This window comes from Acinetobacter sp. 24-47-64, from assembly GCF_057737055.1.
In genome coordinates, this window is record NZ_CM173215.1 from 575,750 (window position 1) to 691,092 (window position 115,343).

Consider the following 115,343-nt stretch of genomic DNA (forward strand, 5'->3'; position numbering starts at 1 on the left):
GTAAAACAGCAGCTAGCTTCGGCAAAGCACTTAAAACCGCGGTTAGTCGTTAAATCTTTGGCTTGTTTGCCTTTGTTAAAAAAGCTAAGTTTCGATTTAGACACCCAACACTTTATGGTATTCCATATTGATCACTTACAATTGATGTTCAATCATTTTGATCAAGCTGATTTACTCTTTGGCAAGCCGATGCCAATTCGTGCAGTAGAAAGGTTTTATCAAAACCATCACACGCCAATCAAATGCAAGATACATTGGTTAATTGATTCCTTTGTTCGCTTGCAACAATATCATGCCTTGGCTGATCAACTGGGACTTAGCTTCAATATCAATCTTGAAATTGATGTGGGATTACATCGTGGAGGCGTTCAAAATTCTGCTGAATTTATACAAATGCTCAATTATATTCAGCAGCATCAAAAAACGCTAAATTTGAGTGGCTTAATGGGCTACGATGCGCATGTCACTAAACTACCTAAGGTGGTGAAGCGTGCAGAAACAGCTTATGCTGAATCTCAACATATTTATCAAAATTATCAGCACATCTTAAAGCACCAATTCCCAGATTTAAATCATGCTCAGCTGTGTTTTAACGGAGGAGGAAGTCCAACCTTTAGTTTTCACGTGAAACATAGTGTGTGTAATGATCTGTCATTTGGCTCAATGTTGCTTAAGCCCAGCGATTTTGATTCTGAATATCTTTCTTCACTTAAATCTGCTTTATATATAGCGAGTCCCGTACTGAAAGTTTTAGACCAAGTTTCATTGCCAGGAATGCCTTCATTTAAAAAAATAAAATTCTTCCAGAAGCATCAATCGGTTTTTATCTACGGTGGCTATTGGATGGGTCAATATGTTTATCCAGCAAAATCTCATCCTCATTTATTGTACGGACGAAGCACCAATCAGGAAATGATTTGTGTCGATCGTAAAATTGATATCCATCCTGATGACTATGTATTTATTCGACCGAGCCAGAGTGAGGTGGTCATCCCTCAGTTCAATCGCACGTACCTTTATCGAAAGAAAAATGAGTGGAATTCATCTGATTTGGAAACGAGTAGATTTGAACCTTGGGACAATTTTAGAGAGTAGTGATTAAAAGAAAAAAGGGATGAAGTTAATCATCCCTTTCTAGCATTGGCTTGAAATTTATTGGATACCGCCGTAGTGGATGCCCGTTAATTCACTGATTTCTTTTTTCCAAGTGGTTAAGTCATCCAAATTAAATTTACTTAAATGGTCATGCCCACAAGCACGCGCCATTACCTGCATCAATTCGACTGAAGCATTGAAGAAGTTGGCGAGTTGCTGTGCTGATTTTTCAATTTCGAGTCTTCGACGCAAATGATCTTTTTGTGTTGCAATACCGACAGAGCATTCATTTGTATTACACGCGCGCATTCCCAAACAACCAATTGCCTGCATGGCAGAGTTAGACACTGCAATGGCATCTGCACCCAGCGCTAAGGCTTTAATAAAATCAGCAGGGACACGTAAACCACCTGTAATGACCAAACTAATGTCACGACGTCCTAAACGATCTAAATGACGACGTGCCCGTGCCAAGGCAGGAATGGTCGGCACTGAAATATTGTCACGGAATAATGTTGGTGCTGCACCTGTACCACCACCACGACCATCTAAAATAATGTAGTCCACACCTATCGCAATCGCAGCATCAATGTCTTTTTCGATATGCTGTGCAGACAGTTTAAAGCCAATCGGAATACCACCTGTCTGCTCGCGTATATAGTTTGCAAACTCCTTGTACTGTGAAAGTTCAGTCCAATCCGGGAAGGTTGCGGGAGAAATCGCAGATTGTCCTTCTTCTAAACCACGTACTTCTGCAATTTTTCCGACCACTTTATGCCCGGGTAGATGTCCGCCTGTTCCTGTTTTTGCTGCCTGTCCACCTTTAAAGTGAAAAGCTTGGCATTTTTTTACTTTTTCAATGTCATAGCCAAAACGACCAGAGGCCAGTTCGTAAAAATATCGTGAATTCGAGGCTTGTTCATCATCTAACATTCCACCCTCACCAGAACAGATGCCAGTACCAGCCATTTCCGCACCCATTGCCAGTGCAGTTTTTGCTTCTTGCGATAAAGCTCCAAAACTCATGTCGGAAACAAATAATGGAATATTGAGTCTCAATGGTTTTTTTGCATTTGGTCCAATAATCACTTCGCTTGCAACGGGGGCATCATCCAGTAGAGGAACTTTCCAAAGTTGAGCTGTGACCAGTTGAATATCTTCCCATTTTGGAAGTTTGTCAAAAGGCACACCCATGGCTGCGGTAGGACCATGATGACCGAAATTTTTTAGACCATTTCGAGCTAATTCTAAGATGAATCTATTGTGTGGCTCTTCAGGAGCAGGCTGAGAATCTGCGTAGAGTCCTTGATAACGATCACGATTGAATTGCTGTGGATTTCTTTTTTCCCAAGCTTCGATTTCTTCTAAGTCAACATAGACATGATCATCATGAATCCAAGCTTTAAATTTTTGCAGATTTTTATTGAGATATCTCGGGTTAATGCCAGTTTTATAGAGGTAATGAGAGCCGTGAAGGCCACATACAATTTTGTCGCCTTGAATATGGGCATCGGACATGAGTGCTCCGCGATGCTGACAACGACCATACATGACTACGACTTTTTCTTCATCATGATCTTCAAGACGAAGAACAACAAGATCCACATTGGCTGCTAAAGCATATGCGGGTTTAAGCGGCTGGAGTGTAGACCAAGCAATTAGTGGGTGAGATTTCATATGACCTGCCTAATGATTTCAGTGGGTTATATTTATTTGTTTAAAAGTATGTTGATCATCTAATAGAAAGTATAAAAGATTATTTTTCTGTAATTGGGATAATATTGGTTTAAATATTAGATTGGGAATATATTTTAACTATTTTTGTCACAATTAAAACTGCTATCGCCTAATGCTCGATTAACGGTTTATTAAACAACGTGACACGTGTAAAATCTCTAGCGATTTTATTCATCCACCGTTTTTATCTTTTGAGGTTCGCCTCGATCATAATCTCGCGGTGACATGCTCCATTGTACGGGGCATCACTCCTTAAGGATTTTTTATGCCAATTATTACTTTGCCAAACGGCGATCAAAAACAATTTGATCAAGCTGTCTCTGTCATGGAAGTTGCTCAAAGCATCGGTCCAGGTCTTGCAAAAAATACGGTTGCAGGTCGTGTAAACGGCCATCTAGTTGATGCATGTGACTTAATCACTGATGATGCCACGTTGCAGATCATTACGCCTAAAGATGATGAAGGTGTTGAAATTATTCGTCACTCTTGTGCCCATTTAGTTGGTCACGCAGTGAAGCAGCTTTTCCCCGAAGCAAAGATGGTGATTGGACCTGTCATTGAAGATGGTTTCTATTACGATATCTACAGTGAAAAACCATTTACACCAGATGATATGGCTGCCATCGAAGAGCGTATGAAAAAGCTCATCGATCAAGATTATGATGTCATTAAAAAGATGACACCTCGTGATGAAGTGATCAAAGTATTCACTGAGCGTGGTGAAGATTATAAATTACGCCTCATCGAAGATATGCCAGATGAGACTCAAATGGGTCTTTATTATCATCAAGAATATGTGGATATGTGTCGTGGTCCACACGTACCAAACACTAAATTCTTAAAGTCATTTAAGTTGACGAAGATGTCAGGTGCTTACTGGCGTGGTGATGCGAAACACGAACAACTTCAACGTATTTATGGTACGGCTTGGGCGGATAAGAAGCAGTTGGCTGCTTATATCAAACGTATTGAAGAAGCTGAAAAGCGTGACCACCGTAAAATTGGTAAAGCGCTTGATCTGTTCCACATGCAAGAAGAAGCACCAGGCATGGTGTTCTGGCATCCAAATGGCTGGACGATCTATCAAGTTTTAGAACAATACATGCGTAAAGTTCAGCAGGACAATGGTTATCAAGAGATTCGCACACCTCAGGTGGTCGATTTTAGTCTTTGGGAAAAATCAGGACATGCTGCAAACTATGCAGAAAACATGTTTACTACACATTCTGAAAACCGTAACTATGCCGTTAAACCAATGAACTGCCCATGTCATGTTCAAGTGTTTAACCAAGGTTTAAAATCTTACCGTGATTTACCAATTCGTCTTGCTGAATTTGGTTCATGTCACCGTAACGAACCATCGGGTTCATTACACGGGATTATGCGTGTTCGTGGTTTCACCCAAGATGATGCACACATTTTTTGTACAACTGAGCAAATTGGTCAAGAAGTTGCTGACTTTATTAAACTGACTTTAGATGTTTATAAAGATTTCGGTTTTGAAGAAGTGCAAATGAAACTCTCAACACGTCCAGAAAAGCGTGTAGGGGATGATAAGCTTTGGGATGTTGCTGAAAAATCTTTAGCTGACGCACTGGATGCAGCGGGTCTCGCTTGGGATTTACAACCTGGTGAGGGTGCGTTCTACGGTCCTAAAATTGAATTTTCTTTGAAAGATTGTTTAGGTCGTATCTGGCAGTGCGGTACAATCCAATGCGATTTTAACTTGCCATTACGTTTAGATGCATCTTATGTCACTGAAGACAACGATCGTGATCATCCTGTGATGCTTCATCGTGCAATTCTTGGCAGTTTTGAACGTTTTATTGGTATACTTATTGAACACTACGCTGGATTTATGCCACCATGGTTGGCACCAATTCAAGCATGTGTAATGAATATTACCGATTCTCAAGCAGATGCTTGTCAGTCAGTCGTCGCTAAATTGCAAGAAAATGGCATTCGAGCGATTTCAGACTTGAGAAATGAGAAAATCGGCTTTAAGATTCGTGAGCGTACTTTAGAGCGTATTCCATACCTATTGGTGCTTGGGGATCGAGAAGTAGAGGAAGGTACAGTGAATGTACGTACCCGCTCTGGAACAAATTTAGGTACTATGTCTATCGATGCATTCGTTGACTTAGTGAAAGTAGCCGTAGCCGAACGCGGCCGGTATATTGTGGAGTAAGAAAGATTAAACAGCCTGACCGTAACCAACAACAAGGTGCTAAAAGCAATCGTCCTGCATTAAATGATGAGATTCGTGCGAAAGAAGTACGTCTCGTTGGCGCTGACGGAGAACAAAAAGGCATCGTTTCACTTGCTGAAGCGTTGCGTGCTGCAGAAGAAGTTGATCTTGACCTCGTTGAGATCGTTGCGAATGCAGAGCCGCCTGTTTGTAAAATCATGGATTACAACAAGCATTTATTTGATCTGAAGCAAAAGCAAAAAGATGCTAAGAAAAAGCAGCATCAAGTTCAGGTTAAAGAGATCAAGTTGCGTCCTGGTACAGACGTTGGTGATTACAATGTTAAGTTGCGTGCTATTCTGAAATTCCTTGAAGAAGGCAACAAAGTTAAAATTACTCTACGTTTCCGTGGTCGTGAGATGGCTCACCAACAATTGGGTCTTGCTCAATTACAAAAGATTGAAGCTGATGTGGCTGAAATCGGTGTAGTGGAACAAGCACCAAAAATGGAAGGCCGTCAAATGGGTATGTTACTTGGTCCTAAAAAGAAAAAGTAAAACCGATTTAGAGAAAAAGCCCTGCACATGCAGGGCTTTTTTATATGTTGATTGAAGGAATATAGGTACATCCTGAGTTAGTAAAGAGAGGAACGACTGTAGTTGGGGTATAAATCATCAGTTGAATATTTCCATCAGGCAGTACTTTAGTGAAGTCTAATAAACGTATATTTTAAACTTCTCGAATCATTTTGTGGCTTGAGTAGAAAATGTAATTATTTCGACAGGTAAACTCGTACTTATGCATAGAAAATTCTAGATGGATGGTAAAACTGAATAGGTTTAGAGAGTTTACTGTCTTGAAAGATGACCCAAAAAGGATTTTTTATATTGCACATCAGCACATCAGCACATCAGCACATCAGCACATCAGGAAATTCGTTGCTCAAAGTACCTGTAGATTTGATCTATAAAAAAAAGCCGATACTTTTGCATCGGCTTTTTTTGTGACTCATTAAGTTGGATGCTTTATTCGACATGAACTGTTTTTTCAGTAGACTCTGTATTTTCTAACAGAAGTTTTTTGCCAATTGGAATTTGTCGAGGTAATTTCTCTTCTGGAATGATACGCTCTAAGTCGATCACTAATAAGCCATTTTCATAATCTGCTTGTTGAACTTCAATATGTTCATCTAAGCGAAGCGATAATTTAAATGAACGACGCGCAATTCCTTTATGAAGATATTCGGTTTGTTCAGATTGAATAGCTTCTGGTTTTCCTGTGATCGAGAGAAGCTGATTTTCAAGACTGATATTTAACTCATCTTGACTAAAGCCTGCAGTAGCGACCACGATGCGATATTTATTCTCACCTTTTTTTTCAATGTTATAAGGTGGGTAGTTTGGAGCATCACTTTGCATTGCATAATCAATAAAATCGTTTAAACGATCAAAACCAATGCTACGACGAAACAATGGATGAAGATTTAAGTTACTCATGATTAAAACCTCCTGAGGTCAGCAAAGTCATAAAAATAAGAATGTTGTTCTGTCATGACTATCATCAACAGAACCAGATGATCATCATAAATCTGGCAATTTTTTATATAGGTTCAGACCGAAATTTTTCAATAATAAATTCAAAAAAAATTTAAAATATTTTATAAATAATTGATTTTTTACAACTTATAAATAAAAAATTTCTATCCTTGTTGTTTGGTTTGAAATGATTTATGGTGGATAAATCAATCAACAAAGGGCATATGGAGCCTGAACTGTAATGATCGATTTATATTACTGGGGAACACCCAACGGATTAAAAATAACAATTGCACTCGAAGAAATGGCTTTAGATTATCAAATCTATCCAATCAATATATTAGAAAATGATCAGTTCCAAACTGACTTTCTTGCGATTTCTCCTAATAATAAAATTCCTGCGATAGTTGATCAAAATGGACCGAATAATCAATCGATTTCGATTTTCGAGTCTGGTGCAATACTGCAATATTTAGGACGTAAAACGGGACAATTCTATCCTCAGCACGAAATCGCGAGGATTCAGGTTGAACAATGGTTGATGTGGCAAATGGGTGGTCTAGGACCAATGTTAGGTCAAAATCATCATTTTGCTAAATTTGCTAAAGAGAAAATCCCTTATGCGATCGAGCGCTACATTACAGAAACTAAAAGATTATATGGGGTGCTCAATAAGCAGTTAGTTGGGCAAGACTATGTGGCTGGTGAGTACTCTATTGCGGATATGGCAATTTTCCCTTGGTTGATGCGGCACGAGTGGCAAAGTATTCATTTAGCAGAGTTTCCTGAAGTGGAAGCTTATATTCAACGTATCCAACAGAGACCAGCGGTACAAAAGGCGCTTGCACTACTTAAGTAGATCACTGATTTAAGTGTGCTAAACTCTATACATCTAAACCACCATTTGGTGGTTTTTTTATGGAGAACTGCCATGAAGGATTTTTTTTTAAATTTCAGCAAAATTGTTGAATCTAATTCAAAAGTATACTGGGCAATTATTGCTGGTATTTTACTCTGTGTTGCTTCTTATATCGTCGAAATATTTCATGTGCAAAATATCATTGCAGCAATCGATCCAGATTCTAGGGATCAATTAAAACAGGTGATTCCAGCGATAACGAGTAAATATACGGTGCTACGTGTCATCATAGTAGTGTTGGCAATTGCGTGGTCGATAAAAGAATATCGCAAAACGCAGAAACTTTTAGCGGCGAACAAGTCCAGTAAATGAATCTGATTTTATTGTTTTTAAGTGCCTTTGGAGCCGCCACTTTATTGCCCTTACAGTCCGAAGCAGTATTGTTGGGGTCATTTGCTTTAAAACAATTTTCGCCGTGGATGCTTATTTTTGTTGCAAGTGTAGCGAATGTGATGGGTTCATGCGTCAATTGGTGGTTGGGCTTAAAAATAGAGCAGTTTAAAACCAAAAAGTGGTTTCCATTTAAGTCAGATCAAATGATTCGTGCTCAACGGGCTTATCAGCAGTATGGTACATGGTCACTTCTTTTAAGTTGGGTGCCTATCATTGGTGATCCAATCACCTTAATTGCAGGAATCTTGAAAGAAAAATTCTGGAAATTTATCTTCGTGGTGGGTATAGCGAAAACAGGTCGATATCTATTTATCTACTGGGTGTATCTTGGTTTGTTCTAAATTTTCGTAGAGTAAAACTCATCAAGATTAATTTGTCTGAATCAAGATTAACGGTGCTTTTGTTTTGCGCAAAGATGCTATAGAATACTCGCTCCCTTACCTGCAGGTCGTATTGTAATGGTGCAAACGAGCCGAACAGGTGTTCAAAAGAGGTTGTTATGCCTAAGATGAAAACTCGCCGTGGTGCAGCAAAACGCTTCAAAGCGACTGCTAACGGTTTTAAGCGTAAACAAGCGTTCAAACGCCACATTTTGACCAAAAAATCTGCTAAGCGTATTCGTCAATTGCGCGGCTGTGTAATGGTTCACGTAAGTGACGTTGCTTCAGTTCGTCGTATGTGCCCGTACATCTAAGGAGATTATAAATGGCTCGTGTAAAACGTGGTGTACAGGCTCATCGCCGTCACAAAAAAATTCTTGCTCGCGCTAAAGGTTACTATGGTGCTCGTTCACGCGTTTACCGCGTAGCGTTCCAAGCGGTAATCAAAGCAGGTCAATATGCTTACCGTGACCGTCGTCAAAAGAAACGTCAATTCCGTGCTTTATGGATTGCGCGTATCAATGCTGGTGCACGTCAAAATGGTTTGTCGTACAGCCGTATGATCGATGGCTTGAAAAAAGCTCAAGTGATCATCGACCGTCGCGTACTTGCTGACATCGCTATGCATGACGCAGTTGCATTTGCTGCTTTAGCTGAAAAAGCTAAAGGCGCATTAGCTGCTTAATCATCGTAGATGAGAAAAAGACCGCTTTTTAGCGGTCTTTTTTATTTTCATTGTTTACGACCAAATAAAGCCAAGAGATTAGTATGAATAAAATTATGGTCGTCGGTACAGCAGCATCTGGGAAAACAACCTTTGCACGTAAGTTGGCTGTTCAACTGCAAGTCGATCATATTGAACTTGATAATCTCTTTTGGTTGGATAACTGGACCGAGTCAGCTTCAATACAATTTCAAGAAAAATTTATAAATCGTGTTAGGTCTATGAATAAGGGCTTCGTGATTGATGGTAATTATTCCCTGATTCAAAATTTAATCTTAAATGAGATCGACACTGTGATTTGGTTGGATTTTTCACTACGCGTAAATCTTTATCGTGTGATTAAGAGGTCACTATATCGTGTGATTAGCCAAAAGAAAATATGGAAAAATTCTAACAATAGAGAACATTGGGCGAAATTGTTAAGTAAAGACTCAATAATATTGTGGGTAGTCCAAACACATGGGAAAAATAGACTTAAATATTCGCAGATGATGAATGCCACTCAATGTCATCATATAAAGTGGCTACATTTTCATAAAACTGAACAATTAGATGAATTTTTAAAACATCACAGTCCAAAATAGTAAGCGCAGAAACAGATTATTGCAGTGACTAAAATGAGGGCAAACACATTTGATTTACCTGTTTTAGGTGTGGGTTGGTGAGAACTGGAATCATTGTTGAAAAAGCGTTTTCCATGTTGAGTATGTGTTAAGGCTTCATCCAAAGGGGAGTGAATTTCGGGGCTTTTTAAATGAGCAGTTTTATAGTGATTTGCTACTTTAGTAATGAATTTTGCACTCAGGTCATCTAACTTTTGTTGAAATACCTTCAGTTGTTTTTCTTCCTCAAGAGATTCTTGATGATCTTGCTCCAAAAGCTTTCGTTTTTGAATCTTTAAATGTTGTTCTAGATGCATGAAACGCACTAAGGTTTCATTGGCATAAGGTGCTGCATAATCTTGTGGCAGTAATGGTAAGGCAACTCCAATGTTGCAGGGCGATTGATCGTCAGTACCATAAAAGATTGCGCCACGTTTAACGGATTCCACCCCTTGTGCTAATGCGCGATCGAACAGCTCATTCTCTGTGTAGTCGTGAATATCATTCCAATTAGGTGCTTGAAGATCTGCCTCAACACGTTTGATATGTTGGGTGGATAGATCAAAACGCCAAAATGTTTCAATTCGTGCAGGGAGTGTTTGGTTGTTTGGTATGTCGAAGTCTTGTTCAGAACTATACCATTCGGCAAGTTCTTTACCACAGATCCATGCTGTTTTTACATTGCGGTGATGACTGACAATGAAATGGGGATATGGTAAAAGCTCAACATTTGGATTGGGATTTTTTTCATCGATTAATAAACTTGAGTTATGTAGGCTTAAGCGTGTGACACCCTGACGTTTTAAGCTTTCTAACCAAACTTGGAAATGTTGTGCCAATAAGTGTTGCGTATTTAAATCTCGAAAAAGGAAATGGTGCTGATTAAAAATCGCATGATTTTTCCAGTGTTGAAAACTTAAATCCTGACTTAAAAACTCATTGCCGTAAGTCACGAGTGTGAGCTGTTGTTTCCAAATTTGATCTAATGCCATGACATATCTTCTCAATGATCATTGCGCATATCTTAAACTTTTTATAAATGTAATTTCCAATTTAATTCCACATCCAATTTTAACACTTGCTGATCTTCATACGGAGCTATAAAAGCTGTTAGAATGCGCAGTTATATTATTTTTTATATTTGTTGCTTTGAGAGTTACTATGTCACTGGAAGCCCTGACCACTGAAGCGCTCGCTGCCATTGCAGCAGCTCAAGACCTTGCAACACTCGATCAGGTTCGAGTGCAATTTACGGGTAAGAAAAGCCAGCTTGCTGAACAATCGAAAGCACTGGGTAAAATGGATCCGGAAGAGCGTAAGGTTTTTGGTGCGCAGATTCATTCAGTTCGAGAAGCGATTAATGGCGCATTAACTGAGCGTCAAACTGCATTACAAAAAGCTGCACTAGAACAAAAATTAGCAAGTGAACAGATCGACATCACGTTGCCTGGTCGTGGACAACAGGTGGGCAGTATCCACCCAGTGACCCAAGTACAAGAGCGTATTTGTCAATTCTTCACGAAAGCAGGTTTTTCTGTTGCGACTGGTCCAGAGGTTGAAGATGACTATCACAACTTTGAGGCATTAAATATTCCGGGTCATCACCCTGCGCGTGCAATGCACGATACCTTTTACTTCGATGTAAACCATTTGCTTCGTACGCATACCTCTGGTGTACAGATTCGAACGATGGAAACACAGCAACCACCAATTCGTATTGTATGTCCAGGTCGTGTGTATCGCTGTGACTCAGACCAAACACATTCTCCGATGTTCCACCAGATTGAAGGTTTGTACGTTGCAGAAAATACGAGCTTTGCTGAGTTAAAAGGATTATTGGTTAATTTGCTGAATGAGTTCTTTGAAAAAGACTTGAAAGTACGTTTCCGCCCATCTTACTTCCCATTCACAGAACCAAGTGCTGAAGTCGACATCATGGATGAGCGAGGAAAATGGTTAGAAGTATTAGGTTGTGGCATGGTGCATCCAAATGTTCTTCGTTCAGCGGGTATTGATCCAGATAAGTACAAAGGCTTTGCATTTGGTTTAGGTGTTGAACGTTTTGCAATGCTTCGTTATGGCATAAACGACTTGCGTATGTTCTACCAAAATGATGTGCGTTTCTTACGCCAGTTTGCTTAAAACTTTTTATTAAATCCTCTCCTAACTTGAGGAACTCCACAGAATCATTTGGGGTTCTCTCCCTTAGCAAAGGGGGTTAGAGGGAGGATTCTAGAGATTTGAATTACAGGTTTTATATCAATGAAAATTAGCGAAAATTGGCTACGCACATGGGTTAACCCAGCCATCGATAGCGATACTTTATCTGACCAACTGACCATGCTTGGCCTTGAGGTAGATGATTTATCTCCTGCTGCAAAACCATTTACAGGTGTGGTTGTAGGTGAAGTACTTACGGTAGAACAGCACCCAGATGCAGATCGTTTACGTGTAACGACTGTCAACATTGGTGTGGGTGAACCATTACAAATCGTCTGTGGTGCACCTAATGTACGTGCAGGAATGAAAGCACCCGTAGCAACCATCGGTGCAGTATTGCCAGGTGATTTTAAAATCAAAAAAGGTAAGCTTCGTGGTGTTGAATCACAAGGTATGCTGTGCGGTGCATCTGAAATTGATTTAGAAGATAAAATCGACGGTCTACTCGAGCTTCCTGCGGACGCGCCAGTCGGGGTAAACGTACGTGAATATCTAGACCTTGATGACAACGTGATTGATATTAGTATCACACCAAACCGTGGTGACTGTTTCAGTATTCGTGGGATTGCACGTGAAATTGGTGTGATTAACCAACTTCCCGTGACTGCGCCTGAAATTAAAGAAGTGGCTGCAACGATTGCTGATGAAAAGAAGGTCGTTGTATCTACTGAAGGTTGCCCACGTTACTTAGGTCGTGTGATCAAAAACGTCAACACCAAAGCGCCAACTCCTGAATGGATGGAGCGTGCACTGGCTCGTTCTGGTATCCGTCAGCACAGTATCTTGGTTGATATTACCAACTATGTATTAATGGAGTTGGGTCAACCGCTTCACGCATTTGATGGTGGTAAAGTTCAAGGTGCGGTACACGTTCGCCAAGCAACTGCAGGTGAAAAACTTGTTCTATTGAATGAGCAAGAAGTTGAAATGCAAGACAACGTGATGGTGATTGCAGATGACGAAAAAGCATTAGCAATTGCGGGCATCATGGGTGGCTTGTCTTCATCGGTGACAGACACAACGACTGAAATCTTCCTTGAATCAGCATTCTTTGCGCCACTTCATATTGCGGGTCGTGCGCGTAGCTTCGGTTTACATACAGATGCGTCTCAGCGTTATGAGCGTGGAGTGGATTTCGAACTTCCAATGATCGCAATGCACCGTGCATCTCAGTTGATTTCTGAGCTTGCAGGTGGTGAATTTGGTCCAATTACGGTAGCAGAAAATCAAAGAGTATTGCCAACACGCGAAGCAATCGAGCTTGAGCAGGCGCAAGTTGATCAACTTCTTGGTTATAAAGTTGACTCTGACTTTATTACTGATGCGTTAACACGTCTAGGTTGTCAGGTAACAATTAAAGCACAAGGTCAATGGTCTGTCGTACCGCCATCACATCGTTATGATATGGCAATCTACCAAGACTTAATTGAAGAGGTTGCGCGTATTCATGGTTATGACAACATTCAAATCAGCTTGCCTGTGATTGATGTGAAACTTGCAAAATACCAAGATCAATTTGAAGTTGCACAATTACGTCAAACTTTGGTTGCACTTGGTTATCAAGAGGCAATCAGCTTTAGTTTTGCTGATCTAAAACTTGAAAAACAGTTAAATCCAAGTGTAAATCCTTTGGCATTGGCAAATCCAATTTCAAGTGATTTGGCGGTAATGCGTTCGACTTTACTTTCAAGCTTAATTCCTTGTGTCCAATACAACGTTAATCGTCAACAAAGTCGTGTGCGCTTCTTTGAACTTGGCTTGCGTTTTGATTATCAAGAAGCAACCAGTATTCATGATCTTAAGCAAATACCTACACTAGCGATTGTGGCAACAGGTGCGAAGAATCAGGAATCTTGGCATGCTAAACCTCAGCCAATGGATTTCTTCGATTTTAAAGGTGAAATTGAGGCTGTATTGGCGGCTGGACGAGTTCAAGTAGAATATGTGCGTTCAGAGCGTTCATGGTTGCATCCAGGTCAATCTGCTGAAATTTTAGTGGACGGACAATCGATTGGTTATATTGGTCGTTTACATCCATCGCTTGAAGATGAGCTTGATCTCGCAACGACATGGGTAGCAGAACTCGATCAATCGTCTGTTTTGCAAACTTATGTATCTAATTTTACAGAATTATCACGATTTCCTTCAGTGAGACGTGATATTGCAGTTTTAATTAGTGATAAGATTAATGTTAGTGAAATTCAGCAACTTATCGAAAAAACTGGAGGAGAGTTACTTGATTCTTCTTGGTTATTCGATGTGTATACGGGTCAAGGTGTAGAAGAGGGTAAACGTTCATTGGCGTTTGCACTTTTATGGCAGCATCCGAGTCGCACGCTTGAGGATGCTGAAATTAAATCTGGTATGGATAATATTTTACAAGTGTTAGAAAACACTTACCAAGCGACATTGAGGGCCTCATGACAGCATTAACAAAAGCAGAAATGGCTGATCATTTGAGTGAGCTGACGAGTTTAAATCGTCGTGAAGCTAAACAAATGGTTGAGTTGTTTTTTGATGAAATTAGCCAGGCATTAATTGCAGGTGAACATGTCAAATTATCGGGTTTTGGTAATTTCGAACTGCGTGACAAGCGTCAGCGTCCAGGGCGTAATCCAAAAACAGGTGAGGAGATTCCTATTTCTGCACGCCGTGTAGTGACCTTCCGTGCTGGTCAAAAGTTTAGACAGCGTGTAGGGACAGAGCAAGTCGATTAATCGCTTGATCAAATAACATTAAAAAAAACCTGAGCTCAGCTCAGGTTTTTTTTATGCTCTTAACTTTATGCGTATTCATAAAATTCAGCGCATAAAAAAAGAGAACCAAAGGTTCTCTTTTTTTCGAATAATCTAAACTTTAGATTATTGAGCAGCAGAAGCAGCAGCAGTAGCGTCAGCAGCAGCGTCAGTAGCTTCAGCAGCAGCATCAGTAGCTTCAGCAGCAGCAGCGTCAGCTTGAGCAGCAACTTCAGAAGAAGCTTCAACAGCAGCAGCGTCAGCAGCTACAACAGCTTCAGAAGCAGCTTCTACAGCTTCAGATGCAGCAGCGTTTGCATCAGCAGCAGCTTCTTCAGTTTTTTTAGCACAACCAACGAAAGCTAAAGTAGTAGCAACGGCAGCAGCAATAGCAATTTTTTTGAATAACATGGCATCACTCTCATTAAAATAAATTGAGACAAAAAACCCGGTTAGTCTGTTGTGTGCTTTTATTATTCCTAACGTTAGTAAGGTTAATAACGCATGGAGCAGCCTAACTGGTATGCCGACATGCTATCACTGAGTATTTTGAATTACTACTAGGCGAAATGAAAAAATGCTTAAAAAATGAGAAATTTGACCCTATTTTTAACAGAAAATTACAATCATTTTTGCATTTTGAATTGGAGAAATACTAAGTAAATACTTAAAAAATAAAGGGAATTAAAATACAAGATGATAAAAATCACATACTTGCAAGAAAAGTTACATTCAAAAGTTAGTATTGTGTATTTATGTAAATGGTGTCAACCCAAATAAAAGGCCATCAATAAATGATGGCCTTTTGCGTATTAGTTGGCAGCTTTGCGTTTCATTTGATCGAAGAAATCATCATTGGTCTTGGTTTCCTTCATGCGATCAAGTAAGAATTCCATCGCAGCAAGTTCGTCCATAGGATGGAGAAGCTTACGTAAAATCCAAACCTTACGTAGTTTATCTTCATCCATGAGGCGTTCTTCACGACGTGTACCAGATTTCTTGATATTCATCGCAGGGAATACACGTTTCTCAGCAATACGGCGATCAAGCGTAATCTCTTGGTTACCTGTACCTTTGAATTCTTCGTAGATGACTTCATCCATTTTACTGCCAGTTTCAATTAAAGCAGTAGAAATGATCGTAAGTGAACCACCTTCTTCGATATTACGTGCAGCACCGAAGAAACGTTTTGGACGTTCTAAAGCGTGGGCATCAACACCACCAGTTAAAACTTTACCTGATGATGGAATAACTGTGTTATATGCACGTGCTAAACGTGTAATTGAGTCAAGCAAAATAACAACGTCTTTTTTGTGTTCTACCAAACGTTTTGCTTTTTCAATCACCATTTCAGCGACTTGAACGTGACGTGCAGGTGATTCGTCAAATGTTGAAGCAACAACTTCACCACGAACGGTACGTTCCATTTCTGTTACTTCTTCTGGGCGCTCATCAATGAGAAGAACGATTAGGAAGCATTCAGGATTATTACGAACAATAGATTGAGCAATGTTTTGGATCAACATTGTCTTACCAGCTTTGGGTGGTGCAACAATAATTGAACGTTGACCTTTACCAATTGGAGCAACTAAATCGACAACACGCGCAGTTAAATCTTCAGTCGAACCATTTCCTAACTCCATCACTAATTGTTCAGTTGGGAATAAAGGCGTTAAGTTTTCAAAAAGAATCTTATTGCGAGAGTTTTCTGGCGTGTCGTAGTTAATTTGATTCACTTTTAAAAGTGCAAAATAACGTTCGCCTTCTTTTGGTGGACGAATCGTACCTGTAATCGTATCCCCAGTGCGCAAATTGAAGCGGCGAATTTGAGAAGGGCTGACATAAATGTCATCTGGACCCGCAAGGTAAGACCCTGCTGCAGAACGTAAAAAACCGAAACCATCAGACAGAATTTCAAGAACACCATCGCCGAAAATTTCTTCACCATTCATAGCATGGCGTTTCAAAATGGCAAAAATAATGTCTTGCTTACGGTTACGTGCCATTCCTTCAAGGCCCATGAACTCAGCAATTTTGATGAGTTCGCCTATCGGTTTTTTCTTGAGTTCAGTTAAGTTCATAAATGGTCGATTGAATTAAAAGGAAGTGTGGAACACAGATAGAATAGAAGCAAAAGACATCCGCAGTGCAAGAAAAGAGCAGCAATTGATTTGCACAATAACAAACTCAGAATCTAGTAAGTTCTTTCGAGGAGAAATGTGTAAACAATTTCTTTAGCCGAGCGGCGATCTTATGTTTTGTGTATTGTAAGAAACGAGGAGAAATTGTCCAAGTGTTTCTTGATCATGCAATATAAGTGAGATATGGCTCTTTGTCAATTTTACCGTCAAAAAAAGCGCCAAAAATTTGACGCTTTCAAAGCCATTAAAATTGAAAGAATTAGATATTTTCTTCAATAAAAGCTGCAAGTTTAGATTTAGGAGCTGCACCAACTTGTTGAGCAACAACTTCACCATTTTTAAACATCAATAAAGCTGGGATATTACGAATATTGTAATTTACAGCAGTTTGTTCGCATGAAGTTACGTCAACTTTTACGATTTTAACTTTACCTTCGTATTCAGTTGCTAAAACTTCAAGTACAGGAGCAATAGCTTTACATGGCGCACACCAGCCTGCCCAAAAATCAACAAGAACTGGCGTGTCAGAATTTAAAACGTCAGCTTCAAAATTAGCATCAGTTGTATTAACGATATTAGCAGACATGGAATTTGCTCCGAATAATTTTTTGAAAACGGTCTATCTATGTATATAAGTATTACATAGACCACTTTAACAAAGTAGGGGATAGGGTTTATTTTCGGACTAAATTCTGTAAATGTCTAATTGATGCTCACGATTTCCATGATCGGTGTAACACAATTGTCATATATGATGATTTTTTAAATAGTCGTTAAATTGACTAAATAAATGGCTTTTAAATTACAGTTATGTGAATTAATCTAGGCACAATTCTGGTTGAACTTAGCGCAACAATGTCTGATTTTTTGATTGATGAAGAACTCCTTGCAGCCATTGATATGGGCTCAAACAGCTTCCACTTGGCGATTGCTCGAGTTGATCATGGTGAGGTAAAAAAAGTCGCATCGATGTCTGAAAAGGTCCAATTGGCCGCAGGTTTAGATGAAAATAAAAATTTGACAGAAGCTGCTCAACAACGTGGTTTAGCATGCTTGGCTCGATTTGTAGGGCGCCTAAGTTCAGTCCAATCGAATCGTTTAAGAATTGTCGCCACCAATGCTTTACGCCAAGCTAAAAATGGGCATGAATTCATTCAAAAAGCAGCTGAAATTCTGCCTAAACCTATTGAAATTATTGCTGGTCGTGAAGAAGCACGCTTAATTTATTTAGGTGTATCACATACTATGGCGAACAGCGGTCGCCGTTTGGTGATTGATATTGGTGGTGGCTCGACTGAGTTAATCATTGGTGAAGAGTTTGAGCCGATTCATACTGAATCCGTGCAAATGGGATGCGTTGCATTTACGAAGGCCTATTTTGCAGACGGCGATATTAATCCAAAAGCTTTCGATCGTGCGGTGACTGCTGCACGCAAAGAAATCTCGGGTATCGCGACAACTTATCGTGCGGCAGGATGGGATACTGTTGTCGGTTCAAGTGGAACCATTAAAGCCTGTCGTCAAATTGCGGTAAATATGGGCTGGAGCGATGATCAGGAAAACTTGACTCGTGAAGGCTTGGAAAAACTTAAAGATAAATTACTCAAATATAAACATATTTCAGACATGGAATTTGAGGGTCTTAAGGAAGATCGTCGTGCAGTCCTACCTGCGGGTATTGCGATTTTATACGCTGTATTTGAAGTTCTTCAAGTTGATAAGCTGGTCTATTCAGATGGCGCCTTACGAGAAGGTGTAATGTATGATTTACTCGGGCGTTTCCAGCATGAAGATATTCGAGATCGTAGCGTACAAGCCTTGATGGGGCGTTATGGTGCTGATCAAAAACAAGCAGAACGTGTTGTTGAAACGGCTCAACATTTATTTGATAGCGTGGCAGGAACGCTTGGTCTAAATAATGACGATAGTGATTTGCTACGTCGAGCAGCTTATCTTCATGAAATAGGTTTAGCCATTAGTCATAGTGGTTATCATCGTCATGGCGCATATTTGCTTCAGCATTCTGACATTGCTGGTTTTTCACAAATTGATCAAAATCATTTGTCACATTTGGTCGCTCATCATCGCCGTAAATTGCGTGCTGAAGCAAAAAATGATGTGACGAAAGTCGGTGGAATTAAACTTGTCTATCTATGTTTGCTCCTTCGTCTCGCAATTTTGCTGAATCACAGCCGAAGCGATGAGATGCTTCCTGCCATTGAATTAAAGATATTAGATGAGCAACAATGGCAACTGAAAGTTTCTGGTGATGCAAAACAATGGCCTTTGTTGGTTGCAGAGCTGCATGATGAGCAGGTGCAATTTAAACATTGGGATATCGTTTTGAATATTCAGTCGGAACAATTTATTGGCTAACAGAAGCTGATAAGCGAATTTTATTAGTTAACTACGTCATAGTTAATTTAGGGATATTCATCGACTTATGAAAAATAAAGCTGCTCAATCTAAAGCATGGAAAACGGTTCAAATTGCGCGTCATCCAGATCGCCCACAATTTTTAGATTATGTGAGCGAAATTTTTACAGAATTTGATGCACTTCATGGTGACCGTTTATATGGTGATGATGGTGCAATGGTTGGCGGTTTAGCACGTTTTAATGGTCAGGCTGTGATGGTGGTTGGTCAACATCGTGGTCGTAGTACACGTGAAAAGTTACAGCATAATTTTGGGATGAGTAATCCAGAAGGCTATCGCAAGTCTCAGCGTTTACTTAATATGGCTGAACGCTTTAATCTTCCAGTTTTCACATTTATTGACACCATGGGTGCATACCCTGGTGTTGGTGCTGAAGAGCGTGGACAAGCAGAAGCAATTGCTACGAGCCTAGCTCAACTCTCAAGTTTAAAAGTACCTGTCATTGCGACTGTTCTAGGCGAGGGTGGTTCTGGCGGAGCATTAGGCATTGGCGTTGCAGATCGTGTGATTATGCTCTCTCACAGTATTTACTCTGTGATTTCACCTGAAGGTTGTGCCTCAATTCTTTGGAAAACTGCTGAAAAAGCTGAGCAAGCGAGTGAAGCACTTGCACTCACTGCAGATAAACTGAAAGAACTTGGTATTGTTGAGTATGTTGTAGATGAAGGTGAGGGTGCTCATCTTCAGCCAGACGTAGTCATGGATAAATTAAAACATGTGTTACAAGCTGCACTTGATGAGCTTGTTCCAATGGATGCAAATGCAAGATGCGAAGCACGTTACCAACGTTTAATGAAGTTTGGCAGCGACAATTCAGGTCTAGCTTCTTAAAACAAATTGCCAAATTTGGTGATGAACACACGTTCTTAGTGGGATGTAGTGGCGGCATGGATTCCATGCTGTTGCTGTATCTCATGTCTCAATTAATTCCCCAAAAAATCCGTGCAATTAACATTAACCACCAGTTGCAATCTGCAAATCAGGAATGGGCTGAATTCGTCCATCAATTTTGTATAGCAGCGCACATCCCTGTGGTTCTCGAGACAGTTCAAGTTGCTGAAGGGAATTTGGAACAGCAAGCTCGAGCAGCACGTTATCAGGCTTTTAAACATCATTTATCCGACACAGATATTTTAGTACTGGCACATCATCAGCAGGATCAAGCTGAGACCGTATTATTACGTTTGTTCTCTGGTGCTGGAATACAGGGGTTGTCCGCGATGAAATTAGTTGATTCGCGTGAAGACATCATTATTTGGCGACCATTATTAAATCTAAGTCGTGAGCAGATTTGCCAATGGGTAGAACAACTCAAATTGCCCTACGTGGATGACCCGACCAATTTTGATACGCATTATGATCGAGCTTGGTGCCGTCATGAGCTTTGGAATATTTTGCAAAGCCGATTCCCAAAAATGCAACAGGCGATTGTGAGAACTAGTGTGCTGATGCAAGATGCGGATGAAATTTTGCAAGAGGTTTTACAGCAAGATTTGGCGTTCTGTGGCGATGATGATCATCTAGATTTACGACAACTCAATCAATTAAGTTTAGCAAGAAGAAGACAACTTTTATCCAATTGGATGAAAGGTAAGGATCAATACCGTCCTGCATTTGAGATGGTAGAGCGGTTGACTGAAGAAGTTATTTTGGCGAAACCTGATGCACAAGCAGCATTGCATTGGAATGGACAATATTATGTTCGTTTCCAAAACATCTTATATCGAGTTGCTAAGGATGAATACTTAGCAGAATCGAATACAACTGATTCAGAAATAAAATTTGAACTCCAGCAAGTTGTAAATTTAGCTTCGGGTCAATTTAAGATCTGCCAACATCATGAAGAGTGTGGTCTGCGTACAGAACTTTTAAATCAGTCTCTGACATTGCATTATCGTCAAGGTGGGGAAAAAGCCCATTTGCATGGACGTGTGGGGAAATGGCCATTAAAAAAAGCAATTCAAGAGGCACAAATTTTTCCATGGAAACGTCATACTATTCAAATTTTAAGCTTAGATAATGTTATGCTTGGTGTTTTCACGCCAAAAGGGTTTTGGCTGGCTGAATCAGAGTATTGTGAAGTCGGTGGTTGGCAGCCAAAGTTAGTTTCATCGCTATAAAATCAAGGTTGAGAGTCGTTCATGAGTGTTGCGTTAAACTGTAATATTTGTTTCATTGGTGGTGGTAATATGGCTCAAGCCCTAATTGGAGGGTTGATTAGTCGTGGTTTACCAACAACGCGTATTACAGTTTCCGATCCTGTAGAACGTGTGAGAGAGTTATTAAAAGAAAAAGAAATTCAAGTTACAGACAATAATGAAGACGCGATCCAAAATGCTGATGTTGTTGTTCTGGCGGTGAAACCACAAGTACTGGCACAAGTTCTTAAACCGTTAAAAGATAAATTTGAGAATAAGTTAATTGTTTCGATTGTAGCAGGAGCTGAAATTGCAACGATTGCTGCATTAACGGGGACGGAGTTTATCGTTCGTGTCATGCCTAATACACCTGCATTGGTTCAAACAGGTGCCCATGGTTTATATGCTCATGACGTTGTTGACCAAGCAAAGCGTGAATTGGCAAGTCAGATTTTAGCTGCAACAGGCTTAACACTTTGGGTAAACTCAGAAGAGCAAATTGATGCAGTAACTGCGGTATCGGGGTCAGGGCCAGCGTACTTTTTCTATATGATGGAAAGTATGATTCGTGCTGGAAAAAATTTAGGCTTGGATGAGAAAACTGCAACAGCATTAACGCTACAAACAGCTCTCGGTGCTGCACAAATGGCGATCACCAGTTCTAATACGCCATCTGAACTGCGTAGAAATGTGACATCACCAAATGGTACAACTCAAGCGGCCTTGGAAGTTTTTGATCGAGCGCAAATTTCACAGAATATTCAAGCTGCTCTTGCGGCTGCAAAAAAACGCAGTCAGGAGCTCGCTCAGGAATTAAGTGATAGTTCTAAATAACTAAATTTTAGGAAAATTGAAGTATGGGTGCGAACTCTGCGCTATTTTTTGACATTATCATTAATGTTGCGATTTTATTGGTATTTTTCCGTTTTTTAATGCAATTAGCGGCAGTCAGTCCATATAACCCTGTTGTGCTATCGACAGTGAAAGCAACTAAAATTGTAGATGTGTTTGGACGAATCTTGCCAACTGTGGCACAGGGGCGTGTAAATCTAGCAGCTTTAGTGCTGATCGTGTTGTTGTATTTTCTTAAGGTATTTGGCTATAAATATTTAAATGCCTTACCAACAGGCGATGCATTGTACTTTATTGGTTCAACAGTACTTTCAATGTTGCAGGCATTAATTTCAATTCTTAAATATTTGCTGTTTGCTTACATTATATGTAGTTGGATTTTGATGTTTTCACAAACACGTTCACCATATATTGAAGTGATTCAAGAATTAGCTGAACCGATGTTGGCACCATTCCGTAAAGTAATGCCAAATTTAGGGATGATTGATCTTTCTCCTATCCTTGCATTCTTTACACTTTATATTGCTGAAATCATGTTGAAATCAATTGGTTAAATCTAAATTGCGGATTTAAACAATCTCATAAAAAAGGACTCATTTGAGTCCTTTTTTACAATCTAAGAATCTTAGAAATTAGTGCGCTTCGCCCCAGTTTTTCCCTTTGCCGACTTCAACAACAAGTGGCACAGAGAGTTGAACAACGCCTTGCATTGCATCTGCGATTTTAATAGCGATCTCGTCAGCGATCGCTTCATCTACCTCAAACACTAATTCATCGTGAACTTGCAATAATAATTTGGCCTGATCTTTAGGTAAAATTTTATCTACTTCGATCATTGCCATTTTGATAATCTCCGCAGCAGAACCTTGAAGAGGCGCATTAATTGCAGCGCGTTCAGCTGCCTTTCGAATCATCATATTGCGCGCATCGATATCTGGTGTGTATAAGCGTCGCCCTGTAATGGTTTCAACAAAGCCTTGTTCTAATGCGACTTGTCGTGTGCGTTGCATATATTCATAAATGCCAGGATAGCGATGGAAATATTGTTTAATGTAATTTTGAGATTCTTCGCGTGTGAATCCCAATTGACGTGTTAAACCAAACTCAGACATGCCATAAAGTAATCCAAAGTTGACGGCCTTGGCTTGGCGACGTTGATCATTGGTTACATCATCCAAAGCAATATTTAATACTTCTGCTGCAGTACGGCGATGAACATCTTGGCCGTGATTAAACGCGTCAACTAAAGCCTCATCTTGTGAAAAATGTGCCATAAGACGTAGTTCAATTTGTGAGTAATCGGCAGCAAGTAAAACCCGACCTTCAGGTGCAACAAAAGCTTTTCGGATTTGACGACCGATCTCTTCGCGAATTGGAATATTCTGAAGATTAGGATCAGTAGAAGATAATCGTCCAGTTGCGGTTAAAGCTTGATGGTAGCTGGTATGAACACGATGACTTTCGTTATTGGCTTGTTTGATTAAACCGTCAGTATAGGTACTTTTTAACTTAGACAAGCCGCGATATTCTAAAATAAGTGCAGCGATCGGGTGATCAATTTTCTCAAGAATGCTTTCGCTGGTACTGTATTGACCTGTTGAAGTTTTCTTACCACCTTTTAAACCTAACTTATCAAAAAGAATATCACCCACCTGCTTAGGTGAGCTGACATTAAAAGGTTGACCCGCGATTTCGATAATCTGATTTTCTAACTCTAGAATTGTATTAGAAAATTCTTGACCCAATTGATCGAGGAAACTCAAATCGAGCTGAATTCCATTTTCTTCCATCGTCGTCAGAACTGCAGCTGTCGGCATTTCGATTTGATGAAGAATATTGAGAAGCTCTGGGATTTCTTTAAGCTTACGCTCCAATACCTCATACAAACGATAGGTTACATGGGCATCTTCAGCGGCATAATGCGCTGCTGTTTCGATTTCAATTTGATTAAAGGTTTTTTGTTTAGCACCTTTGCCAGCCACTTGTTCGTAAGTGGTGGTTAAGTGGCTAAGATAAACGCGCGCAACGTCATCCATACCATGGCGCGTCGCCACAGCATTGAGCACGTACGAGGCAAGCATGGTGTCAAAGTACCAGCCTTGTAAATGAATTCCATGATTTTCGAGAATATGAGCATCATATTTTAAATGATGACCAATCTTCTCAATCTCAGCGTTTTCTAAAATTGGTTTGATTTGCGCAAGAATAGCGTCGCGATCCAATTGCTCTGGAGCACCTTCATAGTCGTGAGCAAGCGGAACGTAATATGCATCTTGGGCATCAAATGCCACAGAGAAGCCTACCATCTCTGCAACACGATAATCTAAACTTGTGGTTTCAGTATCGAAAGCAAAGCGTTTCTCAGTAGTCAATCTTTGAAAGAGTTTTTCCCAATCCGCTGGTGTTAAAACGGTATGGTAAGTTGCCTCGCCAAGCTGATCATCTACACTAGTTTGAACCGCTTGGTCTTCGATTTTCGATGTTGCAGTACTCGGTTTTGCGATAACTTGACTTGATTGTTTATACGCAGCACTATTTGGATTGTTGGGATGATCTAGAGACTGAAGTTGATTTCTAAACTCAAGTTCGGTGTAAAGCTGACGTAACTCTGCAACATTTGGATCTCGGAGTTTAAGATCATCGTAGGTCAGATTCATGTCTAAGTCACAAACAATACTTGCTAGCTGATGATCTAGCGCAATACCATCTGCATTGTCTTTAATATTTTGGCCTACTTTGCCTTTAATTTTATCGACATTTTCAAGAATTCCGCCTATTGAACCATATTCATTCAGCAGTTTAGCCGCAGTCTTTGCCCCGATACCAGGAACGCCCATGATGCCGTCAGAGGCATCTCCCATGAGGGTTAAATAATCAATAATTTGGTTCGGCCAAACACCAAACTTTTCAAAAACGCCATTCACATCCATGGGCTTGTCTTTAAAACTGTCTTCAAGTGTCACTTTGTCCGTGACCAATTGAGCCATGTCTTTATCGCCTGTGGAAATCAAGACTTTATAGCCTTCTTTTTCTGCACGTTTTGCCAGCGTACCGATGATATCATCGGCTTCCGCACCAGGTATGGCATGGAGTGGGATACCTAAAGCACGAATTAAATTATGTAAATACGGAATTTGTTGAGCGAGTTCGTCAGGCATGCTCGGTCGATCCCCTTTATATATTGGGGAAAGTTGATGACGGAAAGTTGGTTCAGGTGTGTCAAAAATGACAGCCATGTGTGTAGGTTGAACACGACGCATTAACTTTTGGATAGCAGAAATAGCTCCGCGAATTGCGTTGGTTTGTAAACCTGTTGACGTCGTTAGCGGTGGTAGTGCGTGATAAGCACGAAATAAAAAATATGACCCATCGACCAAGACAAATGGTGGCATTGAAACGTTCCTAATCCAATTAACTTTTTCATTGTACGTGATTTTCAGCAGTTGCGCTGATACAAGATTTGCAATCAAGTGTACAGAATATGCGATGAAAAACGCAAAATGCCAATTCTTGCTGAGGTATCATCAATCTAGCTAAAAAGGAATGATGTGTATGCTGAAGCAATATAGTGAAATAAAAATGATTTGGTTGATGCTACTCATCATAGTAGCGATCAGTACTTGGGTTCTAGGGTTGCCGATCATTACGTTTTTATGTGTTGCTGCATTCCTCATAAGTGTTATGCAATATGCCCATCATATTGAAAAACCGCTTACCAACATTGAGCAACAGACTCATTATTCGAAACAGAATACATCACGATTGCCCTTATATATTTCGTCATTTCTTGCACTAATTGGCAGCTTGTTCGATTGGACATGGTTGGTTGGATTAGGTTTAACACTCTGGATTTATTTTTTTCTAAACTGGTTGCGACAACTTGAGGGTCGATTAATTCAAATCGGTGCTTTGCAGGAAAAGCTAATAAAACTAGATCGAGACGATCAGACCAGCACCACAAGTATTTTACAAGATTCAGAGGGAATCCAGACAAATCAGCAGCATGATTTGGGTTTTGGGATGCAAATCAGACGATGGATCTTTCATGGTAATCCTGTTCTCAAAGTTGCGATTACCGTCCTAGTGATTGGGGTCGTCTTATTATTGAGATATATGGTTGAACATTGGACCTTAAGTCTTTCAATCAAATTTTTGGCTGTTGCTGTCATCGCCGTCATATGTGTTGCCTTTGGTTATCATATACAGAAAAAAAACCGCGGCTTTGGTCTTGCTTTACAAGGACTGGGTTTTGCGGGATTGTTATTAAGTATTCTATTTGCTTATCACTATGATCTGTTAAATCTCATTAATACGATTACGCTTTACAGCTTGAGCATGCTGTCGTTGGTCATACTGATTTTAAAACAGCGGTCAGTGGAGCTTTCCCTGATGGGAGTTTTGGTTGCTTATATTGCACCGTTCACATTACCTCATGCAGATTTTTCCTCAGCTCAATTACTGTCTTATTATCTAGCGGTCAATAGTGTTGTAGGTGTAATTTGTACATTACATCCATGGAAAATACTCACTCAAATAGCGTTGCTGCTCATTGTTGTTATCGGTGGTGGTTATGCCTTTTTGAATGGCGGTGTTGCAGAGAGATTCGTTTTATCCTGTCTAGTTATTGCACATGCGAGTGTATTTATTTGGTTGGGTTTCAGATTTAACCAGCTCGCTACACATCAAAATCAAGCTCATTTAGGTCAGCGTATTATTGACTCCGCATTGATTTATGTCAGTCCCTTGGTCGCATATGCATTTTTACATCTCATGTATTTAGATCAAACATCGGTTCAAATTGCCTTGTGTTTGGGTTTTGCATTGACTCACTTTGCGATTTTTAAAGTTGTGCAGCATGCGAAATTTGATACGGCGATTAAACAAAATTATTTAATGTTAGGTTTTATTTTTCTAAGTTTTGTCCCGCCGATCTTGATCCCACAAGTATGGAGTGTGATCGGGTGGATCATTGAAGGACTTCTTATTTTAATGTGGGGTTTGCATCGTGAGTTTAGGGTAGGGCGAACATTAGGTTATGCGTTGTTAACAGTTGGATTATTTTCGTATTTATACTATTTGATCGAGTTAGCATCAATTCCAAATATCATCCCATGGTTACTAGGTCTAAGTTATATCCTTGCGATTGTGGTCTCCAATGTTGTGATGCGTTATCAAAAACAGCTGACACTGTCAGATAAAATTTTCCTGTCTATTTTTTCTTTTTTTGCGAGTCTTTTACTGCTTTATCAAGGTGTGGAAAGTTTTAGTGAACCGATGAGATTAATCTACACACTTGCATTCACAACTGCGATTTATTTTGCTGCCAATTTTGTGTTGCAACCGCGCCAAGTAGTCTCATGGTCATGGTTATTACCAAAATGGTTGGGGCTGATTCCTATTGTAGTGTTCGCAGCTATTATGCTGATCGATCAATACACTCAAGGAGTCATCGTCTGGCAGTCATTTGGTGCGCAAGGCTTGTTTATCTTGGCTTGCTTGGGCCTGAGCTATCTGTGGTTAAAACCAATTTCAAATGCTCAGTACGAAAATGAATGGATCGCCTTTGGTGGACTCGCTTCTTTAGCTTGTGCCAGTGTGGGTGTAGTTTCAATGTCACCTATGATGGGAGCTGTTCTTTTACCGTTGATACTTTATGGCTATAGTGTTTCTAAAACAACAGACTTGAATAAGCTTTGGTTAACTAAGACTAGCCTCATTTTATTGTTGTGCTGGATTGTCAGCTCACAAATTTGGGTGGTAGAACCCTTTTGGAAATATTTTATCCCAATCTTAAACCCTATTGATTTCGTCAGTCTGACTGGTTTGTGGGTGCTTATTCAGGTGCTTCGCAGTCAAATCAGAATGGGGCTAGAGCGAACACTTGGCGCATTCTTGATCTTACTCGCTGTGCTATGGGTAAGTAGTTATGTACTTCTGAGAGCCTTACATTTTTATTTTGCTACACCTTATAACCAGTGGATCATTTGGCAAGATTCTGCAGTGCAATTGGCGTTGACATTATTGTGGGTGGTCATGGCATTCATTGTGATGAAATATGCCGCTATCATCCATAATCGAGTGGTATGGATGTTTGGTGCAAGTATTTTGGCGATCGTGACTTTTAAGTTGGTGTTGTTAGATTTATCCCATATCGGCACTCTAAGTCGAGTTTTATCATTTTTAGGCGCGGGAGGATTAATGTTGATTATTGCGTACATCGCTCCAGCGCCAGAGCAAAAACGAGTAGAAGAGACTAATGCTTGATCCTGAGATCAAGCATTAACCTTAATTCATTATAATTTAGGCTCTCTTTTGATTTCCTTAGCATTGGCGTATTGGTCTATTTCCTCATCTGTTAACGAGGGTTGTGGAGGGCGATCAACAAAACCCATTTTAGGTACAGGAATTTCAATATGGTGATCAACAAAACCGTTTCGAATCCGCTCTTGCATTTCATCACGCACTTTTAAAAAGTTTTCCTGTTGGCACCAAATGGCGAATAACAATTCGATTGAAGATTCACGGAATGCGGTTACCGTTACAGCAGGTTTGGGATCTGCTAACACTAAAGGATAGCTGTTTGCCACTTTTAATAAAACTTCTCGTACTTTAATGATGTCTTCATGAAAGTTGATTGCAAGTGTAATGGGGATGCGCCGTATCGGGAATTTAGAAAGGTTGTGTACGGGAGCACGAATTAATTGCTCATTAGGTAAACGGACATAGACATTATCTTGAGTCAGTAATTTGACAGACAGTAAATCAATGGAGATCACTTCACCTTCGATGGTATGTCCACGAATTAACGTAATTTGAATGGTGTCACCAATTTCAAAAGAACCTTCACCAATCAAGAATAAACCGCTGATCAAGTTCGTCGCAGAGGTTTGAGATGCAAAACCCAGCGCTACGGTCAAAATACCAGCGGCACCTAGAAATACACTTAATTTAAAACCTGCTTCTTTTAAACTCGCCATCACAAAGATGAGGAAAATAAAATAAAAAATACCGCGCCGCCATACCAAACGCTGATGAGCATTAAATTTGGCGCCGATCGTTCTCACAAAAGTATTGGAAACGACTCGAGCAAAAAGGAATCCAATAAAGCAAAGCACAATCGCAATAATAATTTCAGTTAGGCGATCCGTATTGATATTGGTAAATATACTTTTGAGGCTATCAGCAATGGTGCCGGTAAGACTATCTGCCATATGCCCCCCTTAGAAGAATGAATCAAACATGTTAAATAAAGTACTACCTGGGGCACGTGCTGGATTGACATAAATTACATCACCAGCCAATGGTGGGGTGCGATTTTCAATACGAATACGTGCTGGTCGATCCATCCCTTCGTGAATGACTTTAATTTGTGACGTCCATAATCGCTCTGTACTTTCACTATAAAACAAAGGCAGGGCAGGAACAGGTACATTCATTCGATCGAAACGGAGTTGATGTCCACTGACATTGTGAAAGTCAATTGGAGTGACTGCACGAAATGCACGTGGACGAAGTTGTTTTAGTTCTGTTCGACCATCAACTGAAGTGGCGTAACACATTTCACCACTGCGTTGATCAGGTCCGAACCATGTATCTTTAGGCATAATGACCGGTATATCGAATAATGGGGTCTTTTGACTTTCGACATAACCTGAAAGCCACAGAGGGGTACTAATATAAAGCGTGCCACGTTGACCAGCTGGAATGTAAATTGGGTCTACAGGACGGATCACCACAGATCGATCTGCAAGACGTGGTATCAATTGAATTTTAGGGTGAGTTTCCCTGAACATGTAACGTTCTACATGCACTGGACGAGGAAATGAAAAATGGGGGTCATCCATTTCCTGCCACTTTTGTTCGTAGTCGTATTGAATTTGAGGACGGTAGTACTCCATGCGCCATTCTTGTAAGCCACGAGTGAGTCGAAAGAGCAATGAACCAAATTGCCAAGCACGCACTTGATTGAGTTCAAAATGCTGCTCACCCCACCATCTTAAAGTCGAAGGGTTTTGCTCAAGTTTCTGATCTAGTGACAATAGGGAATATCCTTAAATAAATTCATTAAAAAACTGTCTTCACGCTGTCAAATGCTTAGAGTACACTCGAGGTAATTTTAATCATGATTATCATCCCTTATGCAAGTACTTAAACAAATACAAATACCGTATAGTTTTGCAAAAAAGCATGGCGTTTTGTTGCGTTATGAAGGGGATCAAGTTTTTATTGTCCGTCGTCAAGATACTGCTTTGGTTGCTTTGCAAGAAGCACGCCGTTACGTGGGGCATACAGCCAAATATCAATTGGCGACTGAACAAGATTTTAGTCAGTTACTCAGTTCAAGTTATGCTGGCGAGACAGGCGAGTCTCAGCAAGTGGCTGCTGGTTTAGAAGATCATCCTGACTTGTTAAGTTTAGCCGATCAAGTACCTGAAGCAGAAGATCTGATGGATCAGGAAGACGATGCTCCGATTGTTAGATTGATTAACGCATTATTGTCCGAAGCCATTCGAGTGAGTGCATCAGATATACATATTGAAGCTTTTGAAAAAAAGTTATCGGTTCGTTTACGTGTTGATGGGCAACTTCGAGAAATCGTGCAACCACGTCGTGAACTTGCCCCATTGTTAGTTTCACGTATTAAAGTAATGGCAAAACTTGATATTGCTGAAAAGCGAATTCCTCAGGATGGTCGTATCTCTTTACGACTGGCAGGTCGTGAGGTGGATGTCCGTGTTTCGACTTTACCCTCTTCACATGGTGAGCGCGTAGTAATGCGTCTTTTAGACAAGCAAGCAGGTCGTTTAAATATGACCCATTTGGGTCTGATGAAAGATGATTACGAGCGATTAACCCAATTAGTGCATCGTCCTCACGGTATCATTCTCGTGACCGGACCGACAGGTTCTGGTAAAACGACGACACTTTATGCTGCACTCTCGGATTTAAATGACGGATCTAAGAATATTTTGACCGCGGAAGATCCAATTGAATATCAACTTGAAGGTATTGGACAAACTCAGGTTAACACTAAAGTGGATATGACATTTGCGCGTGCATTGAAAGCGATGCTTCGTCAAGATCCAGATGTGGTAATGGTGGGGGAGATCCGAGATTTAGAAACTGCAGAAATTGCTGTGCAAGCATCCTTGACGGGTCACTTGGTATTGTCGACGTTGCATACCAATACTGCGATTGGTGCAGTGACGCGTTTAAAAGACATGGGAATTGAGCCATTTCTTCTGTCGAGTTCTTTAATTGGTGTGATTGCGCAACGATTGGTTCGTACTTTGTGTTCGCATTGTCATAGTTGGCGTGCCGCGGATGACTTTGAAAAAGAAATTTTTAAGAATGTCCATGATGGTATTGCGCTCAATCTGCCTCAACCAGAGGGGTGTGAACATTGTGCGCATACAGGTTTTAGTGGTCGTACCGCCATTTATGAAATCGTCCCTGTTGATGATGGAATGCGCCGTCTGATTCACGGGAATGCTGCAGAGTTTGAAGTTGAAAACTATGCTCGCCAGCAGTCAGGTTCGATACGTGATGATGGATTACGAAAGGTGCTTGAAGGTAAGAGTACATTAGAGGAAGTACTTCGAGTAACAAATGAAGCGGCGGAGTGATTCAGAGATTATTTAATAATTCTCGATAAAACGAAGAAGCGCTGATTTGAAATTAAGCTCGAAAGCTGAGGATTCAACAAAAGAGCTCAATTATAATAGTTGGGCATTTCGCATTCGCATAAGGTAATGAATTACATTAATAAATAAAAATAATTTTGAATAAGGTTTATAAGGTGAATTATAGGAATATTTATGAATTATCTTATGTCAAAACGCCATTACAGTAAGACATCTCACTAAAATTATTTTACAAAATTAAAGATTATGTAATATTTAGATTTTGCAATGTGATAATTTAATTTTGCATTTGGTTTCATACTTAATGTAAAAAATCTGTGAAGTATTACCAAATAGATCTAACAATACAAAACAATAGCTATAAAACATATATTTACTAAAAAATAATAAAAACATATGGTTAATTAACATGCGACAGACATTGAACTTGAAGATCTACATTTCTATGTATTCTACATGCTTAACTATAGAATGATCCTTTCCAAGTCTAAAGATACCTCGACGTGTTTCTCAGCAAAGCTGAGTTGTTTTACATATTGAACCGTGTAATCAGAAGTGCTTCAAAATCAAATATCAGTAATTAAGGAAAATTATACATGGAACTCAAAACACTCATCTGCACCCTCACCGCACTCGGTGGTATCGGATTAGTTGGATGTAATGATTCAAATTCATCTGAGCCTATTCCTCCAACAAATGCTACTGGTAATCTCTTGGTACTGACCAGTGACGGTATGATTAGCTCACTCAATCACGACCAACCTAGTTCGCTGATTTCAAATATTAAAATTTCAGGTTTAGTTTCTGGGGATCAGCTGGTTGGAATGGACCATCGTCCAAGTGATGGAAAGTTATATGCAGTAGGTTTGTTGGGTAATATTTACACGTTAAATCCAAGTTCTGGAGTAGCAAAATTCGTTATTAAAATGACAGCTGATCCAGCAGATACGACAGATGGTAATGCAGCTTTTAGTAAAATTACTTCCAATCCTGATGCGCTTAGCGTGAATTTCAACCCTGCTGCGGATCGTCTAAGAATTATTGGTCAAGATGGTCAAAACCTAAGAGTTAATGTTGATACAGGTCTCACCATCACCGATGGAGAAATTAGTCGGGTTGGTGATGCTACAACCGAAGTAAGTGCCGCAGCTTATACCAATGCTTTTGCTGGAACGGCAAGTACAAAATTATACAGTATCGAATCTTCGACAGATCGCATTTATCTGCAAAATGCAAATGCCGGAACATTAGGTATCTCTGCACCCTTAGGTCAGGATGTATCGAATAACGGTGGTTTTGATATAGACCCAATAAATAATATTGGTTTTGCTGCATTAAAAGTCTCGGGTGCATATAAACTATTTCAAGTTAATCTTGCTCAAGTCGGAACGACCAATAACGCTATTTTTGAGACAAGCGACTTGCCTAACGAATATCGTCAAACCTCCATTCGTGGGATTGCGCTTAATCGAGCAGAAGAAACCACTTCAAAAGGAATTGGGTTGACCAATAATAATTCTTTAATTAGATTTGAAATCAATAGTCCAAATGATACGACCGAACAAAAAATTACAGGCGTATTGGTCAATGAGAAATTCGTAGGTATTGATTTTAGATTACGTACTGCTGCTGATAAAACCGATACACTATATGGTTTAACTAATCAAGCAAACTTGTATACCATTAACCCAAATTCTGGTGCTGCAACACTTGTGACTGCACTTAAAGCAGGCACGGGTAGTAACTTTAGTACTCTAGACGGCACACAGTTTGCTGTTGACTTCAATCCAACGGCTGACCGTTTAAGAGTCATCAGTAATTCAGGGCAAAATCTGCGAATCAATGTCGATACGGGTGAAACCATTCAAGATGGCAAAATTAATGGGATCACAAATGCAGTGATTAGCGCTGCGGCATATACCAACAGTTTTAAAACACCTATTTCAGCTCTTAGCACCGAATTATTTAATCTAGATCAGGCCAATCAGTTACTGACGAAGCAAGTTCCACCCAATGATGGAACATTGGTGAGATTAGGTAGTCTTGGCGTGAACTTAAGCTTGAATGATGGTTTCGATATTGCTGGTGGTGATAATGGATTAGCTCTAGCGGCAATAAGCAACAATAATGGTGCTTCTATCCTATACCGTATAGATCTAAATAGCGATACAGCACTTACAACTCCTCGTGCACGTCCAGCTATTTCCGTTAATGGGACGCCTAGTGTTATGAAGTCAATGATCGGCTCAATTACAACGCCCGCCTTAATTGACTTAGCAATACTTTTTAAATAGTTTACTTGCTAGATTAAAAGAGTAATAGTTAAAAAGACATATGTACTTTTGAATTGATATAGTTGAAGACGGAAATTTTGGAGATACTGAACTAGTTAGTGGAGGTATCTCCAAATCACTATTTTTCTTTAAATTAAGCTGCAGGACTGATTACTGCAAGCTGAGGCAAAGAGTCATTATTCCTTTAGATACACATAAATCTACTTGATCCCACCTAACATAAAATTTCTTTTTCTAAGTTGAAATTAACTTATAACCACAAAAAAGCTGAGATGCAATATGCATATCAGCGTGATTTTTAGGATTGAAACAACTGGATCAAACAATCACATTCAAGGTCACATCAATATTGCCACGTGTTGCATTTGAATATGGACAAACGATATGAGCAGCATCTACTAGCTTTTGAGCTTGCTCTTTATCCAAGCCTTCCAGATGAATATTTAAAGTGGCTGCTATTCCAAAACCAGTTGGAATAGGACCAATACTCACTTCACCTTCAATATAAGCATCTGGTGTGATTTTCAATTTATCGCGGTTGGCAACAAATTTCATCGCACCTAAGAAACATGCAGAATAACCAGCAGCAAATAATTGCTCTGGATTTGTTCCACCACCGGGACCACCCATTTCTTTTGGTACAGCGAGCTGAACATCTAAAATTTGATCTGATGATGTAGCACGACCATCACGCCCACCAGTAGCTTTTGCATGTGCGGTATAAACAACTTTTTCTAATGACATGATTCCTTCCAGATAGAGTATAGGTGAATATCTATACTCTCTGATTTAAAAGGAATGATAAGCGGTAATTTTGTAAAGCTTGGTATTCAATTTTTTATGTGTGAGCAGGTTAAAGCTGAATGAGTTTACGATGCTGAATTAATGGCATCGATTCTCTAATTTTTTTCTGTTCATCGATGTCAAACGGAACTGTAATCATTTGAGCACCTTCTTCAGAGATGATATCTAACAATTGACCACGAGAATTCGCAGCACCAGAGTGACCCCAGGTTTGTCTTTTTTCACCGTGCCACCCTTGTTGAGCTGAGCCTAAAACTTGGCATTGACTATCCATGGCACGAGCTTGTAAAAGTAATTGCCAGTGCATTTGACCTGTCGTGTAAGTAAAAGCAGAAGGTGCTGTTAAAATATTTGCGCCTTGTGCGCGCAGCTTTAAAGCAAGTTCAGGAAAACGAAGGTCATAGCAGACCATTAAACCAATATTGCCAAATGGAGTTTTAGCAATGACGGTGTGATCACCTGGTTCAAAAAACTTAGATTCTTGATATCCACCTACCGCATCACCGACTTGAACATCGAATAAATGAATCTTGTCATAACGTGCTTCTGTCTTTTCAGGGCTAATACAAAGACTGGTTGTTCTGACACGACCATCTGGCACAATGGTGCCGTCTGGGCGAAAAGGACAGGGGAGTGTCCCAGCAACAATCCACATTTGATATTGATGAGCAAGTTGTTCTAAACGAGATTGTATTTCTTCAAATCGTTCAGCAGTCTCACGCTGTTTGCCTGCCGCAAAACAAACGAAATTCTCCGGGAAAACGATCAAGGAGGCCCCTTGATTCTTACTTTTTGCTAACAATGATTCAATGACTTGAAAGTTATTTTCAATATCATTTTGGGAGTTCATTTGGGTGACAGAAAGTAAGGTTGTCATGAGGTTCTCCTTAAGCGCTCAGTATGCTTAAGAGAATATCAGATGCTGTGATCGATGGTATCTTGTTGTTGTTCTAATTGTTTAACCAAAGGCTCGAACATATTTTGGTTATCAGCATTTAATTTCATTAATGTACGATGAGCATCTAATACAGTTGAAAGCATTGCATTATGTGTGATGTGTTCGTCCAATAAAGCGCGCGTGCACACATTCGGATCTCCGCAATAGTTTAAAATTACGAAAACCTGACCAAGACCCATACTGTTCGCAAGTGTAGTGATATCTGGGTTAGTAGATAACATAACAGCTTGAACTTGATGCACTTGTTTGAGCTTTAATCCTAGTTTTGCGAGGATTCCAAGCACAGTACTGTCTATGAATGTAGTTTGAGTTAAATCAACAATTGCGCCTACGACGTTTTGTTGTTGTTCAATCCGAGATAATAATTTATCAAGGCTTATACAAGATTGAGCGCGCACTTCTCCAATGAGTTTGAAAATGTGCGTACCATCCAAGCTTGCATATTCAACATGACCTGTTGACATATAAATGCCATTTGCAGAAAGGATGCTAAAATTATCACATAGCGCAAGTCGATACTCAAGTAGTCTTCAGTCGTAGATCGATTTATAAACAGCTACACTATTGATTATTAACTTAATTTAGACGTTGGAAGCTGAGTATTGCAATATCATCTGCAACATGTTCAGGAACTTCGAATGATTGATTTTGCAAGTGATAGACCAATTGTGTAAATTGTTCATTCAATCCACCATCAAAAGGTTCAAGTGCACCATCTGAGCAAATAATAAAACGAGCTCCACGATTCAACGTACATTCAAACTCTTCAATTTCGAGATCTTCAGTAAGACCTAAGGGAAAGCTGCTGGTGTTGAGGATGCGAGCATCCTGATTAGGTTCAAAGATAATTGCTGGAGGGTAATGCCCTGCGCTTGACCACTTAAGCTGGTGGGTCTCTAGATTCAATGTGCCTGCAATCATTGTAATATGCTTTTCGATGTTCTCTTGTAAAAGCATGCCATTAAGTTTTTTGAGGAGTTCTCGTGGGGTTTTCGATCTACCGTGAAATGCAGCCATCCAAGAGGTAAGAAGTGAGCTTGTTACACCATGCCCAGAAACATCCGCGAGATAAAATAAAATTTCACGATCACTGAGTTTCCAATAATCATACCAATCACCAGATAAATAAGCAGACGGTTGAAATAAAGTCTCGACTTCATAATTAAGCAGGTCGATTGGGTTGGGTAATAGTTTTTTTTGTAATTCGGCTGCGGAGGGCAGGTCGCGGCTGTCCTGATTACGTTTGTATTTTGCTTCGATTTTAGCAATCGATTTTGCGAGGTCTTTTGGAAGACGATCCCAAATCCAGCCAGCGAGTGCACCAAGTTCCCATGCTTGCGAGAGTTGAAGTCCCTCATCTGCATGACCTATCACGATCGTAGGGAGAGTCCATTTAAATTGCAGAAAATCATTAACATCACTAATGGCAATGATGGTTGAATCGTAAAGATGAAGATCATCTATATGAATCATTTGTAAACTCGGCAGAGCCTCTAGAACGCTATCTAGAAGATGGATGTCACGAGTGGGTTGAATGAAATACATAGATGAAAGAATCAATCCTAAATGCTTTATTTATAAAACTATCTTAGACGAACTTATATCGAACGCCAAGTTAAAGTCTAAAAACAGAAGATTTAGACTTTAACTTGCATATGGCTTCTATTCGGATTCCATAGACTCATCCATGAAGGATTCATCATCTGAAAAATCATCTTCAATAAATAGCCCAGAACCCGTTTCTAGACCGCGTTTTTCAGCAATAACATAGTTTTTTCGTTGTAAGTAGGCATCACGCATTGCTGCATACTTGTCACCTTGCAAGACTTGTTCAATCTCTAAAAGTTGAGCACGTGTATCTAATGCGCTAAGTGCCCAGTCACTATAATAGATACGATCATGACCATCGAGTAAATATTTTTGAGGGCGTGCCTGACTATCTACTACGCGACCAACAGTATCACGGAAGGTGCTTGGTCCCATAAAAGGAAGAACGAGGTAAGGACCAGAAGGGACACCGTAATAGCCTAGAGTAGTTCCAAAATCCTCATCTTCCATTGGCAGAGATAAGCGACGTGCAGGATCAGCGAAACCAAGCGTTGTAATTGTATTTAATGTAAAACGACCAAACGTTTGTGCGGCACGTTTAAAGCGACCTTGAGCAACCTGATTTACAGCATTCCATGGCTCACCCAAATTGTCTCGGAAGCCACGTAATGAATCTCTAACTTGTTCTGGAACTTTATCAGCGTACTGCACGGCTATAGGGCGCAAGACATTTTGATCGACAACATCATTAAATGCGTAGATTTGTCTGTTTAAAGGTTGAAGTGGATCTTTTTCATTTTCAGGTAATGCTGCTGTTGCATTGACTTTGAAATTATCAATTTTTAAATTTTTTAAATCTTTGATAGATCCATTGGTGTTAACTGAATTTTCTAAAGCTGGTTGTGAAGCCTTAGCAATATCGTTGTTTAAAGGCTGGTTATTATCATTTGAGGTAGACAACTTATCAGATGTTGATAATGCAGTATCGTCAGCAATTTTATTGCCTGCAATCTCAGGTTGTTTGGCGTAAGCGGGTGCTGCTAAACCAATACTTAACATACTGACCCAAATAAGTTGAGAGTACTGCATAAAAACATCCTAGAATAAAAGCTGAATATTAGTCTTATTAAATAAATAGTAAGTATGAACAGAATAACGCCATTATAGCGAGAGTTGAAAGCAGTTTACTAAAGTATATTTGCACAAAAAATGTGAATTAACCGTGAAAAAAGAGTGATTTTGTAGAAAATATAATCACTTGTTAAGAAAATATAATTAAATTTTAAAAAAGAGGTTGCATTGGATATGAAATCCTGTAGAATGCACATCCATCGGCGGTGATGTTGATTAAAACTTGTTGAAAAACAAGGATTTAGCCTAATAGGTTGGATCTAAGTTTTGGGAATAAGTTAGAAAATAAATTAACATTGCTAGTTGACTTTCTGAAAAGAAAGGGTAATATAGCCGACCTAGCTTGATGCTGACGAAGCATTAAGAAGATCATTAAGAGATTATGAAGAACAACTTGTGTGGATTTTTACTGGTTGATTGATCGATATATATTATCATTAATAATTGGTAGAAATTTCTCGAAGTTTATTTGAGCAAATTTTTTGTCAGTAATTGATGAGCCAAGATTGGTACCCTTTAGGTACTATTGATTTTAAACTGAAGAGTTTGATCATGGCTCAGATTGAACGCTGGCGGCAGGCTTAACACATGCAAGTCGAGCGGGGGAAGGTAGCTTGCTACTGGACCTAGCGGCGGACGGGTGAGTAATGCTTAGGAATCTGCCTATTAGTGGGGGACAACATCTCGAAAGGGATGCTAATACCGCATACGTCCTACGGGAGAAAGCAGGGGACCTTCGGGCCTTGCGCTAATAGATGAGCCTAAGTCGGATTAGCTAGTTGGTGGGGTAAAGGCCTACCAAGGCGACGATCTGTAGCGGGTCTGAGAGGATGATCCGCCACACTGGGACTGAGACACGGCCCAGACTCCTACGGGAGGCAGCAGTGGGGAATATTGGACAATGGGCGGAAGCCTGATCCAGCCATGCCGCGTGTGTGAAGAAGGCCTTTTGGTTGTAAAGCACTTTAAGCGAGGAGGAGGCTACTAAGATTAATACTCTTGGATAGTGGACGTTACTCGCAGAATAAGCACCGGCTAACTCTGTGCCAGCAGCCGCGGTAATACAGAGGGTGCGAGCGTTAATCGGATTTACTGGGCGTAAAGCGTGCGTAGGCGGCTTTTTAAGTCGGATGTGAAATCCCCGAGCTTAACTTGGGAATTGCATTCGATACTGGGAAGCTAGAGTATGGGAGAGGATGGTAGAATTCCAGGTGTAGCGGTGAAATGCGTAGAGATCTGGAGGAATACCGATGGCGAAGGCAGCCATCTGGCCTAATACTGACGCTGAGGTACGAAAGCATGGGGAGCAAACAGGATTAGATACCCTGGTAGTCCATGCCGTAAACGATGTCTACTAGCCGTTGGGGCCTTTGAGGCTTTAGTGGCGCAGCTAACGCGATAAGTAGACCGCCTGGGGAGTACGGTCGCAAGACTAAAACTCAAATGAATTGACGGGGGCCCGCACAAGCGGTGGAGCATGTGGTTTAATTCGATGCAACGCGAAGAACCTTACCTGGTCTTGACATAGTAAGAACTTTCCAGAGATGGATTGGTGCCTTCGGGAACTTACATACAGGTGCTGCATGGCTGTCGTCAGCTCGTGTCGTGAGATGTTGGGTTAAGTCCCGCAACGAGCGCAACCCTTTTCCTTATTTGCCAGCGGGTTAAGCCGGGAACTTTAAGGATACTGCCAGTGACAAACTGGAGGAAGGCGGGGACGACGTCAAGTCATCATGGCCCTTACGACCAGGGCTACACACGTGCTACAATGGTCGGTACAAAGGGTTGCTACCTAGCGATAGGATGCTAATCTCAAAAAGCCGATCGTAGTCCGGATTGGAGTCTGCAACTCGACTCCATGAAGTCGGAATCGCTAGTAATCGCGGATCAGAATGCCGCGGTGAATACGTTCCCGGGCCTTGTACACACCGCCCGTCACACCATGGGAGTTTGTTGCACCAGAAGTAGGTAGTCTAACCGCAAGGAGGACGCTTACCACGGTGTGGCCGATGACTGGGGTGAAGTCGTAACAAGGTAGCCGTAGGGGAACCTGCGGCTGGATCACCTCCTTAACGAAAGATTGACGATTGGTAAGAATCCACAACAAGTTGTTCTTCATGACGATGTATCTGAGGGTCTGTAGCTCAGTTGGTTAGAGCACACGCTTGATAAGCGTGGGGTCACAAGTTCAAGTCTTGTCAGACCCACCATGACATACTCATACGATACATTGATCTAAATGATAAGCTGGGGACTTAGCTTAGTTGGTAGAGCGCCTGCTTTGCACGCAGGAGGTCAGGAGTTCGACTCTCCTAGTCTCCACCACGTATTCATTCGAATACGTAGTAAGCAAACGAGTTGATAGCTTATAGAGCTTAGTAATAAAGCTGTGTATACTGCACGCCTTGATTATTAAGCTCTGTGATTTATCACAGTTGACTGCGATCTGACGAAGACGTAGTGAATCATTAACAGCATATATTTGAGTTGAAATAATTTGTTCATACTCATAGAAAGAGCGGAAACGAGATAACGTAAGTTATTAAGTTGAAGTGATTGAAATGAGAACTAGCGAAATTAACTGAATCAAGCGTTTTGGTATATGAATTTGAATTGAAGCTGTACAGTGTTTAGATACACAGTACTTCAAACTGTAATGTTGAACGATCTACTTGTAGGGTCGAACGACTGTTTGGGGTTGTATAGTCAAGTAATTAAGTGCATGTGGTGGATGCCTTGGCAGTCAGAGGCGATGAAAGACGTGATAGCCTGCGAAAAGCTCCGGGGAGGCGGCAAATATCCTGTGATCCGGAGATTTCTGAATGGGGGAACCCACCTATCATAAGATAGGTATTGCAACATGAATACATAGTGTTGCAAGGCAAACGCGGGGAAGTGAAACATCTCAGTACCCGTAGGAAAAGAAATCAATTGAGATTCCCTCAGTAGCGGCGAGCGAAAGGGGAAAAGCCCATTAAGTTATGTAAGCTTTAGTGGAATGCTCTGGGAAGTGCAACCATAGTAGGTGATAGTCCTGTACACGAAAGGGCTTACATGATGATGTCGAGTAGGGCGGGGCACGTGAAACCTTGTCTGAATATGGGGGGACCATCCTCCAAGGCTAAATACTCCTGACTGACCGATAGTGAACCAGTACCGTGAGGGAAAGGCGAAAAGAACCCCTGTGAGGGGAGTGAAATAGATCCTGAAACCGCATGCATACAAGCAGTGGGAGCCACTTCGTGTGGTGACTGCGTACCTTTTGTATAATGGGTCAGCGACTTACATTCAGTAGCAAGGTTAACCGAATAGGGGAGCCGTAGAGAAATCGAGTCTTAATAGGGCGTTTAGTTGCTGGGTGTAGACCCGAAACCAGGCGATCTATCCATGAGCAGGTTGAAGGTGAGGTAACACTTACTGGAGGACCGAACCCACTGTCGTTGAAAAGCCAGGGGATGACTTGTGGATAGGGGTGAAAGGCTAATCAAGCCTGGTGATAGCTGGTTCTCCCCGAAAGCTATTTAGGTAGCGCCTCGGACGAATACCATTGGGGGTAGAGCACTGTTTCGGCTAGGGGGTCATCCCGACTTACCAAACCGATGCAAACTCCGAATACCAATGAGTACTATCCGGGAGACAGACTGCGGGTGCTAACGTCCGTAGTCAAGAGGAAAACAATCCAGACCGCCAGCTAAGGTCCCTAAATCATAGTTAAGTGGGAAACGATGTGGGAAGGCATAGACAGCTAGGAGGTTGGCTTAGAAGCAGCCACCCTTTAAAGAAAGCGTAATAGCTCACTAGTCGAGTCGGCCTGCGCGGAAGATGTAACGGGGCTAAAACTATGTACCGAAGCTGCGGATTTGCAATTTATTGCAAGTGGTAGGGGAGCGTTCTGTAAGCCGATGAAGGTGGATTGAGAAGTCTGCTGGAGGTATCAGAAGTGCGAATGCTGACGTGAGTAACGATAAAACGGGTGAAAAACCCGTTCGCTGAAAGACCAAGGGTTCCAGTCCAACGTTAATCGGGGCTGGGTGAGTCGACCCCTAAGGCGAGGCCGAGAGGCGTAGTCGATGGGAAATTGGTTAATATTCCAATACTTCTGTGTAATGCGATGAGAGGACGGAGAAGGTTAAGTCAGCCTGGCGTTGGTTGTCCAGGTGGAAGATTGTAGGCATGTATCTTAGGCAAATCCGGGGTACTCTATGCTGAGAATCGATAGCAAGCTAGTTTACTAGCGAAGTGGCTGATACCATACTTCCAGGAAAAGTCTCTAAGCTTCAGTTACACAGGAATCGTACCCGAAACCGACACAGGTGGTCAGGTCGAGTAGACCAAAGCGCTTGAGAGAACTCTGCTGAAGGAACTAGGCAAAATGGTACCGTAACTTCGGGAGAAGGTACGCTGCCGGCGGTGATAGGACTTGCTCCTTGAGCTACTGGCAGCCTCAGAAACCAGGCCGCTGCAACTGTTTATTAAAAACATAGCACTCTGCAAACACGAAAGTGGACGTATAGGGTGTGATGCCTGCCCGGTGCTGGAAGGTTAATTGATGGGGTTAGCGTAAGCGAAGCTCTTGATCGAAGCCCCAGTAAACGGCGGCCGTAACTATAACGGTCCTAAGGTAGCGAAATTCCTTGTCGGGTAAGTTCCGACCTGCACGAATGGCATAATGATGGCGGCGCTGTCTCCAGCAGAGGCTCAGTGAAATCGAATTCGCCGTGAAGATGCGGTGTACCCGCGGCTAGACGGAAAGACCCCGTGAACCTTTACTGCAGCTTGACATTGAACTTTGATCTTACTTGTGTAGGATAGGTGGGAGGCTTTGAAGTAGAAACGCCAGTTTCTATGGAGCCGTCCTTGAAATACCACCCTGGTAATATTGAGGTTCTAACTCTGCTCCATTATCTGGAGCGAGGACCATGTCTGGTGGGTAGTTTGACTGGGGCGGTCTCCTCCTAAAGAGTAACGGAGGAGTACGAAGGTGCGCTCAGCGTGGTCGGAAATCACGCGTAGAGTATAAAGGCAAAAGCGCGCTTAACTGCGAGACCCACAAGTCGAGCAGGTACGAAAGTAGGTCTTAGTGATCCGGTGGTTCTGTATGGAAGGGCCATCGCTCAACGGATAAAAGGTACTCTGGGGATAACAGGCTGATACCGCCCAAGAGTTCATATCGACGGCGGTGTTTGGCACCTCGATGTCGGCTCATCTCATCCTGGGGCTGAAGCAGGTCCCAAGGGTATGGCTGTTCGCCATTTAAAGAGGTACGCGAGCTGGGTTTAGAACGTCGTGAGACAGTTCGGTCCCTATCTACCGTGGGCGTTGGAAATTTGAGAGGATCTGCTCCTAGTACGAGAGGACCAGAGTGGACGAACCTCTGGTGTACCGGTTGTGACGCCAGTCGCATCGCCGGGTAGCTATGTTCGGAAGGGATAACCGCTGAAAGCATCTAAGCGGGAAGCCTACCTCAAGATTAGATTTCCCAAGGACTTTATGTCCTCTAAAGAGCCGTTGAAGACTACAACGTTGATAGGTTGGATGTGGAAGTACGGTGACGTATGAAGCTGACCAATACTAATTACTCGTGAGGCTTGACTATACAACACCCAAACAGTTGGTGTTGTGGTTCAAATCATGACAAATAACTTGATTTAGTTAGATAAAACGCTAAACTGCACAAATTAAAGCAACTCAAATAGCTGTTAATAACTTCTTTGACCAAGCAAAGGCACGCAAACAATACATGCGAATAAGACCCAAGCAAAGTCACAACAGTTGTGCTGGCGACAATAGCAAGAGTGAACCACCTGATCCCTTCCCGAACTCAGAAGTGAAACCTCTTAGCGCTGATGGTAGTGTGGGGTTACCCATGTGAGAGTAAGTCATCGCCAGCTCATTATTCTAAACACCCCCTTCAATACAAGGGGGTGTTTTTTTATATATAAAAATTGAATTTCAAAATAATTAAAACCTTGTAATTAAATAAGAAGCTCCATTCAGTTAATTTATGCCAAAAGATTGATGATTCTTGCAATTAAAAAAACAACAATAAATGTCAGTATGCCTATGAGGATTTAAATAATTTCAGGGACATAGTTGATGCAATACAATCCGATCTATTACACAGATGAACACTTTGCATTTGCCGATGCAGTAAAAAAATTTGTAGAAAAAGAAATTATTCCCTATGTAAATGAGTGGGACGAAGCTGAAACTTTTCCACGAGAACTCTACAAAAAAGCTGCAGCAGTTGGATTGATGGCATCAGGTTTTGATGAAAAATACGGTGGTATCCCAGATACAGATGCATTCTATACTTTATTGGGATGTGTGGAGTTGGCAAAGGCGGCATCAGGTGGGTTAATCGCTTCCTTACTTTCACATATGATCGGTGCACCGCCAATCAATAGCTTTGCAAGTGAAGATGTTAAAGCAGAGGTTTTGCCACAAATCTTATCAGGTGAGAAGATTTCTGCTTTAGCAATTACAGAACCAGGCGGAGGTTCTGATGTTGCAGCACTTAAAACAAAAGCAGTAAAAGAAGGTGATTACTATATAGTTAGTGGTGAAAAAACATTTATTACTTCTGGTATTCGTGCTGATTACTATACTGTTGCCGTTCGAACTGATCCTGAAGGAAAGGGACCCAATGGTATCTCAATGCTACTGATTGATGCCCATACGCCAGGTATTACAAAAACGAAGTTAGATAAAATGGGATGGTGGGCGTCTGATACCGCTCATTTGCACTTCGATCAAGTTAAAGTGCCTGCAAGAAATTTGATTGGTCCTGAGAATATGGGTTTCTTTGTTATCATGAATAACTTCAATATGGAACGTTTTTTCTTGGCTGCGAGTAGTTATGGTTATGCAAAAGTTTGTTATGAAGAAGCTCTAGATTGGGCTCAACAGCGACGTACTTTTGGTAAACGCTTGGTAGATCATCAAGTTGTTCGTCATAAATTGGTAGATATGGCAACACGTTTACAAACGACTCGCACTTTACTTGAAGATACGGCATATAAAATGGGTCGTCCTGAACTTCAAGGGAATGAAATGATTGCACAAATTTGTATGCTTAAAAACGTAGCAACGCAAACTATGCAATTCTGCGCTGATGCAGCCGTTCAAACACTAGGTGGTATGGGCTTTATGCGTGGCATGAAATCTGAACGTATATATCGCGAAGTTAAAGTGAATATGATAGGCGGTGGAGCTGAGGAAATTATGAAAGATTTGGCAAGCCGACAGCTGAGCTTCTAAAAGAAATAAAAAGGTGGCTTAAGCCACCTTTTTTAATTAATCAGATATAAAGTTAAGCATTCATTGCCATATCCCAGACGATATTGGTTAACTCATCAAGTGACATTTTCCCTTCTGGATTGTACCAAGTTACGGTCCAAGCGATTGACCCACCAATCAGTCTTCGCCAAATAAAAGGATCGTGCTTAATTCTGCCTTTGTCATGTAATACCTTGATGACACTCAGCCATATCCCTTCATAATCATTTCTTAATTTTAATAGTTTCTTCTGATTTTCCTCAGAAAGTGAAAACCATTCATAGACCAATACAGCCATAGCGGAACCTGTATCCCCAGAGATCGCATCGAGTTCAGCTTTAATCAGAGCCTTGAGTTGTTGCTCTGGATGGTCTGAAGTGGATATGGCACTTTCAAGGCAAGCGTGATTGTAAATGATGGTTTGTTCCATCACATGCGCCAAAATATCGTCTTTGGTTTTGAAATGATGAAATAAACTTCCAGATTGGATACCAATAAACTGTGCGAGTTCACGAACAGTGGTTTTGGCATAACCTTGTTTATGGAATAAATAAGCTGCCCCCAAAAGTAAACGACCACGTGGTGTATCGTCAAAGCAGGCTATCGGTTGAATTTGGTCAATAGAGGTCGCAATCATCTTGTTATTTTATCCTATTTTGTTTTCTAAACGCGTTGCTTCCATGCAAATTTTAGCGCAATAAGCAGATTTGCAAATAATAATAACATTTTGCACTTTACAAACCAAGCGCTTGCTTGGTAGATTAAGCTTAAATTCTAAACAGAATAATGAGATGGTTATGACAAATATTCAGGATGAACAAAAAATTGTAAAAATTGGATGTGCTTCAGGTTTCTGGGGAGATACCAACACAGCTGCATTTCAATTAGTACATATGTCGGATATTAACTATTTAGTATTTGATTATCTTTCAGAAATCACCATGTCTATCATGGCAAAAGCCAAAATGAAAGATCCTTCTCATGGATATGCATTGGACTTTGTTAGTCGTGTCATGACACCACTCATCAAAAAAATTGCCGACAAGAAAATCAAAGTTGTAAGTAATGCTGGCGGTGTAAATCCATTGGCATGCAGTGATGCACTTCAAGAAGTGATCAAAAATGCTGGTTTAGATTTGAAAGTAGCGGTGGTACTTGGTGATGATTTAATGGATCAGCACACTGAACTTCAAAAACAAAATATAAAAGAAATGTTTAATGGTGAGGATCTTCCTCCACATGTCGCAAGTAGTAATGCTTATTTGGGTGCCGTAGGTATTCGTGATGCTCTGGATTTAGGTGCAGACATTGTGATCACAGGTCGAGTGGTGGATTCGGCTGTGGTGATTGGGCCTTTATTGCATGAATACAAATGGGATTTAAACGATTACGATAAATTAGCACAAGCTGCACTTGCAGGTCACGTGATTGAGTGCGGTGCACAATGTACTGGCGGTAACTTCACAGATTGGCGTTTGGTTGAAGGCTTTGACAACATGGGCTTCCCAATTGTTGAAGTGAAAGCAGATTCATCATTTATCGTCACTAAGCCAAATGGTACAGGTGGTTTAGTTTCTACAGGTACTGTGGGCGAGCAAATTGTGTATGAAATTGGTCATCCACAAGCTTATTTATTGCCTGATGTCACTGCTGACTTTAGCCAAGTAAAACTTGAGCAAGTCGGTGAGCACCGTGTATTGGTTACAGGTGCAAAAGGTACAGCACCGACACAACACTACAAAGTAAGCACGACCTATCCTGATGGTAACCGTGTATTAGTCAGCTTCTTACTTGCAGGCCAAGATGCAGAAGAAAAAGCCTATGCAGTTTCTAATGCGATTTTAAATAAAGTTGAACGTGTAATGGCGCTTCGTTCGATTCCGCCATTTACTGAAAAATCAATTGAGATTTTAGGTACAGAAACAACGTACGGTGCAAACCGCCGTGTGCAAAAACCACGTGAAGTTGTGGTGAAAATTGCCGTTAAACATATGTTTAAAGAAGCATGTATGTTCTTTGCTTCTGAGATTGCACAAGCTTCAACAGGTATGGCACCTGCATTAACAGGTATTGTGGGTGGTCGTCCAAAACCATCTCCAGTGATTAAATTATTCTCGTTCTTGGTAGAAAAATCTCAACTAAATGTTGAAGTGGATATCAATGGCGAGCGTCATAAAGTTGATGTACCACATGGTGAGCCACTTGCAGAAATTCCAACAATCCCTGCAGGTGAAGTTGCAACTTTAACAGGTAACGAAATTGAAGTGCCATTGGTTGAAGTTGCACATGCACGTAGTGGTGACAAAGGTAATTACAGCAACATCGGTGTGCTTGCACGTAAACCAGAATTCTTACCTTGGATTCGTGCATCTTTAACTGAAGCGAATGTTGCTGAATATATGAAGCATGTATTTGAAGGCGGTGAAGGTGGCGAAGTTCGTCGCTATGAATTACCGGGTTTAAATGCAATGAACTTCTTATTGATTGATGCACTTGGCGGTGGTGGTGTTGCGAGCTTACGTATTGACCCACAAGGTAAAGCCTTTGCACAGCAATTGTTAGATATGCCAGTGAAAGTGCCTGCAGATTTACTGTAAGCACAGATTTGGGCATCGAGATGGTGCCCAATTCAAAATAATTTACATCAATTAAAAATGGAAGTATGCGCAATGGGTTATCAATCAATTTTTAGAAATGATGCATTCGCTGGCAAAGTCGTGATTGTGACAGGTGGTGGCTCTGGCATTGGTCGTTGTACGGCACATGAACTTGCATCACTTGGTGCACAAGTGGTGATTACAGGTCGTAAGATCGAAAAACTTAAAAAAGTAATTGCTGAAATCACTGAAGATGGCGGACGTGCACATGGCATCGTGTGTGATAACCGCGAAGAAGAACAAGTGAAGAATATGATTGCCGAGGTGATCGAAAAATTTGGTCGCATCGATGGTTTAGTGAATAACGCAGGTGGTCAGTTCCCATCGACTTTAGAAAGTATTTCTGCCAATGGTTTTGATGCGGTCATCCGTAATAACTTACACGCAACGTTCTTTTTAATGCGTGAAGCCTATAACCAGTGGATGGCAAAAAATGGTGGCGCCATTGTGAACATGGCGGCAGATATGTGGGGCGGTATGCCGGGTATGGGTCATTCGGGTGCAGCACGTTCAGGTGTTGATAACTTGACCAAAACGGCTGCAGTGGAATGGGGTAAATCAGGTGTGCGTGTCAACTGTGTAGCACCGGGTTGGATTATCTCATCAGGTATGGATACTTATTCTGGCCCTGTGGCGGAATTTATTATCCCTAACCTTTCAAGCAATGTGCCTTTACAACGTATGGGAACAGAATCGGAAGTGTCTTCAGCGATTGTATATTTACTCTCTGAAGCGGCCAACTTTGTTTCAGGCATGACCGTACGTATTGATGGTGCTGCATCACAAGGTACACGTGTATTCCCATTATCAACTGCGAATAACAGTGAGTCGTATAACGGCTTCCACCGTGCATTTATTCCAGATGTACTAAAGAAAAAAGACGAAAAGAATTAATCGAGATTATAAGGAACAAGGAGGAAACGGAATGGCAGTGATTCAGTCCGAAGTTGCAGTAGGAAGCGAAGTATTTGAACAGAATAAAGCGAAATTGCTCGAGCAAATTGAAGAGATTCGAGCGATTCAAAAAAGTGCGCTAGATCGTTCTTATAAAGCTAAGCCTAAGTTTGATAAAAAAGGAAAGATTTTACCGCATGAGCGTGTACGTATGTTGCTCGATGCAGATTCTCCATTTGTAGAGTTGTGTGGTCTTGTGGGTTACAAGATGCATGATGATAAAGATGGTTCAGAAGCAGGTGGCGGGATCATTGCAGGGATTGGTTTTGTAAATGGTACACGTTGTATGGTGGCTGCCAATAACAGTGCGATCAAAGGCGGTACGATTGCCCCAATGGGTGTACACAAAAGCCTTCGTTTACACCAAATTGCGTTAGAGCAAAAATTACCAATCATTACTTTGGCAGAAAGTGGTGGTGCAAACTTAAACTACGCAGCAGAAGTATTTACTGCCGGTGGTACAACATTTGCCAACCAAGCACGTTTATCTGCAAAAGGAATTCCACAAGTTTCTGTAGTCCATGGTAACGCAACAGCAGGTGGTGCATACCAACCGGGTCTTTCTGATTATGTGATTACTGTACGTAAGCAAACTGAAATGTTGCTTGCAGGACCGCCATTGTTATTGGCAGCAACAGGGGAAGTGGCAACTGCTGAAGAATTGGGTGGTGCAGAAATGCATGCACAAGTGGCAGGTACAGCAGAATACTTAGCAGAAAATGATGCTGATGGTATCCGTATCGCACGTGAAATCTTTAAGCATTTAAACTGGAAAGAGCAAGTTAAGCTTGAAACACCAGAATATAAAGAGCCACGTTACTCGGCAGAAGAATTGCTTGGCATCATTCCTTCAGATCCAAAACAACCTTTGGATATGAAAGAAATCATTGCCCGTATTGTTGATGATTCTGATTTCTTCGAGTTCAAAAACGAATATGACTCACATACAGTGTGTGGTTGGTCAAAAGTCGGTGGTATGCACTTAGGCATCATTACTAATAATGGCCCAATTACACCACAAGGTGCAGCAAAAGCAGCGCAGTTTATTCAATTATGTGAACAAACCAAACGCCCAATTTTATTCCTGCATAACACCACAGGTTTTATGGTGGGTACAGATGCAGAACAAAACGGCATCATTAAACATGGTTCTAAACTGATCCAAGCTGTTGCGAATTGTACAGTGCCGAAGATTTCGATCATTGCACATGGTTCATACGGTGCAGGTAACTATGCGATGTGTGGTCGTCCACTTGGCCCACAATTTATTTTCTCATGGCCGAACTCTCGTGTTGCGGTGATGGGTGGTGCGCAAGCAGGTAAGGTACTTCGTATTGTTGCGGAAGCGAAACAACGTGAATCTGGCATGGAGCCAAATGAGCAAATGTTGGACTTCTTAGAGCAATCGACAGCAATGAAATTAGAGTCGCAATCGACTGCATTATTCAACACAGCGATGTTGCATGATGATGGCATTATAGATCCACGTGATACACGTAAATTGCTGATTTTCTTATTGCAAACCATTAATGAATCACAAGCACGTGAATTGAATCCAACACGTTTTGGTGTACCAAGATTCTAACTTTTATTACCTCACCCTAACCCTCTCCTAAGAGGAGAGGAAATAGCTTTCTTAAATGAAGTGAGAAAGCTCCTCCCTTTTTCAAAGGAAGGTTAGGAGGGATTAAAGATTAAAAACAAATATTGAAATTTTAAGGAAGACAAAAATGAAATTTACTGAAGAACATGAAGCGCTACGCCGTACAACACGTCAATTTGTAGAAAATGAAATCAACCCATATACAGCAGAATGGGAAAAAGCGGGTCGATTCCCAATCCATGAAGTATTCAAAAAAATGGGTGATTTGGGTTTATTAGGTATTTGTAAACCTGAAGAAAACGGTGGTTTAGCACTCGATTATTCTTATAACTTGGTGGTTGCAGAAGAGCTAGGTCGTATCAATGTTGGTGGTGTTGCACTTGCGATGGGTGTACAAACTGATATGGCAACACCTGCGATTGCTCGTTTTGGTTCTAAAGAATTACGCGATGAGTTTTTAACACCAGCAGTTGCAGGTGAAAAAGTTGCAGCGATTGCGGTATCTGAAGTCCAAGCAGGTTCTGACGTTGCAGCACTTAAAACTACAGCTGTAAAAGATGGTGATGACTACATTATTAATGGTCACAAAATGTGGATCACAAACTCGCTTCAAGCAGACTTTTTCTGTTTGTTAGCGAATACCTCTGACGGTAAGCCACACTTTAATAAGTCAATGATTGTGGTTCCAGCAAACACACCGGGTATTACATTCTCTGAGCCATTAGACAAATTAGGTATGCGCTCAAGTACCACTGCACAGGTGTTCTTTGACAACGTACGTGTGCCACAACGTAACTTAGTGGGTCAAGAAGGCATGGGCTTTATGATGCAAATGCTTCAGTTCCAAGAAGAACGTATGTGGGGTGCAGCTAATGCTATGGGTGGTATGTTGCAATGTATCGAAAAAACAATTCAGTACACTAAAGAGCGTACGACATTTGGTCAGCCATTAATTGATAACCAATATATCCATTTCCGTTTTGCTGAACTCATGACTGAGATCGAAGCGCTTAAAGCATTAACCTATCGTGCTTGTGAACTTCATATCGAAGGCGAAAACGTAACGCAAATGGCATCTATGGCAAAACTAAAAGCAGGTCGTTTAACGCGTGAAGTTGCAGATAGTTGCTTACAGTTCTGGGGTGGTAATGGCTTTATGGCAGATAACCCAGCTGCACAATTCTACCGTGATGGTCGTTTAGTATCGATCGGTGGTGGTGCGGACGAAATCATGCTTGGCATTATCTGTAAGATGATGGACATTCTTCCTGGTAAGAAAAAATAAGCAGGAGATCTGATATGACATTATCAAGTTCAATTGCCAATTTAGAGGTTGATGGCAGCATCATCCTAGAGCAAGACGGTGGCATTTTAACCTTATGGTTAAACCATCCTGAAAGCCGTAATGCCATGAGCCTAAAAATGGTGGAATCGATTCAGGCTGTATTCACAGCAATTAAAGATGATGTGTCTGTACGTGCTGTAATTTTACGTGGTAAAGGTGGTCATTTCTGTGCAGGTGGGAACATCAAAGATATGGCAGGTATCCGTGCTAAAGCCATGGAAGTCGGCAATAACACACCTTATACCGATTTTAACCGTACCTTTGGTGCAATGATTGAGCAAGTCGATCAAGCACCGCAAACCGTAGTTGCTGTACTTGAAGGTGCAGTACTTGGCGGTGGTTTTGGTTTGGCGTGTGTATCTGATGTAGCCATTGCTCATGCAGAAGCACAATTTGGCTTACCTGAAACTGGCTTAGGGATTTTGCCTGCACAAATCGCACCGTTTGTAGTGACGCGTGTCGGCTTAACTCAAGCACGTCGTTTGGCACTTTTAGGTATGCGCTTTAAAGGTCAAACTGCTTTAGAGGTGGGGATTGTGCATCAAGTGGTTGCAGATGAAGTTGAACTTGCATCAGCACTTGAAGAAACCATTACCCAAATCAAACGCTGTGCACCATTGGCATCTCGTGCAACCAAAGCATTATTACATCGTACTACCAAAGAAGAATTGGGGCCGTTATTAGATGATGCAGCACGCCAATTTGCAGAAGCAGTCGCAAGTGCAGAAGGCATGGAAGGTACTATGGCGTTTATCCAAAAACGTCAGCCAAGCTGGGCAGAATAAACCACATTCCAACGCCTGTATGAATGTGAATTAAAAAGGATATGCTCCCCGAAATTAAAGGGGAGCCTAAAGAATATTGGTGGAACTATGGCGTTTACAAAAGTATTAGTTGCAAACCGTGGTGAAATTGCTGCTCGTGTAATGCGTACAGCAAAAGCCTTAGGTTACGAAACCGTTGCTGTGTATTCTGATGCCGACAAAAATGCGCGTCATGTACAAGTAGCAGATGAAGCGGTTTATATTGGCCCTTCAAAAGTATCAGAATCTTATTTATCGATTCCAAATATTATCGAAGCGTGTAAGAAAACGGGCGCAGATGCTGTACATCCGGGTTATGGTTTCTTATCTGAAAATACAGATTTTGCTGCAGCATGTGCAGAAAATGGCATTACCTTTATTGGTCCACCAGCAGGTGCGATTGAGCTCATGGGTAGCAAGCGTTTGTCTAAAATCGCGATGATTGAAGCAGGCGTACCATGTGTACCGGGTTATGAGGGCGACCAACAAGACATCGACTTTTTAGCAGATCAAGCCAAAAAAGTAGGTTTTCCATTGATGGTGAAAGCATCAGCAGGTGGTGGTGGACGTGGTATGCGTCTTGTACATCAAGAAGCTGATTTGCTTGAAGCCTTAAAAACTGCACGTTCTGAAGCAGAAAATGCGTTTGGTTCGGGTGAGCTGATTATCGAAAAAGCAGTGATTGCACCTCGCCATGTAGAAATCCAAGTGTTTGGTGATACGCATGGTAACTATGTGTATTTATTTGAACGTGATTGCTCGATTCAACGTCGTCACCAAAAAGTGGTTGAAGAAGCACCATGTCCAGTATTGACTGAAGAAACACGTCAAGCGATGGGGAATGCCGCAGTTGCAGCCGCTAAAGCATGTAACTACGTGGGCGCAGGTACAGTTGAATTCTTACTTGACCAATCAGGTGAGTTCTATTTCTTAGAAATGAACACACGTCTACAAGTAGAGCATCCTGTTACTGAGATGATTACAGGTCTTGATCTTGTTGAATGGCAACTTCGCGTGGCAAACGGTGAGACTTTACCGCTCAAACAAGAAGAATTGACCATGAATGGCCATGCCATTGAAGTGCGTTTATATGCAGAAGACCCACGCCAAGACTTTTTACCACAAACAGGTAAAGTATTGCGTTGGCAACCAGCGGATTTAGAAGGCGTACGTATTGACCATGGCATGATGCCAACCGATGAAGTTAGCCCATTCTATGATCCAATGGTCGCAAAAATTATCGTACATGGTAAAACACGTACCGATGCAATCCGTTTACTTGCACGTGCAGTGAATGACTCTGTACTCCTTGGCGTAAACAGCAATAAACAATTCTTGGTGAACTTGCTGCGCCATCCGTTAGTGGTAGAAGGTGATGTTAACACTGGTTTTATTCAACAGCATTTCCAAAGTGATGTGAGTTTGAATAAACAGAGTCTAAATTTAGAAAGCTTAGCATTGATTGCAGCGTTGTTGATAAATGCATCTGCGCAAACAGATTGGAACACAGGAGTTTCTTCAGCATTACCACTGAAACTTCGATATGATGATCAAAAGTTAGATCTCATTGTGCATCGTGATGGTCGTTCAGTGAGTGTTGAAACCTGTGGTGAAAGCCAGTCGATTGAGGTTGTCGCGCAAAATACACAGCAATTGATTTATAGCATTAATGGAATTCGACGTCGAATTGACTATGTTCTTGATGGTAATTTTGTTTATTTAGATCGCGCGAATGGCAACGTCATGGTGGAAAATATTACCTATTTACCACCTGAGACTGCCGATGTGGCAGGGGATGGTAAAATTCGTGCCCCAATGGATGGTGCAATTATAAATGTCATTGCTCAACCTGGAGAGCGTGTAACTAAAGGGCAAACATTATTGATTCTTGAAGCGATGAAAATCCAACAGCAAATTAAGTCAGATGTCGACGGTGTTGTGGGTGAAATCGTAGGACAAGTTGGTCAGCAAGTGAAAAAACGTCAAATCTTGATGAATATTGAGGTTGATGCTGAATAAGCAATAAAAAAAGCCATCTAACGATGGCTTTTTTTATGACCGGATTTATGCAAATACTGTTTGTACGGCACAGTAAAGCACCCAAAGAATTGCAATCGCAACTACAGGTTCTAAAACTTTTGCCCAAGTTGGTGTAGCCGCTACTTCTGGCTCAGCAACATCGTGGTGATCATGTTGAACTTGATTGACCATGTCATGAAACTCCTTCATCGTTTGGTCTAATGATATCTCTTCTTGAATGACAGGTTGAGAACCAATCAACTCATTTAGGTTATTTGTTAGCCAAACCCAATCTTTTGCTTTACCAGAGAGATGTTCAACTTGACCCTGAAGTAATTCATTCATGCCTTGTAGTTGATAATGACCTGTTACATCAAGTTGTTTAAGTTCATTAAGCTGTAAGGTCAAAATCTCTGATGTCGCAGTTTCAAGTTCTTGATGAGACAGCGTAGACTGATTATGTTGAGATGTCGTCAAATGCCGTGCGACTTCTTGAATATAAAGTTGGTCAGCGGCATGAATTTCTTGGTATATTTTTTTTTCGTCTTTACGCCATAGGCTGATGAGTTTACCTAAAGCTAAGATATTTAATTCATTGAGATATTCATGCCGTTGTTCAGCTGGATACTGTTTCAACAGCTGAGGCTTTTGAATTTTGGTCTGCTCAACAAAATATTGTACTAAATCAAAAGCCATTCAACTCTCCTGTAAGTTTTTAATCCAAAATTCTTAAACTCGGTTTTTTCTTTGGTGTTTCATTTTCTTGATTTTGTTGCTGTTTAGATTCTATCGGATTTTCATCCGTTTGTGCATTGGCATATTCATCAGGATCAAAGAATAATCCTTGACCATTTTCTTTTGCATATAACCCGAGTACAGCATTGATTGGCACATAAATATCTTTGGAAACACCACCAAAACGTGCAGAAAAGGTAATCGCTTCATTGCTCATGTGTAGTTGATGCACAGCATGTGGCACGATATTTAAAACAATCTGACCGTCTTGAACGAACTGTGTAGGTACATCGGTATAAGGCTGTGTGGCATCTACCAGTAGATATGGGGTGAGATTGTTATCGCAAATCCATTCATAAATCGCACGTGCTAAATACGGGCGAGTTGGACTTAATTTAATTTCTTGATCAGACATGTGACTCACTCTTTTGCTTTTTTAAGCGGATTTTAATTCAGGACTATAACGATTTTTTTCCTGAACCGTCATGGACTTAAGGAAGGCTGGACGACTGAAAACACGCTGGCAATATAAATAAAACGGGCGGCATTGTTGCTTTGGAAGCTCAATACCCATCGTTCTTAACCGTATAAAAATCGGTGCCAACATGCAATCTAAAATTGTAAATTGCTCAGACATGAAATAAGGATAGTGCTGAAACAAAGGTGTCAGCGAGATAAGCGTATCTTTTAACTTTTTTTGAGCCGCCTTTTGTGCGTCAACATCAAGTGTGTCTGGGTGGCGCAACATATCATCTGCAAGTTTTAACCAGTCATTTTCAAAACGCCATATATATTGGCGTTGTTCTGCACGTGGAGCAGGAGCATCTGCATATAATTTATTCTGACGATAGCGATCATCTAAATATTCAGAAATGATGGATGTATTGAAAAGTTTTAACTCATTTTCAATCATCATCGGGAGTCGATTGTATGGATTTAAACTCGCAAGATCCTCGTTGTCTTCGTCGATAATAAATAAATTGTGTTTAATTTGTTTTTCTGCCAGTAAGAAGCGAATCCAATGCGATCGAAAGTCATCTGCATGACTATAAATGGTGATGCCTTGTAATGGGGTGGTTTCGACTGACATATTCCAATCAAAGTATTAATGAATAGATAAGGATACTAAAAAAGCACGCTAAAATCATCGTTTTATGAGCGATGCATATTAAAACACTTGGATTTTATATTGATTCGTATTTATGTCTGGACCGTTTTTTATTAACTTCTATCCTTGCATTGTTGAAATTCAATCTTTAACTTTTTTATCCAAAGCGATGTAAAAAGCCGATCTTTAAATCGGCCTTGTGCACTAATGTATGATTCCACTCCACCATTGACGGACGTCGCGATTGTTAGTTAATGCACTTGTGTCGCCAGGTCTAAGTTTATAGCCACACTTGTAAACCACTGAGAATTTTTGACCTAAAGATCGATGTACCAGACTATTATTTTGTACAGGATATCCATCTGAGCATCCAACTAACTCTAATGCTTTATTTATGTTTTCATATGAAGACATTAATCTTTGTATAGGTCCATCACAAACATGCTTACCCGTATTGGATTGCCAGCACACGGCTAAAGCATCTATTGATTGTGAGTTATTTGCTTGTGCAATATTGGATGTACCGAATATTGTAGCGGCTACGGCGAATGATAAACATATTTCCCTATTTAACATTTTTATCCTCTTAATTTAAAAAACTGCATGAAAGTATTTTTTAATGAAGTTATAAAAGTTAACAATCCTCAAATTGGGATAGATGATTAAGCATATGTTTGTTTAAGTCAGTCAAAATAGACCAATAAAAACTAGCGTCTTTTTATTGATATCAGAGTTTAATATTCATTTTAAAGTATCGTGTACGACTGATTTTCATGAGTAAGGGAAAATATAAAGATGAAAAAAAACCTTGGCATAAGCCAAGGTTTTTTTGTCCGAATTCGGAAAACGAATTAACGTTTAGAGAATTGTGGACGTTTACGAGCTTTACGTAAACCAAGTTTCTTACGTTCAACTTCACGAGCATCACGAGTAACGAAACCAGCTTGACGAAGAGCAGGTTTTAAAGTTTCGTCAGCAGCGATCAATGCACGAGTAATACCGTGACGGATTGCGCCAGCTTGACCACCGATACCACCACCAGCAACAGTGATGTAAAGGTCATATTTCTCAGTAGCATCTAAAAGCTCTAGTGGTTGACGTACAACCATACGAGCAGTTTCGCGACCGAAGTATTGTTCTAAAGAACGGTTGTTAATAACGAGTTTACCAGTACCAGCAGATAGGAAAACACGTGCAGTTGCGGTCTTACGGCGACCTGTACCATAGTTAGTAGCCATGTGCTGTATCCCTTAGATGTCCAAAACTTGTGGCTGTTGAGCTGTGTGAGGATGCTCAGCACCAGCATACACTTTCATTTTCTTGATCATAGCATAACCAAGAGGACCTTTTGGCAACATGCCTTTTACAGCGCGTTGGAAGATTTCTTCTGGCTTGTGAGCAACTAATTTTTCAAAGTTAGTTTCACGGATACCACCAGGGAAACCAGTGTGGCGATAGTATTTCTTATCAAGTGACTTATTACCAGTTACTTGAACTTGCTCAGCATTGATAATTACGATGTAATCACCAGTGTCAACGTGAGGAGTATAAGAAGTTTTGTGCTTACCGCGTAAACGACGTGCGATTTCAGTCGCAAGACGACCTAAAGTTTTGCCAGAAGCATCAACAACGTACCAGTCGTGTTGAACTTCAGCTGGCTTAGCGCTGAGAGTTTTCATTAACCACTACCTATTATAGTTGGTTTGGACGGTGGAATCTGTCCAAACAAAAAGGAGAGCGAATTCTAGCGGAAAAACACTAGAACCACAATCAAAATATTAAGATTTCGAGGGGCATATTCTATTTAATTTAGATTGAAAAGTATAGCGGTTTATTTAATCAATTTCGTTTGTAATGCGGAAATAATCATAATAATAGCTCGGAGTTTTGATGACTTCACAAAATAATAATGATCGTTTCTCTCCTCCTGTTCGTCATTCAGATTTATCTTCACGCCATGATCAAATCAAAGTGAGCAAGGTGACGAAATTTTTGACCGGATTTTTATTCATTTTTCTCGGAATATATTTAGCGTTAGGCATGGTGTTTGGCACTATTTATGGAATCGATGTTTTAAGTGTCATTCTTATATATTCAATGTATGCACATTTTATGATTTTCCCTTGGATCATCTATTTAATCGGTGGCTTTGGTTTCTTGTGCATTAAAGATTCAACATTTTATTCAGCGCGTTCAACGATTGGACAGATTCTTTTGTTGGGTTTGTTCTTCGTCATCGTGATTGTATGTGTATCCGAAGTCGCTCATGCTTTTGGTCTATTAAATGCAAGATTTCGTATGGATTGGCGCTAAAAGACTCAAAAGAACGATTAAAAAAATCAGAGGGCTAAGATTTTACCATTTTGGGATTGTTGAACATCCTACATTCGATCTGTATTAAAATAATAAAAATCCTTGAATGATGATCGTTATGCTTCCTTTGTATGTCACCAGCGGTGAGCCTGCTGGAATTGGTCCTGATATCTGTTTAAGCCTTGCGCAACGTTTGGATGAGCGTCCACTCGTCGTGCTTGCTGATATACAAATGCTCAAGCAACGTGCAGAAAAACTTCATCTTGAAGTTGAAGTGATTGAGTATCAAGGGCAACAAACATCGTCAAAAGTGGGTCAGCTTTATGTGGAACATATTCCTTTAAATGAAACTGTAATACTGGGTGAGTTAAATGCTCAAAATGCGAGTTATGTCTTAGAGCAACTCCGCCGTTCTGCAGACTATGCGATGTCAGGTAAAAGCGTTGGCGTGGCGACAGCACCTGTACAAAAGTCAGTGATCAATGAGGCAGGTATTCATTTCAGTGGTCACACTGAGTTTTACCAAGAGTTTGCTGGTGTATTACGCGTGGTCATGATGCTGGCAACCAAAACCTTACGTGTTGCACTTGCAACCACGCACTTACCCCTTCGTGCGGTTGCGGATGCGATTACAGCTGAGCGCTTGCATCAGGTCATCGACATTCTGATTCATGATTTAAAATCAAAATTTAAAATCGAATCTCCCAAAATTTTGGTGTGCGGTTTAAATCCTCATGCAGGTGAAGATGGTTATTTAGGAGTGGAGGAGATCGAAGTGATTAATCCTGTACTTGAACGCTATCGTGCGCAAGGGATAGACATGAGTTTATGTCTGCCTGCAGATACCTTATTTACACCAGAAAATTTAAAAGATGCCGATGCAGTTTTAGCCATGTATCACGATCAGGGATTACCTGTGTTAAAATCGCAAGGATTTGGTGAAGCCATTAATATTACTTTGGGCTTGCCGTTTATTCGCACCTCTGTCGATCATGGCACAGCACTCTCCCTCGCAGGTACTGGACTTGCGAAAAGCTCGAGCTTACATGTGGCTGTGGACTTAGCGCTCGATTTAGCGCGTCAGTGATCTTGTCTTAATTACACGTTGGAAATCTTTATGTATCAGATTAATGCCTTAAACCCGAAAGATGAAGGGCATCACACGCGTAAGCGTTTTGGTCAAAACTTCTTACATGACCAACGTGTCATTGCCAAAATTGTGCGTTCGGTGAACCCGCGTACTGGTGACAATATTGTTGAAATTGGTCCAGGTCTTGCTGCTTTAACATCGCCTTTAATTGGTGAATGTGATGCTTTGACTGTCATTGAATTAGACCGTGATTTAGCAGCTGGATTACCGGGTCGTGTACCGCATCCTGAACGTTTAACTATTGTGGAAACTGATGCTTTACGCTACGACTTCACTGAATTGTTTGATGGTCGTCCGTTGCGTGTTGTCGGTAACTTACCTTATAACATTTCTACGCCTTTGTTATTTCATCTCTTAGAGTTTGGTGACAAGGTCAAAGACATGCACTTCATGTTGCAAAAAGAAGTGGTCGATCGTATTACGGCATCACCAAATACCAAAGAATATGGTCGTTTATCAGTCATGATTCAGTACTACTGTAAACCGACATTCTTGTTTGAAGTGCCACCTGGTTCGTTCAACCCACCACCCAAAGTAACTTCTGCGGTATTTCGCTTAGAGCCGTATGATGTAAAACCAATAGTGGCGAAGAATGAAAAAGCCTTGGCACGTTTAGTCTCCCATGTATTTACACAACGCCGTAAGACACTTCGCAACAGTTTAAAAGGCATGTTGCAAGAGGAAGGATTTGAAAAAGCTGGTGTTGATCCAATGGCGCGTCCAGAAACATTAACACTTGCTCAATTTGTTGCACTTGCAGATCAAATGGTAGATGCATAAATGGCTGGTGAAAACATTCGATATAATTACGTGATTGGTGATGTTCAGGGCTGTTTTGAAGCTTTGAAAATGTTACTCAAGGAAATCAAATTTGATCCTGATCAGGATTTTTTATGGTTTGCGGGTGATTTAGTCGCACGTGGTGAAAACTCGATTGGCGCTTTACGTTTTATCAAGAAACTGGTCGATCGAGGCGTTGCTGCGACAGTCTTGGGTAATCATGATTTGACCTTGTTAGCGTGCGCAAGGGGCATTAAAGAGATTAAAGAGAAAGACAATACTCGTGATGTGATTGATGCGATTGACAGTGATGATTTAATCGACTGGTTACGCAAACAACCCTTATGTTTATGTCCAAATGAAAATATTGTCATTACACATGCGGGTATTCCACATATTTGGACAGTAGAGCAAGTGAAACAGTTTGCTCAAGAGGTTGAAACGGTTATTGCGCATGATGATTTTGATGTTCTGGATGCATTTTTGAAAGAAATGTATGGTAAAGAACCTACATTATGGTCAGATGATTTAACAGGACATGAGCGCTTACGATGTATCGTGAATTATCTAACCCGTATGCGTTTGACTGATCCAGAGGGTCGACTTGAATTTAGTTTTAAAGACGCTTTAGATGAGCCGATGCCAGCTGGCTATCAGCCATGGTTTGAATATGAGTCAAAAGCTGCTCAAACTCATCAAGTCATTTTTGGACATTGGGCTGCCTTACAGGGCAGAACAATATCTGCGCATATTCAGAATGTTGACGGTGGTTGTGTCTGGGGCAATCAATTAATGGCGTATCGTCTTGAAGATCAGCAAATGTTTGCTGTAGATAATCCTATGTTTGCATAGAATCTACTTTAGGTCGTTTTCGTCTAATAAAAAAGCCACTCATCAGTGGCTTTTTTATTTTCAATCGTGGGTAAATCAAGAGGTCGCTTTTAAAAAGTGAATAAAAGTAGGGAGCCAAACGGCTGTAAACGTTGCATTTACCGCCATACCAAATGCAGCATAACGACCAGCTACACTGCCTCGTTGCCAAGCTTGAGCTGTCCCAATCGCATGGGCTGCTAAACCGAGTGCTAAGCCTGAGGCACGCTCATCATTAATATGACGTAGTATGAGTGGTGAAAAAGCTGCGCCAATCACACCAGATAAAATAACGATTAAAATGGCTAAGCTAATTGGTGCATGGAGTAAGGTCGCAATATTAATTGCGATTGGTGTTGTCACTGCACGTGTAGCGAAAGCCATAATGGTCGAATCTGCCATATGCAGTAGATACGCTAAGCCCATAGGCAATGCGACAGCACTGACACTAGCAAACACTAATATTCCTAAAATGCCTTTTAGTGGTAAATCGTCATAACGCATCGCTGCAAGTGGGATCGCGAGAGCCACTGTGACGTATCCTAATAAATGATCAAAAATCGGATTGACATCTTTCATGTAGTGATCATAAGGAATACCAATAATCAGTAAGATGACGATCACAAAGAACATCCCGAATACAATTACAGGAATCTGTGGTACGACACGGTTACAGGGTTTTGAAATTAAATAGGCGAATAACGTAATAGCAAAGCCGATTAAAATTGCGAGCATATTTCTCTCCTATAACCAGCGTTTTGCCATTTTGGCGTAAACCCAAAGTGGAATAAGTGTACTTAACGTGAGTACGAGTAAAAAAAGAGGAATTTCTTTACCCATATGAACCAACATAACCAATGCCCCAGCACTAATTGGTAAAAATGCGAAAGCACTTTCTTTCATGATTTTATTATTTACATCGACAACTCTGGTTGGAAGAGTGCCAAATCTACGCCAAGCAAACAGTACAAGTAGTAAGGAAAGCAACCCGACAAGATTGCCCAGTTCGGGATGATTCAATTGAGTCATAAGCCAAACTGAACCTTCTCGGAAGCCAATAATAAGCACTATGGTGCCAATCCATGCTGGCCAATCTATCGTTTTCATCCACTGCATCATGATTATACTTTTAACATTATTTATCACGTTTTAACTGATTTATGATTTGATTTCAAACTCTTCTAAAGGTCTTTTAAATTGTTGCGCCTTATCACCAAGAATTTGATCAATTGGTAAATGTGCTTGTTTTATAAGTTGCTCTAATTTATGTGGCGCAATTTGAATATTTAAAATCAAATGACCTAGATCATCATAATGTTCAGACTGAATCACATTTAATTCATACAGTTGATTGCGTAATTTGCCATATTCAGGTCTGAGTGTGAGTTCAAATTGTTGTATTTGCCCCATTAAACATTCTTGAACGGCTTGTCGCAGTAAATCTAAACCTTGACCTGAGTGTGCTGAAACATAGACTCGATCGGGCAAATTGGGAGAAGCATAAATGATTTTAGGCTCTTCACCCGTTTGATCAATTTTATTGTATACGCGTAATATTGGCACCTGAGCCCCAATTTCTTTCAGGACTTTTTCAACAGCATCAATTTGCTCAAGCTTTTCTGGACTATTTGAATCGATAACATGCAAAAGCAAAGTCGCCTCAAGTGTTTCTTCAAGGGTTGCTTTGAATGACTCTACTAAGGAGTGTGCAAGATTGCGAACGAATCCCACTGTGTCAGCCAAGACCAATGTTCCAATGCCATCCCAATTTAATCTTCTTAAAGTTGGGTCAAGAGTTGCGAACAATTGATCTGCTGCATACACATCACTTTCAGCAAGAATATTAAATAGGGTGGATTTTCCTGCGTTGGTATAACCGACTAGAGACACTGTTGGAATAGACGCTTTTTGACGCGCTGCACGACCTTGGATTCGTGTCTGGCGGACTTTTTCAAGTTTGTCTTTAAGCTGGTTTATGCGGAGGCGGAGTAAACGACGGTCTGTTTCTAATTGTGTTTCACCTGGACCACGTAAACCAATACCCCCTTTTTGGCCATCTAAGCCCATGCGACCACCCACTAAACGTGAAGCGAGATGGTCTAACTGAGCCAATTCAACTTGTAGTTTACCTTCATGTGTTCGTGCGCGTTGTGCAAAAATATCTAAGATAAGGCGAGTACGATCGATGACACGACATTGAATAACACGCTCGAGATTACGCTCTTGAGATGGTGTGAGGGAATGATCGAAAATGACAATATCAGCTTCTACCGCTGCAACAAATTCGGCGATTTCTTCAGCTTTACCCGAACCAATAAAAAATTTAGGGTCAGGTTTAATACGTTGAGCTTGTATATGTTCAAGAATCTCTGCACCAGCAGATTTGGCCAATAAACGAAATTCTTCTTGATCAAGATCTTCTAATATTTGGACATTAACACTCACCAAGACCGCACGTTCATTTGCTTGATTTTGTCCAGTAACTTCCACTCAGCTAATACTCCACATCAAAACTCTAGTGTAGAGGAAATTGAACAATTGAGGGAAATAGATTTAAATTAACCTAAAGCAGTTTTGAACATAAGTATAAACGCCAGCATAAATAAAAAGACGCCACCGACAATTGATGCCAATGAGAAGAGTGCCGACCGGATGGGAATGACTTGATTTGATGGTGATTGAGTTGTAGTTTGCATAATTTTTAAATCTATAAATTCGATTTAAAAATTATATTTTATTGGGTATTTGAATTGAAATTGAATTTTCAAATATGTGTATACGGTTTTTATAATCAATGCATCTCTGGTGAGCTCAGTATAGAATGGAGCTATAGTGGATAACGCCTGTTATTATTTAGTGAAATAATTTATGACAAAATTAACGCCTAAAAAACTCAATTTATTTTCAAAAACAGCGCTATATAGCCAAAAAATCATCTCAGGTACTGCTGCTGTCACTGAAGGGTTTTATTTAATTTTTAGGCATCAAATGTATAAAAATCCGAATAATCCAAACAATACTCGCTATGTACAACATTTTTGCCGTCGCTTATGCAAAGTTTTTAATATCGATTTACAAGTACATGGCAACATTCCTCGTGAACCCGCATTATGGGTGAGCAATCATATCTCTTGGTTAGATATTCCTGTATTAGGTTCGAGTGCGCGTGTATTTTTCTTAGCAAAAGCAGAAATTGAAAATTGGCCGATTTTTGGGAAACTTGCCAAGGGTGGTGGAACACTGTTCATTAAACGAGGTTCAGGAGATTCGGTCCGTATTAAAGAGCAAATCACAGAATTTTTGAAGCAAAATATTCCTGTCTTATTTTTTCCAGAAGCAACCACGACTGATGGAAGTAAAGTCAAAAAAGTGCATGGAAGACTTTTAGCTGCAGCTATCGAGGCTCAAAAACCAGTGCAAGTTTGTTTAATCTGTTATGTCAATCAAGAGGGGGAGTTAGATCAGGTTGCTCCCTTTATTGGAAATATTGGATTTACAGCGCATCTCAAAGCAGTATTGGAAATGCCTCAAGTCGTTGCACATTTAACAGCTTTGCCCACGATTGATGTTACTGGACATACAGTTGAAAGCTTAACGAGAGAAGTGCAACTCAGAATGCAGGAAGGATTGGAAGTATTACATCAAAAAGTACTCAAAGCTTAATCAGTAAAAGCAGGGATCATGATGATCCCTGCTTTTACATGAATCCTTCGATTGGCAACCAGGAGATAACTTTCAAGCTTGCTTTTTGCCACCATTTCATTTTTGGTTCTTTGGTATAGATTTTAATACCTTCAGGTGTCGCTTGTTTCCAATTAATATTATTTTGTGAATCTAGAACTAATTTATAGGCATATTTTTTTAGGTTCTGATCCATGGTTTTATGCACAGCTTGCGCTAGGGGCTGGCTGTTTAAAATGACGCCTATTTCAGTATTTAAATTGGCTGAACGTGGATCAAAATTAAATGATCCGATAAATACTTGCTTATCATCCAAAGCCATCATTTTTGCATGTAGGCTTGAGCGACTCAGCCCTTTAAGGCTCACTTTGGACTGCTTAGAAATTTCAATATTATTTTTATTTTGGAATTCTTCTGGCAAAGCAGGGAGGAACTCATATAACTCTACGCCGTTTTGCAGTAAATCCTGACGATATTTCGCATAAAATGCATGTACAAGCGCAACATCATTGGCTTTAAAAGAGTTGGTCAGTACGCGAACTTTAACGCCATCTTGTGCGATCGCACTTAAGCGTTGCTCACCCTTGCGTTCAGGAACGAAGTAAGCGGAAATGATATCGACACTTTTTTCTGGTTTCTCTAAGCGTTCAACCAGTTGAAAGTTGAGATGTTCTTCTTTCTTCGCTTTCGATTTGATTTTTTCAGGAGAATCTTTGATGACTTCTGCTTTCACCCAATCCAGCTTAATTTCTTGATTGAGCCAACGATCAAAATCATGAGATTCACGAGTAATTTCAACATAACTACGTACAGCACCATCATCAAAGTGCTCTTGCAGTTGCTGTTTTAAACCTTCATAGCGCAATGTATATTGTTGATGATTGACAATATTTTTAACTGGATAGGCATATTCATGATTCCAGTACTCATCAAATGAGTGTGTAATATCACTTACTGCATGACCGACAAGCATGACATCAACATCTGAAAATTGATATCGGTCACTGACATTGTAGTATTGATTACTCATATTTCGGCCGCCAATCAGGGTAATTTGATTGTCAGCTGTAAACGTTTTGTTGTGCATCCGTCGATTGATACGTTTCAGATCCAAAATCATATCAACGGGTCTAAGGCGTCGGAATTTATAAGGATTGAATAACTTTACGTCAATGTTTTGATGTTGATCCAGCGCGAGATAAATACTTTCCATCGTCTTAGCGTTATTGTCATCCATTAACAATCTGACGTTTACACCACGATCAGCAGCTTGAATGATTTTATAAAGAGCCAATGCACCTACACGGTCGTTATCCCAAATGTAATATTGAAGGTCGAGTGTTTTTTCGGCTTTCTCAATTAATTGAAAACGTGCAGCTATCGCTTCGATTGGATCATATAAAACATGAAAACCTGTTAATTCAGGATTCTTAATTTTCAAAGGTTCGACAATTTGCGCCAATGAAGTGTCATGAGTGTCGATGTCATACGCATATTGAGGTGCAACAGCTTGTTGAGTGGGTAAAGTTGAGCATGCGGGTAAAGCAAGAATCAAACATGAACTCATGATGAAGCGCATTTTAAAAGATGTTTTCTTTTGGCGATTCAATTGTTGAGATTGATTCTTTTCCATGTGATTTGCTTGCATAATCTATTCTTTGAACTCAATGTGCTAAAGTATAAAGAGCACCATTTAAAAGATAAATGAACCACTCAGATTATTCGTCTGATTTAATGAAAGAGATTGAATATGTGGACAACAAATAACATCCTTGCTGCGTTCTATATTATTTTCTCGCTCTTCGCTATTTGGGGAGTCACGCAAGCATGGATGAGCCAATCTCGAACTGAAACCATACATCCATTTAAAGCCTTTGTTCATCTCTTGGCATTTTATCTTTCTTATTTACTTGTTCCGTTGTGGTTTTTTAGTATTTTTGCTACTTGGCAAGGTATATTTTCATTGCATGAAGGTGTGTTTATTTTCTTGTTGAGCAGTGTATTGATTTATGCACGTTTCATTGAGCCACATCGTGTAGTAGTGAATAACCTGAGTTACAAGTTAAGTTCGGCGCAACCCTTTAAACATCCGATTAAAGTGGCATTAATTGCAGACTTACATATTGGATTGTTTTCTGGGCATGAAAGACAACTGAAAATTATCGTGAATAAGATTAATCAAGCTCAACCAGATTTAGTGGTTGTGGCAGGTGATTGGACCTATGAACCAGAAAATAAGCTGGCAGAAGAGCTCCGAGTATTAAGAGAAATTCAAGCGCCTGTCTATTCTGTGAATGGTAATCATGATGAGCAATATCCAGGTCCACCGATTCAGGCATTATTAAAAGATGCGCTAGCTTCAAATCAGGTGATGGATATTGAAGGTAAGATTGTTGAGTTTGATGAGTTTAGATTGATTGGTGTGGGGGATTTGTGGGCAGGTAAGGCTGACATGCGGGATATGCCTGATTTACCACAAGATAAGCCGTGGTTAATTCTGTCACATAATCCGGATACGGTGGATATGGTGCCAAAATTGCCAACTCATCCGTTGATGTTGTCAGGGCATACTCATGGGGGACAAGTGGAGCTTCCGTGGTTGACAGATTACATCATGAAAAAAGTGTCTATCTTGGGTCATAAACGTGGTTTATATAAGCATGAACATGCCAATGTTTATGTGTCCGTAGGTACTGGCATGGTAGGTGTCCCATTCAGATTCAGAGTACCACCGATGATTGATATCATTGAGCTCAGCTAATAAAAAAACCGGCTTAAGCCGGTTTTTTTATTAGCTGAAAGCATCAAATTTGATTATTCACATCATCATGTTTCGTTTCGCGAATCATGAGGAAAGCAATCAGCGAAAGGATTGATGCAGCCGTCAAATAATAGCCTACTGCAGACAAACCATATTCAGTTGCCAATTTCGTTGCAATCAAAGGTGCGAAAGATGCACCAAAAATACCAGCAAGGTTAAATGTTAACGCCGAACCAGTATAACGCACCGATGTCGGGAAGATTTCTGAAAGTACTGTACCGATTGGACCATAGGTTAAGCCCATAATCGCAAGACCAATACATAAGAATAAGAACACAATCAGTGTGCTTCCTGACTCCAACATGTCCGCAAAGAAAATACCAAAAATAGCAGAAATTAAACACACCGCGATCGAAGTGGTTTTACGACCGAACTTTTCCGCAAAAATTGCAGAAAGGGGAATAAATGCTGCAAAACAAAGCGTTGCAACCAACTGAAGTTGTAGGAACTCTTCACGAGAGTAACCTAATTGTTTTGTACCCCATTGCAAAGCAAATACAGTGGTTAAGTAAAAAACTACGAAAGTACAAATGGCTGCAATCGTTCCGAGTACAAGCATTTTTGAATGCTTTTTAAAAACTTGTACAAAAGGAACATTCACTTCTTTTTGTTTATCAAGCACGTTTTGGAATGCTGGCGTTTCATGCAACTTTAAGCGAATCCACAAGCCTACAATCACCAATAAGGCACTTGAAATAAATGGAATACGCCATCCCCATGACATGAATGCTTCTTCACTCATGAATGCCCCAAGCGTAAGGAAAGAGCCTGTGGCAAGGATGAAGCCGATAGGTGCACCAAGTTGAGGGAACATACCGTACCAAGCACGTTTGCCTTCTGGCGCATTTTCAGTTGCGAGTAGAACTGCACCTGACCATTCGCCACCTAAACCTAAGCCCTGACCTAATCGGCACAAAGCTAAAAGTAAGGGTGCCACAATGCCAATTTGCGCATAGGTTGGAAGTAAACCAATCGCAACGGTAGAAAGTCCCATGGTTAGCAATGCTGCCACTAAGGTTGCTTTACGACCGATTCGATCTCCCAAATGACCGAATAGTGCGGCGCCGATAGGACGTGCGATGAATGCGATTGCAAAAGTTGCTAATGATTGAATCGTTGCTGTCATAGGATCTGTGCTTGTTGGAAAGAACAAGTAGGGGAAAATTATGACCGCAGCTGTTGCGTAAATATAAAAATCGAAGAACTCGATGGTTGTACCAACGAGGCTTGCAGTTAATACCCGAGTTTTAGAGTTTGCGGGCTGAGCTTGTTGTGATGCTGTATTAGACGCCATGAGAGACCTTACACTTACTAAAAATAAAAAACTTAGATTTAATAGCGTAATCTTTTTAAAAAAGGCGTAATTTCTTAAAAAAATACGAAATACCAGCTTGCTCTACGGTGTTAGGGTTGCTAGACGATGTAGTTAAAGTGGTTATAGCACGTAAAGATAAATAGACAGGAAATGTGATCCTGCACCTATCAATACAAAAATATGCCAGATAGCGTGAGTGTATCTTACCTTTTTTAAGGCATAAAACAATGCGCCTATGGTGTAAGCAAGACCACCAACAATAAGGGAGGTTAAACTTTGATCAGATAAATATGTGCGCATATCATCGATCACAAGTAATGCTAACCATCCCATTGCGAGATAGGCAAAAAGCGATATTTTTTGAAAATGGTGAATAAATACCAATTTAAATAAAGTGCCAATCGCCGCAATTACCCAAAGTGCAATTAATAAATAGTGAGCTTTTTGCGTTGGTAAAGCTATAGATAGAAAAGGCGTGTATGTTCCTGCGATGAGATAATAAATAGCAGTGTGGTCCAATTTTTTAAACCAACCCCGACGCTCAGGTGTTTCCGCAAAATGATAAAGACTAGACGCCGTAAAGAGTAGAACTAAACTAAGTCCATAGACCCAAAGCCCGATCCATTGTGCCATAGGATAAGCAGCACCTTTTATAATCAATAAAATGGCACCGATGACGGCCAAGACAGCACCAATGGCATGACTGATGAAATTAATTTTTTCTTCTAATGGATCATACGAAGCAGGAGATGCTTTCATTGTTCACTTACACATTTAATTATACATCTGTATCGTAATTGAATTTTGCTTTTCGCGTAAGACGCATTAAAATTTAATAGCATTTCTTTTTTTGGCACTGTTTATGACCGTTTCGGCATCCTCCACACCGCAAGAGCAACAATTTCTTGAAGCATTTCATCAAGCATTAGCTTCTCAGCGTTTTGATCGTATGATTCTGAGTCAGTATCAGGGCGAGATAGAAGCTTTAGAGAAGATGACTTTACGCATGATTCGATTACAAGATGAATGGATGCTGAATGTTCTGTATCGCTTTAAAACTCAAGATGTGACCAAAAATTTTCCAATTGATGCAGCTGATCCGTTGGTGAGTAAATTGGTCAGTGAATGCAAACAAGCCAATCTTTTTACATTGGACAGCGAGTTACAGCTCAAGAAAAATAAGAAAAAAGCGATCTTAACTCAAAGTAAAAAGGCTTCAGTCTCCAAGATCATTGAAAAATCACACGACCGTCAAAAACACCGTTTTGTTGAGCAAGAAAGTTATTTTCTTCAACCGTTGGGTATTACGGATCAAAAAGAACAAATTATTCCAAGCATGGCGCGTAAGTGGAAACAGATTAATAAATTTGTTGAGATTTGCTCAGGCGCATTAAACCAAATTCAAGTTGATCAGCAGCTCAACGTTGTCGATTTTGGCTCAGGTAAAGGTTATCTCACCTTTGCACTGTATGACTACTTACAAAAAAATGATTATAATCCTTATGTTACAGGTGTGGAACTGAACGAGAAAATGGTTCAATTCTGTCAAGATGTTGCCCGTAAATCAGATTTTAAGCATTTAGATTTTTTCCAAGGAGATGTACGAACTTACTCGCCTGAAAAACTCGATGTCATGATTGCGTTGCATGCCTGTGATGTAGCAACTGATTTTGCGATTCATACCGGTATTCGATTGAATGCGCAAATGATTATGTGCGCGCCGTGCTGCCACAAAGAGTTGAGACCTCAAATGCAAAGTCCCTCTGTATTAAAACCAATGTTGCAGTTTGGTATTCATGAGGGGCAACAAGCTGAAATGCTGACAGATACAATTCGAGCGCTATTGTTAAAAGCCTATGGTTACGAGACTAAAGTTTTTGAATTTGTGGCTTTGGAACATACCAGCAAAAATAAAATGATTTTAGCCACCAAGCGCAAAGATTTGAACGCACCAGATCAGCAAGTGTTAGATCAAATAATTGCATTAAAAAATATGTATGGTATTCAAAAGCACTCATTAGAGTTGCTTCTAAAAGGAGAGTGGGAGCAACAAAATATTGGTGAAAAGTGCTAACACACCTTTGGGAATTAACACATGAGTAATGTCTTCGATGTTCAAGTAGGTTCATGGTCGCAATTAAAGTGCTACGCGATGCAGATACGAGAGCAAGTATTTATTCTGGAACAACAAATTTCACCTGAAGACGAATGGGATATGGAAGATGAGACATCGATTCATTTCGTTGTTTTCCATGAAGGTGAGGCAATCGCCACGGCTCGACTACTTCAAAACCATAGTATTGGAAGGGTAGCAGTCATAAAGGCTTATCGAGGAAAAGGTGTTGGGTTTGAGCTCATGAAATTTATAATTGAGTTTGCTCAAAGGGAAAAGCGACCAACCTTGAATCTTTCTGCTCAAGTTCATGCATTACCATTTTATCAACGTTTAGGGTTTGAGCCCCAAGGTAAGGAATACTTAGATTGTGGTATTCCTCATGTTTATATGACGATGCAGCTTGAATAAAAAATGGAGCCAATGCTCCGTTTTTTCATCACAAATATCAATGACTATGTGAACCTGATTCACCATCATGTGTATGACTGTGTTCGCCCATTGCTGCGTGTTCATCTTCAGTCATATTGTGTTCAGTTGCACTAGCTTGAGCAGCTTTGTTGGCTTCTATTTTTGCTGCTGCCTCTTCAGACATCACAGGTGATGCTTTGAATGCATGATGTTCACTGGTTTCTGTTCGTTGTTTACTTGGCATATAGTCAGGTTCATTTTCAATGGCTATATAGAAAATCACCATAAATATAATACTTAAAATGATCGCGATAATTAGCGCTTTCCAACCCCAAGGAGATTTTTCTGGTGAAGAATGATCAGTCATAATGCTATACCAAGTTGGGTAAAATGAATCTGAGAATATGTTACTTTATAACACATATTTATCGACAAGACCGAAAAAAACCTCTCCGAAAAGAGGTTTTTAATTTATATCAATCAGATTGATTGACCAGACTGAACTTTGTCCTTGAGGAGTTGAGGTGCTTTAAAACGCTCACCATACTTCGCTTCAAGCTGATTCGCGCGCTCAAGCGCTTGTGCGAGTCCATATTGATTGAGGAACTGTAAAGCGCCGCCAGTCCAAGGGGCGAATCCTATGCCAAAAATAGAACCGATATTTCCATCAATGACAGACTCTAAAACTCCCTCCTCCAAACAGCGCAGCGTATCCAAGGATTGAACAAATAGGAAGCGATCAATCATTTCTTGTTCAGAAATATCTGTTTCTTTCGTCCAATGGTTTAAACCATCCCAAAGGTATTTTTTACCACTTTCAGGATATTCATAAAAACCAGCACCAGCAGCTTTCCCTTTACGCCCAAATTCATGGATCATTTGCTTTAAAACATCTTCAGCAGGGGAGTGAGGTAAATCTTTGCCTTCAGCCTGAAGCGCTTTACGCGTTTCGTTGGTCACATGCTCAGACAAGGTTAATGCGACTTCATCTTGGATTGCTAATGGACCGACTGGCATACCTGCTTTTAAAGCAGCCATTTCAATTTTGGCTGGATGTACTCCCTCAGCCAGTAAACGCAAACCTTCGTTGACAAAAGTACCAAATACGCGGCTGGTGAAGAAACCACGACTATCATTCACAACGATAGGTGTTTTTCCAATTTGTTGAACATAATCATAGGCTTTAGCTAGTGTCTCAGCTGAAGTCTCTTTACCTTTAATAATTTCAACCAACTGCATTTTATCAACAGGGCTAAAGAAATGCAGTCCAATAAAGTTTTTCGCATCTTTGCTTGCTGTTGCAAGACCTGTGATCGGTAAGGTGGATGTATTAGAAGCCATCACACCGCCGTCAACCAAATATTGCTCAGCTTCTTGAGTTACTTTGGCTTTGAGTTCTTGATTTTCGAATACAGCTTCAATCATTAAATCACAGCCTTGTAGATCGGATGCATTTGCTGTAGGGGTAATGAGAGATAAAATTTGTTCGCGCTTTTCAGCAGTCATTCGACCTTGTGAAACACGTTTATCTAACAGTTTTTGACTATATGCCTTACCTTTTTCTGCATTTTCAATCGATACATCTTTAAGGACGACTTGAATCCCCTTAATCGCTGTCGAGTAGGCAATGCCAGCGCCCATCATTCCAGCGCCTAAAACACCTACTTTCGTCGCTTGCCATTTTGCAGGCTCTTTAGGGCGGCTTTCACCTGATTTGATTGCATTCAGTCCATGCCAGAAAGTACCAATCATGTTTTTCGCAACTTGACCAGTTGCCAAATACGTAAAATAGCGAGATTCAATGGTTAATGCAGTATCAACATCTACCTGAGCACCTTCAACGGCAGCAGCCATAATGGCTTCAGGGGCTGGATAGCAACCTTTTGTTTTATCACGCAGCATCGCTGGTGCAATCGCAAGGACTTGAGCCACTTGAGGTGATGATGGCGTACCACCTGGAATTTTGTATCCTTTAACATCGAATGGTTGTTGAGATTTTGGATTTGCTTTAACCCAAGCAATCGCTTTATCCATGAGCTCTTGTTCAGAATCAGCCGTATCTTGAATTAAGCCTAGAGATTTTGCTTTTTCTACACCAAATTGTTTACCTTCCATCAAGAAAGGAAAAGCATTCTGCAAGCCGAGCAGTCGCACCATACGCACGATACCACCGCCACCTGGTAACAATCCTAAGGTAACTTCAGGTAGACCAAATTTCGCTTTAGGATCATTTAATGCAATACGAGCATGACAGCCTAGTGCGATTTCCCAACCACCACCGAGAGCTGTTCCATTTAATGCAGCAACAACTGGTACACCCAAGGTTTCAATATAGCGGAATTCCGCTTTCATTTTTTGGATCATGCCAAAGAATTCAGTGGCGTGTTCTGGTTGAGCTTGAATCAACTCATCCAAATCACCGCCTGCAAAAAAGGTTTTCTTTGCAGATTTAAAAATGATACCTGTAATGCCAGATTCGGCTTTCAGTTTTGCTACAGTCTCTTCCAAAGCAACTCGGAAATCTGCATTCATGGTATTGGCAGACTGATTAGGTGAGTCTAAGGTGAGAATAACAATGCCATCAGCATTTTTTTCAAATTGAATTGCACTCATTATTCTTCTCCTTATACCAATTCAATGATCGTTGCGATACCCATACCACCACCTACACACAGTGTAGCCAAGCCACGTTTTTTACCTTGACGCTCAAGTTCATCGAGCAACGTACCTAAAATCATGGCACCTGTCGCACCGAGTGGATGACCCATTGCAATTGCACCACCATTTACATTGACTTTTGCAGGATCGACATTGAGTTCATTAATAAAGCGCATTACTACAGCCGCAAACGCCTCGTTCACTTCAAATAAATCGATATCATCAATGGTTAAGCCAGCTTTTTCCAAAGCTTTGCGTGCCGCAGGTGCTGGACCAGTTAACATGATTGTTGGATCAGTTCCGACAAGCGCAGTTGCTAATACTTTGGCACGTGGTTTTAAGCCTTGTTCTTGAACCGCTTTTTCAGATGCAAGTAGAACAACAGCAGCGCCGTCTACAATGCCTGAAGAGTTTCCTGCATGGTGAACGTGATTAATCTTCTGAGCTTCTGGATATTTTTGTAATGCGACTGCATCAAATCCCATACCACCCATCATTTCAAAGCTTGGATTTAATTTGGCTAAGCCTTCAACGGTAGTCGTTGGTTTGATGAACTCGTCTTTATCTAAAACGACAACGCCAGCTTTATCTTTTACTGGTACAACTGATTTATTGAAGTAACCATTCGCTTGAGCCGCTGCTGCTTTCTTTTGTGAATCTGCAGCAAAAGCATCTACATCAGCACGAGAGTATCCATCTAAAGTTGCGATTAAATCAGCACCAATCCCTTGTGGAACAAAGGTAGATTTCAGGTTTGTTTCTGGATCGAGTGCCCATGGCCCACCATCGGAGCCCATTGGAATACGCGACATTGACTCTACACCACCTGCAACGACAACATCTTCCCAGCCTGAACGAACTTTCTGTGCAGCAAGATTGACAGCTTCTAGTCCTGAAGCACAAAAACGGTTGATTTGAACGCCTGCTACATCATCATTCCAGCCTGCAGCAATTGCAGCAGTTTTAGCGATATCACCGCCTTGATCACCAATTGGAGTTACACAACCCAGCACGATGTCATCGACTTTAGAAGTATCGAGTTGATGGCGAGTTTGAAGTTCATTTAACAGTGTTGTGAGTAATGTGATTGGTTTTACTTCATGTAAAGAACCATCTTTTTTTCCTTTTCCGCGTGGTGTGCGAATGGCATCAATGATGTAAGCCTCGCTCATAATAGTTCCTTTTTTATAGGTTGAAATTGTTATGGTGTTTTGAGTGTAGATGATCTATGTGATTGTGCAATGACGAGAACGGATGAGTCGTTTGATATTTTTGGTCACTGAAAAATTAAATGTTTTAGATTGTGAAATGAAAGTTTTTGACGAATTAAAAAACAAATTTGTATTGTGAATGCTTTGATTATAATTTTGCTATATCAAATCTTTGGCGTTTGATATGGCAAGCTTTACACCATAAGAACCTTCATCATCTTCATCAACATACCAACCACCGTTAATTACAGCGGGCACTTTTTTATTGATAATCTGCCCTTTCAGCTTTTCTGCTTCTAATTTACTTAAATAGCCAACTGTTAATCCGTTGATTTCAACTTTGATTGCATTTGGATCGTATTGGTTAAATGGTTCTGACAGAACATGAGCAGTACATTCATGAAATTTAGATACAGCTTTTTTTGACCAGCTATTTTAAGTAAATTTTTTGATATGCATTTTCTCCGACAATATTATAAGTGTACTGTATATCAGCTTGAGGTCGAGAGCTGTGCGATTTTACACTGTAAAAATAAATTGCTATTCCAATCAAAATTGATTTCAGGATTGTAGTAAGTGTCATCTTATTATTCCTTTAAATATTCCGAATAGTTTAATTTCAACTTGAATATTTTTGTAAAATAAATAAGCACTTAAATCCATATGTAAAAAAAGCCTGAACAATGTCAGACTTTTTTTATGTTTGAATAAATTAATGATAACCATGTAATTGACGATACAGTCCTGGTGTTACCCCTGTCCACTTCTTAAATGCTCGGTGGAAGGTACTGGTTTCACTAAAGCCGACTTGTTGTGCCACATCTTCTAAAGTTAAAGATGGGTTTAAAAGTAAGTGAATTGCGGCATCTCGACGCAAAGCATCTTTCACACCTTGATAGCTCTTACCTTCAGCAGCTAAGCGACGGCGAAGCGTCTGTGGTGATAAATAGAGCATGGCTGCAACATCATTTAATGTTGGCATTTCTTCACCAATTTGGCTCTTCAATACTTCGCGAATACGTGATGTGAGTGAATTGGTATTCTTGAATTTCACCAACAGTTTCGCTGGAGCACCTTTTAGAAACTCTTCCAAGGTGTTTTCATCTTGGCGAATTGGAAGATCTAAGTAGTCTGCAGCAAATGTGATTTCAGTACGAGCTGAATCAAATTGGATTACTGGCGCAAAAAATAACGCATCATATTCATCTGCATGTTGTGGGCGTGGATATGAAAAATGTACACGCTCTAACGGGATACGACGCTCAATGAGCCACGATGCCAAACCATGCCAGATCATGAGCATACTTTCAGTAATGAAATGGTCAGGATCCATTGTTTTTGGAATGAGTGGAACTAAGCGTGCTTCATGCTTATCGCGCTCTAAAGTCACAGACCACTCATCACCAAATAACTTGTAGAACTGTGATGATAACTCAAGCGCATCACCTAAAGTTTTGGCATGTATGATCAATTGACACATGATCGCAAAGGTCCCTAAGCGACGTGGCTGGATATCAAAACCAACGTGTTCATCTTGGGTGACCATCCACAGCATTTTAACAAAGCGTGTGTACTGCTCAGGAGAAATACGTGCTTTAGGTTGGCGGAGTAGTTCAGCTTCAATGCCGACATGTGAAAGTAAAGTGTCAACATCCATCCCTAGACGTTTTACCCCAGTCAGGGCTGCATTCACAAAATGGATACTTATCGTATCGCGACTCATGTTAAATCCTTCAGTCTCTTTGATGTTCACTGCTACTTGACCTAAATGACACAAAAAATAATTTAATTGGCAATTATCACTAGAGTAATTGCTCTTTTACATCATAAATTGCCGAAATGATCAAGGTAAATGGCTGAACATGACATTGTTAATCTTGTTTTATATTTCTATTATGGGTGAAAAATCAACATATTCTTGGTGAAAATAACAATGACAGCTGCATTAAAGGGATTGAAAGTTTTAGATTTTTCCACATTATTACCCGGACCCTTTGCGACCTTGTATTTAGCAGATCTAGGGGCAGAGGTGGTCCATATAGAGTCACCAAATCGACCAGACCTTGTCAGAATGTTGCCACCTTATGCAAATGGTCAAGCCACGGCGCACAGTTATTTGAATCGTAACAAGCAGTCGATTGCTCTAGATTTAAAAGATAGTCAGAGTATTGAACTCATTAAATCAAAAATTTCAGAATACGATATCGTCATTGAGCAGTTCCGTCCTGAAGTGATGCGACGTTTAGGACTCGACTATCAAACTTTATCTGAAATAAACCCACGTCTGATTTATTGTTCAATAACAGGATATGGGCAAACAGGTCCTTATAAAGATAAAGCGGGACATGACATTAATTATGTATCGCTCTCAGGGATTGCTGGGCATTCAGGTCGGCAGGAAAGTGGACCACCACCTATGGGGATTCAAATTGCTGATGTCGCAGGCGGTTCTTTACACGCAGTGATCGGCATTTTAACAGCCGTGATTGAAAGGCAACGGAGTGGTTTAGGTCAATATATTGATATCTCTATGACGGATTGTGCGGTGACCTTAAACAATATGGCTGCGGCAGCTGTACTTGCAGGTGGACAGAATCAACACCCTGAAAATGAACATCTGAATGGGGGAACATTTTATGACTATTATCAAACGCAAGACGGGCGCTATATCTCAATTGGGAGTCTAGAGCCCCAATTTATGACAGGTCTGGCAACTACATTAGAACTGCCTATATTATTGGAAAAAGGAACCTCATTTGATGTTGAAGATCGAAAAGCAGTCAAGGCTGCGATCGCTGATAAAATCAGGGAAAAAAGTTTTGATGTATGGCGTAAAACATTTTCTGAATTAGACGTATGTGTAGAACCTGTGTTAAATCTAGACGAAGCTCTGACGTCAGATTTGGCTCAACAACGTGCTTGGACAGTAGATGTACCTCTAAGGAAAGATGCAAATGAGGTAGAAAAACAGTTGGCTTGCCCAATTAAATTTTCAAGATCCAAGGCACAGTATCATTATATCGGCCAAACACTGGGTGAAGGGAACTGGTAGTCAAAGTATTGAATATATGAGAAAAAAGAGGCGATCTGTATCGGTTTTTTAGTCTATGCTGTCACACAGTAAATGAAATACTTTAGACTAAAGTCTATAATTATCATGGAATGAAATTAGGCTGAGTCCCAATGGATTTAATTCAAGTAAATGGTCAACCGCGCTATGGGCGTTTTACAGAATTGCCAAGCGCAATTTCTGTTTCAAAATATATTTATAAAACGCCATATGGCAAAGTGCTCAAAGGGTGGAGAAAAAAACTTAAATATAAGAAATTTAAGTTTTGTAGTATCCAACATGAGCAATACAGCATTGGGATGGCTATCGTCGATATCGCTTGGGCGGGACATGGTTTCATCTATATCTATGACCATAACACCGGACAAGTCGTCGAGTGGAATGCGATTAATGTATTGGCACACAGTACGGTTCTAGATGAACAGCCACTATTTAATCATAGCCATTTTCAACATGGAAAAATCCAACTCGATATCCAACATGCTAATGGTGTTCGTTATATCAAAGTGATCAAACATGGTGAAGAAAAACTGTCTGCACGAATCTTTTGTGCTGGAACAGATCCTTTGTCGATGTGCAGTCCTACTGGTATTAATGGTTGGACCTATACTCAGAAACTAACTACATTGGCCGTTGAAGGGTATTTCATTAATAAACAAAAAGAAAAAATTGAATTTAACTCACGAACTTTTGCTTCGCTTGATGATACTTGCGGTTTTCTAAGACCTGAAACGGCTTGGTTTTGGCTATCTTCTAATTTTTGGGATGCGCAAGGAAACCGTGTGGGTTTGAATCTTGCCTCTGGCGTGAATGAAAGCTTTGGCAATGAAAACTGTTTGTGGATTAATGGGCGCCTTTATGCGTTGACGGATGTTCTTTTTGAAATGCAAAATGATCAGATGTGGACCATACGATCTATGGATGACAAATTACAATTGACCATTGAAACAGGCTGGCGCCGTTATGAAAATCTTAATCTTAGAATGGTAGGCAGCCAGTTCAGTCAGTGGCAATCTAAAATTACGGGTTTTATTATTTCAGATGATGGTCAGCATATTGAGCTTAATCAAGAGTATGGACTATTAGAGCAACATTACGCTAAATGGTAATGGCGTCATAACAACAAAAAAGTCCGATTGATCGGACTTTTTTTACATTCTTTTTTATATCGCAGCTTGCCAAAAAGCTTCACCTGCTTGAATTGGATCTTGAGTTTCAGCGAGCGTATCAACCCAAACTTGGTATTGATGAATAATAGGGTGTTGGTTTGGGTGGAAATCAGGTTTAAACCAGTCTAAATATTCTCGTTTTTTTGCCGTTAAAATGCCATCTTTCCCAAGCAACCATTTCAAGCCTTGAGCAAACATTTTTAACCTTTCAATTCGAGTAAAGCCATCTTGTTTGAGAAGTCCATGTGTTCTTTGCATGGTAAATCCAAACATCATAAGCGTAACTAAAACCAAGACGGTATAACGTGTAAGGTTTGAAGTCTGCGCTACCTCGATCATGACATCATAAGCAACATCGCGATGTTCCATTTCTTCAATACTATGCCATGCAAATAAACCACGGACAAAAGGATGTGCATGGGCCATCGTACTTTTATGACTGAAAAATGTCGTTGCCATTAAAGCGGTTAAGTGTTCGCATGAAGCGGTAATCGCAATATTAAAACGATCAGGATACCTTTTTAACGCATGTTTGAAACGTTGATTGACTTGATGAATATATTTTTCAATTGGCATACCTTGCTCAATTAAAATTTTATTCATTTTGTCATGGGCAATACCGTGTTGCGCTTCTTGTTGAATAAAGTCTTTCACACGTTTGGCTAAGACAGGATCTTGAATATGCGGTTGAAATAGTCGGACACACTGTATGAAATATCGTTCTCCATCTGGAAATGTCAAACTCAAAGCATCAAATACACGTGTTTTAAAAGGATCGTTGTTAAACCAAAATCGTGGTACTTCGTTAAGTCGGAAATCAAGGTGCTTACGAATCACTGGATGGTATGTGGTAATTGCATTCATTTTATTTTTATCACTTATGCAGAAAGAACAAGTATGTAAAAAAATCACATTAAGGTCATTATCTCTACAGGACAAAAGAAGAGAGAAGGAGATTAAAACTGTAAGTAATGTCGGCTAAATCATCCGAATAAAAATGATTTAGCCGGCGATAGGAATATTATCGAGCTGCTTGCCAGAATGCTTCACCAGCTTGAATTGGATCATTGGTCTCGGCTAATGTTTTTACCCAGACATCATATTGGGCAATCACAGGATGTTGGCTTGGATGAAAGTCTTTTTTAAACCAATCTAAGTATGGACCTTTCATTCTCGTTAACATGCCATTTCGACCGATAAACCATGGAAGTCCTTTGACGGTCATTTTGAAACGGTCTAAACGACTAAATCCGTCATACTTCAACATGATATTGGCACGATAAGTTGTAAATCCAAGCATCATGAAAGTTGTAAATGCCAAAGCAAATTGTCGAGTGAGTTCTGGAACATCGCCGACTTGTTTCATGACATCAAAAGCCACATCACGATGCTCCATCTCTTCGATAGCGTGCCATGCTAAAAGCGCGCGTACATAGGGATGAGCATCTTCAAGGGTTGCTTTTTGACTATAAAAAGTATCAGCCATTAATGCAGTTAAGTGTTCGGCTGCAGCAGTCATGGCAATATTGTATTGAGGTGAACGACGTGTCAGTTCGAATTTAAAAATTTTGTTAAGAACTTTAATAAATTGATCGACAGGCATACCTTGATCTTTCATGACCTGATTCATCTTGTCATGCGCAATTCCATGCTGTGCTTCTTGTCGAATAAAATCTGCGACGCGTTTTTGTAATTCAGGGTCTTTGATTTTATCTCTAAATAATCGAACTGATTCAATGAAGTAGCGCTCTCCGTCTGGGAAAGTTAGACTCAATGCATCAAACATACGGGTTTTGAATGGATCTCCACCAAACCAAAAACGAGGAATTTCTGAGAGCTTGAAATTGAGATTCGTGCGTACGACAGGATCAACCTGATATTTTACCAATGCGTTCATCTTATTTTCATTCATCCGCTTTAGATCGTTTAAGTATGTATGGCATTGGTCTGATTGTTTTGACAGTACTTGCCATTTTTTATACATTTTACGACAAATGAAAATGAATAAAGTCAATTTTGCCTAAAGGAATAGTGCATCGTGAAAGATATTCAAATACCCAATGGATATTTCCATTTATGGCAAACATTTATTCAAGTGAAACAGCTCGATAAAGAGATAAAGACTGCATTAAATCAGGATGTTGATACGCTGAATAAGATTTTGGCAGCACCGATTGCCATGCAATCATCTTATTCTTTTTTCTTAAAGCTTAATTCTCTCACGCAGGTTTATTTGAATCGCGCCAATTATATTTTTGAAATGGCTCAATATGTGAAACCTGAGCATTTTGGTGTGCTTGGATATATGGCGACACGAAGTGAGACGGTGGCGGAAGCACTGAACTATATTTTAAGATTTAGCCGCTTGGTGATTGATGGTGAAGAGATTACACCCATGCAGATCCATCAGGACGGTGAAATACTGATTTTAAGCTGGCCGTTTATTTGTGATGACTATAATTTTATCAATGAGTTGACGAATGCCATGATGGTCTCATTGGCAAAGCAAATATTAGTGCATGATACCTTTCCACTGTATAAAGTGATCATGGCGCATGAAGCTATCGCACCATTGTATGAATATCAAAAGTTCTATGGTTGTCAGGTAGAGTTCAGCCAAGTTGAATATCAGTTTCAAATTCGCACTCAGGGGTTGCAGCTAAAACCCCAACAAGCAGATCCTTCACTTATGCAATTGTTGGTTCAACAAGCGGAAGAGGCGATTGCATCAAAACCCGTGCAATCGAGTCTTGATCGGCAACTCCACTTAATTATTGCTGAGTATTTGCGTATTCGTCACGAAGCGCCAAAGATTGAAGATATTGCGACAGAATTATGTTTGTCGGTGAGGACTTTGCAACGACAATTAAAAGATCGCGGAACATCATTTAAACGCATACTTGAGCAAGAGCGGATGTCACAATGTGAGCGCCTATTAAATCAGGGGCTAGAGTTAACTGATATCGCAGTGCAACTCGGTTACTCAGATCAGTCTGCGCTTGCTAGAGCATTTAAAATGTATAATGGAATAACGCTGTTGCAGTTTAAAAAACAACTTAAACAACGACCAACTCAACACCATAATCTAAGTTAGATTATGGAAATAAAAAAGGTAAGCATGTAGCTTACCTTTAAAGACTTCATTTTTATGCCAGTCTAAAATTGATTCATCTGTATTTTGGGATATCTAAAAGCAATGGAGAGTATAGCAATCACCGCTAAGATCCAGCAGTAAAAAACGTTTTGGATCATTTCCATTGGCGATAATTTTGCAATTGAACACGCCAATAATAATTGTGCGCCAAACGGAATTAAGCCTTGAACAACACAAGAAAAAATATCCAACAAAGCAGCCGAGCGTTTTGGGTCAACACCATATTCTTTAGCAACTTCACGTGCCATATCGCCAGATAGAATAATGGCAACCGTATTATTCGCCACAAAGAAATTAGACAAGATCACCAGAAGGCAAATTCCGATTTCACCAGCTCTTTGCGTCCCCACTTTGAATAAACGCGTAAGTTGATAAATGCGTTGTATTAGCCACTCTAAGCCACCTTCTTTTCGCATAAGGGCAGAAATACCACCGAGTAACATTGAAAGCAATGCGACTTCAAACATGCCCAAAAAGCCATCGTAAATCGCATTATTTAATTTAAGTAGGTTAAAGTCAGGGGCTTGAATCAGACCGACGAGTCCAGACATAACAATGCCCAGCATAAGTACAGCCAACACATGTAATCGGCTAAAAGCCAAAGCAAATACGGCTAAATAAGGCAAAATCAGCCAAAAATTATAGTCATTGAAAGAAATTTGTTGCGTATCACGACTCATCACAAAATAAATCAAAATCGTGAAAAGCGCTGCTGGTACTGCAATCCATACATTGACTTTAAATTTATCCTTTAGTTCTACACGTTGGCTACGAGTTGCAGCGATAGTGGTATCTGAAATCATAGACAAGTTATCACCAAACATGGCTCCTCCAACCACAGCACCAATCGCAACAACAGGATTTATATCGGTGACTTGAGTGAAGCCAAATGCGATCGGCGCACAAGCAGCGATAGTACCCATCGAGGTTCCCATCGCGGTAGCAATAAATGCTGAAATAACAAAGAGCATTGGCAGGACAAAAGTCGAAGGAATGAGAGATAAACCTAATTGTACTGTTGCATCAACACTACCAATGGCGCTACTAATACTGGCAAAAGCACCTGCCAGCATAAAGACCATAAACATTAAAATAAGATTAGGATGGCTTGCCCCACGGAGAAACTCATCTATACCTGTGTTTAATTTGCCACGATAAAGTAATACCGCAAGAATGAGGGCAGGGATAGCAGCAATGGGTGCTTTAATTTGGTAGAAGGCAAACTCAGTGCCAATCAGAGTGTGATAAATACCGCTGCCCAAAAAAATGGCTAAAAACACAATAAGCGGTAGAAGGGCAAGCGCTCGCGGAGAAGCTTTGCCTGGGGAGATTGTGGTCATAACATAAGAAATAAAAGAGTAAGCATGTATAGTATAGAACAGCTTTGGCTAATTCAGAAAAGTTAAAATGTAAGTGCTAAGCTATTTGTTTTTAAACATTTTTAATCAATAAACATAAGTTCATATAAATATTCATGATTTAGAAAAAACAGAAAAAATCGAGCTTTTTGATCATTGTTAAAAAAATCAAAACATTGATAAATATGCACTTGGAATACTTAACTGAAAAGAGTGTTTGGTGCTTTTCATCACACTCTGTTCAATGAGTAAAAAATAGCGTTACAATGGGCCGTCTTGTATTTTACAAAACCAACTCCTCAATTCTATACAATTCAAGGAAAGTACATCCCTATGTCACGTTTAGCCACACGATTTGCACAGCTTAAATCTCAACAGCGTAAGGCTCTAGTTTCTTATGTCATGGCAGGTGACCCTCATCCACACGTAACGGTTCCTTTGTTACATCAAATGGTGGAAGCAGGTGTGGATGTAATTGAACTTGGCTTACCATTTTCAGATCCAATGGCCGATGGTCCAGTGATTGCACTTGCGGCTGAGCGTGCATTGGCAGCCGGTACAAATACATTGGATGCATTGGAAATGGTCAAGCAATTCCGTGAAAAGGACACAGATACACCAGTGGTGTTGATGGGTTATTTGAATCCTGTAGAAGTCATTGGATATGAAAAATTTGTATCAACTGCTCATGACTGTGGTGTGGACGGTATTCTGTTGGTGGACTTACCACCTGAAGAAGCACAAGCGCTCGATGTTGTCTTGAAAAAGTTTGATATGGATCAGATCTTCTTGTTGGCGCCAACATCTACAGATCAACGTATTCAACATGTCGCTAATCAAGCGAGTGGTTTTATTTATTACGTGTCTTTGAAGGGTGTAACAGGTGCAGCGACTTTAGATGTGAATGAAGCTGCTCAACGCATCGAAAAAATCAAGTCGATGACGGATATACCTGTTGGTGTAGGTTTTGGTATTAGTGATGCAGCCTCTGCAAAAGCAATCGGAAGCGCAGCGGATGCGGTCATTGTTGGTAGTGCTTTTGTTAAACCATTTGCACAGACAACTCCTGATCAAGCAGTTGAACAGGCGGTCAATAAAGTCAAGGAGCTTCGAGCAGCGCTCGATGAGTTAGTATGAATCAAGAAGTTAAATCAGGGAAAACTTTAGCACCTGCAACACCTTGGACAGATCGTTCAGTACCAGGTATTCAAATCCCTGATCAACAGCAATCGTTAAAAGCGACGTTTACTGAGCCTACGATTGAATGTCCAGAATGTCATGCTCTGGTGACTCGTACGGCGATGTCTTTCAATGCTTATGTTTGTCCTCAATGTGATGAGCATTTAAAAATGAAAGCACGTGACCGCTTAAATTGGTTCTTTGATCAAACCGCAAAAGAATTAGGTCAAGAGTTTGTTGCAAAAGACCCACTCAAGTTTGTGGATAGCAAAGCTTATCCTGTGCGTATGAAAGAAGCACAAGAGAAAACTGGCGAAACTGAAGCACTCGTGGTGATGGAAGGTCAAATCAAAGGTTTATCTTTAATCGCTTGTGCATTTGAATTTGATTTCATGGGCGGTTCGATGGGTACTGTAGTTGGTGATCGATTTGTACAAGCAGCAGAGCGTGCGATTGAAACCAAACAGCCAATGATTTGTTTTGCTGCCTCTGGTGGTGCTCGTATGCAAGAAGGAATGTTATCTTTAATGCAAATGGCACGTACATCAGCTGCGATTCAAAAAATGAAAGATGCTCGTATTCCGTACATTGTTGTATTAACTCATCCAGTATATGGTGGTGTGACCGCATCTTTAGCCATGTTGGGTGATGTGCATATCGCTGAGCCTAAAGCAATGATTGGTTTCGCTGGTAAACGTGTCATTGAACAGACTGTACGCGAAAAGTTAGAAGAGCCGTTTCAACGTGCTGAATTCTTGCTTGATCATGGTGTAGTCGATCAAATTGTTCATCGTCACGCATTACGTGATACAGTTTATCGTATCGTAGCGAAATTGATGAATTTGCCTTGAACCTCACTGCTCCACTCAGTACAGATAATTTACAAACATGGCTCGATTATTGGAGCCATGTTCACGTTACAGGAATTGATTTAGGGCTTGAACGCGTCATTCCTGTGGCTGAAAAATTGGGCGTTACACACCCGCAAGCGAAAGTCATTACTGTCGCTGGTACGAATGGTAAGGGTTCAACAACCACAACCTTAGCTTCTATTCTGAATGCTCAAGGATATCAAGTCGGTTTGTATCAATCTCCGCATATCTATCGTTTCAATGAGCGTGTAAAACTCGCAGGTCAGGAAGTTTCAGATGAGCTTCTGATCGAAGCATTTGTTCAAGTTGATCAAGCACGACGTGAATGTGATTTAAGTTTATCTTTTTTTGAAGCAACAACCCTTGCAGCTTTTGTCATCTTCAAACAACAGAAATGTGATGTTTGGGTATTGGAAGTTGGACTTGGGGGACGTTTGGATGTTGTGAATGTCGTTAATCCAAAGGTTGCGGTCATTACCAATATTGGATTGGATCACACAGATTGGCTGGGTGACACCATTGAAAAAATTGCTTTTGAGAAAGCGGGTATTATTCGTCCAGATATTCCAGTCATTTTTGGTGGGCAACAAATACTTCCAACATCAATTCAGGATAAAGTCATTGCATGTAATGCGACGCTGTCATGTCTAAATCAGGATTATTTTTATCAAGCAAATGGTGATGGTAAAACTTGGACATTTTCAAGTTCAGCACTGACCTTAAAATTACCATATGGTCAGTTGGCCCTAGATAATGTTTCTACTGCCGTAGCTGCATTATTGGTCAGTGGATTGAAAATTTCTCAAACTGCACTAGAGCAGGGCATTATTCAAGCACATTTACCAGGTCGATTTGAAATAAGGGAAATCGCAGGAAAAACAGTGATTTTCGATGCGGGACATAATCCGCATGGTGTAGAATTTTTGTTAAAGCAATTGCGAAATTATTTAGAATACAATAAACAGTACACAGAAGTTATCGCTGTGTTTTCGATGTTAGCGGATAAAGATATAGATTCAGTCGTTAATTTATTGAAAAACACGGTATTTATGTGGAAAATTGCGCCGATGGATGTGCCTCGTGCAGCACCATTAAAACAATTAAAGTCAGCGCTTCAAGGTGAGACAGTACAACAGTATTCAAATGTACAGGTCGCATTTAAATCAGCACTTGAAGAAACAAAAAATAATCAGCTGATTTTGGTGTGTGGTTCGTTTCATACCTTAGAAGCGGTCTGGGAGTATTTAGAGAATGTCAATGAATAACAAACAACGCTGGATGGGTGGTGTTGTTTTATTGGGTGGTGGTGTTTTATTGGCAGCATTACTTCTAAAAGGCAAAGAAGAGATCCACCAAAATAATGTTGAACAACCGGTTGAAGCTGTTCAACAAAAAAAGAATGAACCTGAAGCAGTACAACTTCAACCTCTCACAGTTGATGTGGAAACTGAAAAGCGTTTACTTGAAGAGCAACGACGTGCTCGTGAGAAAGCTGTGGCAGAGCAAGAGGCGCGTGCTGCTGAATATTTAAGAATGCAACAAGAGGCCGAAGCTGAAGCCGCACGTCGCGCTGCTGAAGAATATGCTGCAATGAATGCTCGTCGAAACGCTGCTCAGCAAAGTTCAGACAATATTCCTCCTGAATTGGTTGAGGATGAAGCTGAAAAGAAAAAGCGTTTGGCTGAAGAAAAACGCATAGCAGAACAGAAGCGTTTAGCTGAGCAAAAAGAACAACAGGCGAAATTCTCAGAAGAACAAAAGCGTAAAGCCGAAGCAGAAAAACGTGCAGCTGAAAAGAAAGCAGCAGAGCAAAAAGCTGCTGAGGAAAAACGTAAAGCAGAAGAAGCGAAGAAGAAAGCTGAAGCTGATAAAAAAGCTGCAGAAGAGAAAAAACGCAAAGCTGCTGAAGAAGCGAAGAAAAAAGCTGAGGCAGAAAAAGCTCGTGATCTGCTGGAAAATGGAGATCGTCAATGGATGGTTCAAGTGGCATTGGCTGCGAATGAGGCGAATGCAGATGCGCTTGCGGCTAAGCTTCGTGCCAAAGGATATAAGGTAACGAAGAGTCCAACGTCGAAAGGTATTCGAATTATGGTTGGTCCATCTAAAGATCGTGATTCGGCAGATGCGTTACGTAAGAAAATTAACAGTGATGCAAGTTTAAATATGAAATCAGCATGGGTGATTGATTGGGTACCACTGGATAAGCGTCAATAGTTTCTTGCTTTGTTTTAGAAAAAAGGATTCAAACTATAATTTGAATCCTTTTTAAATCAATATGTTAAAGATTATAAGCCTTAATCAAAAAAAAGCCTATCTGAGGATAGGCTAAACGCTGAAACTTGATGGTTCGTCAAAATTAATCAAGATCAGGTTGAGGTGTTAAACGTAGATAAGGTGTCACTGCCTTGTACCCTTTAGGGAAGCGTTGTTGAATTTCATTTTCGTCTTTAATAGACGGAACAATCACAACATCTTCACCATGTTGCCAGTTTACAGGGGTTGCCACTTTATAGTTATCTGTTAACTGTAATGAATCTATAACACGTAAAATTTCATGGAAATTGCGACCAGTTGACGCTGGATAAGTAATAATCAAGCGTACTTTTTTATTTGGATCAATGATCACAAGAGATCGGACCGTTAGGGTCTCGTTGGCATTGGGATGGATGAAATCATATAAAGTCGAAACTTTACGATCCTGATCAGCAATGATTGGGAAGTTCACCGTGGTAGACTGAGTTTCATTGATATCTTTAATCCAACCATGATGTGATTCAACATCATCTACAGAGAGAGCAATCGCTTTAACATTACGTTTTTCAAACTCGTCTTTTAGTTTTGCTGTAAAACCTAATTCCGTCGTACATACGGGAGTATAGTCGGCAGGGTGTGAAAATAAAACTCCCCAATGATCTCCTAGCAAATCATAAAAATTAATTACTCCTTCACTTGATTGCTGTTCAAAGTCTGGAGCGGTGTCACCTAAACGTAATGCCATATATACCTCTATTCTTATCAAAACCTTAATGTGCTGAAATTAATATGGCGGAAACTCTTTATAATTAAAAATAGTGTTTTTTTATTTGGTTATGAAAAAAACAGATTTATTTGAATGTCTGAAGGCAAATAAACGTTCGTAAATTTGAATTTGAACGATATATATTTCTGATCAAATTTGCTACATTAACTCGCCGTTGCTCATGCGTCATGGAAAATAATCCAGAAATTTTTTGATTGCATTTGTTTAAAACCCTTGTACTTCAAATTTCTAGCACCATAATAACGTTTGAGAAAAATCATTTTGATAAGTAAGTTTTAGAGAGTCTATATGTTGGCAAGTCTGATCGGAGGAATCTTCGGTACTAAAAACGAGCGCGAATTGAAGCGTATGCGCAAAATTGTCGAAAAGATCAATGCGCTCGAGCCGACGATATCTGTGTTAAGTGATGCAGAATTATCTGCAAAAACAGAAGAATTCAAACAACGTTATAAAAACGGCGAAAGTCTTGATCGCTTGTTACCAGAAGCTTTCGCAGTATGTCGTGAAGCTGGTAAGCGTATTATGGGTATGCGTCATTATGACGTACAGTTGATTGGTGGTATTACCCTACATGAAGGTAAAATTGCAGAAATGCGTACAGGTGAAGGTAAAACCCTAATGGGTACTTTGGCTGTATATTTAAATGCAATTAGTGAACAAGGTGTTCACGTTATTACTGTCAATGATTATCTGGCGCAACGTGATGCTGAGTTAAACCGTCCACTTTATGAATTTTTGGGATTATCTGTTGGGGTGATCTACTCCATGCAGAATCCTGTCGAAAAAGCAGAAGCTTATCGAGCAGACATTACCTACGGTACAAACAACGAATTTGGTTTCGATTATCTTCGTGACAATATGGTGTTCTCGTTAGCCGAGAAAAAACAACGTGGTCTTGCCTATGCGATTATCGATGAGGTTGACTCAATCTTAATTGACGAAGCACGTACTCCACTTATTATTTCGGGTCAAAGCGAAGATTCCTCACAACTTTACGCGGCAATGAATGCGATTCCGCCAAAGTTACATGCTCAAAAAGAAGAAAAAGTTGCAGATGGTGGGCACTTCTGGATCGATGAAAAGCAACGTTCAGTCGAAATCACAGAAGCTGGTTTTGAAGCCATTGAAAGTGAACTTATTGCGATGGGATTATTGGCAGAAGGTGAGAGTCTATATTCTGCAGCCAACTTAAATCTTGTTCATCATGTGACAGCTTCTATTCGCGCACATTACTTGTATCAACGTAACGTGCATTATATTGTCCATGACGGTGAAGTGATTATTGTCGACGAAAATACAGGTCGTACGATGCCTGGTCGTCGTTGGTCTGAAGGTTTACATCAAGCGGTAGAAGCGAAAGAAGGTTTAGAAATTCAACCTGAAAACCAAACGCTTGCAACGACCACATTCCAAAACTATTTCCGTTTATACCGTAAACTTTCAGGTATGACAGGTACAGCAGATACTGAAGCTGCTGAAATGAAAGAAATTTATGGCTTAGATGTGGTGTTGATTCCAACCCATCGTCCAATGATTCGTAAAGATCTGAATGACTTAATTTATTTGAATCGTAATGGTAAATACAATGCGATTATTGAAGAAATTAAGAAAATTCATGAAGCTGGTGTTGCACCGATTTTGATTGGTACGGCAACAATTGAAGCTTCTGAAATCTTATCGGATAAACTGAAAGAAGCGGGTATCGCACACGAAGTACTGAATGCCAAACAGCATGAGCGTGAAGCGGATATTATTGCACAAGCCGGCTCTCCACGTGCCGTGACTATTGCGACCAACATGGCAGGGCGTGGTACGGATATCTTGCTCGGTGGTAACTGGAAAGCGAAACTGGCGAAAATTGAAAATCCAACTCCTGAAGATGAAGCACGTTTAAAAGCAGAATGGGAACAAAATAACCAACTGGTGCTGAATTCTGGTGGTTTACATATTATTGGTTCTGAACGTCATGAATCTCGTCGTATTGATAACCAATTACGTGGTCGTTCAGGTCGTCAAGGTGATCCAGGTGTTTCGCGTTTCTTCTTATCGTTAGAAGATGATTTGATGCGTATCTTTGCGGGTGATCGTGTCGTCGCAATGATGCGTGCAATGGGTCTGCAAGAAAATGAAGCCATTGAACATAAAATGGTGTCTCGTTCGATTGAAAACGCCCAACGTAAGGTTGAAGCACGTAACTTCGATATTCGTAAGAACCTGTTGAAGTATGATGATGTAAATAACGAACAACGTAAAATTATATACTCACAGCGTGATGAAATTCTGGCAGAAAGTACATTGCAAGAATACATCGAGTCAATGCATGAAGAAGTGATGAAAGGGGTGATTGAAACGTATATCCCACCTGAATCAATTCATGATCAGTGGGATGTCCCAGGTCTTGAATCTGCATTACGCTCAGACTTTAATATTGATCTTCCTGTGCAGCAATGGTTGGATCAAGATCGTCGATTAGATGAAGAAGCATTAGCACGTCGTATTACTGATGAGGTTTTACAACGCTATCGTGCGCGTCGTGAACAAATGGGTGCTGAATCTGCAGCAGTGTTAGAACGAAACTTTATGTTAAGTTCTTTAGATCGCCACTGGAAAGATCATTTAGCAGCGATGGATTATTTACGTCAAGGTATTCATTTACGCGGTTATGCGCAAAAGAATCCTGAGCAGGAATATAAGAAAGAAGCATTCAATCTGTTTGTAAATATGTTAGCTGTCATTAAGTCTGATGTTGTGACAGATCTTTCATTAGTACGTTTACCAACGCCTGAAGAGCTGGCAGAAATGGAAGCACAGCAGCAAGCTCAAGCTGAAGCGATGCAACTTTCACTTTCTCATGCTGAAGTTGATGGTTTAACAGGTGAGCAAACAGTTAATACTCAAGAATTGGATCAGAATGAAGTTGAGATTACGCCACCTCAAAGCCGTAATGCACCTTGTCCATGTGGTTCTGGTTTAAAATACAAGCAGTGTCACGGTAAAATCTAAATTTCATGAAGCAGAACTTAGGTTCTGCTTTTTTTATTTTATTATAGTGCTTGGTCAGTTCATGTGAATAAGCATTGCCAATTTTCTCAGTTAATGCTATTTAATTTTGCATGATTTAATATATGGTAGCGACAATGAAAAAAATACTAAAACCGGCTTTATTTGCAGTTTTTGCTTTACCAACTTTTGCATTTGCCAATGCTGATACGAAAACTGTACCTCTAGCGAAAGTTCAAGCAGCTGCGGGTGTTACTCAAGCACAAACTGAAGTTAAAAATGACTCCACAACGGTGATAAGTCCACGCACTGGTATTCGTTACACACTTGGTAATACAGCTGGTCGACCAATCATTCTTCAAACGGCTGCAATAGCACCAGCAACTCCAGCTACAGCAAATCGTATTGTTGCATCAAATCCAGCTCTATCAAGTTCAAGTCAAGAAAAAGCAAAACAAGCCTTATTGGAACAAACTGTATCTAATTAATTTTAGAATTTCGTACAAAAGCCAGTCTTTGACTGGCTTTATTGTTTTTAGGGATCGAGATTTATTTCAAATCATTCATTTCAATCAACCCTAATGCCTTATTCACTCGATTTTTTTTCTAATTTCTAATAAGCTTAGCCATCATTTTTTTTAATTCGGACAATCAAAAATGGCGGTGGGTGACGTATCAATGCCACAAATGCATGTGGTAAAGGGTGTAAGAATTGGCTCAGCAGAAGCGTATGTACGTTACCCAAATCGACGTGACTTGGTTGTATTTGAATTTGCACAAGGCACTCAAGTTGCAGGTGTATTTACCCAAAATGCTTTTTGTGCAGCGCCAGTACATATTTCAAAACTGCATTTGTCTCAAACAAATCCACGTTACCTTGTAATTAATACAGGCAATGCGAATGCAGGTACTGGTCCTAAAGGTATGAAAAATGCAAAGGACACTTGTGCTGAATTTGCCAAAATTGCTGGTGTAAATGAGAACGAGGTTTTGCCATTCTCAACAGGCGTAATTGGTGAACAGTTACCCATGGAGCGTTTGATTGCTGGGTTAAAACCAGCATTTGAGAGTCTTGAAGATGATGTATGGCCTCAGGCAGCATCAGGTATTATGACGACCGATACTTTGCCTAAGGGCGCTTCTGAACAATTTGAAATTGACGGGGTTGTTTATACAATGACGGGTATTTCAAAAGGTGCAGGAATGATCCGTCCTAATATGGCAACGATGTTGTCCTTCGTAGCGACAGATGCGCCTATTGCTCGTGAATTGGTTCAAAAACTATTAAAAACCACGGTTGAACAATCATTTAATCGCATCACAATTGATGGTGATACATCTACTAATGACTCTTGTATTTTTGCAGCAACTGGTCAAGCAGGTGGTGCTGAAATTACATCTGAAGAAGATGCTCGTTATTCTATTGTTTTAGATGTACTTACACGTGTCATGAAGCGCTTGGCTCAGTTAATCGTTCGAGATGGTGAGGGTGCAACCAAATTTATAACTGTTTCAGTTGAAGGTGGTGCAAATACGCAAGAGTGTTGTGATACCGCTTATAGCATTGCACATTCACCTTTGGTAAAAACAGCGTTCTTTGCTTCTGACCCTAACTGGGGGCGTATCTTGGCTGCAATTGGTTATGCTGGTGTCCAAGATTTAAATGTCGACAAAATCCAAGTATGGTTAGATGATGTCCAGATCTGTAAAGATGGTGGTGCAGCGGCAGATTACACAGAAGAGGCTGGTGCTAAAGTGATGAATCAATCAGAAATTACTATTCGCGTTGATTTGGGCCGTGGTTCTGCCAAAGATACGGTTTACACCTGTGATTTGTCATATGATTATGTCAAGATCAACGCAGATTATCGTTCTTAAATAAATTAAGCCTCCCTGTTGAGGCTTTTTATTTATCAAATTTTAATGATTGGTCAAATCCAATCGGTGTGTAATTGCTTATATTGATAAGCGCTATGGATAGAGATGCAAATAATGAATGATGCAACCAATTTAATTGCAAATGATGCGAAAGCAATTGTTCAAGCTCATTTAGACCTGATTGGTGAATCTAACAATCAAGATTTAACACCAGAGTTAAAGCAGCAAAAATTTGCTGAGATCCAGGCTGAATTGGAAAAGCGTAATGCGGTATTGGTTGCTCATTATTATTGTGATCCGGTCGTACAGGAGCTTGCGGAACTTACTGGTGGTTGTGTTTCAGATTCACTTGAAATGGCACGTTTTGGACGTGATCATGATGCGACAACACTCGTTGTGGCTGGTGTGAAGTTTATGGGTGAAACTTCTAAAATTTTATCACCTAACAAAACCATTTTAATGCCTACTTTAGAGGCAACTTGTTCACTCGATCTAGGTTGTCCTGTAGATGAGTTTACCAAGTTCTGTGATGCTCATCCTGATCATACTGTTGTGGTTTATGCAAATACCTCAGCTGCGGTAAAAGCACGTGCAGATTGGGTGGTAACATCAAGTTGTGCTGTCGAAATTGTTGAGCATTTAGATAGTTTAGGTGAAAAAATTATTTGGGCACCTGATCAGCATTTAGGACGTTACATTCAAAAGAAAACTGGAGCGGATATGTTGCTCTGGGATGGTTCTTGTATCGTACATGAAGAATTTAGAGCACGTGGCATCGCTCAGATGAAAGCCATCTATCCTGATGCTGCAGTTTTAGTCCATCCTGAATCACCAGAATCGGTAATTGATGTTGCTGACGCAGTAGGAAGTACCTCACAATTGATTAAAGCTGCAAAAGAACTACCGCATGAAACAATGATTGTTGCGACCGATCGCGGTATTTTTTATAAGATGCAGCAAATGGTGCCGAATAAGACTTTGATTGAGGCTCCTACGGCAGGTGAGGGAGCGACTTGTCGTTCTTGTGCACACTGTCCATGGATGGCAATGAATGAATTGGATGGCATTTTACATGTTTTACGACATGGTGATCAAGAAGTCCATGTTGATCCCGCTTTAGCAGAGCGTGCTAAATTACCATTAGATCGAATGTTAAACTTTAGTGCGTCATTAAAGCGTTAATATTAGTCAAAATGCTTGATAAATATACATTTGAAGTGTTTTTTTGATTTTTTTTGAAGATAGGTGTTGACGTTATCCAGCGTCACGCCTAGAATGCACACCGTACCGAACGATACATCAAACGATAAGTTGAACGGTACAAAAGCTGAGATGAATCGGAGTATAGCACAGCCTGGTAGTGCACCTGGTTTGGGACCAGGGGGTCGTAGGTTCGAATCCTACTGCTCCGACCAATTCTTCAAGGCAAAGGTTTTCCAATGATCTCGCAATCATGGGTAATGCGCCTGTAGCTCAGTTGGATAGAGCATCCGCCTTCTAAGCGGATGGTCACAGGTTCGAATCCTGTCAGGCGCGCCATTGGTCGCTTGATTTTATAGAACCAAATTTTGTGATGGTGGATGTAGCTCAGTTGGTAGAGCCCCGGATTGTGATTCCGGTTGTCGCGGGTTCGAATCCCGTCATTCACCCCAACACAAACCGATGTAATCGGAGTATAGCACAGCCTGGTAGTGCACCTGGTTTGGGACCAGGGGGTCGTAGGTTCGAATCCTACTGCTCCGACCATTTATTTCATTATAAATGGTCAGATAAAATATACCGCGTTAAGCGGTTTTTTTATATCTGATTTTTGCTGTTAAAAAAAGATCCTATTAGGATCTTTTTTTGTTGAGTGTTTAAGGCACGATAATAACAGCAACGCGTCTATTTTCTGCATGGGCAGCGTCAGTATTTGCAGTATTAATAGGTTGGGTTGAACCGCGACCAATGGTTTGGATATGAGCAGGTTTAAAACCCTCTTCGATAAAAATAGTGCTTACGCTTCGGGCACGGCTTTCAGAAAGTTTAAAATTATAATCTGGATTGCCAATAAGATCGGTATGACCGACGATACGGACTTTCTTTAAATTGTATTTTTGTAGTTGTGCTGCGAGATGTTGAATCTGTTCACGATTTTTTTGAGAGATTTCAGCCTGATCGAAATCGAAAAGAAGTCGTTCGGGGAGTCCTAAACTCCAGCCTTCCTCTGTGAGGACGAAACCTTGTTGTTTTAACATTTTTACTTGTTTATAGCTTAAAGATCCCATACCCAAGCATGCACTTAATCCTATACAAAGAATGCTCATGATAAAAAGTTTGAAACTACGATTGAGCATAGGTATTAATCCTCAGTAAAAATTCTATTGTTGAAATATGTGCCAATGATGTTTTAGATTCTTCGCTTTGTACATCGCTTGGTCTGCTTGAGAAATTAAGTCCTCAGGGGTATGAGCTTCTTTAGCCAAAGCAATACCAAGACTAAAACTAAAATGGATTGATTGTCCGTTATATTTTAAGGGCTCATCAGAACATTTTATAAGATTTTCGGCAATCGAAATTAAGTGATCAACCTGACTGACAGGACTTAGGATAATTGCAAATTCATCCCCGCTTAATCTTGCGACAAAATCATTTTGACGTGTGTTTTGTTTTAATCGTTTTGCCATTTCTTTCAACACTTCATCCCCCACTAAATGACCATATTGATCGTTAATAGACTTAAATTTATTGTTATCTATAAAAATCAAAACAGTATTTTCACGTTTATCAGGCTGATCGAAAAGGCTACACAAAACTTTATAAAAGTAATGTCGGTTTGGTAATTGTGTTAATTCATCATGTTGTACTTGATAATTAAGCTGAGTATTTTCAGACTGTAACTGATTGTGCCAAGATTGAATTTCTTCTAATAGTTGATTAAATACTGAGTTTAGATGATGAAATTCTTGAATATCATTTTTTGGAAAGCGGAGATTATATGCTTTTTGTTGACTCACTAATTGTGCTGTATGAATAATTGGTGATATAGAATTCATAATATGACGATAGGTTGCATTAACCGACCACCATAAGGCGAAAATCATAAAAAGCATACCTAAAATCAAGGCTAAGCAAATCTTGATAATGAATAAAATGATATCTTGAGAACTGCCGAATAGATGAAGCTCACCGACCAATTGTCCATTGTGAGTAACTTCAATTTGAATCGGCTTAGAAAAAAATAATCCATCAAACCAAGTTTGAAGTTCTGAATGGCGATCGATCAGTTTACTGCTTTCAGTTATTTTAACTTTACTGCTATCCAATACTTGGATAAGGCGAATTGAATGTTGTTGTGTGTACTCGTGTAAAATATTGTCTAAAGTGTATTTATCTTGGAAAACAAGAGCAGGTTGAATGCGTTCCGCAATTGTGCGACTCACTAAGGTTAAGTTTTGATTGGCGTATGATTTCACCGTAAAAATTGAAATCGTTGCAAAAATTAAAGTGCAGATCAAAAAAGTAATCGCAAAAATTAAAAATTGTGATCTTCTAAATAGTGATTGGAGTGAAGTTAATCCAAAAAATTTATCAATCATCTGAATTACTCCATTTCTGTGCAAGAAGTAATACACGAGGATCAACGTGGATTTTGGTTTTTGCAAGACTGTCTAAATTGACTTTAAATTTTGTAATACCTGCTTTATTGCTATAGAGACAGAAAACACTTCCAACCTCGCAATCTTCATTATTTGTTGAAAACGAGAGAATTGACTTATTTAGTGATTCTCGGATGAGTTTTTGTTCGACTGTTGGAGAAGATTTAGAGAAAAATATAACATCACAATTGGTCTTGTTTAATTCATAATCATGAATATTTTGTGCTTTGATATTTGAATTTTGCTTTTGAATAGTTTGATTAAACTCTGCTAATGCCACAGTGTTATCAATTAGACATAAATCTGGTTGTGGAGATGAAATTTTGGCATAGCTCAAAATAGATAGAGTCATTTGATAAATGTTCTGGTTGGAATTGGCATGGCTAAAGCTGCACATCAAAAGCAGTAGGGAGATCAATACGGCTTTTTTGATTTTAAATATAGCCATTTAGTAACATAGTTCTAGTCAGTTAAATAATAGTGACTATTCTAATCTAATTTTAATAAAGTTAAAGTGTTCGATTTTTTATCAATATCATACTGAATGATGTGAATTTGACTATTAAATGCCCACTCAACACTCATAATTTAAAAAAATACTAAAATATTGAAAAAAGAGGTTGCATTGGATATGAAATCCTGTAGAATGCACATCCATCGGCGGTGATGCTGATTAAAACTTGTTGAAAAACAAGGATTTAGCCTAATAGGTTGGATCTAAGTTTTGGGAATAAGTTAGAAAATAAATTAACATTGCTAGTTGACTTTCTGAAAAGAAAGGGTAATATAGCCGACCTAGCTTGATGCTGACGAAGCATTAAGAAGATCATTAAGAGATTATGAAGAACAACTTGTGTGGATTTTTACTGGTTGATTGATCGATATATATTATCATTAATAATTGGTAGAAATTTCTCGAAGTTTATTTGAGCAAATTTTTTGTCAGTAATTGATGAGCCAAGATTGGTACCCTTTAGGTACTATTGATTTTAAACTGAAGAGTTTGATCATGGCTCAGATTGAACGCTGGCGGCAGGCTTAACACATGCAAGTCGAGCGGGGGAAGGTAGCTTGCTACTGGACCTAGCGGCGGACGGGTGAGTAATGCTTAGGAATCTGCCTATTAGTGGGGGACAACATCTCGAAAGGGATGCTAATACCGCATACGTCCTACGGGAGAAAGCAGGGGACCTTCGGGCCTTGCGCTAATAGATGAGCCTAAGTCGGATTAGCTAGTTGGTGGGGTAAAGGCCTACCAAGGCGACGATCTGTAGCGGGTCTGAGAGGATGATCCGCCACACTGGGACTGAGACACGGCCCAGACTCCTACGGGAGGCAGCAGTGGGGAATATTGGACAATGGGCGGAAGCCTGATCCAGCCATGCCGCGTGTGTGAAGAAGGCCTTTTGGTTGTAAAGCACTTTAAGCGAGGAGGAGGCTACTAAGATTAATACTCTTGGATAGTGGACGTTACTCGCAGAATAAGCACCGGCTAACTCTGTGCCAGCAGCCGCGGTAATACAGAGGGTGCGAGCGTTAATCGGATTTACTGGGCGTAAAGCGTGCGTAGGCGGCTTTTTAAGTCGGATGTGAAATCCCCGAGCTTAACTTGGGAATTGCATTCGATACTGGGAAGCTAGAGTATGGGAGAGGATGGTAGAATTCCAGGTGTAGCGGTGAAATGCGTAGAGATCTGGAGGAATACCGATGGCGAAGGCAGCCATCTGGCCTAATACTGACGCTGAGGTACGAAAGCATGGGGAGCAAACAGGATTAGATACCCTGGTAGTCCATGCCGTAAACGATGTCTACTAGCCGTTGGGGCCTTTGAGGCTTTAGTGGCGCAGCTAACGCGATAAGTAGACCGCCTGGGGAGTACGGTCGCAAGACTAAAACTCAAATGAATTGACGGGGGCCCGCACAAGCGGTGGAGCATGTGGTTTAATTCGATGCAACGCGAAGAACCTTACCTGGTCTTGACATAGTAAGAACTTTCCAGAGATGGATTGGTGCCTTCGGGAACTTACATACAGGTGCTGCATGGCTGTCGTCAGCTCGTGTCGTGAGATGTTGGGTTAAGTCCCGCAACGAGCGCAACCCTTTTCCTTATTTGCCAGCGGGTTAAGCCGGGAACTTTAAGGATACTGCCAGTGACAAACTGGAGGAAGGCGGGGACGACGTCAAGTCATCATGGCCCTTACGACCAGGGCTACACACGTGCTACAATGGTCGGTACAAAGGGTTGCTACCTAGCGATAGGATGCTAATCTCAAAAAGCCGATCGTAGTCCGGATTGGAGTCTGCAACTCGACTCCATGAAGTCGGAATCGCTAGTAATCGCGGATCAGAATGCCGCGGTGAATACGTTCCCGGGCCTTGTACACACCGCCCGTCACACCATGGGAGTTTGTTGCACCAGAAGTAGGTAGTCTAACCGCAAGGAGGACGCTTACCACGGTGTGGCCGATGACTGGGGTGAAGTCGTAACAAGGTAGCCGTAGGGGAACCTGCGGCTGGATCACCTCCTTAACGAAAGATTGACGATTGGTAAGAATCCACAACAAGTTGTTCTTCATGACGATGTATCTGAGGGTCTGTAGCTCAGTTGGTTAGAGCACACGCTTGATAAGCGTGGGGTCACAAGTTCAAGTCTTGTCAGACCCACCATGACATACTCATACGATACATTGATCTAAATGATAAGCTGGGGACTTAGCTTAGTTGGTAGAGCGCCTGCTTTGCACGCAGGAGGTCAGGAGTTCGACTCTCCTAGTCTCCACCACGTATTCATTCGAATACGTAGTAAGCAAACGAGTTGATAGCTTATAGAGCTTAGTAATAAAGCTGTGTATACTGCACGCCTTGATTATTAAGCTCTGTGATTTATCACAGTTGACTGCGATCTGACGAAGACGTAGTGAATCATTAACAGCATATATTTGAGTTGAAATAATTTGTTCATACTCATAGAAAGAGCGGAAACGAGATAACGTAAGTTATTAAGTTGAAGTGATTGAAATGAGAACTAGCGAAATTAACTGAATCAAGCGTTTTGGTATATGAATTTGAATTGAAGCTGTACAGTGTTTAGATACACAGTACTTCAAACTGTAATGTTGAACGATCTACTTGTAGGGTCGAACGACTGTTTGGGGTTGTATAGTCAAGTAATTAAGTGCATGTGGTGGATGCCTTGGCAGTCAGAGGCGATGAAAGACGTGATAGCCTGCGAAAAGCTCCGGGGAGGCGGCAAATATCCTGTGATCCGGAGATTTCTGAATGGGGGAACCCACCTATCATAAGATAGGTATTGCAACATGAATACATAGTGTTGCAAGGCAAACGCGGGGAAGTGAAACATCTCAGTACCCGTAGGAAAAGAAATCAATTGAGATTCCCTCAGTAGCGGCGAGCGAAAGGGGAAAAGCCCATTAAGTTATGTAAGCTTTAGTGGAATGCTCTGGGAAGTGCAACCATAGTAGGTGATAGTCCTGTACACGAAAGGGCTTACATGATGATGTCGAGTAGGGCGGGGCACGTGAAACCTTGTCTGAATATGGGGGGACCATCCTCCAAGGCTAAATACTCCTGACTGACCGATAGTGAACCAGTACCGTGAGGGAAAGGCGAAAAGAACCCCTGTGAGGGGAGTGAAATAGATCCTGAAACCGCATGCATACAAGCAGTGGGAGCCACTTCGTGTGGTGACTGCGTACCTTTTGTATAATGGGTCAGCGACTTACATTCAGTAGCAAGGTTAACCGAATAGGGGAGCCGTAGAGAAATCGAGTCTTAATAGGGCGTTTAGTTGCTGGGTGTAGACCCGAAACCAGGCGATCTATCCATGAGCAGGTTGAAGGTGAGGTAACACTTACTGGAGGACCGAACCCACTGTCGTTGAAAAGCCAGGGGATGACTTGTGGATAGGGGTGAAAGGCTAATCAAGCCTGGTGATAGCTGGTTCTCCCCGAAAGCTATTTAGGTAGCGCCTCGGACGAATACCATTGGGGGTAGAGCACTGTTTCGGCTAGGGGGTCATCCCGACTTACCAAACCGATGCAAACTCCGAATACCAATGAGTACTATCCGGGAGACAGACTGCGGGTGCTAACGTCCGTAGTCAAGAGGAAAACAATCCAGACCGCCAGCTAAGGTCCCTAAATCATAGTTAAGTGGGAAACGATGTGGGAAGGCATAGACAGCTAGGAGGTTGGCTTAGAAGCAGCCACCCTTTAAAGAAAGCGTAATAGCTCACTAGTCGAGTCGGCCTGCGCGGAAGATGTAACGGGGCTAAAACTATGTACCGAAGCTGCGGATTTGCAATTTATTGCAAGTGGTAGGGGAGCGTTCTGTAAGCCGATGAAGGTGGATTGAGAAGTCTGCTGGAGGTATCAGAAGTGCGAATGCTGACGTGAGTAACGATAAAACGGGTGAAAAACCCGTTCGCTGAAAGACCAAGGGTTCCAGTCCAACGTTAATCGGGGCTGGGTGAGTCGACCCCTAAGGCGAGGCCGAGAGGCGTAGTCGATGGGAAATTGGTTAATATTCCAATACTTCTGTGTAATGCGATGAGAGGACGGAGAAGGTTAAGTCAGCCTGGCGTTGGTTGTCCAGGTGGAAGATTGTAGGCATGTATCTTAGGCAAATCCGGGGTACTCTATGCTGAGAATCGATAGCAAGCTAGTTTACTAGCGAAGTGGCTGATACCATACTTCCAGGAAAAGTCTCTAAGCTTCAGTTACACAGGAATCGTACCCGAAACCGACACAGGTGGTCAGGTCGAGTAGACCAAAGCGCTTGAGAGAACTCTGCTGAAGGAACTAGGCAAAATGGTACCGTAACTTCGGGAGAAGGTACGCTGCCGGCGGTGATAGGACTTGCTCCTTGAGCTACTGGCAGCCTCAGAAACCAGGCCGCTGCAACTGTTTATTAAAAACATAGCACTCTGCAAACACGAAAGTGGACGTATAGGGTGTGATGCCTGCCCGGTGCTGGAAGGTTAATTGATGGGGTTAGCGTAAGCGAAGCTCTTGATCGAAGCCCCAGTAAACGGCGGCCGTAACTATAACGGTCCTAAGGTAGCGAAATTCCTTGTCGGGTAAGTTCCGACCTGCACGAATGGCATAATGATGGCGGCGCTGTCTCCAGCAGAGGCTCAGTGAAATCGAATTCGCCGTGAAGATGCGGTGTACCCGCGGCTAGACGGAAAGACCCCGTGAACCTTTACTGCAGCTTGACATTGAACTTTGATCTTACTTGTGTAGGATAGGTGGGAGGCTTTGAAGTAGAAACGCCAGTTTCTATGGAGCCGTCCTTGAAATACCACCCTGGTAATATTGAGGTTCTAACTCTGCTCCATTATCTGGAGCGAGGACCATGTCTGGTGGGTAGTTTGACTGGGGCGGTCTCCTCCTAAAGAGTAACGGAGGAGTACGAAGGTGCGCTCAGCGTGGTCGGAAATCACGCGTAGAGTATAAAGGCAAAAGCGCGCTTAACTGCGAGACCCACAAGTCGAGCAGGTACGAAAGTAGGTCTTAGTGATCCGGTGGTTCTGTATGGAAGGGCCATCGCTCAACGGATAAAAGGTACTCTGGGGATAACAGGCTGATACCGCCCAAGAGTTCATATCGACGGCGGTGTTTGGCACCTCGATGTCGGCTCATCTCATCCTGGGGCTGAAGCAGGTCCCAAGGGTATGGCTGTTCGCCATTTAAAGAGGTACGCGAGCTGGGTTTAGAACGTCGTGAGACAGTTCGGTCCCTATCTACCGTGGGCGTTGGAAATTTGAGAGGATCTGCTCCTAGTACGAGAGGACCAGAGTGGACGAACCTCTGGTGTACCGGTTGTGACGCCAGTCGCATCGCCGGGTAGCTATGTTCGGAAGGGATAACCGCTGAAAGCATCTAAGCGGGAAGCCTACCTCAAGATTAGATTTCCCAAGGACTTTATGTCCTCTAAAGAGCCGTTGAAGACTACAACGTTGATAGGTTGGATGTGGAAGTACGGTGACGTATGAAGCTGACCAATACTAATTACTCGTGAGGCTTGACTATACAACACCCAAACAGTTGGTGTTGTGGTTCAAATCATGACAAATAACTTGATTTAGTTAGATAAAACGCTAAACTGCACAAATTAAAGCAACTCAAATAGCTGTTAATAACTTCTTTGACCAAGCAAAGGCACGCAAACAATACATGCGAATAAGACCCAAGCAAAGTCACAACAGTTGTGCTGGCGACAATAGCAAGAGTGAACCACCTGATCCCTTCCCGAACTCAGAAGTGAAACCTCTTAGCGCTGATGGTAGTGTGGGGTTACCCATGTGAGAGTAAGTCATCGCCAGCTCATTATTCTAAACACCCCCTTCAATACAAGGGGGTGTTTTTTTATATATAAAAATTGAATTTCAAAATAATTTGAGTAGATATAGCGAAATTTTTGGATTCATTCTGATGTTTAGTGTACTGCTGAAATTTTATCTAAAAAATATTTTGTCCTTTCATGTCGCTCTAGTGGCTTATTAAAGAAGTCATCAGTCGGGCAATCCTCTAGAATTTTGCCTTGATCCATAAATATCACTCGATCTGAAACTTTTTTTGCAAATCCCATTTCATGGGTAACACACATCATCGTCATGCCTTCTTTTGCAAGTTGGCTCATGACTTCAAGCACTTCACCCACCATTTCAGGATCTAATGCGGAAGTGGGTTCATCAAAAAGCATACAGACTGGGTCCATACAAAGACCACGTGCAATCGCGACACGTTGTTGTTGACCACCTGATAATTGTCCTGGAAATTTATCTTTGTGTGCTGTTAAACCGACTCGATCCAAATATTGTAAGGCCTTTATTTTAGCTTCTTCAGTTGAGCGATTAAGTACTTTGATTTGTCCTATTGTTAGGTTATCTAACACAGTTATATGAGGAAAAAGTTCAAAATGTTGAAATACCATACCTACTCTAGATCTGAATTTTGCTAGATTCGTTTTAGAGTCTTTTAAAGCGGTACCATCAACGATAATATTTCCTTGTTGAAAAGGTTCTAAAGCATTTACTGTCTTAATAAGTGTAGATTTACCTGAGCCAGATGGACCGCATACAACGACAACTTCACCTTTGTTGATAGTGGTTGAGCATTCGCTAAGTACCTGAAAATCTCCATACCATTTGGATACATCTTGAATTTCAATCATTGGCATTTTGATTCTCCTTATCGAATAATGGCTATTTTTTGATGTAAGCGTTTAACTAGTCGTGAAAGTGCAAATGAAATGACAAAATAGACGACAGCAACAACTAGATAGAAAACGGCTTTGGTTTCCGAACCATAGGTATTAGCTAAAGTATTTGCATTGCCTAAGAAATCTGGTGCACTGATGACATAAACCAAAGACACATCTTGAAAAAGAACAATGGATTGCGTCAATATCACGGGTAACATATTTCTAAAAGCTTGGGGTAAAACTACGTATGACATCGTCTGGCGATAATTAAACCCCAAGGCGTAACCTGCATTCACTTGTCCTTTAGAAACTGATTGAATGCCAGAACGGACAATTTCTGAAAAAAAGGCAGCCTCAAAAATGGCGAAGGTTACTACACTTGAAAATAAAGGTCCCCAATAGGTGTGATATTGGAAATCGAAAAACTTAGGAAGTAAAAAGTAAAAGATAAAAATAACTTGAATGAGGGGAACACCTCGAAAAAAGTCGACATAAAATTTTGCAAATCCACTGGCAATTTTATTATTTGATAGACGCATCATCGCGATTGGTGTACCAAGAAGAATCCCACCAATAATCGAAAGAATGGTTACTGTAACTGTAAATTTAAAACCAGCGATCAAACTTGCAACGACATCGGGATGAGTTAGAACACTAAAGTCCATTTTATTTACCTCCCGAACCTAGACCTGGTACAGCCATCCGTTTCTCAATCCATGCCATCAGGTATTTAATTGAATAAGTGATGATGAGATAAACAGGTGTTGAAAGAATTAAAATGACCACGTCTTGAGAGGTTTCTTCTCGCATTGTTTTGGTATATGCAAAAAAATTCAAAACACTTAAGGCAAAAAGTACGGCTGAATTTTTAAATACATTCATTGCTTCTGATGTCAGTGTTGGCCAAACGATTCGATAAGCCACTGGCAGAATGACATAACGATAACTTTGGTTTAAATTTAAACCAATCGCATAAGCTGCATTTTTTTGACCTTGTGAAACAGTATTAATACCTGCTCGAACCTGCTCAGCAATCCTTGCAGCGGTATATAGACCCAGTGCAAATACACCAATAATTGCTGGATTATTATTTAAAATATTTTGCCACCATCCGCCAGGAACCATTTCACCACTTCCAGTACTCATACTTAATGGCAGGAGTTGAGGAAAAACGAATGCCCAGAAAAATAATTGAACGATTAAGGGTATATTTCTGAATAACTCTACATAACAAGTCCCAATGAATGAAAGTAACTTATTGGGTAATGTACGCATAATGCCAATAAGTGAACCAAGTAAAAATGCGATGAAAAAGGCAATGACAGCAGTCCAGATCATGGTCCAAATACCTGATCCAAGTATTTGTAACCAGGTCGGTGCATCAGCAACAGCTGAATAACTTGAACCTCCAATCGCACTACAGATAGATTCAGCCCAATCTTTTTTATCAACGCCATATTCGTTGGATGCCAAGCAAAATGACGTCCAATTTAAAGAACCAACAGCCATTGAAATTTCCTGCAATGGTTACGAGAAAAAAGGGCTTAAGTGTTTTTATTTAAGCCCTCATAATTTTTGTTATTTAATCCCTGCATCATTCGGAGATGCTTTTAATTTTTTAAATGAGCTACTCATAGGCATGTTTAGATTGATATTGCGTGGTGGAATAGGTGATAAGAACCATTTTTTATAAAGGGTATCCATTTGACCATTTTTCCACATTCCAGTTACCACACGATCTGCAATCGCTTTAAACTTGGCATCCCCTTTAGGCAGCATAATTCCGTAAGGTTCTGACGAAAGGACTGGACCTACAATTTTAAAATCTTGAGGTTTTGATGATTTGGCAATGAGCCCTGCAAGAATATTGTCATCCATAACAAATGCAGCTGCACGTCCCGAAGCGACCATTGCAAAAGAATCAGCATGATCTTTACCATAGACATTGGTAACTTTTATTTTTTCTCCTCGTGCACCCATTTTAATATATTTATCCGAGGTTGTTCCTTGCGTTGTGGCAACGGCTTTACCATTTAAATCACCTAAATCTTTGAAAGGCGCTGAAGCTTTGACTGCCATACGTACTTCAGTGGCAAAGTAATTTGTAGAGAAGTTGACTTGCTGTTGTCGCTGGACAGAGTTGGTTGTCGTCCCGCATTCCACATCAATGTTTCCAGCGAGCATTTCAGGAATTCGCGTGGAAGAAGTAACCGCTTTATATTCAACTTTTAAGTTGGGGAGTTTTAAGTCTTTTTTTAATTCGTTAGCTACGTTATTACAGATATCGATGGCATATCCCATAGGTTTACCACCCACGATATATGAGATTGGATCAGAAGATTCACGATACCCGATGATCACTTTTCCATTTTTTTTGATTTTCGCAATGGTGTCAGTGGCATTGGCTTGACTCATTGTTCCGCCAGCGATGATGAAGCCTAACGCGCTGAGAAGGACTTTACCAGATAGACTTTTCATCAAGAAATCTCCATGTCTTGTAGTGCATCGTTCTTATAATTTTGACAGTTCTCAAATTTGGTTGAAATCTATTCAAAATAAACTATTAATTATTTTTATACTTTCTATGAGAATAAGTAAAGAATAAAAAATACTCGAAATTCAAATGAATTTAGATTTTTTGATCAACGCGAAATAAATCATGAGCTTATAAAACCTTGATTATGAGTAAGTGGTTTATTTTTAATCAACCATAACTGCAGATAACGCTAAAAAATTATTTTTTTAATTTAAGCTTGAGTGCTCATATTTTTTGAATATTAATTAAAAAAAAGTGATTGAATTATAATGTATTTTATCTCTATTTTTTATTAACAATTAAGACTAATTGATTAACCTAACACTTGAAACTTATGTTATAAGAGTTGTAGGCATGATTATTGCATGAATAATAACGATGTTAGGGGGTAATGATTTATGAAATTAGCGTTAGGACTAAAAGTATCCAATTCTTTGTCTTTGACACCCCAGCTCCAACAAGCGATCCGACTTTTACAATTATCCAGCTTAGAGTTGGAGCAAGAAGTTCAATTGCAGTTGGATAGTAACCCCTTACTTGAAAAGGTGGATGATGATTCTCCAATGCAAAGTTTGGAGGACTTGAATCAGGAAAATTCTGCTAGTGATCTTACTCGAGAATTAAATGCAGATCATTTGCCAAATGATTTACCTGTAGATACGGAATGGGATGATGTATATACCCATCAATCATCATCAATGGAATTACCAGAATATGAAGAACGTGAGGATAATCGATCAATTCAAAATACACTGAAAGATCATATTTTACAGCAAGTTAATCTTCTAAATTTCTCCCAAACTGATCTTTTGATCGCTTATTGCATCGTAGATGGTTTGGATGAAAAAGGCTTTTTAGATGAGAGCGTTGAAGAAATTCACCACGCAGTGCTGACTTTACTCGCACAGATGGATATTGAAGAAGATGTTGAGATTGATGAAATTTTAGTGGTGTTGAAACATATTCAAAGACTAGAGCCGATTGGCGTTGGTTCACGCAATCTTGTGGAATGCTTATATGTTCAGCTTCAAGTTTTGCCTAATACCTTACCATGCCGTAATGACGCGTTATTGTTATTGCAGCATTATGAATTATTGATTGCCAATGACCTAAATAAATTACTGAAGCAAACAGGTTTTAAACTTGAACAGCTAAAAGCAGCGATACAACTTTTAAAATCATTACAACCCTATCCAGGGTTAATGTTTGAAAATAAAGAATCTGAATACCAGGTGCCTGATGTTGTGGTGGCAAAGAAAAATGACAGTTGGCATGTGCACTTAAATCCAGATATTTTGCCAAAATTACGTATCAACCCTTATTACGCAAATATGATTCGTCGAGCTGATCAAAGTGCAGATAATCAATACTTACGCAATCAAATGCTTGATGCTAAAAATTTTATTAAAAGTGTAGATGAGCGCCATAAAACGCTTTTAAAAGTAGCGACATGTATTGTTCAGCATCAACGAGATTTTTTAGAGTTGGGTGCTGAAGGAATGAAACCTTTGGTGTTGAGAGATGTGGCGGAGGAGGTTGAGTTACATGAATCAACAGTATCTCGTGTAACGACCAATAAATATTTGCTTACGCCGAGAGGGTTGTTTGAACTTAAATATTTTTTCTCAAGCCATGTTGGAACAACGTCAGGTGGTGAAGCGTCTTCAACTGCGATCCGAGCAAAAATTAAAAAGTTGATTGCTGAAGAGAACCCAAGAAAACCATTATCTGATAATAGTTTAGCTAAGTTGTTAAATGAGGATGGTATCGATGTTGCACGTCGTACAGTCGCAAAATATCGCGAATCGTTACATATTCCTGCATCATCCGATCGAAAAGTCTTGATCTGAAATTTGAAGTGTGATTATTCTAGAGGTTCATTATGACGAAATAATGAATCTCTTTTTTTTAGTTACACGAGGTTTAGCCAGCATGATTTCATGACTTAAATTTGCAGAATAATTCTATGTTGAATGTTCTGTCATGCAATCACATGGCTTAACTCAATCAAATCCTTTAGAAGGAGAGGGATAGGATTATGCAAATAACAATTCGTGGACATCATTTAAGTATTACTCCTGCAATAGAAGAGAATATTCGTTGTAAATTCGCCGAAATGACTAAGCACCTTGATCAGGTCAATAGTATGCAGGTGAAACTCACAAAGGATCACCAAGTCGATAAGCGTTCGAAAAAAGGAAGTTCGAATCATATCGCTGAAGCAATCGTGCGTTTACCAGGCGTCGAACTTTTTGCTCAGGCATCTGGCGATGATATGTATGCATCAATTAAAAAATTGACTGAGAAAATAAAAAGACAGTTAATGCGATATCGTAAAATGCAAATGGCTTTTCAGCCGCTGCCTATATGACGGTATGTAGCTGAAAATAAAAAAAGAGGTATATTGCCTCTTTTTTTTATAGATAAATTGTATAGCAGATGAATTCATTGAATGAGTTATAGTAAAATAATCCGTTTTTACACAATCGATCGTCCCATGAGAGGTCTTTGCAATGAATAGTGAACAGCTCACTGAAATCTTAAAAGCTGCTTTCCCTTCTGCTGATGTTGCTGTAAGTGGACAAAGTGGGAAATTTGACCTCCGTATTGTAGATGATCTGTTTGAAGGTAAAAGAACAGTTGCTCGTCAACAAGCAGTTTATGCTCCTCTTAACGAATATATTAAAAGTGGTGCAGTTCACGCTGTAACCATACGCGCAATGACAAAAGAAGAATGGCGCAAAGCTAGTCTTTTCGGAGCTTAAGGAATAAATGGATAAATTTCTAATCACTGGTGGTAAAAGACTAGAAGGCGAAGTTCGCATCTCTGGTGCAAAAAATGCTGCATTGCCACTTTTAGCAGCAATGATTCTTGCTGAAACACCAATTACGCTCAGAAATGTACCCAAGCTTAAAGATGTTCATACGCTTGTAAAATTAATTGCAGGTCTTGGGATTACCATGAAGTATGAAGGTGACACTGTTGTCGCTGATACTTCAACCCTTGATAATCAATTTGCACCATATGAACTCGTAAAGACTATGCGAGCTTCTATTTTGGTGCTTGGCCCATTGCTGGCGCGCTACGGTAGTGCAAAAGTATCTTTACCTGGTGGTTGTGCTATTGGCTCACGTCCTGTTGACCAGCATTTAAAAGCATTAGAAGCTTTAGGTGCGGAAATTGAAGTCGAAGCAGGCTATGTCAATGCAAAAGTTGATGGTCGCTTAAAAGGCGGTGAAGTTGTTTTCGATATGGTTACTGTGGGTGGGACAGAAAACATCCTCATGGCTGCTGTTTTAGCAGAAGGTGTTACTACCATCCGTAATGCGGCTCGTGAACCTGAAATCACTGATCTTGCACAAATGCTCATTAAGATGGGTGCGAAGATTGAAGGTTTAGATACGGATACATTAATCGTCACTGGCGTAGAAAGTTTGCATGGTTGTGAATATTCAGTTGTTGCTGACCGTATTGAAACAGGATCTTATTTAGCGGCTGCTGCTATTACGGGCGGACGAGTTAAAACGACACATACAGATCCATTGCTGATGGAATCAGTGTTGGATAAATTTGAAGAAATGGGTGCAGAAGTTACGCGCGGTGATGATTGGATCGAACTCGATATGATGGGTAAGCGTCCTAAGGCCGTTAGTTTCCGTACATTGCCTCATCCAGATTTTCCAACAGATATGCAAGCACAATTGATGGCGGTCAATGCAATCGGTCGTGGGTTTGCAACAATTTCAGAAACGATTTTTGAAAACCGTTTTATGCATGTACCTGAATTGTCACGTATGGGCGCTAATATTCAGGTTGAAGGTAATGATGCAGTTGTAACAGGAGTTGAAAAACTTTCAGCTGCACCTGTTATGGCAACAGATTTGCGTGCTTCATTTTCTTTAGTTTTGGCTGCTTTAGCTGCTGAAGGAGAGACTTTAATTGACCGTATTTATCACATTGATCGCGGTTATGAAGATGTTGAAGCAAAATTACAAGGTTTAGGTGCCCAAATTAAGCGAGTGAGCGAGTAAGTTAATGAGCGATATGAGAAACGATGATCCTAATTTTGACGTAATGGGCAATTTTGATCATGGTTTAACCTTAGCATTAAGTAAAGGTCGTATTTTAAAAGAGACATTGCCATTGCTAGAAACAGCAGGGATTAATCTTTTAGAAGACCCAGATAAATCGCGTAAATTAATTTTTCCTACGACGCATAAACATGTTCGAATTTTAATTTTACGTGCATCTGATGTACCAACGTATGTAGAAAATGGTGCGGCTGATATTGGTGTTGCAGGTAAAGATGTACTGATGGAACATGGTGCACAAAATGTCTATGAACCATTAGATCTTAAAATTGCAAACTGTAAGTTAATGACAGCGGGCAAAGTGGGTATGGAGCGTCCGAAAGGTCGTTTGAAGATCGCGACCAAGTACGTGAATTTGACGCGTCAATACTATGCGAGCTTAGGTGAGCAAGTTGATGTGATTAAACTTTACGGTTCGATGGAGCTTGCACCATTGGTTGGTTTGGGTGATTACATCGTCGACGTCGTGGACACAGGTAATACACTTCGCGCGAATGGCTTAGAGCCTCTTGAAGAAATCTGCAAAGTGTCTTCTCGTTTAATCGTGAACAAAGCGAGCTTTAAGCGTAAGCAAGCCTTACTTAATCCGATTCTTGCACAGCTTGAAAAAGCGGTGGATGAACGTGAAGCAGCTAAAAAAGCATAATTTAATTTATGTTTGATAGACCGTCCGAAAGGGCGGTTTTTTTATTCTGCTAGAATATATTTTCTAACTTGACGTTTATAGATCTTATTATTTTTCATAAATAAATTTCTATAAGAATCAAGGATATCTAATATTTCACCTGCTGATAAATTGTGATTTAAGCAGTTAAATATTGTTCTTTCAAGTTGGTTTAAGAAAAAGGAATAATCATTTCTTATTTTAAAGAAATTAGGATCATCATTTAATTCATAGAGTATCATTGATTTGGAAAGTATTTTCGATGAGTTAGTGGATAAGTCTCTTAAAAAATGTGAAATATCTTAGTTATATATTTCCTGAATTTTTAAATCAGGATTAATAGTTCTAAAAAAGGATGAGATATCTGTAAATATTCTAATATCATCATTAATTGCAATGAGTAATTCTTTAGCTTCATCTGCAAGAATTAGTGAGTTATGCTGCAGTTTCCAATTTAAGAATCCGATAATTGCAACTATTGGCGTCAGTATATAAGCGGTTACAGTTACTATATCCACGATTCCAGTTTTAGTAACGGCACACATCAATGATTGACCTTGACAGTAATAAAAGTATTGAAAGAATCCACAAATAGCTAAAACAACGACATAAACACCTAAATAGTATCCAACATATTTTTCTATTTCTTTCATCTAAAATTCCCTCGAATAAAAACGAATAATTTTAAGAATATAGCTGAAAAGAAAATTCAATTTAATCAAAAGTTATTTTCAATGATCTCTATACGAGTTGGTTGAATGAAGATGCCCACAAATCAACAGAAAACAGGTAAACTAAAGCTTCCCTTTAATTTCATTGTGGATAAATTGATGCGACGTTTATCGACTCAAGATCAAAACTTCAAGCAAGACTTTGCTGACTTGCTCGCTTTTGAAACCGTGAGTGACCCAGAACTTTTAAAAACAGTAGACCAAATCATTGCCGATGTTCGTCAACATGGTGATGCTCATGTTCTTAAACTTACTCAGCAGTTCGATCGACATCCAGCGCATCAATTTTCAGATTTAGAACTGACACAAGAGCAACTTAAAGCTGCATTTGATCATTTAACGATTGAAGTTCGAGAAGCTTTAGAGTTAGCTGCAAATCGTGTCCGTGAATTCCATCAGGCACAAAAACAAGATGGTTGGACCTATGTTGATGCTTTGGGTAACACCTTAGGTCAAAAAGTGACGCCGCTTGACCGTGTTGGAATTTATGTGCCAGGTGGTTTGGCTTCATACCCATCATCAGTACTCATGAATGCTGTTCCTGCTCACGTCGCAGGAGTACCTGAAATTATTATGGTTGTGCCTGCACCAAATGGTGATTTAAATCCATTGGTGTTGGCAGCTGCGTATTTGGCAGGTGTCACTCGTGTATTTACGATTGGTGGTGCACAAGCGGTTGCAGCATTGGCCTATGGTACTGAAACCATTCCAGCAGTAGACAAAATCACTGGACCTGGCAATCGTTTTGTTGCAGCAGCAAAACGCGCCGTATTTGGTCAGGTAGGTATTGATATGATTGCAGGTCCTTCAGAAATTTTAGTGTATGCTGAAGGGGACAATAATGCAGAATGGCTTGCAATGGATCTTCTGTCTCAAGCGGAGCATGATACTGTTGCTCAAGCTGTATTTATTACGCCAGACGAGCAACTGCTTCATGATGTCGCGATTGCAATTGAAGAGCACTTAAAAGCACTTCCTAAAGCAGAAATCGCACGAACTTCTATTGCTAATCGTGGTGCGCTCGTTTTAGTTAAAGACCGTGCCGAAGGTGCAGAATTGATCAACCAAGTTGCCCCTGAACACTTGATGCTATGTTTAGATGAAGCACAAGAAATGGCTGAAGGTATTCGCCATGCAGGTGCTATCTTCATGGGGCGTTATACGCCTGAAGCAATTGGTGATTACTGTGCAGGTCCGAACCATGTATTGCCAACCTCGGGTACGGCACGTTTTTCATCACCACTCGGAGTGTATGATTTCCAAAAGCGTTCAAGCTTAATCATGTGTTCAGAGGATGGCGTGAAAACCTTAGCGAAAACAGCAGATATTCTTGCACAGCAAGAAAACTTAGATGCTCACGCTCGTTCAGCACGATATCGTTATCAGTAATTTAAGCGATAAATTTAGAATGAATATTCCTCTCTAAATCTGTTTT

The 115,343-nt window shown here is 40.4% G+C and carries 95 protein-coding genes, 8 tRNA genes and 6 rRNA genes (1 of these 109 cut by a window edge); 66 read left to right on the plus strand and 43 right to left on the minus strand.

Features of this window, described 5'->3' with window-relative positions:
• Positions 1-1,095 carry the 3' portion of an alanine racemase gene (locus AC1M85_RS02810; protein ID WP_488213513.1) on the plus strand. The gene continues 105 nt to the left of window position 1, outside the view, so the window shows 1,095 of its 1,200 coding nt (coding positions 106-1,200); the start codon falls outside the window, past its left edge; its stop codon occupies positions 1,093-1,095.
• A gap of 57 nt (positions 1,096-1,152) precedes the next feature.
• Here the strand turns inward: AC1M85_RS02810 and AC1M85_RS02815 are convergent, their stop codons facing one another.
• Positions 1,153-2,772 carry a glutamate synthase-related protein gene (locus AC1M85_RS02815; protein WP_488213514.1) on the minus strand — a complete coding sequence of 540 codons (1,620 nt, stop codon included), beginning with the start codon at positions 2,770-2,772 and terminating at the stop codon, positions 1,153-1,155.
• Between the two features lie 325 nt (positions 2,773-3,097).
• Here AC1M85_RS02815 and thrS point away from each other — a divergent pair, with 325 nt between their 5' ends.
• Together thrS and infC are read left to right on the plus strand one after the other, a co-directional pair.
• Complete coding sequence (gene thrS, locus AC1M85_RS02820) at positions 3,098-5,020, plus strand: threonine--tRNA ligase (RefSeq protein WP_488213515.1); 1,923 nt, start codon at positions 3,098-3,100, stop codon at positions 5,018-5,020.
• 5 nt (positions 5,021-5,025) lie between these two features.
• Positions 5,026-5,577, plus strand: a complete 552-nt coding sequence (gene infC / locus AC1M85_RS02825) for a translation initiation factor IF-3 (protein WP_081403231.1) — start codon at positions 5,026-5,028, stop codon at positions 5,575-5,577.
• 468 nt (positions 5,578-6,045) lie between these two features.
• Here the strand turns inward: infC and AC1M85_RS02830 are convergent, their stop codons facing one another.
• A complete protein-coding gene (locus AC1M85_RS02830; RefSeq protein ID WP_179998611.1) occupies positions 6,046-6,516 on the minus strand; it encodes an Hsp20 family protein in 471 nt (156 codons plus the stop codon).
• 280 nt (positions 6,517-6,796) lie between these two features.
• On the opposite strand from AC1M85_RS02830, the gene AC1M85_RS02835 reads away from it, so the two are divergent.
• The 6 genes from AC1M85_RS02835 (at position 6,797) to AC1M85_RS02860 (ending at position 9,555) form a co-directional block, all read left to right on the plus strand.
• On the plus strand, positions 6,797-7,414 hold the full coding sequence (locus AC1M85_RS02835; protein ID WP_035265364.1) for a glutathione S-transferase family protein: 618 nt from the start codon (positions 6,797-6,799) through the stop codon (positions 7,412-7,414).
• A gap of 72 nt (positions 7,415-7,486) precedes the next feature.
• Positions 7,487-7,786, plus strand: coding sequence for a hypothetical protein (locus AC1M85_RS02840; RefSeq protein WP_488213516.1), 300 nt, complete (start codon positions 7,487-7,489; stop codon positions 7,784-7,786).
• A complete protein-coding gene (locus tag AC1M85_RS02845; RefSeq protein WP_481591523.1) occupies positions 7,783-8,208 on the plus strand; it encodes a YqaA family protein in 426 nt (141 codons plus the stop codon). Before AC1M85_RS02840 ends, AC1M85_RS02845 begins: the two co-directional genes overlap by 4 nt.
• 158 nt (positions 8,209-8,366) lie before the next feature.
• Entirely contained in the window at positions 8,367-8,561 is a 195-nt protein-coding gene (gene rpmI / locus AC1M85_RS02850; protein ID WP_004278281.1) for a 50S ribosomal protein L35, read from the plus strand.
• Between the two features lie 11 nt (positions 8,562-8,572).
• Positions 8,573-8,932, plus strand: a complete 360-nt coding sequence (gene rplT / locus AC1M85_RS02855; protein ID WP_004867327.1) for a 50S ribosomal protein L20 — start codon at positions 8,573-8,575, stop codon at positions 8,930-8,932.
• 83 nt (positions 8,933-9,015) lie between these two features.
• Positions 9,016-9,555: a P-loop NTPase family protein gene (locus AC1M85_RS02860; protein WP_488213517.1), complete on the plus strand. Its 540-nt coding sequence runs from the start codon at positions 9,016-9,018 to the stop codon at positions 9,553-9,555.
• On the opposite strand, the gene AC1M85_RS02865 is transcribed toward AC1M85_RS02860, so the two are convergent.
• Complete coding sequence (locus AC1M85_RS02865; RefSeq protein WP_488213518.1) at positions 9,540-10,565, minus strand: hypothetical protein; 1,026 nt, start codon at positions 10,563-10,565, stop codon at positions 9,540-9,542. The genes AC1M85_RS02860 and AC1M85_RS02865 overlap by 16 nt on opposite strands.
• 169 nt (positions 10,566-10,734) lie before the next feature.
• Between AC1M85_RS02865 and pheS the strand changes: the two genes are divergently transcribed.
• From pheS to AC1M85_RS02880, 3 genes are all read left to right on the plus strand, one after another.
• Positions 10,735-11,715, plus strand: coding sequence for a phenylalanine--tRNA ligase subunit alpha (gene pheS / locus AC1M85_RS02870; RefSeq protein WP_035265373.1), 981 nt, complete (start codon positions 10,735-10,737; stop codon positions 11,713-11,715).
• A gap of 120 nt (positions 11,716-11,835) precedes the next feature.
• Positions 11,836-14,217 (plus strand): phenylalanine--tRNA ligase subunit beta, encoded by a 2,382-nt coding sequence (gene pheT, locus AC1M85_RS02875; protein ID WP_488213519.1) that lies wholly within the window; start codon positions 11,836-11,838, stop codon positions 14,215-14,217.
• Positions 14,214-14,510 (plus strand): integration host factor subunit alpha, encoded by a 297-nt coding sequence (locus AC1M85_RS02880; RefSeq protein WP_035265376.1) that lies wholly within the window; start codon positions 14,214-14,216, stop codon positions 14,508-14,510. The genes pheT and AC1M85_RS02880 overlap by 4 nt, the downstream gene beginning before the upstream one ends.
• A gap of 144 nt (positions 14,511-14,654) precedes the next feature.
• Here the strand turns inward: AC1M85_RS02880 and AC1M85_RS02885 are convergent, their stop codons facing one another.
• The 3 genes from AC1M85_RS02885 to trxA form a co-directional block, all read right to left on the minus strand.
• A complete protein-coding gene (locus tag AC1M85_RS02885; RefSeq protein ID WP_035268570.1) occupies positions 14,655-14,939 on the minus strand; it encodes a hypothetical protein in 285 nt (94 codons plus the stop codon).
• Between the two features lie 401 nt (positions 14,940-15,340).
• Positions 15,341-16,609, minus strand: coding sequence for a transcription termination factor Rho (gene rho / locus AC1M85_RS02890; RefSeq protein ID WP_035268567.1), 1,269 nt, complete (start codon positions 16,607-16,609; stop codon positions 15,341-15,343).
• A 319-nt stretch (positions 16,610-16,928) separates the two neighbouring features.
• Positions 16,929-17,255 carry a thioredoxin gene (gene trxA, locus AC1M85_RS02895; protein WP_035268564.1) on the minus strand — a complete coding sequence of 109 codons (327 nt, stop codon included), beginning with the start codon at positions 17,253-17,255 and terminating at the stop codon, positions 16,929-16,931.
• Positions 17,256-17,524: 269 nt separating this feature from the next.
• On the opposite strand from trxA, the gene ppx reads away from it, so the two are divergent.
• The 5 genes from ppx to AC1M85_RS02920 all read left to right on the plus strand — a co-directional run bounded on the left by ppx (position 17,525) and on the right by AC1M85_RS02920 (position 22,650).
• On the plus strand, positions 17,525-19,045 hold the full coding sequence (gene ppx, locus AC1M85_RS02900) for an exopolyphosphatase (protein ID WP_481611359.1): 1,521 nt from the start codon (positions 17,525-17,527) through the stop codon (positions 19,043-19,045).
• Positions 19,046-19,112: 67 nt separating this feature from the next.
• Entirely contained in the window at positions 19,113-19,937 is an 825-nt protein-coding gene (locus tag AC1M85_RS02905) for an acetyl-CoA carboxylase carboxyltransferase subunit alpha (protein WP_092768357.1), read from the plus strand.
• The gene (gene tilS / locus AC1M85_RS02910) at positions 19,874-21,226 is read left to right on the plus strand and encodes a tRNA lysidine(34) synthetase TilS (protein WP_488213520.1); all 1,353 of its coding nucleotides are present in this window, start codon (positions 19,874-19,876) and stop codon (positions 21,224-21,226) included. Before AC1M85_RS02905 ends, tilS begins: the two co-directional genes overlap by 64 nt.
• Positions 21,227-21,247: 21 nt before the next feature.
• Complete coding sequence (gene proC, locus AC1M85_RS02915; protein WP_035268555.1) at positions 21,248-22,078, plus strand: pyrroline-5-carboxylate reductase; 831 nt, start codon at positions 21,248-21,250, stop codon at positions 22,076-22,078.
• Positions 22,079-22,101: 23 nt separating this feature from the next.
• A complete protein-coding gene (locus AC1M85_RS02920) occupies positions 22,102-22,650 on the plus strand; it encodes a YggT family protein (protein ID WP_092768361.1) in 549 nt (182 codons plus the stop codon).
• Between the two features lie 78 nt (positions 22,651-22,728).
• Here the strand turns inward: AC1M85_RS02920 and polA are convergent, their stop codons facing one another.
• Complete coding sequence (gene polA, locus AC1M85_RS02925; protein WP_488213521.1) at positions 22,729-25,488, minus strand: DNA polymerase I; 2,760 nt, start codon at positions 25,486-25,488, stop codon at positions 22,729-22,731.
• Between the two features lie 160 nt (positions 25,489-25,648).
• On the opposite strand from polA, the gene AC1M85_RS02930 reads away from it, so the two are divergent.
• Entirely contained in the window at positions 25,649-28,360 is a 2,712-nt protein-coding gene (locus tag AC1M85_RS02930; RefSeq protein WP_488213522.1) for a DUF2339 domain-containing protein, read from the plus strand.
• A gap of 29 nt (positions 28,361-28,389) precedes the next feature.
• Here AC1M85_RS02930 and AC1M85_RS02935 read toward each other — a convergent pair whose 3' ends face one another.
• Both AC1M85_RS02935 and AC1M85_RS02940 read right to left on the minus strand, forming a co-directional pair.
• Complete coding sequence (locus AC1M85_RS02935; RefSeq protein WP_035268545.1) at positions 28,390-29,307, minus strand: mechanosensitive ion channel family protein; 918 nt, start codon at positions 29,305-29,307, stop codon at positions 28,390-28,392.
• A 9-nt stretch (positions 29,308-29,316) separates the two neighbouring features.
• Entirely contained in the window at positions 29,317-30,135 is an 819-nt protein-coding gene (locus AC1M85_RS02940) for a DUF432 domain-containing protein (protein WP_092768367.1), read from the minus strand.
• Between the two features lie 99 nt (positions 30,136-30,234).
• On the opposite strand from AC1M85_RS02940, the gene gspE reads away from it, so the two are divergent.
• The gene (gspE, locus tag AC1M85_RS02945) at positions 30,235-31,722 is read left to right on the plus strand and encodes a type II secretion system ATPase GspE (RefSeq protein WP_488213523.1); all 1,488 of its coding nucleotides are present in this window, start codon (positions 30,235-30,237) and stop codon (positions 31,720-31,722) included.
• A gap of 614 nt (positions 31,723-32,336) precedes the next feature.
• The gene (locus AC1M85_RS02950; RefSeq protein ID WP_481593345.1) at positions 32,337-34,034 is read left to right on the plus strand and encodes a DUF4394 domain-containing protein; all 1,698 of its coding nucleotides are present in this window, start codon (positions 32,337-32,339) and stop codon (positions 34,032-34,034) included.
• Positions 34,035-34,352: 318 nt separating this feature from the next.
• On the opposite strand, the gene AC1M85_RS02955 is transcribed toward AC1M85_RS02950, so the two are convergent.
• The 5 genes from AC1M85_RS02955 to AC1M85_RS02975 all read right to left on the minus strand — a co-directional run bounded on the left by AC1M85_RS02955 (position 34,353) and on the right by AC1M85_RS02975 (position 38,433).
• A complete protein-coding gene (locus tag AC1M85_RS02955) occupies positions 34,353-34,778 on the minus strand; it encodes an organic hydroperoxide resistance protein (protein ID WP_179998598.1) in 426 nt (141 codons plus the stop codon).
• A gap of 109 nt (positions 34,779-34,887) precedes the next feature.
• Entirely contained in the window at positions 34,888-35,715 is an 828-nt protein-coding gene (locus tag AC1M85_RS02960) for a carbon-nitrogen hydrolase family protein (protein ID WP_092768369.1), read from the minus strand.
• Positions 35,716-35,753: 38 nt separating this feature from the next.
• Complete coding sequence (gigB, locus tag AC1M85_RS02965; RefSeq protein ID WP_035268529.1) at positions 35,754-36,260, minus strand: anti-anti-sigma factor GigB; 507 nt, start codon at positions 36,258-36,260, stop codon at positions 35,754-35,756.
• A 112-nt stretch (positions 36,261-36,372) separates the two neighbouring features.
• On the minus strand, positions 36,373-37,341 hold the full coding sequence (gigA, locus tag AC1M85_RS02970) for an RsbU family protein phosphatase GigA (protein WP_481607842.1): 969 nt from the start codon (positions 37,339-37,341) through the stop codon (positions 36,373-36,375).
• 117 nt (positions 37,342-37,458) lie between these two features.
• On the minus strand, positions 37,459-38,433 hold the full coding sequence (locus tag AC1M85_RS02975) for an MlaA family lipoprotein (protein ID WP_481588734.1): 975 nt from the start codon (positions 38,431-38,433) through the stop codon (positions 37,459-37,461).
• 576 nt (positions 38,434-39,009) lie between these two features.
• Between AC1M85_RS02975 and AC1M85_RS02980 the strand changes: the two genes are divergently transcribed.
• The 6 genes from AC1M85_RS02980 to AC1M85_RS03005 all read left to right on the plus strand — a co-directional run bounded on the left by AC1M85_RS02980 (position 39,010) and on the right by AC1M85_RS03005 (position 45,735).
• Positions 39,010-40,547: ribosomal RNA gene (locus AC1M85_RS02980) — 16S ribosomal RNA — on the plus strand.
• Between the two features lie 61 nt (positions 40,548-40,608).
• Positions 40,609-40,685, plus strand: a tRNA-Ile gene (locus AC1M85_RS02985).
• Between the two features lie 39 nt (positions 40,686-40,724).
• A tRNA-Ala gene (locus tag AC1M85_RS02990) sits at positions 40,725-40,800 on the plus strand.
• Between the two features lie 379 nt (positions 40,801-41,179).
• Positions 41,180-44,071: ribosomal RNA gene (locus tag AC1M85_RS02995) — 23S ribosomal RNA — on the plus strand.
• Between the two features lie 180 nt (positions 44,072-44,251).
• Positions 44,252-44,366, plus strand: a 5S ribosomal RNA gene (rrf, locus tag AC1M85_RS03000).
• The 16S, 23S and 5S rRNA genes sit together here with 2 tRNA genes alongside, the layout of an rRNA operon.
• A gap of 205 nt (positions 44,367-44,571) precedes the next feature.
• Positions 44,572-45,735, plus strand: a complete 1,164-nt coding sequence (locus AC1M85_RS03005; protein WP_488213524.1) for an acyl-CoA dehydrogenase family protein — start codon at positions 44,572-44,574, stop codon at positions 45,733-45,735.
• Between the two features lie 52 nt (positions 45,736-45,787).
• Here AC1M85_RS03005 and AC1M85_RS03010 read toward each other — a convergent pair whose 3' ends face one another.
• Positions 45,788-46,390: a TetR/AcrR family transcriptional regulator gene (locus AC1M85_RS03010; protein WP_481590889.1), complete on the minus strand. Its 603-nt coding sequence runs from the start codon at positions 46,388-46,390 to the stop codon at positions 45,788-45,790.
• 160 nt (positions 46,391-46,550) lie between these two features.
• On the opposite strand from AC1M85_RS03010, the gene AC1M85_RS03015 reads away from it, so the two are divergent.
• The 6 genes from AC1M85_RS03015 to AC1M85_RS03040 all read left to right on the plus strand — a co-directional run bounded on the left by AC1M85_RS03015 (position 46,551) and on the right by AC1M85_RS03040 (position 55,134).
• A complete protein-coding gene (locus tag AC1M85_RS03015; RefSeq protein ID WP_488213525.1) occupies positions 46,551-48,350 on the plus strand; it encodes an acyclic terpene utilization AtuA family protein in 1,800 nt (599 codons plus the stop codon).
• A gap of 72 nt (positions 48,351-48,422) precedes the next feature.
• The gene (locus AC1M85_RS03020; protein WP_488213526.1) at positions 48,423-49,304 is read left to right on the plus strand and encodes an SDR family oxidoreductase; all 882 of its coding nucleotides are present in this window, start codon (positions 48,423-48,425) and stop codon (positions 49,302-49,304) included.
• Positions 49,305-49,335: 31 nt separating this feature from the next.
• A complete protein-coding gene (locus tag AC1M85_RS03025) occupies positions 49,336-50,949 on the plus strand; it encodes an acyl-CoA carboxylase subunit beta (protein ID WP_092768482.1) in 1,614 nt (537 codons plus the stop codon).
• A 145-nt stretch (positions 50,950-51,094) separates the two neighbouring features.
• Positions 51,095-52,252, plus strand: coding sequence for an acyl-CoA dehydrogenase family protein (locus tag AC1M85_RS03030; protein ID WP_481588009.1), 1,158 nt, complete (start codon positions 51,095-51,097; stop codon positions 52,250-52,252).
• A 14-nt stretch (positions 52,253-52,266) separates the two neighbouring features.
• Complete coding sequence (locus tag AC1M85_RS03035) at positions 52,267-53,097, plus strand: enoyl-CoA hydratase/isomerase family protein (protein ID WP_481592319.1); 831 nt, start codon at positions 52,267-52,269, stop codon at positions 53,095-53,097.
• 87 nt (positions 53,098-53,184) lie between these two features.
• Positions 53,185-55,134: an acetyl/propionyl/methylcrotonyl-CoA carboxylase subunit alpha gene (locus AC1M85_RS03040; RefSeq protein ID WP_488213527.1), complete on the plus strand. Its 1,950-nt coding sequence runs from the start codon at positions 53,185-53,187 to the stop codon at positions 55,132-55,134.
• A gap of 45 nt (positions 55,135-55,179) precedes the next feature.
• Here the strand turns inward: AC1M85_RS03040 and AC1M85_RS03045 are convergent, their stop codons facing one another.
• The 6 genes from AC1M85_RS03045 to rplM form a co-directional block, all read right to left on the minus strand.
• A complete protein-coding gene (locus tag AC1M85_RS03045; protein WP_488213528.1) occupies positions 55,180-55,830 on the minus strand; it encodes a hypothetical protein in 651 nt (216 codons plus the stop codon).
• A 19-nt stretch (positions 55,831-55,849) separates the two neighbouring features.
• Positions 55,850-56,284 carry a ClpXP protease specificity-enhancing factor gene (locus AC1M85_RS03050; RefSeq protein ID WP_488213529.1) on the minus strand — a complete coding sequence of 145 codons (435 nt, stop codon included), beginning with the start codon at positions 56,282-56,284 and terminating at the stop codon, positions 55,850-55,852.
• Between the two features lie 21 nt (positions 56,285-56,305).
• Positions 56,306-56,959, minus strand: a complete 654-nt coding sequence (locus AC1M85_RS03055; protein ID WP_488213530.1) for a glutathione S-transferase N-terminal domain-containing protein — start codon at positions 56,957-56,959, stop codon at positions 56,306-56,308.
• A gap of 222 nt (positions 56,960-57,181) precedes the next feature.
• Positions 57,182-57,553, minus strand: a complete 372-nt coding sequence (locus AC1M85_RS03060; RefSeq protein ID WP_488213531.1) for a hypothetical protein — start codon at positions 57,551-57,553, stop codon at positions 57,182-57,184.
• A 275-nt stretch (positions 57,554-57,828) separates the two neighbouring features.
• A complete protein-coding gene (gene rpsI, locus AC1M85_RS03065) occupies positions 57,829-58,215 on the minus strand; it encodes a 30S ribosomal protein S9 (RefSeq protein ID WP_035270019.1) in 387 nt (128 codons plus the stop codon).
• Between the two features lie 12 nt (positions 58,216-58,227).
• Positions 58,228-58,656: a 50S ribosomal protein L13 gene (gene rplM, locus AC1M85_RS03070; protein ID WP_035270016.1), complete on the minus strand. Its 429-nt coding sequence runs from the start codon at positions 58,654-58,656 to the stop codon at positions 58,228-58,230.
• Between the two features lie 211 nt (positions 58,657-58,867).
• On the opposite strand from rplM, the gene AC1M85_RS03075 reads away from it, so the two are divergent.
• The 4 genes from AC1M85_RS03075 to AC1M85_RS03090 all read left to right on the plus strand — a co-directional run bounded on the left by AC1M85_RS03075 (position 58,868) and on the right by AC1M85_RS03090 (position 62,072).
• Positions 58,868-59,290 (plus strand): hypothetical protein, encoded by a 423-nt coding sequence (locus AC1M85_RS03075; protein WP_488213532.1) that lies wholly within the window; start codon positions 58,868-58,870, stop codon positions 59,288-59,290.
• Positions 59,291-59,408: 118 nt separating this feature from the next.
• Positions 59,409-60,377, plus strand: coding sequence for a 4-hydroxythreonine-4-phosphate dehydrogenase PdxA (gene pdxA, locus AC1M85_RS03080; RefSeq protein WP_488213843.1), 969 nt, complete (start codon positions 59,409-59,411; stop codon positions 60,375-60,377).
• 30 nt (positions 60,378-60,407) lie between these two features.
• Positions 60,408-61,220, plus strand: a complete 813-nt coding sequence (gene rsmA, locus AC1M85_RS03085; RefSeq protein WP_035270009.1) for a 16S rRNA (adenine(1518)-N(6)/adenine(1519)-N(6))-dimethyltransferase RsmA — start codon at positions 60,408-60,410, stop codon at positions 61,218-61,220.
• Positions 61,221-62,072 (plus strand): symmetrical bis(5'-nucleosyl)-tetraphosphatase, encoded by an 852-nt coding sequence (locus AC1M85_RS03090; protein WP_180028601.1) that lies wholly within the window; start codon positions 61,221-61,223, stop codon positions 62,070-62,072.
• A gap of 75 nt (positions 62,073-62,147) precedes the next feature.
• On the opposite strand, the gene AC1M85_RS03095 is transcribed toward AC1M85_RS03090, so the two are convergent.
• From AC1M85_RS03095 to hflX, 3 genes are read right to left on the minus strand one after another with little or no spacing between them, the layout of a single operon-like run.
• Positions 62,148-62,825 (minus strand): LrgB family protein, encoded by a 678-nt coding sequence (locus tag AC1M85_RS03095; RefSeq protein ID WP_035270007.1) that lies wholly within the window; start codon positions 62,823-62,825, stop codon positions 62,148-62,150.
• Positions 62,826-62,834: 9 nt separating this feature from the next.
• Positions 62,835-63,206 carry a hypothetical protein gene (locus AC1M85_RS03100; RefSeq protein ID WP_092768555.1) on the minus strand — a complete coding sequence of 124 codons (372 nt, stop codon included), beginning with the start codon at positions 63,204-63,206 and terminating at the stop codon, positions 62,835-62,837.
• 42 nt (positions 63,207-63,248) lie between these two features.
• On the minus strand, positions 63,249-64,580 hold the full coding sequence (gene hflX, locus AC1M85_RS03105) for a ribosome rescue GTPase HflX (RefSeq protein ID WP_488213533.1): 1,332 nt from the start codon (positions 64,578-64,580) through the stop codon (positions 63,249-63,251).
• 378 nt (positions 64,581-64,958) lie between these two features.
• Here hflX and AC1M85_RS03110 point away from each other — a divergent pair, with 378 nt between their 5' ends.
• Positions 64,959-65,753, plus strand: a complete 795-nt coding sequence (locus tag AC1M85_RS03110) for a lysophospholipid acyltransferase family protein (protein WP_488213534.1) — start codon at positions 64,959-64,961, stop codon at positions 65,751-65,753.
• Between the two features lie 34 nt (positions 65,754-65,787).
• Here AC1M85_RS03110 and AC1M85_RS03115 read toward each other — a convergent pair whose 3' ends face one another.
• Complete coding sequence (locus tag AC1M85_RS03115; RefSeq protein WP_488213844.1) at positions 65,788-67,350, minus strand: phospholipase D family protein; 1,563 nt, start codon at positions 67,348-67,350, stop codon at positions 65,788-65,790.
• A gap of 171 nt (positions 67,351-67,521) precedes the next feature.
• Between AC1M85_RS03115 and AC1M85_RS03120 the strand changes: the two genes are divergently transcribed.
• Positions 67,522-68,532: a metallophosphoesterase gene (locus tag AC1M85_RS03120; RefSeq protein WP_035270000.1), complete on the plus strand. Its 1,011-nt coding sequence runs from the start codon at positions 67,522-67,524 to the stop codon at positions 68,530-68,532.
• Positions 68,533-68,575: 43 nt separating this feature from the next.
• Here AC1M85_RS03120 and AC1M85_RS03125 read toward each other — a convergent pair whose 3' ends face one another.
• Both AC1M85_RS03125 and trhA read right to left on the minus strand, forming a co-directional pair.
• Positions 68,576-69,886 (minus strand): MFS transporter, encoded by a 1,311-nt coding sequence (locus tag AC1M85_RS03125; RefSeq protein ID WP_092768506.1) that lies wholly within the window; start codon positions 69,884-69,886, stop codon positions 68,576-68,578.
• Positions 69,887-70,027: 141 nt separating this feature from the next.
• A complete protein-coding gene (gene trhA / locus AC1M85_RS03130; RefSeq protein WP_488213535.1) occupies positions 70,028-70,666 on the minus strand; it encodes a PAQR family membrane homeostasis protein TrhA in 639 nt (212 codons plus the stop codon).
• A gap of 103 nt (positions 70,667-70,769) precedes the next feature.
• Between trhA and AC1M85_RS03135 the strand changes: the two genes are divergently transcribed.
• Both AC1M85_RS03135 and AC1M85_RS03140 read left to right on the plus strand, forming a co-directional pair.
• Entirely contained in the window at positions 70,770-71,981 is a 1,212-nt protein-coding gene (locus AC1M85_RS03135) for a class I SAM-dependent methyltransferase (protein ID WP_488213536.1), read from the plus strand.
• A 21-nt stretch (positions 71,982-72,002) separates the two neighbouring features.
• On the plus strand, positions 72,003-72,431 hold the full coding sequence (locus AC1M85_RS03140; RefSeq protein ID WP_092768513.1) for a GNAT family N-acetyltransferase: 429 nt from the start codon (positions 72,003-72,005) through the stop codon (positions 72,429-72,431).
• 37 nt (positions 72,432-72,468) lie between these two features.
• Here the strand turns inward: AC1M85_RS03140 and AC1M85_RS03145 are convergent, their stop codons facing one another.
• The 4 genes from AC1M85_RS03145 to AC1M85_RS03160 all read right to left on the minus strand — a co-directional run bounded on the left by AC1M85_RS03145 (position 72,469) and on the right by AC1M85_RS03160 (position 78,023).
• On the minus strand, positions 72,469-72,798 hold the full coding sequence (locus AC1M85_RS03145) for a hypothetical protein (protein ID WP_481592331.1): 330 nt from the start codon (positions 72,796-72,798) through the stop codon (positions 72,469-72,471).
• Between the two features lie 113 nt (positions 72,799-72,911).
• Complete coding sequence (locus AC1M85_RS03150) at positions 72,912-75,044, minus strand: 3-hydroxyacyl-CoA dehydrogenase NAD-binding domain-containing protein (RefSeq protein ID WP_488213537.1); 2,133 nt, start codon at positions 75,042-75,044, stop codon at positions 72,912-72,914.
• Between the two features lie 11 nt (positions 75,045-75,055).
• A complete protein-coding gene (locus AC1M85_RS03155) occupies positions 75,056-76,261 on the minus strand; it encodes an acetyl-CoA C-acetyltransferase (RefSeq protein WP_035267939.1) in 1,206 nt (401 codons plus the stop codon).
• Between the two features lie 751 nt (positions 76,262-77,012).
• On the minus strand, positions 77,013-78,023 hold the full coding sequence (locus AC1M85_RS03160) for an AraC family transcriptional regulator (protein ID WP_092768523.1): 1,011 nt from the start codon (positions 78,021-78,023) through the stop codon (positions 77,013-77,015).
• 210 nt (positions 78,024-78,233) lie between these two features.
• Between AC1M85_RS03160 and AC1M85_RS03165 the strand changes: the two genes are divergently transcribed.
• On the plus strand, positions 78,234-79,352 hold the full coding sequence (locus AC1M85_RS03165) for a CaiB/BaiF CoA transferase family protein (protein WP_180028605.1): 1,119 nt from the start codon (positions 78,234-78,236) through the stop codon (positions 79,350-79,352).
• Positions 79,353-79,483: 131 nt separating this feature from the next.
• Complete coding sequence (locus AC1M85_RS03170) at positions 79,484-80,479, plus strand: DUF2804 domain-containing protein (RefSeq protein WP_092768527.1); 996 nt, start codon at positions 79,484-79,486, stop codon at positions 80,477-80,479.
• Positions 80,480-80,533: 54 nt separating this feature from the next.
• Here the strand turns inward: AC1M85_RS03170 and AC1M85_RS03175 are convergent, their stop codons facing one another.
• Both AC1M85_RS03175 and AC1M85_RS03180 read right to left on the minus strand, forming a co-directional pair.
• A complete protein-coding gene (locus tag AC1M85_RS03175; protein WP_488213538.1) occupies positions 80,534-81,403 on the minus strand; it encodes a metal-dependent hydrolase in 870 nt (289 codons plus the stop codon).
• Positions 81,404-81,560: 157 nt separating this feature from the next.
• Complete coding sequence (locus tag AC1M85_RS03180) at positions 81,561-82,436, minus strand: metal-dependent hydrolase (protein ID WP_035267930.1); 876 nt, start codon at positions 82,434-82,436, stop codon at positions 81,561-81,563.
• 141 nt (positions 82,437-82,577) lie between these two features.
• Here AC1M85_RS03180 and AC1M85_RS03185 point away from each other — a divergent pair, with 141 nt between their 5' ends.
• Positions 82,578-83,633, plus strand: coding sequence for a helix-turn-helix domain-containing protein (locus AC1M85_RS03185; protein ID WP_488213539.1), 1,056 nt, complete (start codon positions 82,578-82,580; stop codon positions 83,631-83,633).
• Between the two features lie 62 nt (positions 83,634-83,695).
• On the opposite strand, the gene AC1M85_RS03190 is transcribed toward AC1M85_RS03185, so the two are convergent.
• The gene (locus AC1M85_RS03190; protein ID WP_488213540.1) at positions 83,696-85,033 is read right to left on the minus strand and encodes a Na+/H+ antiporter NhaC family protein; all 1,338 of its coding nucleotides are present in this window, start codon (positions 85,031-85,033) and stop codon (positions 83,696-83,698) included.
• A gap of 351 nt (positions 85,034-85,384) precedes the next feature.
• Between AC1M85_RS03190 and trpA the strand changes: the two genes are divergently transcribed.
• From trpA to AC1M85_RS03210, 4 genes are read left to right on the plus strand one after another with little or no spacing between them, the layout of a single operon-like run.
• The gene (gene trpA / locus AC1M85_RS03195; protein WP_488213541.1) at positions 85,385-86,188 is read left to right on the plus strand and encodes a tryptophan synthase subunit alpha; all 804 of its coding nucleotides are present in this window, start codon (positions 85,385-85,387) and stop codon (positions 86,186-86,188) included.
• Positions 86,185-87,081, plus strand: a complete 897-nt coding sequence (gene accD, locus AC1M85_RS03200; protein ID WP_035267924.1) for an acetyl-CoA carboxylase, carboxyltransferase subunit beta — start codon at positions 86,185-86,187, stop codon at positions 87,079-87,081. The genes trpA and accD overlap by 4 nt, the downstream gene beginning before the upstream one ends.
• On the plus strand, positions 87,078-88,367 hold the full coding sequence (folC, locus tag AC1M85_RS03205) for a bifunctional tetrahydrofolate synthase/dihydrofolate synthase (RefSeq protein ID WP_488213542.1): 1,290 nt from the start codon (positions 87,078-87,080) through the stop codon (positions 88,365-88,367). Before accD ends, folC begins: the two co-directional genes overlap by 4 nt.
• Positions 88,354-89,316 carry an SPOR domain-containing protein gene (locus AC1M85_RS03210; protein WP_481592339.1) on the plus strand — a complete coding sequence of 321 codons (963 nt, stop codon included), beginning with the start codon at positions 88,354-88,356 and terminating at the stop codon, positions 89,314-89,316. The genes folC and AC1M85_RS03210 overlap by 14 nt, the downstream gene beginning before the upstream one ends.
• A gap of 142 nt (positions 89,317-89,458) precedes the next feature.
• Here AC1M85_RS03210 and AC1M85_RS03215 read toward each other — a convergent pair whose 3' ends face one another.
• Positions 89,459-90,100 carry a peroxiredoxin gene (locus tag AC1M85_RS03215; protein ID WP_488213543.1) on the minus strand — a complete coding sequence of 214 codons (642 nt, stop codon included), beginning with the start codon at positions 90,098-90,100 and terminating at the stop codon, positions 89,459-89,461.
• A gap of 330 nt (positions 90,101-90,430) precedes the next feature.
• On the opposite strand from AC1M85_RS03215, the gene secA reads away from it, so the two are divergent.
• From secA to AC1M85_RS03255, 8 genes are all read left to right on the plus strand, one after another.
• Positions 90,431-93,145, plus strand: a complete 2,715-nt coding sequence (gene secA / locus AC1M85_RS03220; RefSeq protein ID WP_488213544.1) for a preprotein translocase subunit SecA — start codon at positions 90,431-90,433, stop codon at positions 93,143-93,145.
• 134 nt (positions 93,146-93,279) lie between these two features.
• Positions 93,280-93,630, plus strand: a complete 351-nt coding sequence (locus AC1M85_RS03225) for a hypothetical protein (protein WP_488213545.1) — start codon at positions 93,280-93,282, stop codon at positions 93,628-93,630.
• 169 nt (positions 93,631-93,799) lie between these two features.
• Positions 93,800-95,020 (plus strand): bifunctional glutamate N-acetyltransferase/amino-acid acetyltransferase ArgJ, encoded by a 1,221-nt coding sequence (argJ, locus tag AC1M85_RS03230; protein WP_488213546.1) that lies wholly within the window; start codon positions 93,800-93,802, stop codon positions 95,018-95,020.
• A 114-nt stretch (positions 95,021-95,134) separates the two neighbouring features.
• Entirely contained in the window at positions 95,135-96,202 is a 1,068-nt protein-coding gene (nadA, locus tag AC1M85_RS03235; RefSeq protein ID WP_481590904.1) for a quinolinate synthase NadA, read from the plus strand.
• A gap of 156 nt (positions 96,203-96,358) precedes the next feature.
• Positions 96,359-96,435: transfer RNA gene (locus AC1M85_RS03240), tRNA-Pro, on the plus strand.
• Between the two features lie 47 nt (positions 96,436-96,482).
• Positions 96,483-96,559, plus strand: a tRNA-Arg gene (locus tag AC1M85_RS03245).
• Between the two features lie 37 nt (positions 96,560-96,596).
• Positions 96,597-96,672, plus strand: a tRNA-His gene (locus tag AC1M85_RS03250).
• A gap of 17 nt (positions 96,673-96,689) precedes the next feature.
• A tRNA-Pro gene (locus tag AC1M85_RS03255) sits at positions 96,690-96,766 on the plus strand.
• Positions 96,767-96,876: 110 nt separating this feature from the next.
• Here AC1M85_RS03255 and yfiB read toward each other — a convergent pair.
• Genes yfiB through yfiR form a run of 3 tightly spaced genes read right to left on the minus strand, consistent with a single transcriptional unit; the run spans position 96,877 to position 99,010 of the window.
• Complete coding sequence (gene yfiB / locus AC1M85_RS03260) at positions 96,877-97,356, minus strand: outer membrane lipoprotein YfiB (protein ID WP_481590901.1); 480 nt, start codon at positions 97,354-97,356, stop codon at positions 96,877-96,879.
• A 24-nt stretch (positions 97,357-97,380) separates the two neighbouring features.
• On the minus strand, positions 97,381-98,598 hold the full coding sequence (dgcN, locus tag AC1M85_RS03265; protein WP_481610406.1) for a diguanylate cyclase DgcN/YfiN: 1,218 nt from the start codon (positions 98,596-98,598) through the stop codon (positions 97,381-97,383).
• Positions 98,591-99,010, minus strand: coding sequence for a regulatory sequestration protein YfiR (gene yfiR, locus AC1M85_RS03270; RefSeq protein ID WP_488213547.1), 420 nt, complete (start codon positions 99,008-99,010; stop codon positions 98,591-98,593). The genes dgcN and yfiR overlap by 8 nt, the downstream gene beginning before the upstream one ends.
• Before the next feature lie 639 nt (positions 99,011-99,649).
• Between yfiR and AC1M85_RS03275 the strand changes: the two genes are divergently transcribed.
• From AC1M85_RS03275 to rrf (AC1M85_RS03295), 5 genes are all read left to right on the plus strand, one after another.
• Positions 99,650-101,187, plus strand: a 16S ribosomal RNA gene (locus AC1M85_RS03275).
• Between the two features lie 61 nt (positions 101,188-101,248).
• Positions 101,249-101,325: transfer RNA gene (locus AC1M85_RS03280), tRNA-Ile, on the plus strand.
• A gap of 39 nt (positions 101,326-101,364) precedes the next feature.
• A tRNA-Ala gene (locus AC1M85_RS03285) sits at positions 101,365-101,440 on the plus strand.
• 379 nt (positions 101,441-101,819) lie between these two features.
• A 23S ribosomal RNA gene (locus tag AC1M85_RS03290) occupies positions 101,820-104,711 on the plus strand.
• 180 nt (positions 104,712-104,891) lie between these two features.
• Positions 104,892-105,006: ribosomal RNA gene (rrf, locus tag AC1M85_RS03295) — 5S ribosomal RNA — on the plus strand.
• A gap of 111 nt (positions 105,007-105,117) precedes the next feature.
• Here the strand turns inward: rrf (AC1M85_RS03295) and AC1M85_RS03300 are convergent.
• The 4 genes from AC1M85_RS03300 to AC1M85_RS03315 all read right to left on the minus strand — a co-directional run bounded on the left by AC1M85_RS03300 (position 105,118) and on the right by AC1M85_RS03315 (position 108,363).
• Positions 105,118-105,861, minus strand: a complete 744-nt coding sequence (locus AC1M85_RS03300) for an amino acid ABC transporter ATP-binding protein (protein WP_488213548.1) — start codon at positions 105,859-105,861, stop codon at positions 105,118-105,120.
• 11 nt (positions 105,862-105,872) lie between these two features.
• On the minus strand, positions 105,873-106,550 hold the full coding sequence (locus AC1M85_RS03305; RefSeq protein ID WP_180028741.1) for an amino acid ABC transporter permease: 678 nt from the start codon (positions 106,548-106,550) through the stop codon (positions 105,873-105,875).
• Position 106,551: 1 nt separating this feature from the next.
• The gene (locus tag AC1M85_RS03310) at positions 106,552-107,394 is read right to left on the minus strand and encodes an amino acid ABC transporter permease (RefSeq protein ID WP_035270829.1); all 843 of its coding nucleotides are present in this window, start codon (positions 107,392-107,394) and stop codon (positions 106,552-106,554) included.
• A 69-nt stretch (positions 107,395-107,463) separates the two neighbouring features.
• Positions 107,464-108,363 (minus strand): amino acid ABC transporter substrate-binding protein, encoded by a 900-nt coding sequence (locus AC1M85_RS03315; protein WP_488213549.1) that lies wholly within the window; start codon positions 108,361-108,363, stop codon positions 107,464-107,466.
• Between the two features lie 456 nt (positions 108,364-108,819).
• On the opposite strand from AC1M85_RS03315, the gene AC1M85_RS03320 reads away from it, so the two are divergent.
• From AC1M85_RS03320 to hisG, 5 genes are all read left to right on the plus strand, one after another.
• The gene (locus tag AC1M85_RS03320; RefSeq protein WP_180028738.1) at positions 108,820-110,271 is read left to right on the plus strand and encodes an RNA polymerase factor sigma-54; all 1,452 of its coding nucleotides are present in this window, start codon (positions 108,820-108,822) and stop codon (positions 110,269-110,271) included.
• 188 nt (positions 110,272-110,459) lie between these two features.
• Complete coding sequence (gene hpf / locus AC1M85_RS03325; RefSeq protein ID WP_035268921.1) at positions 110,460-110,792, plus strand: ribosome hibernation-promoting factor, HPF/YfiA family; 333 nt, start codon at positions 110,460-110,462, stop codon at positions 110,790-110,792.
• A gap of 142 nt (positions 110,793-110,934) precedes the next feature.
• Positions 110,935-111,186, plus strand: coding sequence for a BolA family iron metabolism protein IbaG (ibaG, locus tag AC1M85_RS03330; protein WP_035268923.1), 252 nt, complete (start codon positions 110,935-110,937; stop codon positions 111,184-111,186).
• 7 nt (positions 111,187-111,193) lie between these two features.
• Positions 111,194-112,453 (plus strand): UDP-N-acetylglucosamine 1-carboxyvinyltransferase, encoded by a 1,260-nt coding sequence (murA, locus tag AC1M85_RS03335; RefSeq protein ID WP_180000148.1) that lies wholly within the window; start codon positions 111,194-111,196, stop codon positions 112,451-112,453.
• Positions 112,454-112,457: 4 nt separating this feature from the next.
• Entirely contained in the window at positions 112,458-113,159 is a 702-nt protein-coding gene (gene hisG, locus AC1M85_RS03340) for an ATP phosphoribosyltransferase (protein WP_035268927.1), read from the plus strand.
• A 320-nt stretch (positions 113,160-113,479) separates the two neighbouring features.
• On the opposite strand, the gene AC1M85_RS03345 is transcribed toward hisG, so the two are convergent.
• Positions 113,480-113,830 (minus strand): hypothetical protein, encoded by a 351-nt coding sequence (locus AC1M85_RS03345; RefSeq protein ID WP_092768580.1) that lies wholly within the window; start codon positions 113,828-113,830, stop codon positions 113,480-113,482.
• 165 nt (positions 113,831-113,995) lie between these two features.
• Here AC1M85_RS03345 and hisD point away from each other — a divergent pair, with 165 nt between their 5' ends.
• Positions 113,996-115,297 carry a histidinol dehydrogenase gene (hisD, locus tag AC1M85_RS03350; protein ID WP_488213845.1) on the plus strand — a complete coding sequence of 434 codons (1,302 nt, stop codon included), beginning with the start codon at positions 113,996-113,998 and terminating at the stop codon, positions 115,295-115,297.
• Positions 115,298-115,343: the final 46 nt, after the last annotated feature.

Bases quoted from the DNA above. Each gene is read 5' to 3' on its own strand.
- pdxA (WP_488213843.1), top strand. From the start codon at position 59,409: ATGCTTCCTTTGTATGTCACCAGCGGTGAGCCTGCTGGAATTGGTCCT.
- rho (WP_035268567.1), bottom strand. From the start codon at position 16,609: ATGAACTTAACTGAACTCAAGAAAAAACCGATAGGCGAACTCATCAAA.
- AC1M85_RS03010 (WP_481590889.1), bottom strand. From the start codon at position 46,390: ATGATTGCGACCTCTATTGACCAAATTCAACCGATAGCCTGCTTTGAC.
- AC1M85_RS03305 (WP_180028741.1), bottom strand. From the start codon at position 106,550: ATGGACTTTAGTGTTCTAACTCATCCCGATGTCGTTGCAAGTTTGATC.
- AC1M85_RS02930 (WP_488213522.1), top strand. From the start codon at position 25,649: ATGCTGAAGCAATATAGTGAAATAAAAATGATTTGGTTGATGCTACTC.
- AC1M85_RS03045 (WP_488213528.1), bottom strand. From the start codon at position 55,830: ATGGCTTTTGATTTAGTACAATATTTTGTTGAGCAGACCAAAATTCAA.
- AC1M85_RS03020 (WP_488213526.1), top strand. From the start codon at position 48,423: ATGGGTTATCAATCAATTTTTAGAAATGATGCATTCGCTGGCAAAGTC.
- AC1M85_RS03050 (WP_488213529.1), bottom strand. From the start codon at position 56,284: ATGTCTGATCAAGAAATTAAATTAAGTCCAACTCGCCCGTATTTAGCA.
- pheT (WP_488213519.1), top strand. From the start codon at position 11,836: ATGAAAATTAGCGAAAATTGGCTACGCACATGGGTTAACCCAGCCATC.
- AC1M85_RS03015 (WP_488213525.1), top strand. From the start codon at position 46,551: ATGACAAATATTCAGGATGAACAAAAAATTGTAAAAATTGGATGTGCT.
- rplM (WP_035270016.1), bottom strand. From the start codon at position 58,656: ATGAAAACTCTCAGCGCTAAGCCAGCTGAAGTTCAACACGACTGGTAC.
- accD (WP_035267924.1), top strand. From the start codon at position 86,185: ATGAATCAAGAAGTTAAATCAGGGAAAACTTTAGCACCTGCAACACCT.
- yfiR (WP_488213547.1), bottom strand. From the start codon at position 99,010: ATGACTCTATCTATTTTGAGCTATGCCAAAATTTCATCTCCACAACCA.
- AC1M85_RS03170 (WP_092768527.1), top strand. From the start codon at position 79,484: ATGGATTTAATTCAAGTAAATGGTCAACCGCGCTATGGGCGTTTTACA.
- AC1M85_RS03155 (WP_035267939.1), bottom strand. From the start codon at position 76,261: ATGAGCGAGGCTTACATCATTGATGCCATTCGCACACCACGCGGAAAA.
- gigB (WP_035268529.1), bottom strand. From the start codon at position 36,260: ATGTCAACAGGTCATGTTGAATATGCAAGCTTGGATGGTACGCACATT.
- AC1M85_RS02885 (WP_035268570.1), bottom strand. From the start codon at position 14,939: ATGTTATTCAAAAAAATTGCTATTGCTGCTGCCGTTGCTACTACTTTA.
- polA (WP_488213521.1), bottom strand. From the start codon at position 25,488: ATGCCACCATTTGTCTTGGTCGATGGGTCATATTTTTTATTTCGTGCT.
- AC1M85_RS03115 (WP_488213844.1), bottom strand. From the start codon at position 67,350: ATGCGCTTCATCATGAGTTCATGTTTGATTCTTGCTTTACCCGCATGC.
- AC1M85_RS02960 (WP_092768369.1), bottom strand. From the start codon at position 35,715: ATGACAACCTTACTTTCTGTCACCCAAATGAACTCCCAAAATGATATT.
- proC (WP_035268555.1), top strand. From the start codon at position 21,248: ATGAGTGTTGCGTTAAACTGTAATATTTGTTTCATTGGTGGTGGTAAT.
- trpA (WP_488213541.1), top strand. From the start codon at position 85,385: ATGTCACGTTTAGCCACACGATTTGCACAGCTTAAATCTCAACAGCGT.
- AC1M85_RS03110 (WP_488213534.1), top strand. From the start codon at position 64,959: ATGACAAAATTAACGCCTAAAAAACTCAATTTATTTTCAAAAACAGCG.
- AC1M85_RS03035 (WP_481592319.1), top strand. From the start codon at position 52,267: ATGACATTATCAAGTTCAATTGCCAATTTAGAGGTTGATGGCAGCATC.
- AC1M85_RS02975 (WP_481588734.1), bottom strand. From the start codon at position 38,433: ATGCAGTACTCTCAACTTATTTGGGTCAGTATGTTAAGTATTGGTTTA.
- AC1M85_RS02935 (WP_035268545.1), bottom strand. From the start codon at position 29,307: ATGGCAGATAGTCTTACCGGCACCATTGCTGATAGCCTCAAAAGTATA.
- tilS (WP_488213520.1), top strand. From the start codon at position 19,874: ATGCGAAGCACGTTACCAACGTTTAATGAAGTTTGGCAGCGACAATTC.
- nadA (WP_481590904.1), top strand. From the start codon at position 95,135: ATGAATGATGCAACCAATTTAATTGCAAATGATGCGAAAGCAATTGTT.
- AC1M85_RS02905 (WP_092768357.1), top strand. From the start codon at position 19,113: ATGAAAAATAAAGCTGCTCAATCTAAAGCATGGAAAACGGTTCAAATT.
- gspE (WP_488213523.1), top strand. From the start codon at position 30,235: ATGCAAGTACTTAAACAAATACAAATACCGTATAGTTTTGCAAAAAAG.
- gigA (WP_481607842.1), bottom strand. From the start codon at position 37,341: ATGTATTTCATTCAACCCACTCGTGACATCCATCTTCTAGATAGCGTT.
- AC1M85_RS02815 (WP_488213514.1), bottom strand. From the start codon at position 2,772: ATGAAATCTCACCCACTAATTGCTTGGTCTACACTCCAGCCGCTTAAA.
- AC1M85_RS03190 (WP_488213540.1), bottom strand. From the start codon at position 85,033: ATGACCACAATCTCCCCAGGCAAAGCTTCTCCGCGAGCGCTTGCCCTT.
- murA (WP_180000148.1), top strand. From the start codon at position 111,194: ATGGATAAATTTCTAATCACTGGTGGTAAAAGACTAGAAGGCGAAGTT.
- rpmI (WP_004278281.1), top strand. From the start codon at position 8,367: ATGCCTAAGATGAAAACTCGCCGTGGTGCAGCAAAACGCTTCAAAGCG.
- AC1M85_RS02955 (WP_179998598.1), bottom strand. From the start codon at position 34,778: ATGTCATTAGAAAAAGTTGTTTATACCGCACATGCAAAAGCTACTGGT.
- AC1M85_RS03345 (WP_092768580.1), bottom strand. From the start codon at position 113,830: ATGAAAGAAATAGAAAAATATGTTGGATACTATTTAGGTGTTTATGTC.
- AC1M85_RS03320 (WP_180028738.1), top strand. From the start codon at position 108,820: ATGAAATTAGCGTTAGGACTAAAAGTATCCAATTCTTTGTCTTTGACA.
- rplT (WP_004867327.1), top strand. From the start codon at position 8,573: ATGGCTCGTGTAAAACGTGGTGTACAGGCTCATCGCCGTCACAAAAAA.
- AC1M85_RS03005 (WP_488213524.1), top strand. From the start codon at position 44,572: ATGCAATACAATCCGATCTATTACACAGATGAACACTTTGCATTTGCC.
- AC1M85_RS03025 (WP_092768482.1), top strand. From the start codon at position 49,336: ATGGCAGTGATTCAGTCCGAAGTTGCAGTAGGAAGCGAAGTATTTGAA.
- AC1M85_RS02835 (WP_035265364.1), top strand. From the start codon at position 6,797: ATGATCGATTTATATTACTGGGGAACACCCAACGGATTAAAAATAACA.
- AC1M85_RS03040 (WP_488213527.1), top strand. From the start codon at position 53,185: ATGGCGTTTACAAAAGTATTAGTTGCAAACCGTGGTGAAATTGCTGCT.
- AC1M85_RS02840 (WP_488213516.1), top strand. From the start codon at position 7,487: ATGAAGGATTTTTTTTTAAATTTCAGCAAAATTGTTGAATCTAATTCA.
- yfiB (WP_481590901.1), bottom strand. From the start codon at position 97,356: ATGCTCAATCGTAGTTTCAAACTTTTTATCATGAGCATTCTTTGTATA.
- AC1M85_RS03120 (WP_035270000.1), top strand. From the start codon at position 67,522: ATGTGGACAACAAATAACATCCTTGCTGCGTTCTATATTATTTTCTCG.
- secA (WP_488213544.1), top strand. From the start codon at position 90,431: ATGTTGGCAAGTCTGATCGGAGGAATCTTCGGTACTAAAAACGAGCGC.
- AC1M85_RS03165 (WP_180028605.1), top strand. From the start codon at position 78,234: ATGACAGCTGCATTAAAGGGATTGAAAGTTTTAGATTTTTCCACATTA.
- hpf (WP_035268921.1), top strand. From the start codon at position 110,460: ATGCAAATAACAATTCGTGGACATCATTTAAGTATTACTCCTGCAATA.
- AC1M85_RS03030 (WP_481588009.1), top strand. From the start codon at position 51,095: ATGAAATTTACTGAAGAACATGAAGCGCTACGCCGTACAACACGTCAA.
- AC1M85_RS02860 (WP_488213517.1), top strand. From the start codon at position 9,016: ATGAATAAAATTATGGTCGTCGGTACAGCAGCATCTGGGAAAACAACC.
- ibaG (WP_035268923.1), top strand. From the start codon at position 110,935: ATGAATAGTGAACAGCTCACTGAAATCTTAAAAGCTGCTTTCCCTTCT.
- AC1M85_RS03300 (WP_488213548.1), bottom strand. From the start codon at position 105,861: ATGCCAATGATTGAAATTCAAGATGTATCCAAATGGTATGGAGATTTT.
- AC1M85_RS03075 (WP_488213532.1), top strand. From the start codon at position 58,868: ATGACTTCACAAAATAATAATGATCGTTTCTCTCCTCCTGTTCGTCAT.
- AC1M85_RS03210 (WP_481592339.1), top strand. From the start codon at position 88,354: ATGTCAATGAATAACAAACAACGCTGGATGGGTGGTGTTGTTTTATTG.
- AC1M85_RS03225 (WP_488213545.1), top strand. From the start codon at position 93,280: ATGAAAAAAATACTAAAACCGGCTTTATTTGCAGTTTTTGCTTTACCA.
- AC1M85_RS03145 (WP_481592331.1), bottom strand. From the start codon at position 72,798: ATGACTGATCATTCTTCACCAGAAAAATCTCCTTGGGGTTGGAAAGCG.
- AC1M85_RS03090 (WP_180028601.1), top strand. From the start codon at position 61,221: ATGGCTGGTGAAAACATTCGATATAATTACGTGATTGGTGATGTTCAG.
- trhA (WP_488213535.1), bottom strand. From the start codon at position 70,666: ATGAAAGCATCTCCTGCTTCGTATGATCCATTAGAAGAAAAAATTAAT.
- rsmA (WP_035270009.1), top strand. From the start codon at position 60,408: ATGTATCAGATTAATGCCTTAAACCCGAAAGATGAAGGGCATCACACG.
- AC1M85_RS03215 (WP_488213543.1), bottom strand. From the start codon at position 90,100: ATGGCATTACGTTTAGGTGACACCGCTCCAGACTTTGAACAGCAATCA.
- AC1M85_RS03095 (WP_035270007.1), bottom strand. From the start codon at position 62,825: ATGCTCGCAATTTTAATCGGCTTTGCTATTACGTTATTCGCCTATTTA.
- AC1M85_RS03310 (WP_035270829.1), bottom strand. From the start codon at position 107,394: ATGGCTGTTGGTTCTTTAAATTGGACGTCATTTTGCTTGGCATCCAAC.
- AC1M85_RS03100 (WP_092768555.1), bottom strand. From the start codon at position 63,206: ATGCAGTGGATGAAAACGATAGATTGGCCAGCATGGATTGGCACCATA.
- thrS (WP_488213515.1), top strand. From the start codon at position 3,098: ATGCCAATTATTACTTTGCCAAACGGCGATCAAAAACAATTTGATCAA.
- argJ (WP_488213546.1), top strand. From the start codon at position 93,800: ATGGCGGTGGGTGACGTATCAATGCCACAAATGCATGTGGTAAAGGGT.
- AC1M85_RS03180 (WP_035267930.1), bottom strand. From the start codon at position 82,436: ATGAACGCATTGGTAAAATATCAGGTTGATCCTGTCGTACGCACGAAT.
- AC1M85_RS03135 (WP_488213536.1), top strand. From the start codon at position 70,770: ATGACCGTTTCGGCATCCTCCACACCGCAAGAGCAACAATTTCTTGAA.
- AC1M85_RS03140 (WP_092768513.1), top strand. From the start codon at position 72,003: ATGAGTAATGTCTTCGATGTTCAAGTAGGTTCATGGTCGCAATTAAAG.
- AC1M85_RS03175 (WP_488213538.1), bottom strand. From the start codon at position 81,403: ATGAATGCAATTACCACATACCATCCAGTGATTCGTAAGCACCTTGAT.
- pheS (WP_035265373.1), top strand. From the start codon at position 10,735: ATGTCACTGGAAGCCCTGACCACTGAAGCGCTCGCTGCCATTGCAGCA.
- trxA (WP_035268564.1), bottom strand. From the start codon at position 17,255: ATGTCTGCTAATATCGTTAATACAACTGATGCTAATTTTGAAGCTGAC.
- hisG (WP_035268927.1), top strand. From the start codon at position 112,458: ATGAGCGATATGAGAAACGATGATCCTAATTTTGACGTAATGGGCAAT.
- AC1M85_RS03125 (WP_092768506.1), bottom strand. From the start codon at position 69,886: ATGGCGTCTAATACAGCATCACAACAAGCTCAGCCCGCAAACTCTAAA.
- ppx (WP_481611359.1), top strand. From the start codon at position 17,525: ATGTCTGATTTTTTGATTGATGAAGAACTCCTTGCAGCCATTGATATG.
- AC1M85_RS02920 (WP_092768361.1), top strand. From the start codon at position 22,102: ATGGGTGCGAACTCTGCGCTATTTTTTGACATTATCATTAATGTTGCG.
- AC1M85_RS02845 (WP_481591523.1), top strand. From the start codon at position 7,783: ATGAATCTGATTTTATTGTTTTTAAGTGCCTTTGGAGCCGCCACTTTA.
- AC1M85_RS03160 (WP_092768523.1), bottom strand. From the start codon at position 78,023: ATGAGTCGCGATACGATAAGTATCCATTTTGTGAATGCAGCCCTGACT.
- AC1M85_RS02950 (WP_481593345.1), top strand. From the start codon at position 32,337: ATGGAACTCAAAACACTCATCTGCACCCTCACCGCACTCGGTGGTATC.
- AC1M85_RS02880 (WP_035265376.1), top strand. From the start codon at position 14,214: ATGACAGCATTAACAAAAGCAGAAATGGCTGATCATTTGAGTGAGCTG.
- dgcN (WP_481610406.1), bottom strand. From the start codon at position 98,598: ATGATTGATAAATTTTTTGGATTAACTTCACTCCAATCACTATTTAGA.
- AC1M85_RS02865 (WP_488213518.1), bottom strand. From the start codon at position 10,565: ATGGCATTAGATCAAATTTGGAAACAACAGCTCACACTCGTGACTTAC.
- AC1M85_RS02830 (WP_179998611.1), bottom strand. From the start codon at position 6,516: ATGAGTAACTTAAATCTTCATCCATTGTTTCGTCGTAGCATTGGTTTT.
- AC1M85_RS03060 (WP_488213531.1), bottom strand. From the start codon at position 57,553: ATGTTAAATAGGGAAATATGTTTATCATTCGCCGTAGCCGCTACAATA.
- AC1M85_RS03150 (WP_488213537.1), bottom strand. From the start codon at position 75,044: ATGAGTGCAATTCAATTTGAAAAAAATGCTGATGGCATTGTTATTCTC.
- AC1M85_RS03055 (WP_488213530.1), bottom strand. From the start codon at position 56,959: ATGTCAGTCGAAACCACCCCATTACAAGGCATCACCATTTATAGTCAT.
- AC1M85_RS03315 (WP_488213549.1), bottom strand. From the start codon at position 108,363: ATGAAAAGTCTATCTGGTAAAGTCCTTCTCAGCGCGTTAGGCTTCATC.
- rpsI (WP_035270019.1), bottom strand. From the start codon at position 58,215: ATGGCTACTAACTATGGTACAGGTCGCCGTAAGACCGCAACTGCACGT.